The 115,343-nt window shown below is 59.4% G+C and carries 79 protein-coding genes, 3 tRNA genes and 1 riboswitch (1 of these 83 running past the window's edge); of the genes, 54 read left to right on the plus strand and 28 right to left on the minus strand.

Annotation, left to right across the window (positions count from 1 at the left end; translation table 11 throughout):
- The 3 genes from ilvA to BT119_RS00025 all read right to left on the minus strand — a co-directional run.
- On the minus strand, positions 1-1,080 hold a 1,080-nt coding region (gene ilvA, locus BT119_RS00005; RefSeq protein ID WP_072364901.1), incomplete at its 3' end, for a threonine ammonia-lyase, biosynthetic.
- Between the two features lie 558 nt (positions 1,081-1,638).
- Positions 1,639-2,679: an AraC family transcriptional regulator gene (locus tag BT119_RS00020; RefSeq protein WP_003368445.1), complete on the minus strand. Its 1,041-nt coding sequence runs from the start codon at positions 2,677-2,679 to the stop codon at positions 1,639-1,641.
- 2 nt (positions 2,680-2,681) lie between these two features.
- On the minus strand, positions 2,682-3,815 hold the full coding sequence (locus BT119_RS00025; protein ID WP_072364380.1) for a carbon-nitrogen hydrolase family protein: 1,134 nt from the start codon (positions 3,813-3,815) through the stop codon (positions 2,682-2,684).
- A gap of 207 nt (positions 3,816-4,022) precedes the next feature.
- Between BT119_RS00025 and BT119_RS00030 the strand changes: the two genes are divergently transcribed.
- From BT119_RS00030 to BT119_RS00050, 5 genes are all read left to right on the plus strand, one after another.
- A complete protein-coding gene (locus tag BT119_RS00030) occupies positions 4,023-6,062 on the plus strand; it encodes an NADPH-dependent 2,4-dienoyl-CoA reductase (protein ID WP_072364382.1) in 2,040 nt (679 codons plus the stop codon).
- Between the two features lie 84 nt (positions 6,063-6,146).
- A complete protein-coding gene (locus tag BT119_RS00035; RefSeq protein WP_004414168.1) occupies positions 6,147-7,091 on the plus strand; it encodes a 1-aminocyclopropane-1-carboxylate deaminase/D-cysteine desulfhydrase in 945 nt (314 codons plus the stop codon).
- 148 nt (positions 7,092-7,239) lie between these two features.
- A complete protein-coding gene (locus BT119_RS00040; protein WP_072364384.1) occupies positions 7,240-8,577 on the plus strand; it encodes an MFS transporter in 1,338 nt (445 codons plus the stop codon).
- Positions 8,578-9,119: 542 nt separating this feature from the next.
- Positions 9,120-10,328, plus strand: a complete 1,209-nt coding sequence (locus BT119_RS00045) for an MFS transporter (protein ID WP_054081184.1) — start codon at positions 9,120-9,122, stop codon at positions 10,326-10,328.
- A complete protein-coding gene (locus tag BT119_RS00050; RefSeq protein WP_058396658.1) occupies positions 10,328-11,608 on the plus strand; it encodes an arsenic transporter in 1,281 nt (426 codons plus the stop codon). Before BT119_RS00045 ends, BT119_RS00050 begins: the two co-directional genes overlap by 1 nt.
- Before the next feature lie 161 nt (positions 11,609-11,769).
- Here the strand turns inward: BT119_RS00050 and BT119_RS00055 are convergent, their stop codons facing one another.
- Positions 11,770-12,714: a DUF1853 family protein gene (locus tag BT119_RS00055; protein ID WP_046720320.1), complete on the minus strand. Its 945-nt coding sequence runs from the start codon at positions 12,712-12,714 to the stop codon at positions 11,770-11,772.
- Positions 12,715-13,085: 371 nt separating this feature from the next.
- Between BT119_RS00055 and BT119_RS00060 the strand changes: the two genes are divergently transcribed.
- The 18 genes from BT119_RS00060 (at position 13,086) to BT119_RS00145 (ending at position 33,046) form a co-directional block, all read left to right on the plus strand.
- A complete protein-coding gene (locus tag BT119_RS00060; RefSeq protein ID WP_058396657.1) occupies positions 13,086-14,153 on the plus strand; it encodes a GGDEF domain-containing protein in 1,068 nt (355 codons plus the stop codon).
- 141 nt (positions 14,154-14,294) lie between these two features.
- Complete coding sequence (locus BT119_RS00065; RefSeq protein ID WP_003409651.1) at positions 14,295-15,185, plus strand: NAD(+) kinase; 891 nt, start codon at positions 14,295-14,297, stop codon at positions 15,183-15,185.
- Positions 15,185-16,156 carry a metallophosphoesterase gene (locus BT119_RS00070; protein WP_072364386.1) on the plus strand — a complete coding sequence of 324 codons (972 nt, stop codon included), beginning with the start codon at positions 15,185-15,187 and terminating at the stop codon, positions 16,154-16,156. Before BT119_RS00065 ends, BT119_RS00070 begins: the two co-directional genes overlap by 1 nt.
- Positions 16,153-17,025 carry a rhomboid family intramembrane serine protease gene (locus BT119_RS00075; protein ID WP_072364388.1) on the plus strand — a complete coding sequence of 291 codons (873 nt, stop codon included), beginning with the start codon at positions 16,153-16,155 and terminating at the stop codon, positions 17,023-17,025. Before BT119_RS00070 ends, BT119_RS00075 begins: the two co-directional genes overlap by 4 nt.
- A gap of 28 nt (positions 17,026-17,053) precedes the next feature.
- Complete coding sequence (locus BT119_RS00080; protein ID WP_003368468.1) at positions 17,054-17,314, plus strand: YeaC family protein; 261 nt, start codon at positions 17,054-17,056, stop codon at positions 17,312-17,314.
- On the plus strand, positions 17,311-18,144 hold the full coding sequence (locus BT119_RS00085) for a DUF2797 domain-containing protein (protein WP_004414155.1): 834 nt from the start codon (positions 17,311-17,313) through the stop codon (positions 18,142-18,144). Before BT119_RS00080 ends, BT119_RS00085 begins: the two co-directional genes overlap by 4 nt.
- Positions 18,145-18,156: 12 nt before the next feature.
- On the plus strand, positions 18,157-20,823 hold the full coding sequence (gene pepN, locus BT119_RS00090; RefSeq protein WP_072364390.1) for an aminopeptidase N: 2,667 nt from the start codon (positions 18,157-18,159) through the stop codon (positions 20,821-20,823).
- Between the two features lie 394 nt (positions 20,824-21,217).
- Entirely contained in the window at positions 21,218-21,871 is a 654-nt protein-coding gene (locus BT119_RS00095; protein WP_003368473.1) for a YjfI family protein, read from the plus strand.
- A gap of 26 nt (positions 21,872-21,897) precedes the next feature.
- Positions 21,898-22,605 (plus strand): PspA/IM30 family protein, encoded by a 708-nt coding sequence (locus BT119_RS00100; protein ID WP_060708820.1) that lies wholly within the window; start codon positions 21,898-21,900, stop codon positions 22,603-22,605.
- A 30-nt stretch (positions 22,606-22,635) separates the two neighbouring features.
- Positions 22,636-23,190, plus strand: coding sequence for a rhomboid family intramembrane serine protease (locus BT119_RS00105; protein ID WP_003368475.1), 555 nt, complete (start codon positions 22,636-22,638; stop codon positions 23,188-23,190).
- Between the two features lie 84 nt (positions 23,191-23,274).
- A complete protein-coding gene (locus BT119_RS00110) occupies positions 23,275-23,940 on the plus strand; it encodes a DUF2491 family protein (protein ID WP_003368476.1) in 666 nt (221 codons plus the stop codon).
- A 13-nt stretch (positions 23,941-23,953) separates the two neighbouring features.
- On the plus strand, positions 23,954-24,379 hold the full coding sequence (locus BT119_RS00115; protein ID WP_003368477.1) for a DUF350 domain-containing protein: 426 nt from the start codon (positions 23,954-23,956) through the stop codon (positions 24,377-24,379).
- Positions 24,380-24,406: 27 nt separating this feature from the next.
- A complete protein-coding gene (locus BT119_RS00120; protein ID WP_004414143.1) occupies positions 24,407-25,153 on the plus strand; it encodes a DUF1190 domain-containing protein in 747 nt (248 codons plus the stop codon).
- Between the two features lie 11 nt (positions 25,154-25,164).
- Complete coding sequence (locus tag BT119_RS00125) at positions 25,165-26,322, plus strand: glutathionylspermidine synthase family protein (RefSeq protein WP_072364393.1); 1,158 nt, start codon at positions 25,165-25,167, stop codon at positions 26,320-26,322.
- A 519-nt stretch (positions 26,323-26,841) separates the two neighbouring features.
- A complete protein-coding gene (locus tag BT119_RS00130) occupies positions 26,842-28,197 on the plus strand; it encodes a DUF1329 domain-containing protein (protein WP_072364395.1) in 1,356 nt (451 codons plus the stop codon).
- Between the two features lie 233 nt (positions 28,198-28,430).
- Positions 28,431-29,477, plus strand: coding sequence for a YCF48-related protein (locus BT119_RS00135; RefSeq protein WP_032609994.1), 1,047 nt, complete (start codon positions 28,431-28,433; stop codon positions 29,475-29,477).
- A 27-nt stretch (positions 29,478-29,504) separates the two neighbouring features.
- Positions 29,505-31,895 carry an efflux RND transporter permease subunit gene (locus BT119_RS00140; RefSeq protein ID WP_072364397.1) on the plus strand — a complete coding sequence of 797 codons (2,391 nt, stop codon included), beginning with the start codon at positions 29,505-29,507 and terminating at the stop codon, positions 31,893-31,895.
- A 437-nt stretch (positions 31,896-32,332) separates the two neighbouring features.
- Positions 32,333-33,046, plus strand: coding sequence for a LuxR C-terminal-related transcriptional regulator (locus tag BT119_RS00145; protein ID WP_058396652.1), 714 nt, complete (start codon positions 32,333-32,335; stop codon positions 33,044-33,046).
- Between the two features lie 149 nt (positions 33,047-33,195).
- On the opposite strand, the gene BT119_RS00150 is transcribed toward BT119_RS00145, so the two are convergent.
- On the minus strand, positions 33,196-34,248 hold the full coding sequence (locus BT119_RS00150) for a fatty acid desaturase family protein (RefSeq protein ID WP_032609993.1): 1,053 nt from the start codon (positions 34,246-34,248) through the stop codon (positions 33,196-33,198).
- A gap of 323 nt (positions 34,249-34,571) precedes the next feature.
- On the opposite strand from BT119_RS00150, the gene BT119_RS00155 reads away from it, so the two are divergent.
- From BT119_RS00155 to BT119_RS00165, 3 genes are all read left to right on the plus strand, one after another.
- Positions 34,572-38,432 (plus strand): non-ribosomal peptide synthetase, encoded by a 3,861-nt coding sequence (locus BT119_RS00155; RefSeq protein WP_054081174.1) that lies wholly within the window; start codon positions 34,572-34,574, stop codon positions 38,430-38,432.
- A gap of 125 nt (positions 38,433-38,557) precedes the next feature.
- Entirely contained in the window at positions 38,558-51,118 is a 12,561-nt protein-coding gene (locus tag BT119_RS00160; protein ID WP_072364405.1) for a hybrid non-ribosomal peptide synthetase/type I polyketide synthase, read from the plus strand.
- 110 nt (positions 51,119-51,228) lie between these two features.
- Positions 51,229-52,416 carry a tetracycline resistance MFS efflux pump gene (locus BT119_RS00165; RefSeq protein ID WP_003368498.1) on the plus strand — a complete coding sequence of 396 codons (1,188 nt, stop codon included), beginning with the start codon at positions 51,229-51,231 and terminating at the stop codon, positions 52,414-52,416.
- Positions 52,417-52,444: 28 nt separating this feature from the next.
- Here the strand turns inward: BT119_RS00165 and BT119_RS00170 are convergent, their stop codons facing one another.
- A complete protein-coding gene (locus BT119_RS00170; RefSeq protein ID WP_003368499.1) occupies positions 52,445-53,158 on the minus strand; it encodes a FadR/GntR family transcriptional regulator in 714 nt (237 codons plus the stop codon).
- Positions 53,159-53,252: 94 nt separating this feature from the next.
- The gene (locus BT119_RS00175) at positions 53,253-54,995 is read right to left on the minus strand and encodes an IlvD/Edd family dehydratase (protein ID WP_003368500.1); all 1,743 of its coding nucleotides are present in this window, start codon (positions 54,993-54,995) and stop codon (positions 53,253-53,255) included.
- A 214-nt stretch (positions 54,996-55,209) separates the two neighbouring features.
- Here BT119_RS00175 and BT119_RS00180 point away from each other — a divergent pair, with 214 nt between their 5' ends.
- The 5 genes from BT119_RS00180 (at position 55,210) to BT119_RS26180 (ending at position 59,574) form a co-directional block, all read left to right on the plus strand.
- Complete coding sequence (locus BT119_RS00180) at positions 55,210-56,523, plus strand: MFS transporter (RefSeq protein ID WP_003318619.1); 1,314 nt, start codon at positions 55,210-55,212, stop codon at positions 56,521-56,523.
- Positions 56,524-56,558: 35 nt separating this feature from the next.
- Complete coding sequence (gene araD1, locus BT119_RS00185; protein ID WP_005755049.1) at positions 56,559-57,551, plus strand: AraD1 family protein; 993 nt, start codon at positions 56,559-56,561, stop codon at positions 57,549-57,551.
- A gap of 127 nt (positions 57,552-57,678) precedes the next feature.
- Positions 57,679-57,963 carry a DUF5629 family protein gene (locus tag BT119_RS00190; protein ID WP_003368505.1) on the plus strand — a complete coding sequence of 95 codons (285 nt, stop codon included), beginning with the start codon at positions 57,679-57,681 and terminating at the stop codon, positions 57,961-57,963.
- Positions 57,964-58,043: 80 nt separating this feature from the next.
- Positions 58,044-59,216 carry a lactonase family protein gene (locus BT119_RS00195; protein WP_072364412.1) on the plus strand — a complete coding sequence of 391 codons (1,173 nt, stop codon included), beginning with the start codon at positions 58,044-58,046 and terminating at the stop codon, positions 59,214-59,216.
- Positions 59,217-59,391: 175 nt separating this feature from the next.
- On the plus strand, positions 59,392-59,574 hold the full coding sequence (locus tag BT119_RS26180) for a hypothetical protein (protein ID WP_003305416.1): 183 nt from the start codon (positions 59,392-59,394) through the stop codon (positions 59,572-59,574).
- Positions 59,575-59,802: 228 nt separating this feature from the next.
- Here BT119_RS26180 and BT119_RS00205 read toward each other — a convergent pair whose 3' ends face one another.
- The 10 genes from BT119_RS00205 to BT119_RS00250 all read right to left on the minus strand — a co-directional run bounded on the left by BT119_RS00205 (position 59,803) and on the right by BT119_RS00250 (position 72,915).
- The gene (locus tag BT119_RS00205; RefSeq protein ID WP_072364414.1) at positions 59,803-63,447 is read right to left on the minus strand and encodes an SbcC/MukB-like Walker B domain-containing protein; all 3,645 of its coding nucleotides are present in this window, start codon (positions 63,445-63,447) and stop codon (positions 59,803-59,805) included.
- Positions 63,444-64,688: an exonuclease SbcCD subunit D C-terminal domain-containing protein gene (locus BT119_RS00210; protein ID WP_065350287.1), complete on the minus strand. Its 1,245-nt coding sequence runs from the start codon at positions 64,686-64,688 to the stop codon at positions 63,444-63,446. The genes BT119_RS00205 and BT119_RS00210 overlap by 4 nt, the downstream gene beginning before the upstream one ends.
- A 42-nt stretch (positions 64,689-64,730) precedes the next feature.
- Positions 64,731-66,389, minus strand: a complete 1,659-nt coding sequence (locus BT119_RS00215; RefSeq protein WP_024661609.1) for a BatD family protein — start codon at positions 66,387-66,389, stop codon at positions 64,731-64,733.
- Positions 66,386-68,104, minus strand: coding sequence for a VWA domain-containing protein (locus tag BT119_RS00220; protein ID WP_072364416.1), 1,719 nt, complete (start codon positions 68,102-68,104; stop codon positions 66,386-66,388). Before BT119_RS00220 ends, BT119_RS00215 begins: the two co-directional genes overlap by 4 nt.
- Positions 68,101-69,159 (minus strand): vWA domain-containing protein, encoded by a 1,059-nt coding sequence (locus BT119_RS00225; RefSeq protein WP_004414102.1) that lies wholly within the window; start codon positions 69,157-69,159, stop codon positions 68,101-68,103. The genes BT119_RS00220 and BT119_RS00225 overlap by 4 nt, the downstream gene beginning before the upstream one ends.
- On the minus strand, positions 69,152-69,646 hold the full coding sequence (locus BT119_RS00230) for a DUF4381 domain-containing protein (RefSeq protein ID WP_004414100.1): 495 nt from the start codon (positions 69,644-69,646) through the stop codon (positions 69,152-69,154). The genes BT119_RS00225 and BT119_RS00230 overlap by 8 nt, the downstream gene beginning before the upstream one ends.
- On the minus strand, positions 69,643-70,587 hold the full coding sequence (locus BT119_RS00235; RefSeq protein WP_003318876.1) for a DUF58 domain-containing protein: 945 nt from the start codon (positions 70,585-70,587) through the stop codon (positions 69,643-69,645). The genes BT119_RS00230 and BT119_RS00235 overlap by 4 nt, the downstream gene beginning before the upstream one ends.
- Before the next feature lie 4 nt (positions 70,588-70,591).
- Positions 70,592-71,551: an AAA family ATPase gene (locus BT119_RS00240; protein WP_003342804.1), complete on the minus strand. Its 960-nt coding sequence runs from the start codon at positions 71,549-71,551 to the stop codon at positions 70,592-70,594.
- A 209-nt stretch (positions 71,552-71,760) separates the two neighbouring features.
- Positions 71,761-72,507: an amidohydrolase family protein gene (locus BT119_RS00245; protein WP_072364418.1), complete on the minus strand. Its 747-nt coding sequence runs from the start codon at positions 72,505-72,507 to the stop codon at positions 71,761-71,763.
- Between the two features lie 48 nt (positions 72,508-72,555).
- Complete coding sequence (locus BT119_RS00250; protein WP_004414094.1) at positions 72,556-72,915, minus strand: hypothetical protein; 360 nt, start codon at positions 72,913-72,915, stop codon at positions 72,556-72,558.
- Positions 72,916-73,282: 367 nt separating this feature from the next.
- On the opposite strand from BT119_RS00250, the gene BT119_RS00255 reads away from it, so the two are divergent.
- A complete protein-coding gene (locus BT119_RS00255; RefSeq protein ID WP_072364420.1) occupies positions 73,283-78,139 on the plus strand; it encodes an NAD-glutamate dehydrogenase in 4,857 nt (1,618 codons plus the stop codon).
- Positions 78,140-78,223: 84 nt separating this feature from the next.
- Here BT119_RS00255 and mntP read toward each other — a convergent pair whose 3' ends face one another.
- Positions 78,224-78,793, minus strand: a complete 570-nt coding sequence (mntP, locus tag BT119_RS00260) for a manganese efflux pump MntP (protein ID WP_072364422.1) — start codon at positions 78,791-78,793, stop codon at positions 78,224-78,226.
- Positions 78,794-78,800: 7 nt separating this feature from the next.
- Positions 78,801-78,965, minus strand: a riboswitch (yybP-ykoY riboswitch).
- Between the two features lie 107 nt (positions 78,966-79,072).
- Entirely contained in the window at positions 79,073-81,673 is a 2,601-nt protein-coding gene (gene acnB / locus BT119_RS00265; RefSeq protein WP_072364424.1) for a bifunctional aconitate hydratase 2/2-methylisocitrate dehydratase, read from the minus strand.
- Positions 81,674-82,076: 403 nt separating this feature from the next.
- Between acnB and BT119_RS00270 the strand changes: the two genes are divergently transcribed.
- The 5 genes from BT119_RS00270 to BT119_RS00290 all read left to right on the plus strand — a co-directional run bounded on the left by BT119_RS00270 (position 82,077) and on the right by BT119_RS00290 (position 86,768).
- Complete coding sequence (locus tag BT119_RS00270; RefSeq protein ID WP_002554470.1) at positions 82,077-82,547, plus strand: DUF1289 domain-containing protein; 471 nt, start codon at positions 82,077-82,079, stop codon at positions 82,545-82,547.
- A gap of 84 nt (positions 82,548-82,631) precedes the next feature.
- Positions 82,632-83,243: a MiaE family protein gene (locus BT119_RS00275; RefSeq protein WP_072364426.1), complete on the plus strand. Its 612-nt coding sequence runs from the start codon at positions 82,632-82,634 to the stop codon at positions 83,241-83,243.
- A 153-nt stretch (positions 83,244-83,396) separates the two neighbouring features.
- Positions 83,397-83,885, plus strand: coding sequence for a MarR family winged helix-turn-helix transcriptional regulator (locus BT119_RS00280; protein WP_003368537.1), 489 nt, complete (start codon positions 83,397-83,399; stop codon positions 83,883-83,885).
- A gap of 72 nt (positions 83,886-83,957) precedes the next feature.
- The gene (locus tag BT119_RS00285; protein WP_003368538.1) at positions 83,958-85,166 is read left to right on the plus strand and encodes an HlyD/EmrA/EmrK family protein; all 1,209 of its coding nucleotides are present in this window, start codon (positions 83,958-83,960) and stop codon (positions 85,164-85,166) included.
- Between the two features lie 42 nt (positions 85,167-85,208).
- On the plus strand, positions 85,209-86,768 hold the full coding sequence (locus BT119_RS00290) for a DHA2 family efflux MFS transporter permease subunit (RefSeq protein ID WP_223272521.1): 1,560 nt from the start codon (positions 85,209-85,211) through the stop codon (positions 86,766-86,768).
- Between the two features lie 262 nt (positions 86,769-87,030).
- Here BT119_RS00290 and lpxH read toward each other — a convergent pair whose 3' ends face one another.
- Both lpxH and BT119_RS00305 read right to left on the minus strand, forming a co-directional pair.
- On the minus strand, positions 87,031-87,777 hold the full coding sequence (gene lpxH, locus BT119_RS00300; RefSeq protein ID WP_058396639.1) for a UDP-2,3-diacylglucosamine diphosphatase: 747 nt from the start codon (positions 87,775-87,777) through the stop codon (positions 87,031-87,033).
- Positions 87,774-88,277 carry a peptidylprolyl isomerase gene (locus tag BT119_RS00305; RefSeq protein WP_003404493.1) on the minus strand — a complete coding sequence of 168 codons (504 nt, stop codon included), beginning with the start codon at positions 88,275-88,277 and terminating at the stop codon, positions 87,774-87,776. Before BT119_RS00305 ends, lpxH begins: the two co-directional genes overlap by 4 nt.
- A gap of 207 nt (positions 88,278-88,484) precedes the next feature.
- On the opposite strand from BT119_RS00305, the gene BT119_RS00310 reads away from it, so the two are divergent.
- The gene (locus tag BT119_RS00310) at positions 88,485-90,179 is read left to right on the plus strand and encodes a glutamine--tRNA ligase/YqeY domain fusion protein (protein WP_004414076.1); all 1,695 of its coding nucleotides are present in this window, start codon (positions 88,485-88,487) and stop codon (positions 90,177-90,179) included.
- A gap of 24 nt (positions 90,180-90,203) precedes the next feature.
- Positions 90,204-91,586, plus strand: a complete 1,383-nt coding sequence (cysS, locus tag BT119_RS00315) for a cysteine--tRNA ligase (RefSeq protein WP_060708831.1) — start codon at positions 90,204-90,206, stop codon at positions 91,584-91,586.
- Between the two features lie 166 nt (positions 91,587-91,752).
- Here cysS and BT119_RS00320 read toward each other — a convergent pair whose 3' ends face one another.
- Positions 91,753-93,606 carry a sigma-54-dependent Fis family transcriptional regulator gene (locus BT119_RS00320; RefSeq protein WP_004414071.1) on the minus strand — a complete coding sequence of 618 codons (1,854 nt, stop codon included), beginning with the start codon at positions 93,604-93,606 and terminating at the stop codon, positions 91,753-91,755.
- A gap of 299 nt (positions 93,607-93,905) precedes the next feature.
- Here BT119_RS00320 and BT119_RS00325 point away from each other — a divergent pair, with 299 nt between their 5' ends.
- From BT119_RS00325 to BT119_RS00350, 6 genes are all read left to right on the plus strand, one after another.
- Positions 93,906-95,000, plus strand: a complete 1,095-nt coding sequence (locus BT119_RS00325; protein ID WP_004414069.1) for an ABC transporter ATP-binding protein — start codon at positions 93,906-93,908, stop codon at positions 94,998-95,000.
- Positions 95,000-96,115, plus strand: coding sequence for an ABC transporter ATP-binding protein (locus tag BT119_RS00330; RefSeq protein WP_004414067.1), 1,116 nt, complete (start codon positions 95,000-95,002; stop codon positions 96,113-96,115). The genes BT119_RS00325 and BT119_RS00330 overlap by 1 nt, the downstream gene beginning before the upstream one ends.
- Positions 96,108-96,974 carry a carbohydrate ABC transporter permease gene (locus tag BT119_RS00335; protein ID WP_002552729.1) on the plus strand — a complete coding sequence of 289 codons (867 nt, stop codon included), beginning with the start codon at positions 96,108-96,110 and terminating at the stop codon, positions 96,972-96,974. Before BT119_RS00330 ends, BT119_RS00335 begins: the two co-directional genes overlap by 8 nt.
- Before the next feature lie 10 nt (positions 96,975-96,984).
- Positions 96,985-97,785 carry a carbohydrate ABC transporter permease gene (locus BT119_RS00340; RefSeq protein WP_004414065.1) on the plus strand — a complete coding sequence of 267 codons (801 nt, stop codon included), beginning with the start codon at positions 96,985-96,987 and terminating at the stop codon, positions 97,783-97,785.
- Between the two features lie 12 nt (positions 97,786-97,797).
- Positions 97,798-98,070 carry a DUF2160 domain-containing protein gene (locus BT119_RS00345; RefSeq protein WP_003415748.1) on the plus strand — a complete coding sequence of 91 codons (273 nt, stop codon included), beginning with the start codon at positions 97,798-97,800 and terminating at the stop codon, positions 98,068-98,070.
- Between the two features lie 84 nt (positions 98,071-98,154).
- Positions 98,155-99,927 carry an ABC transporter substrate-binding protein gene (locus BT119_RS00350; RefSeq protein ID WP_072364429.1) on the plus strand — a complete coding sequence of 591 codons (1,773 nt, stop codon included), beginning with the start codon at positions 98,155-98,157 and terminating at the stop codon, positions 99,925-99,927.
- A 61-nt stretch (positions 99,928-99,988) separates the two neighbouring features.
- On the opposite strand, the gene folD is transcribed toward BT119_RS00350, so the two are convergent.
- Positions 99,989-100,843 (minus strand): bifunctional methylenetetrahydrofolate dehydrogenase/methenyltetrahydrofolate cyclohydrolase FolD, encoded by an 855-nt coding sequence (folD, locus tag BT119_RS00355; protein WP_003368557.1) that lies wholly within the window; start codon positions 100,841-100,843, stop codon positions 99,989-99,991.
- Between the two features lie 293 nt (positions 100,844-101,136).
- Between folD and BT119_RS00360 the strand changes: the two genes are divergently transcribed.
- The 9 genes from BT119_RS00360 (at position 101,137) to BT119_RS00400 (ending at position 110,410) form a co-directional block, all read left to right on the plus strand.
- Positions 101,137-101,213: transfer RNA gene (locus tag BT119_RS00360), tRNA-Arg, on the plus strand.
- A gap of 51 nt (positions 101,214-101,264) precedes the next feature.
- Positions 101,265-101,340 (plus strand) — tRNA-His (locus BT119_RS00365).
- Between the two features lie 56 nt (positions 101,341-101,396).
- A tRNA-Leu gene (locus tag BT119_RS00370) sits at positions 101,397-101,481 on the plus strand.
- Between the two features lie 383 nt (positions 101,482-101,864).
- Positions 101,865-103,175 (plus strand): trigger factor, encoded by a 1,311-nt coding sequence (gene tig, locus BT119_RS00375; RefSeq protein WP_003315274.1) that lies wholly within the window; start codon positions 101,865-101,867, stop codon positions 103,173-103,175.
- Positions 103,176-103,266: 91 nt separating this feature from the next.
- Positions 103,267-103,908 (plus strand): ATP-dependent Clp endopeptidase proteolytic subunit ClpP, encoded by a 642-nt coding sequence (gene clpP, locus BT119_RS00380; RefSeq protein WP_002552734.1) that lies wholly within the window; start codon positions 103,267-103,269, stop codon positions 103,906-103,908.
- 106 nt (positions 103,909-104,014) lie between these two features.
- Positions 104,015-105,298, plus strand: a complete 1,284-nt coding sequence (gene clpX / locus BT119_RS00385; RefSeq protein ID WP_003368559.1) for an ATP-dependent Clp protease ATP-binding subunit ClpX — start codon at positions 104,015-104,017, stop codon at positions 105,296-105,298.
- A 207-nt stretch (positions 105,299-105,505) separates the two neighbouring features.
- Positions 105,506-107,902, plus strand: coding sequence for an endopeptidase La (gene lon, locus BT119_RS00390; RefSeq protein ID WP_003368560.1), 2,397 nt, complete (start codon positions 105,506-105,508; stop codon positions 107,900-107,902).
- Positions 107,903-108,048: 146 nt separating this feature from the next.
- Positions 108,049-108,321, plus strand: coding sequence for an HU family DNA-binding protein (locus BT119_RS00395; protein ID WP_002552737.1), 273 nt, complete (start codon positions 108,049-108,051; stop codon positions 108,319-108,321).
- A 205-nt stretch (positions 108,322-108,526) separates the two neighbouring features.
- Positions 108,527-110,410, plus strand: a complete 1,884-nt coding sequence (locus BT119_RS00400) for a SurA N-terminal domain-containing protein (RefSeq protein WP_003368563.1) — start codon at positions 108,527-108,529, stop codon at positions 110,408-110,410.
- Between the two features lie 93 nt (positions 110,411-110,503).
- Here the strand turns inward: BT119_RS00400 and fabI are convergent, their stop codons facing one another.
- The 5 genes in view from fabI to BT119_RS00425 are tightly spaced (at most 24 nt apart) and all read right to left on the minus strand, a layout consistent with a single transcriptional unit that may run on beyond the window.
- Positions 110,504-111,298 (minus strand): enoyl-ACP reductase FabI, encoded by a 795-nt coding sequence (fabI, locus tag BT119_RS00405; protein ID WP_003368564.1) that lies wholly within the window; start codon positions 111,296-111,298, stop codon positions 110,504-110,506.
- Positions 111,299-111,322: 24 nt separating this feature from the next.
- Positions 111,323-112,933, minus strand: a complete 1,611-nt coding sequence (locus tag BT119_RS00410; protein WP_004414034.1) for an ABC transporter ATP-binding protein — start codon at positions 112,931-112,933, stop codon at positions 111,323-111,325.
- Between the two features lies 1 nt (position 112,934).
- Positions 112,935-113,954, minus strand: a complete 1,020-nt coding sequence (locus tag BT119_RS00415; RefSeq protein ID WP_003368568.1) for an ABC transporter permease — start codon at positions 113,952-113,954, stop codon at positions 112,935-112,937.
- A 1-nt stretch (position 113,955) separates the two neighbouring features.
- Positions 113,956-115,029, minus strand: coding sequence for a microcin C ABC transporter permease YejB (locus tag BT119_RS00420; protein ID WP_004414031.1), 1,074 nt, complete (start codon positions 115,027-115,029; stop codon positions 113,956-113,958).
- Between the two features lies 1 nt (position 115,030).
- Positions 115,031-115,343, minus strand: partial view of an extracellular solute-binding protein gene (locus BT119_RS00425; protein ID WP_003368572.1) — the end only. It continues 1,544 nt past the right edge of the window; only the last 313 of its 1,857 coding nucleotides appear in the window; its start codon lies off the right edge, out of view; it ends in the stop codon at positions 115,031-115,033.

Consider the following 115,343-nt stretch of genomic DNA (forward strand, 5'->3'; position numbering starts at 1 on the left):
CTGCCGTTTGCCGATGGCCTCGCAGAACGCCTTGAAGCTGCCCGGTTGTTCGGGGATGGTCACCGCAATGATCGCCTCGCGGCCTTCGCCCAGTTCGGCGCGCTCGGCCACGTGACGCAAGCGGTCGAAGTTGACGTTGGCCCCTGAATCAATCGCCACCAGCGTCTGGCCGCTGACGCCGCGCTGCTCGACATATTTCTTGATCCCGGCCACGCCCAGCGCGCCGGAGGGCTCGGTGATCGAACGGGTATCGTCGTAGATGTCCTTGATCGCCGCGCAGATCTCGTCGGTGCTGACGGTGATCACTTCATCGACATAATGGCGGCACACTTCGAAGGTGTGGTGGCCGATCTGCGCCACTGCCACGCCATCGGCAAACAGTCCGACCTGGCTCAGCACCACGCGCTCCCCGGCGGCCATCGCCGCTTGCAGGCAGTTGGAGTCGTCCGGCTCGACGCCGATCACCCTGATCTCCGGGCGCAGGTATTTCACATACGCCGCGATACCGGCAATCAGACCGCCGCCCCCGACCGGAACAAAGATCGCATCCAGCTGGCCCGGTTGCTGACGAAGAATCTCCATCGCCACAGTGCCTTGCCCGGCGATGGTGTCGGGGTCGTCATACGGATGGATGTAGACGAAGCCCTGCTCATCGACCAGCTTCAGCGAGTAGGCCAGCGCTTCCGGGAAGGAATCGCCGTGCAGCACCACGGTGGCACCCCGCGAGCGCACACCTTCGACCTTGATCTCCGGCGTGGTGCGCGGCATGACGATGGTCGCCTTGATCCCCAACTCGCGTGCCGCCAACGCCAGGCCCTGGGCATGATTGCCCGCCGATGCCGTCACCACGCCCCGTGCAGTCTGCTCTGCGGGCAATTGCGCGAGCTTGTTGTACGCGCCGCGAATCTTGAACGAGAACACCGGCTGCAGGTCTTCGCGCTTGAGCAGCACCTGATTGCCCAGCCGTTCGGACAGCTGGCGAGCGCCTTGCAGCGGCGTTTCGATGGCAACGTCGTAAACGCGGGAGGTGAGGATTTTGCGCGCGTAATAGTTGAGCAGATCGTGCGGGCCCTGGCTCATCGCATCGCCTCTTCATACGTTGTGCCTGGATACTCGGCGAACGCGCGCGGCAGATCGATAATCAGGTCCAGAATGGCGAGAAGGGCAATAGAGCGAGGGATGGCGATCATGTCTGACTCCTGATTCGGCAATGGTTGCCCGGGAGACAGAAGAAACCCGCCTCCAGGGCGGGTTTTTTGCAAACGTCGGCTAACCCGCCATGACTGGAATGACGGTAATAATAATCTGGCCGAGGTTGTGCTTGATGAGGTTCATGAGCAGGAGGTTAGGTCGACACTGGCATGCAAGTCAATAGCGCCCGTCCGCTAGAGAGTTGAGGGGAGTGCTGAATCGGCCGCTGTCTTTTTCGTCTGTTTGACAGGAATCAACATTTTTATTTCACATTGGCACTTTAATGTTGATCTTGCGGTCAGTTATTTCAGCTTTGATTATTACCCCCAATCACTCAGCCAAGAGGGCGAAGAAATGGACGAATACCAGGAAGAACTACTTGAATACCGTGCATCGGAACTGGACCCGGTAGAGCCTGCCGACGACGCTACCGAACTGTGAACGGCTTCATGCGCTTTGACGCTGGCTGCGGCGGAACTCTCCCGGAGTCTGCCCGTTCCAGCGTTTGAAGGCGCGTTGAAAGGCTTCGGCAGAAGCGAATCCCAGCAGGTAGGCGATCTCCCCGAACGCCAGTTCAGTGTCGCGAATATAAGTCATCGCCAGATCGCGCCGCGTGTCATTGAGCACTGCGCGAAAGCATGTACCTTCCTCGGTCAGCTTGCGGCGCAGCGTCCAGGTGGGCAGTTTGAGCCTTGCCGCCACTTCCTCCAGATCCGGTTCACTTCCGCCGTTCAATAGCGGCCCCAGCAATTGAATGATGCGTTCACGCAGGCTGCGGGTGCGGGTCTGTTGTTCCAGTTCGCTTTCGCACAGCTGCAACAGGTGCCGCCAGGTACTTGGGCAATGGTCCGGGTTGCGTAATGCCAGGCTTGTCTGATCCAGACGCAGTTGATTGGTCGCCGCGCCAAACACCATCGGGTTATCACTCAAAGCGGCGTACTGCTCGGCATAGTCAGGCGCTTCGAATTCAATCTCGATGCGTTGTGCGCGCAGTTCTGTACCTGCCAGCGTCGAAAGCTGAGCCAGCCAGCCACCTAGAATCGAGTCCACCACAAACCTGTTGTAAGCGTTATAGGGGCTGATCGAATAGAAGCGCATCCAGGCGCCGCCGGCATCCTCGTGGAAACTCGACTGACCGCGATAATTGGAACCGTACAAGGGCTCAAAGCGAATCAGCGTGCGCGCCGCCTCGCGCACGTTGGGTGCCTGGGCCGCAGTGATACCGGCCAGACCTGCCTGTGCAAAACGACTGAGCTGGCCCATGCGCAACCCCAGCCCGGGCTGGCCGGTCAGTTGGATGGCGGCATGCCCCAGGCGCATGTAGCGCGGGATCGATAGCCGCGCTCGCGCCTGGCTCAGGCGAATCGGGTCAAGACCGTACTGCTCCAGCAGCGCGTCAGGGTTCCTGTCGAAACTGTTGACCGCATCAGTCAGGCTCTGGATGAAACCCACCGACAGATCACCGAGGCGCAGCGTCAGGGTCGGCATCGTCAAAGCCAGAGGTTGATCAGGCGCGCGCCGCCAGTGGCAGCATTTTCCTGCTGCGGCTCGGCGATCGTTTGCCCTGCGTGGCTGGCAAAACTTTGCCCGGCCACGCCCTGATTCCAGAACTGTCCGCGCATGAATACACTGATCCCGGCCTGCGCAGTGCTTTGCGGAGGACGGCCGGTCAATGTCAGGTGATGCCAGGCGTCGCCCTCACTAGGCGTTTCGTTCGGCACGTCGATGTCTGAGTGCCGAGGCTTGCGCCACGGTTGGGACCAGGCGGCCTTGCCGATCACAAAGGCCGGCACCGCAATCAGTTGTGCACCGCTCTGGTTCAGGCGCGCGTAATTCTCCGGGTACCAGCTGTCGCTACCGATCAGCACCCCCAGACGCCCGGCCGGGGTATCGACCACATACAACGGTGCGTCGCTTGCCGTGTGCACATAACGCCTCTGATAGCGCTCGGCGTACAACTGACGCTGCGGCTGACCGAGCGGCAGGCCATCGCTGCCAAATATCAGGCTGCTGTTATACAGGGCGCCGCTGCCGACTTTCAGCTGACCGCCTTCGACACTGGGATCGGGCAGCACAATTGAACCGGCCACCAGTGTGACGCCGAACTCTCTGGCCAGCCCGCCAAACAGTGTCTGATAGTCCCGCGCCATCGATCGGGCCTTGATCCGCAGGTGGGCGTCATCCAGACGGTCCCGGCCTTCGGCCCGCAGCACCGCTTTGATGAATTGCAGCGGGTTGCTCCACGACAGCCAGTCCATGGCTTCATCCAGCGTGGCAGCTTGATAGAGCTGATCCTTCTCGCCACTGGCGAACAGCCAGGTGCCGATATGTTCCGGCAGTACCACCACCGTTCGTGGGTTGATCAGGCCATTTTCACGGGCCTGTTGCAGATAAGCGGCGAGCTTGCGGTGCAGTCGCTCAATGTTCTGGTAATCAGTCGGAAACAGCTCGGGCTCGATCCCCAGCAGATTGCCGCGTTCTCCGGGCTGGCCTTCATTGATGGCCAGACGAATGCGCAGATCGGACAGGTAGTGACCCGCCGGGCGTTGTCCGGTCCAGATTGCGTAGCTGACAAGGCTGGCAATACTCAGCAGAACCAGGCAGATGGCGAAGAATTTGCGCATAAAAAGATCGAATGACGGCCATCGGGAAATTGTCGACTAGGGTAGGGCGGCGTCGGGCGCTTGCCAAGTGCCACTGCGCGTTTGGATCAATAACTTGTCACTTTCGGTCATTGAGTGTGTGGCGGGATGCGTCTTTACTGTTGCCCATGAACCAGAGGACCCGCAGAGGTCCTTGCTATTCCGTGATTGACTCGATGGAGCTTCGCCATGACTGCTGCTCATTATCCGCACCTGCTGGCCCCCCTGGACCTGGGCTTCACGACCTTGCGCAACCGCACCCTGATGGGCTCGATGCACACCGGTCTTGAAGAGCGGCCGGGCGGCTTCGAGCGCATGGCGACCTACTTTGCCGAGCGTGCCCGCGGCGGGGTCGGGCTGATGGTCACCGGTGGCATCGCGCCCAATGAAGAGGGTGGTGTCTATGACGGCGCGGCGAAGCTAACCAACGCTGAAGAAGCGGAGCACCATCGCATCGTGACGCGTGCGGTGCACGAGGCTGGCGGCAAGATCTGCCTGCAGATTCTCCATGCCGGTCGTTACGCCTACAGCCGCAAGCAGGTCGCGCCGAGCGCCATTCAGGCGCCGATCAACCCGTTCACGCCGCGAGAGCTGGACGAAGAGGGCATCGAAAAGCAGATCGCCGATTTCGTGACCTGTTCGACGCTGGCGCGCAGTGCCGGTTATGACGGTGTCGAAATCATGGGTTCGGAAGGCTACTTCATCAATCAGTTCCTGGCCGCGCATACCAATCACCGCACCGACCGTTGGGGCGGCAGTTATGAAAACCGTATGCGTCTGGCGGTCGAGATTGTCAGGCGCGTACGTGAGGCGGTCGGGGCACACTTCATCATCATCTTTCGCCTGTCGATGCTCGATCTTGTGGAAGGCGGCAGCAGTTGGGAAGAAATCGTCGAGCTGGCCAAGGCGGTCGAGCAGGCCGGAGCGACCCTGATCAACACCGGTATCGGCTGGCATGAAGCGCGCATTCCGACCATCGCCACCAAGGTGCCGCGCGCCGCGTTCAGCAAGGTCACTGCCAAGCTGCGAGGCTCGGTGAACATCCCGCTGATTACCACCAACCGGATCAATACCCCGGAAGTTGCCGAGCGCATTCTCAGCGAAGGTGATGCGGACATGGTCTCAATGGCTCGTCCGTTTCTGGCCGATCCCGAGTTCGTCAACAAGGCCGCTGCGGGCCATGCCGAACGCATCAACACCTGCATCGGCTGCAATCAGGCGTGCCTCGACCACACCTTCGGCGGCAAGCTGACCAGCTGTCTGGTCAATCCGCGTGCCTGCCACGAGACCGAGCTCAATTACCTGCCCACCCTGCAGGTCAGGAAAATTGCCGTAGTGGGCGCCGGGACTGCCGGTCTGGCCGCCGCAACGGTTGCCGCACAGCGCGGGCATGAGGTGACGCTGTTCGATTCGGCCAGCGAAATCGGCGGCCAGTTCAATATCGCCAAGCGCGTGCCGGGCAAGGAGGAATTCGCCGAAACCCTGCGTTACTTCCGCAACAAAGTGCAGGAGACGGGTGTTCAGTTGCGCCTCGGCAATCGGGTAAAGGCCGCAGACTTGCTGGGCGCAGGTTTTGACGAGGTGATTCTGGCGACCGGCATCGCGCCGCGCACACCGGCCATCCCCGGTATCGATAACCCCATGGTGTTGAGCTATCTGGACGTCATATTGCAGCGCAAGCCGGTCGGGCGCCGCGTGGCAGTGATAGGTGCGGGTGGCATCGGTTTCGATGTGTCGGAATTTCTCGTGCATCAAGGCGTGGCCACCAGTCTGGATCGCGAGGCTTTCTGGAAAGAGTGGGGCATCGACACGACCTTGCAGGCCCGCGGCGGTGTCGCCGGAGTCAAGTCCGAAGTCCACGCGCCGGCACGTCAGGTGTTTCTCTTGCAGCGCAAGAGTTCCAAAGTCGGCGACGGCCTGGGCAAGACCACCGGCTGGATTCACCGCACGGGGCTCAAGAACAAACAGGTGCAGATGCTCAATGCCGTGCAGTACCTGAAAATCGACGATGCAGGGCTGCATATTCGCATTGGCGAAGACGGCGAGGAAAAGCTGCTGGCGGTGGATAATGTGGTGATCTGTGCCGGGCAGGACCCGTTGCGTGAACTGTATGACGAACTGCTCAACGGCGGGCAAAGCGTGCACCTGATTGGCGGCGCGGACGTTGCCGCAGAGCTGGACGCCAAACGGGCCATCGACCAGGGCTCGCGTCTGGCCGCCACCCTGTGACAGACAATGCCTGATTCAGGGCTTCGCGCCGCAGCCTGCTGATCGACGAAGACCCTGAAACGGCTTGTCTGTAGACTACGGCGCATGATGCTTGACGCCCTCGGCTGGCAACCCACTGCGCCCTTGGAACGCTTGAACCTGCCCTGGCTGCAAGACGCCGGGGTCGAGGTTGCGATTCTGCGTCTGGACCTTATCGATGCGCTGATCAGCGGCAACAAGTGGTTCAAGCTCAGCGAGCACCTGAGCCTGGCTGTGGACTCGGGTGCCGAGGGACTGATCAGCCTCGGCGGAGCGCACTCCAATCATCTGCATGCCCTGGCCGCTGCAGGCAAGCGCTTCGGTTTCCCGACGGTCGGCCTGCTACGTGGTCATGCCCAGCAGACGCCGACGGTGCTCGATCTGCAGGCTTTCAATATGCAACTGCACTGGCTGGGTTACGCCGGCTATCGTGAGCGGCATGCTGCTGGCTTCTGGTCGACCTGGCAGTCCCGCTATCCCGGTCTTTATCCGATTGCCGAAGGCGGTGGCGGGCTTGCTGGTGCTCTGGGTTGCGGTCGATTGCGGGCAATGCTCGAAGAGCAACTCGGGCATCTGTGTTGGGGCGATTACCACGGATGGTGGCTGGCGGCAGGCACCGGTACCACGCTGGCCGGCTTACTGTTGGCAGAGGCGGGCGTTCGTCCGGTGTATGGGGCGATGGCTGTGCCCGAGGATCACGGGGTCGCGCAAAACATTATCGCGGTGCTGAGTGAGGCGGCTGGTGCGCAGGCCGACGCCAGTACGTGCCTGCCTCCCAACTGTGTTCTGCTTGATGCCAGCCGCGGCGGTTTTGCCAGAACCGACGCGGCGCTGCTCGATTTCATTGCCGCCTGCGAGGCTCAGAGCGGCATACCCCTGGAACCACTGTACACCGGCAAGGCGTTGCTGGCCCTGCATGATGAGGTGCTGGCCGGTCGTTTCGCGCCCGGCACCCGCCTGGTCTTCGTCCACACCGGCGGCCTTCAGGGGCGGCGCGCGATGGGCCTGTAAACCACGTGGCAGAGCCTTTGGCACGAATTCTGCGCAGTTCGATGGCGAGACGTCGGCCCTGACTACGTGGATGACACTTCTGGAGAGGGGCATCCGGGTCGCTGTCTCGATAATCGATCCATTCCAGACCAAGACGTCGAGGCCAGTCATGACAACTACTACCGTAGAGCAAGTCGATCCTGCCACGCTGAAAAAAGTCATCGTCGCTGCGGCCATCGGCAACTTTGTCGAGTGGTTCGATTTTGCTGTGTATGGCTTTCTGGCAACGACGATCGCGCTGCAGTTCTTCCCCAGCGGCGACAGCAGTGCGGCGTTGCTGAAAACCTTTGCCGTGTTCGCCGTGGCCTTCGCCTTCCGACCGCTGGGCGGGATTTTCTTCGGCATGCTGGGTGACCGGATCGGGCGCAAGAAAACCCTGGCGATGACCATCCTGCTGATGGCCGGTGCCACCACACTGATCGGCCTGTTACCGACCTATGCTGCGATCGGTGTGATGGCGCCGGTGCTGCTGACCACTATTCGCTGCGCGCAGGGTTTTTCGGCCGGCGGGGAGTATGCCGGCGCCTGTGCTTACCTCATGGAGCACGCCCCGCGCACGCAACGTGCCTGGTACGGCAGTTTCGTTCCGGTCTCGACGTTCTCCGCATTCGCTGCTGCGGCAGTGGTGGCCTACGCGCTGGAGTCATTTCTGTCGACCGAGACGATGGGTAACTGGGGCTGGCGTCTGCCGTTTCTGATTGCTGCACCGCTGGGGCTGGTCGGGCTGTACCTGCGCTGGAAGCTCGATGAAACCCCGGCGTTTCAGGCGGTCGCTCAAGAGCACGCCGTTGCCCATTCGCCACTCAAGGACACCTTGCGCCATCACGCGGCGGCGATGTGCTGTCTGGGCGCATTCGTGTCGTTGACGGCGTTGTCGTTCTACATGTTCACCACCTATTTCGCGACCTACCTGCAAGTGGCCGGTGGGTTGAGCAGGGCAACGGCGCTGCTGGTCTCGTTGATCGCTCTGGCCTTCGCCGCCGCCCTCTGCCCACTGGCCGGTGCCTATTCGGATCGAGTAGGGCGCCGGGTCACGATGGCAACGGCCTGTATTCTGTTGATGATCGTGGTGTTTCCATCATTCCTGATGGCCAGCTCCGGCTCGTTCATCGCCTCGATCATCGGCGTCATGCTGCTCGCCGTGGGCGCAGTGCTGTGCGGCGTGGTAACGGCCGCACTGCTGTCGGAAACCTTTCCCACCCGTACCCGCTACACCGCCTCGGCGATCACCTACAACATGGCCTACACCCTGTTCGGCGGCACCGCGCCGCTGATGGCCACCTGGCTGATCAGCATGACCGGCAGCAACCTGTCGCCCGCGTTCTACCTCATCGCAGTTGCAGCGCTGGCAATGGCCGGCGGCATGGCCCTGCCGGAAACCTCGAAAATCTCGCTGCATGATGTGCCTGTTGCAGGTGAGGAGCCGGTGGTGGGGTCAATTGCCTGAGTGCGGGAGTGGTGCGTTAAAACCCGCAGCCTCTGCCGCAAGCGCTTTTCAACAGCGAAGGAACCCGACGAAGTCGGGCCGGAAACGGAGCTGGGACTTTGCTTGCTTTGGCCCCTCAAAGTAAGGCGCCGTAAGGGCGCAAAGGTGACCTGAGCCAAACACCAATCCTCCTAACATCACAGAACCGCCGTGTGACGCAGAGCGTCACGAACTGCATTACCACGCGGAGCGTGGGAACGAGAATCCGAGTCGAACTTCAATCCGCCTGATGTCACAGAGCCGCTGTGTGACGCGGAGCGTCACGAACTGCATTACCACGCGGCGCGTGGGAACGAGAATCCGAGTCGAACTTCAATCCGTCTGATGTCACAGAGCCGCTGTGTGACGCAGAGCGTCACGAAAGGTATTTCCGTCAGCAAAAACGCAACAAAACGTGGCACAGTCGCCCCGAAAAATGGCACATTGGCGCGCCCCGATACGCGTGACACATCTTGTAATCATCCGTACCGGGCGACCCGCGAACCCTTTTACGGATAAATACCATGGCGACCAGTGCTCCGCCCGCGACGGCGAAGGCCTCGACCACCTCCCAAGCCAGCCCGCTGGTGATGCGCATCATCGGTGCCGTCGCCCTCGCGCACCTGGTCAATGACCTGATTCAAGCCATCCTTCCGTCGATCTACCCCATGCTCAAGGCCAGCTACGACCTGAGCTTCACCCAGATCGGCCTGATTACCCTGACATTTCAGATCACCGCCTCGCTGCTGCAGCCCTGGGTCGGTTATTACACTGACCGCCATCCCAACCCGCTGGTACTGCCCGTCGGATCGATCTGCACGCTGATCGGCATCGTGATGATGTCGGTGGTCGGCAGCTTCCCCTTGATCCTGCTGGCCGCTGCATTGATCGGCATCGGCTCTTCGACGTTCCATCCGGAAGCCTCGCGTATCGCGCGACTGGCCTCCGGTGGTCGCTACGGGCTTGCGCAATCGACCTTTCAGGTCGGTGGCAACACGGGCACGGCGTTCGGACCATTGTTGGCAGCGGCGATCATCATCCCGTTCGGCCAGGGCAATGTCGCCTGGATCGGGCTGTTTGCGTTGTTCTCGCTGGGGCTGCTGTACGCAATCAGCCGCTGGTATCGCGCGCACCTCAATCTGTTCAAGCTCAAGGCCGGTCAGGCCGCGACTCATGGTCTGTCCAGAAAGCGTGTGATTGCCTCCTTGGCAGTGCTGGCGTTTCTGGTGTTTTCCAAGTTCTTCTACATGACCAGCCTGACCAGCTATTTCACCTTCTACCTGATCGAGAAATTTGACCTGTCGGTCGCCAGCTCGCAGTTGCACCTGTTCCTGTTTCTGGGCGCCGTGGCGGCAGGGACCTTTTTCGGTGGGCCGATCGGTGACCGCATTGGCCGCAAGGCGGTGATCTGGTTCTCGATTCTTGGCGCTGCGCCGTTCACCCTGGCGCTGCCCTACGCCGATCTGTTCTGGACCAGCGTACTCAGTGTGATCATTGGCTTTGTACTGGCCTCGGCGTTTTCCGCCATCGTGGTCTACGCCCAGGAGCTGGTGCCTGGCAACGTGGGCATGATTGCCGGGCTGTTCTTCGGCCTGATGTTCGGCTTCGGCGGCATCGGTGCTGCCTTGCTTGGCTATCTGGCCGACAGCCACGGCATCCTGTTCGTCTACACGCTGTGCTCCTACCTGCCGCTGCTCGGCATCCTCGCGATTCTTCTGCCTCGGACCAAATAATGCTGATAGCAACGCTGATTTTCCTGTTCACCATCACGCTGGTCATCTGGCAACCCAAGGGCCTGGGCGTAGGCTGGAGTGCCGTACTGGGGGCAATCCTGGCGTTGCTGACAGGCGTCGTGCATTTCAGTGACATCGCTGTGGTGTGGGGCATCATCTGGAATGCCACGGCGACCTTCATTTCGCTGATCATCATCACGCTGCTGCTCGATGAAGCCGGTTTCTTTGCCTGGGCAGCGCTGCATGTGGCGCGCTGGGGCAAGGGTAACGGACGCCGTCTGTTTGCCTTGTTCGTGCTGTTCGGCGCGCTGGTGTCGGCCTTGTTCGCCAACGATGGTGCCGTGCTGATCCTCACCCCGATCGTCATTGCCATGATGCTGGCGTTGCGCTTTTCGCCTGCCTCGACGCTGGCGTTCGTCATGGCGGCCGGTTTCATCGCCGATACGGCCAGCCTGCCGCTGGTGGTCTCGAACCTGGTGAACATTGTGTCGGCGGATTACTTCAAGATCGGTTTCAACCGTTACGCAGCGGTCATGGTGCCGGTGAATCTGGCCAGTGTCGCCGCCACCCTGGCTGTGCTGATGTGGTACTTCCGTCGGGACATTCCCGCCGAGTTCGAGCCCGAGCATCTGGACAAGCCGGAAACGGCTATCCACGACCGCGCCACGTTTCTGGCCGGTTGGGCGGTGTTGCTGATTCTGCTGGTGGGCTGTTTCGCCCTTGAGCCGCTGGGCATCCCGATCAGTGCGATCTCGTCGGTGTGCGCAGTGTTGCTGCTGGGCATCGCCGCCAAAGGGCATACGATCAAGACGCGCAAGGTGATGAAAGAAGCACCGTGGCACATCGTGGTCTTTTCGCTGGGTATGTACCTGGTGGTCTATGGCCTGCGTAACGCCGGGCTGACCGATTACCTGGCCAATCTGCTGGACTGGTTCGCGGGCTATGGCATCTGGGGCGCGGCGATGGGCACCGGTGTGATGACCGCGTTCCTGTCTTCGATCATGAACAACATGCCCACGGTACTCATCGGGCTGTTGTCCATCGACGCAAGTCATGCCAGCGGCGCCATCCAGGAAGCGATGATCTACGCCAACGTGATCGGCAGCGACCTCGGCCCGAAAATCACTCCTATAGGCAGCCTGGCCACGCTGCTCTGGCTGCATGTCCTGGAGCGCAAGGGCATCACTATCAGCTGGGGCTATTACTTCAAGGTCGGCATCGTGCTGACCGTGCCTGTGCTGCTGGTCACACTGGCTGCGCTGGCATTGCGGTTGGGTTGAGCGGATGACTGGTATCGGCCCAGGCTGTGTAAAAACTACTGTGCTTGGCAATACTGCGTTAAAAACAGGCGAAAAATGCTCATTTAGAACACCTAGAGTCGGTCGCGACCCCGGCCGTTTTCGCCTGTTTTTGCCTTGTCTTGCCTTCGCTCATGACGTTTTTACACAACCTGGGCCAGATTCGGCCACAGGTCCGACACCAGAAACAGCCGCTCGGCTTCCTCCCAATTGCCCTCTGCATTCTCCCTGAGGCGTACCAATAGCTGCGCCGGGGCCAGCGGGTCGAGCTCACTCAGCCAGTCGTGCAACTGCTGATCGCTCCACGCCTGGTTGTAGAGTGCCGGCGCCAGCCAGGCATGCCGCGGCAAGGGTTGCCAGCGTCCCGGCTGGCTTTGCGCCAGGAACGACTGCCAGTCACGCTGGTGCAGCCAGCGACCCTTGAGGTGCTGCGGATGAACGCCGGCAGGGGATTGGCATGAGCCTGGCCACGGGTACAACAGGTAGCCGCCCAGCCACAACCGTGCATTGAACGCTTCGACCCCCAGCGCTGCCAGCGTCGCCCGGCTTTCCGGACGTGCGGACATTGGCAACTGATGCTGGCTCAGATGGGTCAGCTTGCGGTCCAGCCGGTCCTGACAGCCAGGCCCCAGCCAGTGCGCCGGATCGCGGCCATCGCCGTCCTGCGGCCCGAGGTAGAGCTTGATCGCCAGTTCGACGTGGTGCACGCCTTCACCATCCCGCAACAGCATGTCCAACTCGCCCAGCGTCTGATTGCCAAGCCTGATGGGCAGGTTGGCGGCGATTATTTCCACCCCCGGTGCATGCTGTACGGCGAATTGCCAGAGCCGTTCGTAATAGCGGCCCAGTCTTCGTGTGCTGGCTTGCGCCAGCCAGTCTTCCAGCGGACGGCTGTCGTGGTCCAGTTGCCAGAGAAAATCCGCCAGCTGCTGTGGGGCTTTCACCCAGTCGCTGCCCGCCAGTGGATGGCGTTGCGGCCAGGGTGCGGTTTCAAGCATGGGCGGGGCGAGGATCACCCAGGCAAGGTCGCGCACTTCGGAATGCCGCAATCGGCGGGGGAGATCGATCAGGCCGGGGAATAGAGTCATGCGCCGAGAATAGCGTGAGTCGCCGCCGACAGACAGCGTGTTCGGCAAGCGGCCGGTGCGCACGGGTATTTTTTGCTTCGCAGACAACACATGACGTCCGACGTGCGACAGGATGATCATCGAATAAAGAAAGGTTATCGAAAACTATCAGTGGCCTTCTCTTTGTGCAAACTGTCATTCATATCCAGTATATTGTTTGCGTCAAACAATTCAGGCACTGCTCAATGATGTTCATTGGCCGGTCTGTCTCAATTGTGGTCACCTGGTGGTGAACGTCATTCAATCAGTCGGTCGACTCGTGGGCTGCCTAATATAGGCAGTCTTCATGCGGCGGATATTCGACTCGGCAAATCGGATGCCTGGAGTTTTCTATGAACGGTGATATGCAGGCCCGGATAAAACAACTGCTCTCACCCGCCATTGCCCGTGTGCAATGTATTGCCATCGTTTGTTGGCTGGTTGTTCTGTCGGTCACGCCGTATCTGCAATTCGGTCTGCCGGAAATGCTGCTGACCCTTGGCCTGCTGGGGGCGTGCGCCTGGCAATACCGCGCGGTCGACTTCAGAGTCTGGCGATGTATGAGCATGACATTCGTGATCATTGTGGCACTGTGCTTTTCAAGGGCGGGCCATTTGCGCACCGGGATGGACATCAACTGGTCACTCTCGGTCGCCGTGATGATTATCCTGTGTTCGACATTGTTAGTGGTGTATACACGGGATTATCTTCTGGTCGCGGTACTCGCCTGGTGTATTCTCTCTCCCGCTCAAGGACTGGACACGGACAGTGTCGCGACTCTGTTCATGACACTGTTCTTTATCACGTCGGTCAGTCTGGGCAGTGTGATGAATCACACTTACACGCGCACACTTCGTACGGTATTGAGTCTGGAACATCAGTTTCGCGAACTGTCGCTGACCGATGACCTGACCGCCATATTGAATCGCCGGGCACTGATGCAGGCACTGGATAAACATGTGCTGAATAACTCCGCGGGTTATTTTCTGATGCTCGATATTGATGACTTCAAAACCATCAATGATCAATTTGGCCACGACGCCGGTGATCAGGCACTTCGCGTGATGGCTGGCTGCCTGCAAAAGACTGTGGGCAGTCTCGCCTTCGGACGCATGGGCGGAGAGGAGTTCGGCGTGATCCTGCCAATGTGCAGTGAAGATGAAGCTCGGGAATATGTGCTGAACCTGCTGGACTGCATCAGAAAATCACTCGCTGTCAGCCCGCTGACCTGCAGTGCCGGGCTGGCCGACATCCCAGCGGCAGTGGACAGCTCGGAAGTGCTCAAGACTGCCGACATCAATTTGTATCAGGCCAAGCGGGGCGGCAAGGACCGGGCATTCTGGCGAGGTGCGCAGATAGGCGGCCATCGAGCGGGCGGCGTCAGTGTGGAATGCGATAAAACCCGCGCTCTGACACGGTAGGCAGGCATCGGACTCTAGCGTGCTGCCCATACCCTGTTGCAAGGTCCGCGAAACCCTTTTTAAACCCCGGTTTGCTGCTGTCAGGCCCTTTCGCCCATAATCACGTTTTTAAAGTCGTATCGAACCCGCAGCAGGAGCCTCATGGAGCAATTTCGCAATATCGGCATCATCGGTCGCCTGGGCAGTGTTCAGGTGCTCGAGACCGTTCGCCGACTCAAGAGATTCCTGCTGGACCGCCACCTGCACGTCATTCTCGAAGAGACAATCGCCGAGGTCCTGCCCGGTCATGGCCTGCAGACCTCATCGCGCAAGATGCTCGGCGAGGTCTGCGACATGGTCATTGTGGTCGGCGGCGACGGCAGCCTGCTGGGCGCAGCGCGGGCGCTGGCCCGGCATAACGTTCCGGTGCTGGGCATCAACCGTGGCAGCCTGGGCTTTCTGACCGACATCCGTCCCGACGAGCTGGAGGTCAAATGTGCCGAAGTGCTCGACGGGCATTACCTGGTTGAAAACCGCTTCCTGCTCCAGGCCGAAGTGCGTCGCCACGGCGAGGCCATCGGTCAGGGCGATGCGCTCAACGACGTGGTGCTGCACCCCGGCAAGTCCACGCGCATGATCGAATTCGAGATCTACATCGACGGTCAGTTCGTGTGCAGTCAGAAGGCCGACGGCCTGATCGTCGCCACGCCGACCGGATCGACGGCCTACGCGCTGTCTGCGGGCGGGCCGATCATGCACCCCAAGCTCGACGCCATCGTCATCGTGCCGATGTACCCGCATACCCTGTCCGGGCGGCCCATCGTGGTCGACGGCAACAGCGAGCTGAAAATCGTGGTGTCCAAGGACATGACCATTTACCCGCAAGTGTCGTGCGACGGTCAGAATCACTTCACCTGTGCACCGGGTGACACCATTACGGTCAGCAAGAAACCGCAGAAACTGCGTCTGATCCATCCGTTGGATCACAATTATTACGAGGTCTGCCGCACCAAGCTCGGCTGGGGCAGCAAGCTCGGCGGCGGGGGCGATTAATGCTCGATCCGGCGCGTGGCTATGATCTGATCGGTGACGTGCACGGGTGTGCCCATACCCTCGAGCACTTGCTGGAGCTTCTCGGTTACCGTCTGCAGGCTGGCGTTTGGCGCCATCCCGAGCGCATCGTCATCTTCCTCGGCGACATCATCGACCGCGGCCCGCGTATTCGCGAGTCGCTGCATATCGTCCGCGATATGGTTCAGGCCGGTCATGCCCTGTGCATCATGGGCAACCATGAGTTCAACGCGCTGGGCTGGATGACGCCAGCCTTGCCGGAAAGCGGTCATGAGTTCGTGCGTGAGCACACCCCGCGCCATGCCCGGCTGATCGGCGAAACCCTGGCGCAGTTCGAGCGCTACCCGGATGAATGGAGCGAGTTCGTCAACTGGTTCTATGAGCTGCCGCTGTACATGGACGCCGGTCGCTTCAGGGTGGTGCATGCCTGCTGGGATGCGACTCTGATCGATCCGTTGCGCGGCCTGCATGGCACCGGCTGTATCGACAAGCATTTTGTCCAGGCCTCGGCAGTGCCCGGCAGTTTCGCCAGCAATGTGTTCAACCGTCTGCTGCGCGGCACCGACATGCGTTTGCCGCACGGTCTTACCCTGACCGGCGGCGACGGGCTGACCCGCGAGTTCTTTCGTACCAAGTTCTGGGAAGATGACCCGCAGACCTATGGCGACGTGGTATTTCAGCCCGACGCGCTGCCTGAAGGCGTAGCCAAGACCCCGCTGTCCACGTCCGAAAAAAACGCATTGCTGCGTTACGGTATCAATGAGCCGCTGCTGTTTGTCGGTCATTACTGGCGCAGCGGCGTCCCCGCGCCTATCCGGCCTAATCTGGCCTGTCTGGATTACAGCGCCGTGCTCTACGGCAAGCTGGTCGCCTATAGGCTGGACCAGGAAACACAGATCGACCCGGACAAATTCGTCTGGGTCGACGTGCAGCGTCCCGAGGTTTCAGAATGAGTGCTGTTGCAGTCCTGCGGTTGCCGTTGACCACCAACCTGAGCGGGTTTGTCAGCCTGTTACAGCGCTTGCGGATTCCCCACAGGGTCAGCGAAGAGGCTGGCGAGCAGGTACTTTGGGTGCCGGATGCGCCGCAACTGGCCGATGAGGTGCGCGAGTTGTACACGCGCTTCCCTGAAGGGGACGAGCATTTTCAACTGGCGCAAGACGCCCCAAACGTGACGTACAAGTCGCCGGGGCTGATCGAGCAGCTACGCAACAGCCCGGTAACGGCCCTGGTGTTGCTGGTCACCCTGCTGGTGGCGGGCATGACGCTGCTGGGCGACAACCTCGAAGTCATCCGCTGGCTGACCTTTCAGGATTTCCGGATCAGTGGCGAGTACGCGACGTTTCTGCCGGTGTCCGACAGCCTGGCCGCCGGACAATGGTGGCGGATCGTCTCACCTATGCTGATTCACTTCGGCATCCTGCACCTGGCCATGAACGGCATGTGGTTCTGGGAGCTGGGGCGGCGGATTGAAATTCGTCAGGGCAGCCTGTCGTTGCTGTTGCTGACCTTGCTGTTCTCGTCGGTTTCAAATTACGTGCAGTACCTGTTCAGCGGCCCAAGCCTGTTTGGCGGACTGTCCGGCGTGCTGTATGGCCTGCTCGGGCATTGCTGGATTTTCCAGATGCTGGCGCCCAACCCGGTCTATCGCCTGCCGCGCGGGGTGTTGATCATGATGCTGGTCTGGCTGGCGCTGTGCCTGTCCGGGCTGGTGAGCATGCTCGGCTTCGGCGAGATCGCCAACGGTGCGCATGTCGGCGGGCTGATCATCGGTTGTGTCACCGGGCTGCTGGGTGGTGCGATTGCACGCCGCAAGGCCTAGAATTACCCGCTATTTTCTGGAGTGCGCCATGTCGTCTTTTATAGAAATGATCGAAAACATCACCCCGGATATCTACGAGAGCCTGAAACTGGCTGTGGAAATCGGCAAATGGTCCGACGGTCGCAAGCTCACTCAAGAGCAGCGTGAACTGTCCCTGCAGGCGCTGATCGCCTGGGAAGCGCAGAACCTGCCGGAAGACCAGCGTACGGGCTACATGGGGCCGCAGGAATGCGCCTCGAAATCGGCCCCGGTGCCCAATATCCTGTTCAAATCGGATGCTATTCATTGATCGAAATTGGTCGCGGAGCAGTCAACAAAATGTCGGCGCGTCAGGATGACACGTCGTGTGTGCAATACGCTTTTCGCCTGGGCGACACCGAGATAGCAGTCAACCCGCTGATCGGCAAGACGCTGCGTCTGGAGTTTCTCGGCGCCATTCATTGCAGTCATTGCGGGCGCAAGACCAAGTCCAGCTACAGCCAGGGTTACTGCTACCCGTGCATGCTCAAGCTGGCGCAGTGCGACCTGTGCATCATGAGCCCGGAAAAATGCCATCACGACCAGGGCACCTGCCGTGATCCGGCGTGGGGCGAGCAGTTCTGCATGACCGATCACATCGTTTACCTGGCCAATTCGTCAGGCGTGAAGGTTGGTATTACCCGCTCAACGCAGTTGCCGACCCGCTGGCTGGACCAGGGTGCAAGCCAGGCTCTGCCGATCCTGCGCGTAGCAACCCGCCAACAGTCCGGCTTCGTCGAAGACCTGCTGCGCAGCCAGGTGGCCGATCGTACCAACTGGCGTGCCTTGCTCAAGGGTGACGCTCAACCCGTCGATCTCAAGGCCATTCGCCAGGAGCTGTTCGACAGTTGCGGCGCAGGGCTGCTGGGATTGCAAGAACGATTCGGGCTGCAGGCCATCCAATTGCTACATGACGCCGAGCCTGTCGAGTTTCGTTACCCGGTCGAGGCGTATCCGACCAAGATTGTCAGCTTCAATCTGGACAAGAACCCGATTGCCGAAGGCACGCTGCTGGGGATCAAGGGCCAATACCTGATTTTCGACACCGGCGTGATCAATATTCGCAAGTACACGGCCTATCAGCTGGCCGTGCATCAGTAGAAGGATTCCAGCATGCGCACCGAACAACCGAAAATGATCTACCTGAAGGATTACCAGGCTCCCGAGTACCTCATCGATGAGACGAACCTGACCTTCGAACTGTTCGACGACCACTCGCTGGTTCACGCGCAACTGGTTATGCGCCGCAACCCCGAGCGTGGCGCAGGCCTGCCGCCGCTGGTGCTGGATGGTCAGCATCTGGAACTGGTCTCGGTCAAACTGAGCGATGTCGAGCTGAGCGCTGCGGATTATCAGTTGACCGACGATCACCTGACCCTGCACCCACAGGCTGAAAGCTTTACGGTCGACAGCACCGTGCGCATCCATCCGGAATCCAACACCGCGCTGGAAGGGCTGTACAAGTCCAGCGGCATGTTCTGCACCCAGTGCGAGGCCGAAGGCTTCCGCAAGATCACCTATTACCTCGACCGTCCTGACGTGATGAGCAAGTTCACCACCACCGTCAGCGCCGACAAGCAGGGCTTCCCGATCCTGCTGTCCAACGGTAACCCGGTGGCCAGCGGCGAAGAAGAGGGTGGTCGGCACTGGGCGACCTGGGAAGACCCGTTCATGAAACCGGCCTACCTGTTCGCGCTGGTGGCCGGTGATCTGTGGTGTATCGAAGACACGTTCACCACCATGAATGAGCGGAATGTGACCCTGCGTATCTACGTCGAGCCGGAAAACATCGACAAGTGCCAGCACGCCATGACCAGCCTGAAGAAGTCCATGCGTTGGGACGAAGAGACCTACGGTCGCGAGTACGACCTGGACATCTTCATGATTGTCGCGGTCAACGACTTCAACATGGGCGCGATGGAGAACAAGGGCCTCAACATCTTCAACTCCAGTGCCGTGCTGGCGCGTGCCGAGACGGCGACCGATGCCGCACACCAGCGTGTCGAAGCGATTGTCGCCCACGAATACTTCCACAACTGGTCGGGCAATCGCGTGACCTGCCGTGACTGGTTCCAGCTGTCGCTCAAGGAAGGCTTCACGGTGTACCGCGACGCCGGTTTCTCGGCCGACATGAACTCGGCCACGGTCAAGCGTATCCAGGACGTTGCCTACCTGCGTACCCACCAGTTCGCCGAGGACGCAGGCCCGATGGCGCACGCCGTGCGTCCGGACAGCTTCATCGAAATCTCCAACTTCTACACCCTGACCGTGTACGAGAAGGGTTCGGAAGTGGTCGGCATGCTTCACACCCTGCTGGGTGCTGAAGGCTTCCGCAAGGGCAGCGATCTGTATTTCGAACGCCACGATGGCCAGGCCGTGACCTGTGACGACTTCATCAAGGCCATGGAAGACGCCAATGGCGTCGACCTGACCCAGTTCAAGCGCTGGTACAGCCAGGCGGGCACGCCGCGTCTGGCGGTCAGCGAGTCGTACGATGCTGCGGCCAAAACCTACAGCCTCACCTTCCGTCAGAGCTGCCCGACCACACCAGGCCAGCCTGGCGATCAGAAGCAACCTTTCGTGATCCCGGTTGAACTGGGGCTGCTGGACAGCAAGGGTGGCGAAATTGCCCTGCGTCTGGCGAACGAAACGGCGGCGACCGGCACCTCACGAGTGTTGTCGGTTACTGAAGCCGAGCAGACCTTCACCTTCGTCGATGTCGCGGAAAAGCCGCTGCCTTCGCTGCTGCGTGGCTTCTCTGCACCGGTCAAGCTGAGCTTTCCGTATGGCCGCGACCAACTGATGTTCCTGATGCAGCACGACAGCGATGGTTTCAATCGCTGGGATGCCGGTCAGCAGTTGTCGGTTCAGGTATTGCAGGAGCTGATCGGCCAGCATCAGCAAGGCCAAAAACTGGTCATGGATCAGCGTCTGATCACTGCACTGGGTACCGTGCTGGCGGATGATGACCTGGATCAGGCGATGGTCGCGGAAATGCTCTCGTTGCCGGGCGAAGCTTATCTGACCGAAATCAGTGAAGTGGCCGACGTTGATGCCATTCACGCTGCTCGCGAGTTTGCCCGTCAGCAACTGGCAGAGGGGCTGTTCGACGGGCTGCTGGCGCGCTATCAGGCCAACCGTGAAGTGTCGAAGGTCACGCCTTATGTGGCCGAAGCCGCGCACTTTGCCCGTCGTGCCCTGCAGAATATCGCGCTGTCGTACCTGATGCTCAGCGGCAAGCCGGAGGTGCTGGCAGCCACCATTGATCAGTTCGATACCAGCGACAACATGACCGAGCGCCTGACTGCGCTGGCCGTGCTGGTCAATTCACCGTTCACTGCCGAGCGCGACAAGGCGCTCGCCGTGTTTGCCGAGAACTTCAAGAGCAATGCTCTGGTCATGGATCAGTGGTTCAGCGTCCAGGCGGCGAGCACGCTGCCAGGCGGCCTGCAGCGTGTGCAGGAATTGATGAAACACCCGGCCTTCAGCATCAAGAACCCGAACAAGGTGCGTGCCCTGATCGGTGCCTTCGCCGGGCAGAACCTGGTCAACTTCCACGCGGCTGATGGCTCCGGCTACCGCTTCCTGGCGGACCTGGTGATCGAACTGAACGCGCTGAACCCGCAGATCGCTTCTCGTCAATTGGCACCACTGACCCGCTGGCGCAAATACGACAGCGCCCGTCAGGCGCTGATGAAGGCCGAGCTGGAGCGCATCCTCGCCTCCGGCAAACTGTCGGCGGACGTGTATGAAGTGGTGAGCAAAAGCCTGGCTGAATAAGGGTTTGTGCTGTGCCTATTGCCTGAACTGCGTGGGTGATAAAGGCGCTGTCTGCTGATGCGGACAGCGCCTTTTTTGATTTGTGTGCTAATGCTCAAAGCGCTCATCGCAATGCGCTCATCTCGTGGGAGCGAGCTTGCTCGCGAAGGCGATGGTTGCAACGCCTCTGTCCGTGGATTGTACCGGCACCTTCGCGAGCAAGCCCGCTCCTGCAGAGACTGGCGTTTATCCAGTTACCAGGGTTTCAGCCATCCGGTTTTCAGAATTCATCTCGTGTTGTGTAACGACGATAAGAATTCACTCCTGAAAATCTCACATGTGATGCGTATCTATCTTCAGAAACATCTGATACGTTGCTTACCTGATTCACGGCCAGCAGCAAGGGGAAGCGCCAATGCCTCGTAAAACCCAGGGCGATAACGCAACGGTCCCGGCCAAGGTGTCCAAGAGCTCCACCGATTACATGCGTGAAATGCGCCTGCGGCTCAAGGAGGCGGGGCTGGTGAAGCGCGAATTCTGGATCCGGCCGGAAAATGTCGATGCCTTGCGGGGGATCGAAAAAGCTTTAAGACAGCCCTTTCTGGGCGACAGAATAAAACTGGAGGACTTCATGACCGAGAATACCCACTGGACCATCAGCTCTCTGCAGAAGGCACTCAGCGAACTGGAACTGGTGACGAACGGCAAGATCGAGCTCGATGTGACCGAGGGCGATGCCTCGGGAATCAGGCTGACCATGGCCGACTACGGCGACCTGCCGATCTACATCGCCGTGGAAGGCGAGCAGATTCTCGCCGATGCGACCTTGATCGAAGTGAACAAGATCAAGAACGTGCAAGCGTTCAACGACGTTGTCCTGCGCAGCCGCGACCTGTTTCCGCTGTCGTCGGTCGGCATCGAAAAGCTGGGCGGCGGTCAGGAAGTCTACTGCCTGTTCGGCGCACTGAGCGCGGCCTCTTCGCTCACTGTAATCGTGCAGGAAATCCTCACACTCGCGGACAACGTGATCCGTGCGGCCGATGCTTTTGAAGATCATTTCATCTACTGAACAGCGCTGTCAGGCGGAGAACATTCATGACTACAAGTATCTGGAAAAAACTGGTGACCGCTGTTCGTGGCGGCGCTTCCGAAGTGGGCGAGTCGATTGCCGACGCCAATGCCATCCGCATTCTGGACCAGGAAATCCGTGACGCCGAGAACGCGCTGGTCAAGGCCCGCGACGGGCTGATCACCATCAAGGCCAAGCACAAACTCTCGGCGCAGCGTCTTGAAGAACACGCCACCAGCATCGCCAACTGGGAAGGTCGCGCCATGCAGGCCCTCGATAAGGGTGAAGAAGCGCTGGCTGTCGAATGTGCAAACAAGATTGCCGAAATCGAAGCCCTGCGTGATCAGGAGCAGGCGCTGGCCGATCAGTTCAGCAAGCAGGTCAACCTGCTGCAGGATCAGGTGATCAAGGCCGAGTCGCGAATCAAGAGCCTCAAGCAGCAGGTCGAGATGGCCAAGGCCCGTGAAACCGTGCAAAAGGCTCGCGTTGCAACGGCCACCGCAACCGGCGGTGCCAGCGGCGCCGTGGAAACCGCAGTGGGTTCGCTGGCACGTCTCAAGCAGCGTCAGGACGAACAGGATGCCAAGCTCGAAGCGGCTGAAGAACTGGCCAGCCAGTCCAGCGGCAGCGATCTGGAACGTCGTCTGCAGGATGCCGGGATCGGCGCCAAAAGCGGCGGTGCGCAGGATGTACTGGCGCGCCTGAAAGCCAAAAGTCAGACGCCGGCTCAGTAAGCGCTGCAACAAGGTGGACGAGGGTAGTGCATGGCGTTTTCCCGACGACTCAAGGTCATCCTCGTCCTCTCGGCCGTGTTGATTGCGGTACAGGCAATCAACTCGGTCACCGACAACAGTCTGGTCCATTTCGGTATCATGCCGCGCAGCTTCATCGGGTTGCGCGGCATTGTGTTTGCGCCCTTTCTGCACGGGTCGATTCAGCACTTGCTCAGCAATCTGTTGCCGTTCATTGTGCTGAGCTGGCTGGTGGCGACCGAGGGTGTCAGGCGTTATGCATGGGTCGCCGGGCTGATCTGCCTGCTGGGCGGGCTGCTGGTCTGGAGCTTCGGTCGCAGCAATATCCATGTCGGCGCAAGCGGTCTGATTTTTGGTTTGTGGGCTTATCTGCTGGCGCGTGCGTGGTATCAGCGCAGTATCGCCAGCGTGCTGATCGCGCTGCTGGTGCTGGCCGCTTACAGCGGGTTGGTATTCGGCTTCGTTCCGGTGGCCGGCGTGTCGTTCGAATCACATATCGCCGGTGCAGTTGCGGGCGTTTGTGTGGCCTGGCTGATGCATTCCAGGGCATTGCTGGCGCAGAAGTGAGCCAGTCTAATGCGCGGCGGCAGTGCGCCTGTTGCGCTTGAAGAGCGTTATATATCGTCACCCGTCACTGCAAGGAAATGGATTATGAGTTGGTTCAAACGGGCCATGGGCCTGGAAGCCCCCAAGGCATCAGGCCGGGACGGCGTACAACCGGTCAGCACGGTCAGTCCGCTGGGGCTGGCGTCCGGACGCATGCTGTGCCTGGACAGTTCACTGAAGCTGTTGCTCGACGGTCACTCGGAAGTGGTCGTTCCGGGCGATGAAAAGGTCTGGTCCGTAGGGCATATTGATCTCGGCCAGTCCATGGCACTGCATCGTTTTTACCTCGATAACGAGGACTATTTTCTGCAAGTGGTCAGCGACGGCCCCAATCCGGAGGACGTGCAGGACATCATCCTGTTCGGCTACTACAGCGCCGAGCCGATCACCAGCAAGGATGAATTGCTGCGCCTGACCGGGCCATCATCGAAGATCGGCCTGCCGACCTACGAGCACGATGGCGAGGTCTTCGAGCGGCAATGGGGGACTTCCCCTGGCCAGACCGAGCTGACGCCGCTCGATGAAGACATTGTCAGTCCCGACGCGACTTATCGTGTCAAGCACCTGAGCATGCTGTACGCCCGCGAAACGGGACTGATCAACCGCCGTGAATTTCTGCTGTTTTCCGTAGAGGAAGACGAGGAGGGCAGCATCACGCTCACCACGGCGGTCGGCATAACGCTGCAATCCACTGATATCAACGTTCTTTGACAAGGAAATCCTCATGATCGACGCGCTGCGTATGTCGCTCAATGCCACGGCCGTGTTTGGCTTCGTCCTGTACATTCTGGTGGCGGTCATCCTGTTCGCGCTGTTCCAGTTCATCTACAGCCGGATCACCCCACACAAGGAGTTTGCGCTGATTCGCGAGAACAACAGTGCCGCCGCGCTGGCGTTGGGTGGTTCGCTGATCGGTTTCGCGCTGCCGGCCAGTAACATCATCAGCTACAGCATCAGCATTCTGGACGTGATCGTCTGGGTGGTGATTGCCGCCATTGTGCAGCTGCTGGCGTTCGGCGTTACCAGTCTGGTGCTCAAGGGCCTGTCGACACGCATCGCCAAGGGCGAAATGGCAGCAGCCATCTATTCGGCCAGCGTCGCGATCAGCGTCGGTCTTCTCAATGCCGCCTGCATGACCCCGTCGGTCTGACGGCAGCCTTGAACAAGGAGACTCACGATGAGACGTAGTTCAGTAAAACTGGTACTCGCCGGTGCACTGCCGCTGGCCCTTGCCGGGTGTGGCCCGTCCGAGAAAAAGGACACCGTCAACGCCAAGGCCAACTTCAGTTCGGTGCAGGAATGCGTCGATGCCAAGGTGCCGGTGAATATCTGTTCGGATGCCTACATGCAGGCGCTGTCCGATCATCGCCGCATTGCGCCGACCTATGATGACAAGGCGTCCTGCGACGCGGACTTCGTACCGGATTATTGCCAGGTCACCTCTGACGGCAAGTACATGCCCAAGCTCGGCGGCTTCGAACTGGGCTTTTCCGGGCAAGTGCCGAAAGAGGCACTGGACCGTGCCAATCAGGAAGTCAACCAGTCTGCTCCGGCAGGCATGAGTGGCACCACCGGGCTGATGGCCGGGCTGCTGATCGGCAATCTGCTCAGCAACGGCTTCGGCAATAACCGCTATTACTCGCAGCCCATCTACCAGACGCGCGATGATCGAGGCGGTTATTACAGCTCGTCGCTGCCCAGTCAGATCGATCGCGGCAAGACCTTCGGCCGTTCCACCCAGGCGCAATCCAGCCCGGATCGCAGCTACGGCAGGAGCACCCTGGGGCGCAATCTGGGCAGCTCTGGGTCCGGCTCGTCTTCGGTGTCATCGACCATCTCGCGCGGCGGCTTCGGCAGCCAGGCTTCGGCACGCAGTGGCTGGGGCGGCAAGAGCAGCAGTGGCAGCAGCAGTTTCGGAGGCTGACGGTTCGCGGCATGAAAAAGATCAGCATCGAGGAACGTCCGGACTGGCGCACGACCGCCGAACGTGAAGGCTTCAACTTTCACACTATCGACGGCGAGCGTTACTGGGACGAGCGCGGGTATTACCTGTTCAGCGAACAGCAGATTACCCGCGATCTTGAAGCGCCCACCCGGGAACTTCACCAGCTGTGCATGGACGCCGTGGCGCGCGTGGTGGACAGCGAAGCGCTGCTCCATCAACTGGCGATTCCGGAAGCGTTCTTCGACCTGATCCAGACCTCGTGGAAGGAGGGACACCCGCATCTGTACGGGCGCTTCGATTTTGCCTACGACGGTACAGGCCCGGCAAAGATGTACGAAATCAATGCCGATACGCCGACCAGTCTGATGGAAGCCGGGGCGGTGCAACTGCTCTGGCTGGAAGAGCAGATGGCGCGCGGCGTGTTGCCTGCGCATGCCACCCAGTTCAACTCGATTGCTGAGGATCTGGTTCGGGCCTTTGCCGAGTTTTCCGGCACGAGTCCGTTCTACTTTTCGGCGATGTCCGGTTCCATCGAAGACCGGGGCACTACCGATTTCCTGCGGCGTATGGCAGCACACGTCGGCATCGATGCGAGGCATATCGATATCGAAGACATCGGCCTCGGCGCTGATGGGCGTTTTGTCGATCTGGACGGGCGCTGGATCGAGCGCTTGTTCAAACTGCACGCGTGGGAGCATATCTTTCACGAGGAATTCGGCCAGCACGTGTCAGCCAGCGGCACTCAGTTTGTCGAACCCGCGTGGAAGGCGATTCTCAGCAACAAGGGGATTTTGCCGTTGTTGTGGCAGTTCAACGAAGGTCATCCGAACCTGCTGCCTGCGCATGTCGACCACGAGCCGAGCAAAGCGGTCCCCAAAGGCTGGGTGCGCAAACCCTACTTTTCCCGTGAGGGTGCCAATATTGAAATGCGTACGCCCGGCGATCAGGTCATCTCGGTCGATGGGCCTTATACCGATGCGCCCTACATTCTGCAGGCGTACTCGCCGCTTCCGCGATTTGGCGACAGCTACACGCTGATCGGCTCCTGGATCATCGGCGATCTTGCGTCAGGGATCGGTATTCGTGAAGACGACAGCCTGATCACCAAGGACACCAGCCGCTTCCTGCCACACGTGGTTATCGACTGAGCGCTGCCTGTCGTCACCCGGTGTTACTGGCTTGAAGCACGTAACACTCTTTTTGTTACCACACGTTCATATACCCGCCAATAAGCCGCCCTAACGAGCGGCCTTGTTAGTGTGCTGTCTGACAATCAAACAGGCGGTGTCGTTGTTTTTAATTCTGGTCATAACGCGGGAGCACGACGTTTCAGATCTGTACCTTATATAAGTTGTGATCTGTTCTTTATTGCCTGTTGGCATTCACGTTGCATTACTGTGGGCCATTCCGGGTGCCTGCTTCATGAATGTTTAACAGCGTGTTGTTCATTCTTTTTTATTTTGTGAAGTTTCCTACGGACGTATACCCGATAGACAAACTGTTCGCGGGAAGAATACGTGGGTCACTCGGTCTGCCTGTCAAACAACTGTTTATTGGCCGCGCGTCAATAACCGGTGTCGCCCCGACAAAACGCTGTTTATAGCAGAACTATTACAGGCCAGGACGCCATACATGCGTCCCGACGTGGCCATGCAAGGAGAGCCCACATGCTCATGAAACAACTGCTGGGCGGCGCGCTGACGCTGCTGTTCGCGATCAACACCTGCCAGGCAGTCGATACCACGTTGCTCGGGAGTCGTTTGACCCCGCTGGGAGGCGAGATGGCAGGTAATGCCACGGGGACCATTCCGCCCTGGACGGGCGGAATCACCCAGCCCCCGCCCGGATACAAGGGCTCGGGCACTCGGCATGTCGACCCGTATACCGCTGACAAGCCCCTGTTCACCATCACTCACGCCAATATGCAGCACTATCGCACGCGCCTGACGCCTGGGCAGGTGGCGATGTTCGAAACCTACCCCGACAGCTACCGGATGCCGGTATACCCCACGCGACGTTCCGGATCGGCGCCGCAATGGGTGTACGACAACACCCGCCGCAATGCGCAGAAAGCCCGATTGATCGGCGGTGGCAATGGTTTTGTCGATGCCTACGGCGGCATTCCATTTCCGCTTCCGGAAAAGGGCATTCAGGCCGTGTGGAACCACATTGCCCGGTATCGCGGCCACTATGCGGTGCGACGCACTTCGGAAGTTGCGATACAGCGCGACGGCAGTTTCAAGCTGAACACGTCGCGTCAGGAAGTGCTGTTTCGCTTCTATGATCCTGCGGGCAGCTTTGCCAGTCTGGATAACGTGCTGTTCTATTACCTGTCGTTTACCCAGTGCCCGACGCGTATGGCCGGTTCTGCCGTGTTGGTCCATGAAACACTGGACCAGATACAGGAGCCGCGGCAGGCGTGGACCTACAGTGCGCGGCAACGTCGGGTGCGCCGCGCGCCGAGTCTGGCTTACGACATGCCGATCCCGGCCTCTGAAGGCTTGCGCACGGCTGACGACACCGACATGTTCAATGGCTCGCCGGATCGTTACGACTGGAGGTTACTGGGCAAACGCGAGATTTATATTCCCTACAACAACTACCGCATTTCCAGCCCCGACATTACCTATCGGCAATTATTGCAGGTGGGTCATCTCAACCCGGCCTATACGCGCCATGAACTACATCGTGTATGGGTGGTGGAGGGCACGCTCAAACCGACCGCGCGCCATGTCTATTCAAGACGCACGCTGTACCTGGACGAGGACAGTTGGCAGGCCGCAGTCGTCGATCAGTACGATGCCCGGGGGCAGTTGTGGCGCGTCTCCATGGCGTACCTGAAAAACTATTACGAACTGCCGACGACCTGGTCTGCTCTGGACGTCTTCCATGACCTGCAGGCCCGGCGTTATCACGTACAGAACCTCGACAATCAAGAGCCTGGCACCAGTGACTTCTCTCAGCCGGTACCCAGCGTGAACGCCTTCAAACCAGCGGCCTTGCGGCGCAGAAGCATTCGCTGACCGGCGTCTGGGCAGTCTGCGCGATCAACCGTCGTGATGATCCATCAATCACATTCAGCGCGCTTAACAAAAGATAACGACATGTCGATTGTCAGGCATTTGCAAAGCTGCCTAGGATGGCTGAGCTTCCAGACAGGTAACGCCATAGCGCTGCGGGCGTCGACATCGATACGAGTTGTCCGGCACCCACACCCGATAACAGCCACCTGATAATAATAAGAGCGGAAAAGTCCATGCGTGAGTCTTTCCATCGTCGCACCCGGTTATGCGCGGGCATGTCCCTGGCTGTCGTTGCGTCATCCCTGTTTGCGCTGCCAGCCATGGCCGGTTCCGAGGCGCTAGCCACTGCCGTTGCTGCAGACGCTCCTGTTTATGCCATCGAGTCGACCAAAGCCTCTCGCACGTTGTTGCTGGACGTCGCCCATGCGGGTGCGCGGCTGGTCGCGGTGGGTGACCATGGGCATATTCTGCTTTCCGATGATCAGGGCAAGACCTGGAGTCAGGCTCGTGTGCCTACCCGGCAGTTGTTGACGGCCGTGTTTTTTGTGGATGAACAGCACGGTTGGGCGGTCGGTCACGACGCGCAGGTACTGGCCAGCAGCGATGGCGGCAAGAGCTGGAGCAAGCAGTTCGAGGACTTGAAGCGCGAGGCTCCGCTGCTGGATGTCTGGTTCAAGGATCTCGACAACGGTTTGGCCATCGGTGCCTACGGCCTGCTGCTGAGCACGGCCGATGGCGGGCAGCACTGGGAAGATGTCAGCGACCGGCTGGACAACGAAGACCAGTACCACTTGAACGGCATCACTCAGGTCAAGGACGCCGGCCTGTTCATCGTCGGCGAAGCGGGCAGCATGTTTCGCTCCCGCGACGAGGGGCAGACCTGGGAGAAAATCGACGGCCCGTATCAAGGCTCGTTATTCGGTGTGATCGGCACGGCACAGCCGTCCACGCTGCTGGCCTATGGTCTGCGCGGCAATCTGTTTCGCTCCAGCGATTTTGGTGACAGCTGGCAGCCCGTCGAACTTAAGGGTGCGCGCGGGCCGATCGAGTTCGGGCTGGCAAGTGCCACGCTGCTGGCCGATGGCTCGCTGGTGCTGGTCGGCAATGGCGGCAGTGTCATGCGCAGCACCGACGACGGTGAAACATTCGCGGTCTTCAATCGACCTGATCGCATCTCGCTGGCCGGGGTCACTGGCAATTCTCAAGGCAATCTGATTTTGGTCGGGCAGGGCGGCGTTCGCCTCACCTCGCCGACGGGCGCCGATACCACCCAACAATAAGACCTTTCAGGGCGGGGATATTCAGGCATGAACACGCACCAGCACGCGCAAGATCCGGATGAAAAGGCAACCTTCCTCGAACGCCTGATTTTCAACCATCGCCCGGCAGTCATCATCCTCTGCCTGCTGGCCAGCCTCTTTCTGTTCTGGCAGGCCACGCAGGTGCGGCCTTCCACCAGTTTCGAGAAGATGATTCCGCTGTCCCATCCGTTCATCCAGAACATGATGGAACACCGCAACGATCTGGCGAATCTGGGTAACACCGTTCGTATCTCGGTAGAGGCCAAGGAGGGTGACATCTTTTCCAAACCGTACATGGAGACGCTGCGTCAGATCAGCGACGAGGTGTTCTACATTCCTGGCGTTGACCGTTCTGGCCTGAAATCGCTGTGGAGCCCGAGCGTACGCTGGACCGAAGTGACGGAGGAGGGCTTTGCCGGAGGCGAAGTGATTCCGCAGAGTTACAACGGTTCGGATGAGAGTCTGGATCTGTTGCGCAACAACATACTCAAGTCCGGACAGGTCGGGCGGTTGGTGGCCAACGATTTCAAATCCAGCATCATTGATGTGCCGTTGCAGGAGTCCTACCCGGATCCGGCAGACCAGGGCAAGTTGCTGGCGCTGGACTATCAGCAGTTCTCGCACCAGCTTGAAGAGAAGATCCGCGACAAGTATCAGGCGCAAAACCCAAACATCAGGATTCACATCGTCGGCTTCGCCAAGAAAGTCGGCGACCTCATTGACGGCCTGTTCATGGTGGTAATGTTCTTTGGCATCGCCTTTCTGATCACGCTGGTGCTGCTGATCTGGTTCACCCGCTGTCTTCGCAGCACCATCGCCGTGCTGATCACCACGTTGATTGCGGTGATCTGGCAACTTGGGCTGATGCACGTCGTGGGGTTCGGTATTGACCCGTACTCGATGCTGGTGCCGTTCCTGATCTTTGCCATCGGCATTTCCCATGGTGTGCAGAAAATCAACGGTATCGCCTTGCAATCCAGCGAGGCCGACAACGCCCTGACCGCTGCAAGGCGGACGTTTCGTCAGCTGTTTCTGCCGGGCATGATCGCGATTCTGGCCGATGCGGTCGGCTTTATCACGCTGCTGATTATCGACATCGGGGTGATTCGCGAGCTGGCCATCGGGGCGTCCATTGGTGTGGCGGTGATCGTGTTCACCAACCTGATCCTGCTGCCGGTGGCGATTTCCTACGTGGGCATCAGCAAGCGTGCGATCAATCGCAGCAAGCAGGATGCGGTCTCCGAGCATCCGTTCTGGCGCTTGCTGTCCAACTTTGCCAGCCCAAAGGTTGCGCCGGTCTCCATTGTGCTGGCGCTGCTCGCCTTCGGTGGCGGGCTCTGGTACAGCCAGAACCTGAAGATCGGCGACCTGGACCAGGGCGCGCCGGAGCTGCGTCCCGATTCACGCTACAACAAGGACAACGCGTTCATTATCAGTCATTACTCCACCAGTTCGGACGTGCTGGTGGTGATGGTCAAGACGCCACCAGAAGGTTGCTCGGCCTATCCGACAATGTCAGCGATCAACGAACTGGCCTGGAAGATGGAAAACACCCAGGGCGTGCAGTCGGCCATTTCGCTGGTGACGGTGTCGAGACAGATGATCAAGGGCATGAACGAGGGCAACCTGAAATGGGAGAGCCTGTCGCGTAACAAGGATGTGCTGAACAACTCCATTGCCCGCGCCGACGGCCTGTACAACAACACCTGTTCGCTGGCGCCCCTGCTGGTGTTCCTCAACGACCATAAAGCCGAAACCCTGGACCGTGCCGTACATGCCGTGCAGGATTTCGCCAAGGAGAACGACACGCCGGACCTGCAGTTCCTGCTGGCCGCAGGCAATGCCGGGATCGAGGCCGCGACCAACGAGGTCATCAAGCAGTCCGAGCTGGTCATTCTGGTGCTGGTCTACCTCTGCGTGGCAGCCATGTGCATGATCACTTTCCGCTCATGGGCCGCGACCCTGTGCATCGTCCTGCCGCTGGTGCTGACCTCGGTGCTGGGCAACGCGCTGATGGCGTTCATGGGCATCGGCGTCAAGGTCGCGACCCTGCCGGTTGTGGCGCTGGGAGTGGGGATTGGTGTCGATTACGGCATTTACATCTACAGCCGCCTGGAAAGCTTCCTGCGCGCCGGTCTGCCGCTGCAGCAAGCCTATTACGAAACCCTTAAGTCCACCGGCAAGGCCGTGCTGTTTACTGGTCTGTGCCTGGCCATTGGCGTGTGCACCTGGATCTTCTCGGCAATCAAGTTTCAGGCCGACATGGGCCTGATGCTGACCTTCATGCTGCTGTGGAACATGTTCGGCGCACTGTGGCTGCTGCCCGCGCTGGCACGGTTTCTAATCAAGCCGGAGAAGATGGCGGGGAAGGTGGGCAATTCGCTATTTTCACATTAAGACACACATGAGGTTATCCAGCCTCTTCTTGGTGAAGTGTCTTCGCTCTGTGCCGAACGTTTCGCAACGCGCGGCTGCTTTTATTGATCGGCTTGTGTCAGGTCAAGGTTGCCTTGCCCTGTAAAAGGGGGACAGCGGGATGAGAGAAGGGGCGAAGAATAGAGTTTTTAGGGTGATAGAGTTAAAGTTTTTATGAGACGCCTATCAGAACTATCAAGGTATTGTTCTGTGGGGTGGAGCTGTTAGTGTGCGGCTTAATAAGATGTCGTAAGAAATACTATAATCGCGCACAGTGAGTATCAGTGTGCAGGCAAAGTGCCGGTATTCAAAGTCTGAGAGTTACTTAAGTTGCGTGAAGGGTGGGGCGTAGTTATCATGAATTGCATGGGCTTCTCACTTGAGAAGTAGCCATTTCAAATGGTTCATGGAGTAGGATGATGGCACTTTCATTGCGCAGCGATATGTTTGGCCATGAAAAAAGCACCGGCAGACAAAAGCTGGAATGGGAGTTCGAACAGAGTGCAAGTGAGCGGGGTGTTCATCACTATGCCTATTTTTTTTATCATCACACGCCAGCCTTACAGCAACATGGCTTTGTTCTGGTCAGCGGTCCGGAGGCAGGGGAAAAGAACAGTCATTGTGCGGAGCGGCAGGACGTAGCGGATACGGTTCGGGGCGTTGCTTGCTCTCAGCCACTATTTACCGGGTTACTGAACAGGCCTATATCATCAAATGACCGTGGCGAAATGATCGACGCCGGTACCACCTCTGACGGGATGACGGCGTTCTACCTCGGCGAAGAGAAGGCATTCAGTTTACTTCGGTTTGCAAATAAAGAAGCCGGAACAGGGAATGCGCAAGGCGAGTACAGTCTTGCGACGGAGGTGAAGTCGCTGGTTCGTGAGTTTCATCATAAGTTGACGGGCCTGGTCATGGGCTTGAATGAATCGGACGAAAACTTCACTATCACGGACCGTGAAAAGGAAGTGTACATCTGGACGGCAATAGGCAAGACCTGTAATGAAATTGCCGTCATTCTAAATATATCCAAAAGAACCGTGGATTTTCACATTTCCAATGTGATCTCGAAGTTGGGTGTCCGAACCAAACTTCAGGCTTGCATACAACTGACCAAGATGGGCATTTTGTAAGGGACGGTGCTAGCCTTGACGACCGCCCTGAGTGGCAGGTCGCAAAGGCCATTAAAGCGTTGAGTGAGCCTCGGCTCTTTGTGCGCGATTCCGATACAGCGCGGGTTCGATCGGAATACTTATTGACAACCTGCAGTGGAACGCGACGGCTACCGGTTATCGCCTGTTGTTGCCTGCGTACCTTCGCGCGTCGACTGCTCGTACCGCGCCTGATGCGCAGTGTTGTGCTGAGAATGACGTTTGTTTTGCAGGCGATAAATGTTCAGTATCTGGCGTATGACCGATTGCCTGTCGCGACGACCCGAGATGATGCCACCCTTGACCTGATTGACTGCAGCATAGCTCGGGTCCTGCAAAAGAACGCAGTGCGCCTTGTACAGATTCCAGTAGGGGATGCCTGCAAACAAGTGATGAGTGAGATGCAGGTTGTCTCCATGCATGCCGATAAACAGCCTCTCCCACCAGGAGGGGAAACGGTTGCGGGTGATACGCAAGGCCTCCCGTTCCTTGCCGAACAATCCAAAATGTTCAGAAACCTCTGACAGCCAACCGATGACCTGAAAAGCCGTGAGGTAAGGAACGAGCCAGAACATCAGGTAACCGTACAGGCCTGTGGTGGCGTAGAACAACGAGAATAAAACAGCGTGTACTGCGATGAGGGTCAGCGCTTTGCGAGGGGACTTGAACAGTGCGCCCAACCGATGAATGACAAGGTAACGCAGGTAGCTGAATATATTCAGGAGCAGCACGGTTTTAAGCAGATGGTTAAACATGAAGTCAAACCGATCTACGGTCGCCTGCAGTCCAGAATCGATATAGTAACGGTAGTCCGGGTCTTTGTCGGCGTCACCGAGATGATGGTGATGCAGGTGCACGTGCGAATGTCGATAAGCTTCGTAATCCTGAAAGATGGGTAAGCCGGTTAGATAGTGGCCAATGGCATAACTTAGGGAACGGCTTTGAGTCAGGGTTAAATGGGCTGCTTCATGAACAAGGGAGGCGAGTGCGCGTTGCCTTGAACCGATAATTAGCACGCTGAGGGGATAAGCATACAACGACCATTGGGTGAGTGCGACAGCGGAAGCAATGACAATAATATCCCCCGACCAACCCAGTAGCCATCGCCAGTTATTCTTTTTGTAAAGACGCATGAGTTCAAATTTGAGTGCATCGTTACAGTGAAATCTTTGGACGGTTTGCATCGTTTACCTCGACAGGTTGTGCTCTGCAATGCGTTGTTATTAGGGCGTTATATAGACTAGGAAGGTTGGGGGGGCTGCGTAAGCTGTTATTTTTCACAGGTAGACGGTTACAGGGTGTATGTGTTTTTTTTGAAAGAAGTCAATCGTCGTTAACAAAATCTCTTGCATCGGTTTTTTTACGAGGTTGATGTCACCTGATTAATATGTTACCTGAGGCCGTCATGAACAGTTTTGAGAAAAATAATACCGCACCGTCACGCTCTCAAGATCTCGCTAAGCGGGCCGGCGTACAGCATATAACCGGTACGGAAGGGCCACTCTCCATGTCTCAGGAACAGGCCTGGTTTCTTGAGACGTTAGTACCAGAAAGTATCGCTTATAATTTTCAGGCCATGCTGAATATTCGCGGCGACCTTGATATCAACGCGCTTGAACTGGCGCTGAGTATGGTGGTTGAGCGTCATCAGTCACTCTCCACTGTTTTCGATGAGGTTGACGGGGAGCCACGGCAAACTATTCAGGACGCCTGGCCCGTGAACATCCCGATCGTTGACCTGTCTGCCAGCAGTGAAGCGGTACGGCAGACCTACATGAATTCTATTATAAAAGCTGAAATAGCCCAGAAAATCCAAGTGGCGAAACTTCCGCTGATTCGATGGGTGCTGTTCAAATTCAGTGACCAATTCCACTCATTGCTGCACATCGAACACCACCTCATTCATGACGGCTGGTCATTTCGGCTGTTTCTCAAAGAGCTCAATCATTTTTACAACGAACAAAAGGGCCGTGTTAATCAAGAGCCCCTTGAGCCGGTGATCCAGTTTATCGATTACTGCCAATGGGAGCGCGACTGGCTGGATTCGGCTCAAGGTCGTCAAGGCCGAGACTTCTGGTACGGTCGTCTTGAAACCTGGCCTGCCTACACGCATTCGCCGTTTCCTGCACCGAAGGGTGGGCAAGCGGCGTTGGATTTTGTCGGCAGTTCCGTGTCGGTACCGTTGCCCGGTGGGTTGATCAGCGCACTTCAGGCGTATGGCTCGAAGAATAAATCCACCCTGTTCGAGACTATGTTTTCACTGTTTGCCTGTGTAGTAGCGGCGCGTTCGGGTCAGACGCAACAACTGATCGGTACCGCCGTCGCCAACCGCGACCTGCCGGGTATCGAAAACACCATCGGTATGCTGGTCAACATGTTGCCGCTGCGCATCGACATTGACGCGAACACGCCCTGGGCACCTCTACTGGCAGCCGTGAAAGAAGAAATCCGCACGGCCTGTTTGCAGTCGCATGTGCCGTTTTCCACCATGGTTGCCGATCTGAGCCCGGAGCGTTTAACTCAGCAGTTACCTTACATTCAGGTTGCTTTCAGTTTTCATAACTCCATGTCCCGCACCCTGGACTTTGCGGACATTGATGTCGAGGTGGTGGAGGGCTTGGCAAACGGTTCTGCGAAATTCGACCTCAATGTCATTTGCGTTTTCGATGACGAGGTTAACCCGGCCGCTGGCGGTCGTTTCATGCTTGAGTACTCCACCGCTGTCGCCAAAGAGGCAGATGTCGTAGCGCTTATGGATGATTTCCTCCACCTGGCAAGCGCCTGGCTCGAGCAACCGGCAGAAAGCCTCGCCAATGTACGCAAGTCTGCTGTCCTTGCCGCAGGCGGTACTTCTGTCAGTCCTGGCGTAGAGTTCTGGAAACAATCTCTCGACCTCGAAGCCTCGGGTCTTCTGGCTGACCATGCGCTTAATCGCGTTGTCAGCGGGCCACTTGTGCGTCATGAAATCCCATTGTCGGATGAAAGCCTTGCACGCCTGTTTCAAGCGTGTGAACAGCGCCGCATTGAACCTGAAGTAGCGCTTTTTTCTATCTATGCCATTGTCATGGCACGTTATGGCGGGCATCAAACCGTCGTGGCTGGTCTGGGTACCGCTGCCGATGGACAGCGTCTTGCCACACCGTTGCCACTCAAGCTGACGCTCACTGCGCACGATACATTTGCCGATGTCTTCCTGCGCACACAACAGCACTGCGAGCAGGCTCGTCAGTGGCACGCATCTTCCGCACAGAGCCTGGAAAAAGCGCTCGATGACAGTGTTGCGGCATCGGGAAGAGCGCCACAGTCATTAATACAGTCGGTATTCTGCAACGGCCTGTCCGCGCGTGCAGAGCAGGGAAGTGCTTCGGGCAGTCTGCATCCGCCCATCGAATTCGTCCTGGACCGTTCCGGCACAAAGGCTTCGTTGTCACTCGGCTATGCCGCTGACCTGTTCACTCAGGAAACAGCGACATCAATGGCCGGGCATTATGTCCAGCTGCTGGAAAAGGCCGGTGAGTCACTTGACGAGACGTTGGCACAAAGCCTGTCGGCCCAGCACCAGGCTGCCATTCAGGCACAGTGTGAGGGGCTTGCTTCGACCTACCCTGAAACGTCCCTGCACGCCATCGTCGAGGCATTTGCGGCTACACAGCCCGAAGCCATCGCTGTGCGGTGCGGGGAGGCAGTGCTGACGTACGCTCAGCTCAATGAGTCCGCCGACAAAATTGCCGACATATTGCTTCGCAAGGATGTGCAGCCCGGTGATGTCGTCGGTATCTGCATGATGCGCTCCGAGTGGCAGGTTGCAGCGCTCTTGGGCGTACTCAAAGCCGGTGCGTGCTACCTCTCGATCGACTGTGCGTCGCCTGCCGAGCGTCGTGACTGGCTGCTGGAAGAGGCGGACGTCAAGTGGGCACTGATCGATGAGAGTGCTCCGCCTCTACGTGATGCAACCTCAACGCTGTTGATCGGGCAATTGTTGACTGAGCAGGATGACCTGCGCGTGTCGCCACTGGTCAAGCCTGTCGTCAGCGCCGATGCTCACTGCTATTACATGTTCACATCGGGTTCCACAGGCACTCCGAAAGCCACTGCCAGTACCCACCGCGCGGTCGTGAGTCTGGTCAAGGGGACGGACTATATCGATATCAATGGTGACGACCGCTTCCTGTTTTTCGCGCCCCTCGCCTTCGATGCATCGACCTTTGAAATTTGGGGTGCCTTGCTGAACGGCGCGCAGTTGGTGGTTCAGCCTGGAGAAGCCGGCGGGCTGGATGACCTGGCACACACACTGGAAAGCCAGCAGGTCAGCGTACTCTGGCTGACGTCCGCATTGTTCCAGGAAATGGTCGATCAGTATCCTCATGCGATGGCTGGCGTCAGACATGTAGTGACCGGCGGTGACGTTGTTTCACCGCAAAGCATGCGCAGTTTTCTGGCACAGTCCACCGGGACGCTCACCATCGGGTACGGCCCTACTGAAGGTACGGTGTTTACCACTGCCTACAGCATGGACAAAGTCGAACAAGTGACTGACAAGCCTCTGATCGGATGGCCAATTGCACAGGCCGATGCCTACATCGTGGATGTTTTCGGGCAGCTTGCCGAGCCAGGTGTTCCAGGAGAGTTATTTATCGGCGGCACAGGTATCACCGGCGCCTACCTCAAGCGTCCGGAACTGAGCCAGGAGCGTTTTGTGACACTGAAGAGGTTCCCCGGCAAAACTCTCTTCCGCACCGGTGACCTGGCGCGCTGGACCCAGAGCCGCGGTATCGAGTTTCTGGGGCGCAGTGACAGCCAGATCAAGATCCGTGGCTTGCGCATAGAGCCTGGTGAGGTTGAGCAGGCGATACGTCAATTGCCTGGTGTCACGGCGTGCTCGCTGATTCTGCGCACACTGAATCTTGATAAGCAACTCGTTGCCTTTGTCAGTCTGGACGGGACCATTGCACTGGATGAACAACAGATTCGTGTAGCGCTAAGGGATCGCCTCCCCGACTACATGGTGCCTTCCGAAGTGCATGTGATCGAGCAACTGCCGGTCAATGCGAGCGGCAAAGTCGACAAGCGTGCATTGCTTGAACTGGCGACTCAAAACGGCCGTGCAAGAGTCACCAGCGAGCGACCGTCGACGGCTCTGGAAAAATCCATTGCCGAGGTCTGGGCGCAAATCCTCAATGTGCCGGAAGTGGGTAGAAACGAAGACTTCTTCTCCATCGGCGGGCATTCGCTGGCCGGCATGCGGATCATGTCGCGGCTGAGCAAGCAATTCGGCAGTCGTCTGTCGCTGAATCTGCTCTTTGAGTATCCCAGCGTCGAGACGCTTGCAGGTGCTATCGAGCGCTCGACCGAGCCGTTGACCGCCTGACCGCCTGACCGCTTACCGGCGCGTGGTGGGTAGTAAAAATACCCCCGCGCGCTTTCTCGCCTCTCAGCCCCCCAATTTAACCCGTCCTCGCAGCGACATCGTTCGCTGTCGAGGTGGAGATGGTCATGTCCCAAAAAAAAACGGTCACTTCAACCACCGGATCCGCTGTCAGGAGTCCGACCCCGGCAGCCCGGGGGTTTCTGAATTTATCGCCTGCGCAAAAAAGCCTCTGGTTCATGCACCAGATGGAAGATGCGAGCGCCACATACAATGTGCCTTTCGCGCTGCGCATTGACGGGGCGCTGGATTGCGCAGCCCTTGAGCGGGCGGTGGACAGTGTCTATCAGCGCCAGACTGCACTGCGCTATCGTTTTCCCTGTATCGATGGGCAACCGGTCATTCGCCTTGTCAACGAGCAACTGTTGACTCGCAAAGTTGACCTGCGAGCCGAGCCGGACAGCGAAGCTGCGCTGAAAGCGTTCGAGCAAAGCGAAGCCCGTTATGTTTTCGATCTTGAGCATGAAGCGCTTCTGCGCGCGACGTTGCTGCACTGTGCGACCGACGAGCATGTTCTGTTGATCAATGTTCATCACATCATTTTCGACGGTTGGTCGATGCAGATCTTCCTCTCTGAAGTGGCCTCAGCCTATTCGGCGCTGGTGCAGGGCAGCGAGGTGAACGTCGAGCCGTTGAACTTCGACTTTGGCGACTATTTAAGTCTGAGCCCATCGAGCGCTGAGCGAGATCCCGATATTGCTCACTGGCAGCAGCGATTGGCCGGTGCGCCTCCGGTATTGCCACTACCGCTGGATGACAAGCGTCCTGCCGTTCAGCGTTACGCGGGGCAGCGTTGTCATTTTCAAGTGCCTGCAGCCGTCTCGGACGCGCTGAAAAAACTGGCCAAGGACTGTCGCGTCACGCCCTATATGGTAGGGCTTGCGGCTTTTTCCGTGCTGCTGTATCGCTATACGCAAGAGGCGGATCTGGTCATCGGATCGCCGATGTCGAATCGGCAATCCGCTGATCTGGAAGGCGTGATCGGTTTCTTCGTCAATACGCTGCCAAACCGGATCGATGCATCGGGTTCTCCTTCTTTCGTCGAGTTGCTCAAAAGAGTTCGCGCCTCGGTGCTCGATACATTCGAGCATGCCCATGTGCCTTTCGATCAGATTGTCGAGGCCATTCAGCCCCCGCGCTCTTTGAGCCATGCGCCGGTGTTTCAGGTGCTGTTCGATATGGCCAACGAGGATTTTTCGGTCGAGCTGGAAAACCTGCGCACTCGCGTTTATACGCTCGACTCCTGCACCGCCAAATATGACCTGAGTCTGACCCTGGCACTGACTGCGCGCGGCATGAGCGGCGCGGTCGAGTATGACACCGCATTGCTGGATGAGACCGCAGTGCAGGGGATGATCGATAGCCTGCTGATCATTATGGAGCAGGTGTCGCGCAACCCGGACGGGGCTATTGACGATTTTTCGCTGTTGTCTGACGAAGCCGTGGAGCAGGCGCTGCGCTTGGCTAATCATCAGCCGGCAGCGCCGCAAGCGCCTTTTGCACCTTTCCATCAGTGGTTCAAATGCAGTGCCGCGCAGTGGGGCGAGATGGATGCGCTGATTTATGCGGACCGTCGATACAGCTATGCGCAACTTGATGCAGAGGCCCGGGTACTGGCGGGTCATCTGCATGCTGCCGGTGTTCGTCATGGTGACCGGATCGCGGTAGTGCAACGCTATGGCCCAGAGGTCATCGTCGCGTTACTGGCGGTGCATCAGGTGGGCGGTATTTATGTGCCGCTCGCAATCGACGATGCGCGTCATGCGGATCTGCTCAAGGACATCGAGCCCAGACTGGTCCTGACGCTGCGCGCCTTTCAGAAGCAACTGCAGGACTATCCGTGCCTGCTGCAGGATGATTTGCCGCAGACCACCGGCACGCTGCTCGAGAGCGAATTCGAGGGGCGCAACACGCAACCGGAAGACATCGCCTACATCATTTTTACCTCCGGCTCTACCGGTCGTCCCAAGGGCGTCAGTGTCTCTCACGGCAGTTGGGTAAGCCTGCTGCAGGCCTTGGAGCAGACTTACGGTCAGACCGAGCCGGGTGTTACTGGCATTTTGCAAATGGCCAATTTCACGTTTGACGTATTCATGAGCGATGTCGTCCGCGCGCTGGCGGTTGGCGCGCGGTTAATCATGTGTCCTCGGCAGAGTCTGGCTGACCCTGAACGACTCTATGAGCTGATCAAAGCTGAACGGGTGACGTTGCTCGAGTTCGTGCCTGCGGTCCTGCGGCAGATGATTCGTTACCTGGAAGAGACCGCACGGCGTCTGGATACCCTGCATACACTCACCTGCGGTGCGGACGTGTGGTTTGTCCACGAGTATCGGAAAATGCAGACGCTGTGTGGACCGCATACCAGGGTTGTCAGTGTTTACGGAGTCACCGAGGCAACCTGCGAAAGCGCCACGTTCGAGCCCGATGCAGGGTGGTATGACTCTGAGCGCAGCTTGCCTATCGGCGGTCCCTTGCCTAACACCTCCCTGTACCTGGTCGACGCAACGCTGAATCTGGTACCGCGTACTGTCCCCGGCGAATTGTTGATTGGCGGCGGCGCGGTGGCGTCCGGTTACATGAATCGCCCTGAATTGAACGAGAAGAGCTTCCTGACAGGTTCGTTCTCGGCCAGCGGACGGTTTTTACCTGGCATCGGCAAACAGCGGTTCTATCGCACCGGTGATTTGTGTCGGCACATGCGCGACGGCACCATCGAGTTTTTGGGCCGCAGTGACAACCAGGTCAAAATTCGTGGCTTCCGCATCGAGCTGGGTGAAGTCGAGAGCGTACTCGCCGACCATCCTGATGTGAGTGAATGCGCGGTGGTCACCCGTCAGTCACCAGGTGCCGAGGCCGAACTGATCGGTTATGTGCAAACCCGCGCTACAGCGCAGCAACTCAATGCCTACCTTGGCGAGCGTCTGCCAGGCCATATGGTGCCGCGCCTGTTGGTAGTCTTGCCAGCACTGCCTTTGACCGCAAATGGCAAGATCGATCGCAAGAGCCTGCCTGAGCCCGATTGGGCGCAGGACTCACGCGCTTATGCCGCACCGCGCAACAGTCTGGAAGAACAGCTTGTCGAAGACTGGCAGCAACTGCTCAATGTGCCGCGTATCGGCATTGACGACAATTTTTTCGAGAGTGGCGGGCATTCTCTGCTGGTCACTCAAGTCATTGCGCACATCAAAAAGCGCTTTGGTGTGGCCCTAAGTATTGCAAACCTGTTCGAAGGGCCCACCGTCGCTCAGGTCGCCGAAAAGATCATGCTGAATATGATCCAGATCGCCCAAGGTGCCAGTGTCGCTTCCAGGCCTGCCGCGATCGGACGCAGTAGCGGTATCGAGCGCCAACGTCTCTCGTTTGCGCAACGCCGTCTGTGGTTGACCCAGCACAGTGAGCCGGGCACCGCTTACAACATGCCGGAAATATGCCGTCTGACCGGGCAACTGGATATTCCTGCGCTGGAAGGTGCATTGAATCTGCTACTTGAGCGTCATGAAGTCTTGCGCACGCATTTCACCTGCGAGCTTGAAACGTTTGTGGACGCTCAGGGCCTTACGCAGAAAGAGCCGCTGGTTGTGACAAGTCACGCTGACAGCGCGCGCGTACCGTTCAGGCAGCAAAAAATCGCTCGCGAAGCGCTCTCGGTCATACTGGAGCGGGAGGTGCACACGCCGTTCTTGCTGGACAAGGAACTGCCGATACGCGCGGTGCTTCTGCAGACCGCTTCGGATGAATATGTGCTGTGCCTGACCTTGCATCACATTGCCTACGATGGTTGGTCGAGTGCCTTGCTGCGTCAGGAACTGGCAGCATTTTATCGGCATTTGACGCAAGGTGAGTGCCTCAGGCTTAGCGCACTGGAGGCTCAGTATCAGGACTATGCTGCCTGGCAACGAAATCAACTCGAAAGCGGGGCGTTCGAGGCTCAGCTAGACGCCTGGAAGGCTTCGCTTAAGGACTTGCCGCCGCCTCTGGTACTGCCTGTGCGTTCCAGCCCGCGAGCAGGAAATCCGCTGGCCGGCGACTACGTTGCGCTGACTCTTCCTGGCGATTGCTCGGCAAGGCTCGATCAGCTTTGCCTGCGTCTTCAATGCACGCCGGCCATGGTCATGCACGCCGCGTTCGCGCTGCTATTGCATCGCTACACCGGGCAGGACGACATTTTGATCGGCATGCCATTCTCGGGAAGGGACCATGATGAAAGTGCGAACCTGATCGGGTTCTTCGTTAACCTGCTTCCGTTACGGCTGCGTTTGCGAGGCCCTCTGCGTGTGGCGCAGGTTATCGAGCAGAGTCGCCAGGCCCTGCTTGCCGCCGAGGCAAATCATTCGGTGCCGATCGATTACCTGGCGCAAGTGCTCAACCCGCAGCGGCTGCCCGGCAAGCATCCTTTTTTCCAAGTGGGTCTTGTGGTGCAGAGCACGACGGCCGTACCGCTTACCTTGCCGTATGTGCAATCGGAAGAAATTTCTCTTGCCTCCACTGAGGTGAAGCTGGACCTGATGCTGGAGTTGCGTGCTGTTAAAGGCGAAGGGGTGAGTGGGGTATTCAAATATCGGACGTCACTGTTCGAGCGCTCCGTCATTTCGGGCATGGCAGAGCACTTCCAGTGCCTGCTGGAAAATATGCTGGCCAATGCCGAGCAGACCGTTGCTCAGGTGAAGATGCTTCCTGCAACCGAACATCAGAGGCTGATCAGCCAGTTCAACGACACGTCACGCGACTTCGGCGACGGCGATATCGTCAGCCGTTTTGAACAGCGTGTACGTCAGACTCCGCAGGCTATGGCCCTTCAGTTGCAACAACGCTGCTGGACATACGCGGAACTGGACCGGTTAGCCAACGGCATCGCGCACGCGCTGATAAAGAAGGGTGTGCAAGCGGGTGAGCACATCGGCCTGTTCACTGGACGGCATCCCTATCTGGTGGCAGGCATGCTTGGCATCCTGAAGGCGCGCTGTGCCTTTGTCCCCTTGAATCCGCAGGATTCGATGGAAGGTGCGCTGGGCTACATGATCAAAGACGCAGCATTGCGCCGCGTGGTGGGTCATCAAGGCTTGGCACACGAGCTTGCGGCTTTGGGGCTGGAGACGTTGCTGGTCGACGACTTCGAAGGTGCCGAGGGCGAATGGTCTGCTCCGGCCTGCCAGCGTGAGCCTCAGGATCTGGCCTATATTCTTTACACCTCTGGCTCGACCGGGCAGCCCAAGGGGGTGATGGTTTCGCAGCGCAATATCGATAACACCGCGAATGCATTTGCGCGAGCGCTGGAACTGAATGCTCAGTCGCGACAACTGCAGTATTTTTCGCCTGTCTTCGACGGGGTCTGTGGCGAGGTGTTTCCGGTACTGATCAGCGGCGCTACGCTGGTATTTGCCGCCTCTGAACAGCTGCTTCCGGGGCCGGATCTGGTGACGCTTCTGCGCGAGCAACGTATTACTCATCTGCAGATCACGCCGACGGCCCTGCGCTTGCTCCCCCATGCCGAGCTTGCCGAGCTGAAAGTCATTATCAGCGCCGGTGAGGCCTGTCCGGCGAACGTCGCCCAGACCTGGGCAACCGGCAGACGTTTCCTCAATGGTTACGGTCCGACCGAAACGACGGTGTATGCATCTGCCCAGGATTACTGGGATGAACGAGGCGCCTTGGTATTGCGGCCTCTGGACAACGTCAGAATGTATGTTCTGGACCCGTACCTGAACCCTCTGCCCTGCGGTGTACCCGGCGAGCTTTACATTGGCGGGAACGGGGTGGCACAGGGTTATCTGAATCTGGATGAGCGCACTGCGCAAGCGTTTCTTCCAGACCCATATGGTGTTTCACCCGAGGCGCGGCTGTACCGCACTGGCGACTTTGTGGTTCGTCAATTCGATGGAAGCCTGAGCTATGTCGGGCGTATCGATAATCAGGTGAAGGTTCGCGGTTTCCGCATTGAACTGGGCGACGTCGAAGCGCGCTTGAACGCGATAGTCGGGCTTGAGCAGGCGGTCGTGGTCGTTAAACAGGATGACCACGAGCACAAGATCCTGGTGGGGTATTACGTCGGCAAGCCGAGCATTGCACAGGTGCGTGCAGAGCTGGCGAAAGTGCTGCCGACACATATGGTGCCGGAGCGTCTGATCTGCTTGCCCGAACTACCGCTTAGCCGTACTGGCAAGGTCGATCGCAAGGCACTCGAAAACCTCGTTGATCAGCGCGCGCAGGAAGGCACTGCGGTCGGTAAGATGCCGACCTCTCCTGCGGTCGTCAGGCCCGCTGGAAAACGCCTGCACAACAAGGTCAGAAAGATCTGGCAGGAAGTACTCGATTGTCAGGAAATCGATTCGGACGACAATTTTTTCGATCTCGGTGGCCACTCGTTACGCATTGTCGAGACGCAAAAACGTTTGAGCGAGCTTTTGCAGGCGCCCGTGGCCATGACAGACCTTTTCGAATACCCGACGCTGCGTGGTCTGGTCGCTCACCTGGAACGCTTGCATGGGCCGCTGCCGGAGGTTCGCCAAGCCAGCGAGGCATCACCTGCCATTGATCCCGGAAATCGTACGCTGGCGGTCGTCGGCATGGCCGGGCGCTTTCCGGGCGCCGCTGACCTGAGCGAGTTCTGGCAGAACCTCACCGAGGGGGTGGAGTCGACCCTTTATTTCAGTGACGAGGTCATGCTCGCGCATGGCGTAAGCCCTGATCTGCTGGAGCGTGCCGATTTCGTCAAGTGTGGCAATCGTCTCGAGGATGTCGACAAGTTCGATGCCGAGTTCTTCGGCTTCTCACCTCGTGAAGCCCAGTTGATGGATCCTCAGCAGCGCATCTTTCTTCAATGCGCATGGACCGCTATGGAAGCCGCCGGTTATGGCGGTTCTCTGAACGATTTGCGCGTAGGCGTATTTGCAAGCGCGAGCACCAGCCATTACTTGCTTGATCACGTTTACCCGAGGCGCCAGGAGCTGCAACTGGAGAACATCCAGTGGCTATTGGGTAACGGCCGCGATTTCATGGCGTCGCGTGTGGCTTACAAACTCAATCTCGCCGGACCTGCGATTACCGTCGAGACGGCTTGCTCCTCCTCACTGGTAGCGGTCCAGATGGCTTGCGAAAGCTTGCTGCGGGGCGAGTCGGATATGGTGATCGTCGGCGGTGCTTCCGTCGAAGCTCAATACTACGGTTACCAGGCGGCACCGGGCAGCATCATTTCCGCCGATGGCCATTGCAGGCCTTTCGATGCGCAGGCCAGCGGCACCACAGGTGGCAGTGGTTGTGCAGTGCTGGTCCTCAAACTGGCTGACAGGGCAATCGAAGATCGCGACCATATTCATGCCTTGATCAAGGGCGGGGCGGTCAATAACGATGGCTCCAGCAAAGTCAGTTATACCGCGCCCAGTGTTCACGGGCAGGCCCAGGTGGTGAGCGCCGCGCTCGATGCAGCGAATATCAGTGCAGACTCCATTGGTTATATCGAGGCGCATGGCACCGGCACTCGCCTGGGTGACCCGGTAGAAGTCCGTGCGTTGACGCAGGCCTATACCAGCGCTTTGCCAAATTTCACGCCGGGCTTTTGTGCCCTCGGTTCGTTGAAGAGCAACATCGGTCATCTTGACGCGGCTTCAGGTGTCGCCGGGCTGGTCAAGGCCATACTTGCCGTGCAGCACGACGTCCTGCCTGCAAGCCTTAACTTCACGCGAGCCAATCCCGAAATTGATTTCAACGACAGCCCTTTTTATGTCAACACGACGTCCCGACCCTGGCCGGCTACGGCCTCGCCACGTCGGGCAGGCGTCAGCTCCTTCGGCATCGGCGGGACCAATGCTCATGTCATTGTCGAGGAGCCTCCGCAGCCGTCAGTGCGCCCGCATGACGATAGCGATTGCTGGTACATACTGCCGTTCTCCGCACGTACCGCTACAGCGCTGGACCATCAGCGTCGGCAACTGATCACCTGTCTGCAGAACCCGGTGGCCGATATACGCGATATCGCCTTCACGCTGGGAGAGGGCCGCACACGATTTGCCTTCAGGGACAGCGTTGTCAGCCAGAGCATTGCCGGAGCCTTGCACGCGCTGCAGACACCTTCGTCCACAGCGCTCATGGAGCGCAGACAGGACCGTCCGATCGTGTTCATGTTCTCCGGGCAGGGTAGCCAGTATGAGGGAATGTTCAAGGGCCTCTACGGCAGTGAGGCGGTATTTCGACAGACAGTTGACCGCTGCACGGTCATATTGAAGCGTTATGGCGTCGACATTCTGGCCAGTCTATACCCGCCAGCGGGTGGCGATACAGCCAACAGTCTGAGCCGTACGGAAATCGCGCAACCGGCACTTTTTGTGGTCGAGTACGCGTGCGCCCTGTTGTTGCAAAGCCGCGGTATCCACCCGCAGGCGCTGATAGGCCATAGCCTTGGTGAACTGGTGGCAGCCTGTTTTGCGGGTGTCTACAGTCTGGAAGACAGCTTGAAGCTGGTTGTCGAGCGGGGCCGCCTGATGCAACGTCAAGCTCCGGGTGCGATGCTTGCCGTTGGCCTCTCTGAAGCAGATTGCGCGCGCTTTCTGGGGCACGGCGTGGAGCTGGCGGCCGTCAATGGGCCGCTGCAATGTGTTCTTGCCGGTGATTTTGAGGCCATTGCGCGGGTCGAGCGACAACTGGCCGAGGAAGGGCTCGTGGGGCGTGTACTGGATACCTCGCACGCTTTTCATTCCCGCATGATGGCTCCTGCTGCGCACGCGTTGAAGGCAGTTGTCAGCGGGTTCTCTGTTCAGTCTCCGACTATCGCGCTCGTGTCCAACCACAACGGTGGCTGGTTCTCGATCGATTCGAGCAGCCAAAGTGATTATTGGGCGTCTCATCTGCTCGATACCGTGCGCTTTTCTGACGGTATCGCGCTGCTTGCCGACGAACTGGAAGACCCGATTTTTCTCGAAGTCGGCCCGGGCCGTGCTCTTCAGAGTGCACTGAAATCCTATGCTCAGCCCTTGTGCGTGCTTGGTTGCACTCGGCATGCACGGGACAGCCGGTCGGACGAGGCGGCGTTGGCGGAAGGCATCGCGTCATTGTGGAGGCAGGGAGCAAGTTTCGGTTGGGCGCAGGCCGCAGGGTGTACAGACGGCGCACGCGTGCCGCTGCCGACTTATCCGTTTGCGCGGGACAGCCACTGGATCGAGGCTGCCGGGACGGTTTCTTCCGCGCAGCACAAGCAACCGTTGTTCCTGCATTGGCAGCGCGTGCAGGGTAACCGTCGGCAGTTCCGATTGAGCCTGTCGCCACAACTCTGGCTGGTGGACGAACATCGCGTTTTCGAAGGAAAGCCAGTGCTTTCAGGCACCGGATGTGTCGAGCTGGTACGCAATGCCTACGCGCGCATTGAAGGCATCGAGTTGATCGAACTGAGTGACGTTTACTTCCCGACCCCTCTGGTTCTGGAAGATGAGCAGGCCTCGCAAAGCGTGCTGATTACATTCAAGGATCACACCGAGAGCACTGAGTTTTTCCTCGAGTCGGTATCGGACGATGGTAACGCTCCGCAGCAGCACAGAATGCTGCACGCGCTAGGTTTCATAAAACGCCACAACCGGGAGCGCCTCGTACTAAAAGGGCTGATGCAGCTTCAGTCCGACCATACTGACTGTCTTGCCGATGAAGTCGAACATGCGGCATTGAACACGCGTCTCGGCTTGTTCGGGCCTCGCTGGAAGTGCTTTCGTTCGATCTGGCTCGGCCAGGATGAGGGGCTGGCGCTTCTGGAACTGGATCAGGTGTTTGCCGCTGACCTTGAGCGCTTTGCGCTGCATCCGGCGTTGCTCGACATGGCGACTGGTTTTCTCTCGATCATGGAAAACAGCACCCGCAGATTACCGTTCCATTACCAGCGCCTGACTATTCATGCACCACTGCGCTCCCGGCTTTACAGCTATGCACGGCGAGTTCGCAGCAATGTCTATGATGTGCAACTGTTCGAAGTCGATAACGACGGCGGAATCGGTGCTCTGCTGGCCGAGGTGATCGGCTTTACTTTGCGCGATGAGCGAGTGGCACCGGACGCGCAGCGCACCGAGCCCTTGGACTGGTGTCAGGTACCAGCATGGCGGCCGGCATTGCCTCCCAGGGGCGACTCGCCGTTACAAGGGCCCTGGCTGGTTGTCACGCGTGGCGTTGCAGCCGATAACAGCATTCTCGCTGCGCTACCGCCGGACAGTGTCTGCATAGGCGATGCAGGTGATTCTGGCGCTACGATCGCGACAATTGCTCGCGGCGACGCACAAGCATATGGACAGCTGTTTAATACACTGGCGACGCAAGATGCCTTGCCGAGCCAGATCATTTACATGGCCGGTAAGACGCAGCTTGCGGAAGGCGAGCACGCCGCCATTACGCTGTTTTCCGATCTTATGGTGTTGGTACAGGCATACATTCCTCATGCGATAAACACCACTGTTCTGTCAGTGGTGACCGAAGGTGCCTGCCAGGTGGATGACGATGAGCCGGTCAACAGCTGTGTAGCAACCTTGTCTGGTGTGGTTCGTACACTTACCTGGGAGCTGCCGCAGATACGCTGCCGTCATTTTGATCTGCCGCTGGCCAACGCGGCCGAGAATGAGATGCTACTGCTTCAGGTACTCCAGCACATCGATCCCGATCAGGCTTCTCCGCTTGCGCCGACTCTGGCCTTGCGCAAACAGACGTTGCATGAACCTTGCCTGCGAGCGCTGCAAGTCTCGCAACCTTCACTGCACTTCAAGGAGGGCGGGACCTACGTGGTTACCGGTGGTCTGGGCGGCATGGGGCTGGCGCTGGCCAGTCATCTGGCTGCGAAGGTAAAAGCTGTCACCTTAGTCCTGATGTCCCGTTCGGCGACGGTCAAGGATGAGGTCGGGCAAGCGCTGCAGGCGATGGAACAGCAAGGCGCGCGGATTCAACACGTGGCGGTCGATTGTGCTGATCGTGAGGCTTTCACTGCTGCGCTTCAGCAGGTCAGGCTTCAGCATGGGTGTATCAGTGGGGCGATACATGCCGCAGGTGTGCAAGCCAGCGGTCTCATCCAACTGAGCCAGGCAAATGCATGGGCACAGGTGATGGGCAGCAAGGTGGTTGGCACCGATGTGCTGATAGAGGCTTTGCGCCAGGAGCCTGTCGATTTCATATTTCTGTGTTCGTCGCTGGCGTCGGTGCTCGGGGGGCTTGGTCAGGCGGATTACGCCGCTGCCAACGCCTATCTGGACGCTAGGGCGCAGGCCTGTCGTCAGGAGGGCATGCCTGTGGTTTCGCTCAACTGGGATGCATGGGCGCAGGCAGGTATGCGTGTTGCCTATGACAATGCGCATCCCGAGCAGGCGCCGATTGACGATGTGCGGGGGCTGACCAACGCAGAAGGTTGCCAGTTATTCGAGCTGGCTCTGGCGCAAAACACTGCTCAGATCATCGTGCACAAGGCGCAGGATCTGCAGCAACTGATCGATCAACTGCAGCGCGGCGGTGCGACGTCGGCGGGCCGGGCAACACCGCTGTTCGACTCCGGTGCCGAGCGTGTTGCGCCACGCAATGCTGTGGAGCAGGAAGTCGCGCAGTTGTGGCAAGAGCTGCTGGGCGGTGATATGCCGGGTGTGCTGGATAACTTCTTCGATCTGGGCGGGCACTCACTGTTGGGGTCCCAGCTGATTTCGCGGATTCGTTCGCGCTTTCAGCAGTGCCTGACGTTGGCCGAGTTCCTTGATGAACCGACCATCGAGCGAATCGCCCGTTCATTGGACAGTGTCGCCGAAGATACGCCAATCGACGCCGATGAAGCCGCCGTACGTTACTGTCTGGTGCCGGTGCAGCGAAACGGCGAGGGGAGACCATTCTTTTGTCTGCCGGGCATGGGCGGCAACGTCAATCAGGTGCTTGGGTTGGCCAAGGCCATGGGCGCGCAACGGCCTTTCTACGGTCTGCAATGCCTGGGGCTCGATGGCAAGGCTGAGCCTCACCTCAGCGTCGAGGAGATGGCCGAACACTATATTCGCTGCATGAAGTCGGTTCAGGCGCATGGGCCTTATCTGCTGGGCGGCCATTCACTTGGCGGAAAAGTGGCGTACGAAATCGCCAGACTGCTTGAAGCACGTGGCGACCAGGTGGGTTTGCTGGCGCTGTTCGACTCGGCAGCCCCTCCGTATACGCAAATGCAGGTGCCTACCGATGCTCAGGTGTTGGGTTCGCTGCTGAGTATCTTCGGGCATTACTTCGACAAGCCAATCAAGCTCAGCCGCGAGGAGTTGCAGGCGCTCGAGCACCTGGGTGACGAGGAAAAGATCCGCTATCTGAAGGACACGCTGGAAAGTCACGGGTTGCTGGATGCGCGTGGCGATGAGGGAAGCATTCGGGGGCTGTTCAACGTGTACAAGGCTGCTGCCGCCTTCGGCATGCGCTATGACCCGCCCAAGGTTGCGCTTGATGCCTCACTGGTACTGTTCAGGGCGGTCGACTCGATGCCCTCCGGTATCAACCTGCCCGAGATCCGTGACACGGATGCCTGGGGCTGGGAGTTGTTCAGTGCGGCAAAGGTAAGAACGGTCGATGTCTCTGGGGATCACTTTACTTGCCTGTCCGTCCACGCCCAGCAAATTGCCGATGTGTTGATCGGGCAACTTGCCGAGTGTGATCGATAACCCGTCGTTGCGGAACATGGCGAGCAGGCTCAACGCCTGCTCGCCTGCATTAATCAGTCTGAGGTCTACATATGTCTGGAGGTTACTCAAAAGGTGAAACTCGCCCACCCATGCGCTTCATTCTTCTGATATTGGGGCTCGATGTGCTTGGTATCGGTCTGGCGATTCCTGTCATGCCGACGCTGATCGCGACTATCTGGCCATCGTCTACCGAGCATGTCTCGTTGGCGCTGGGCGTGGCGCTGACACTTTATTCGGCGATGCAGTTTCTGTGCGCGCCGCTGCTGGGGGCGCTGAGCGACTGTCATGGGCGCCGGCCGGTATTGCTTCTGGCGCTGGCCGGCATGTGCCTGGGCAATCTGATGGCTGGCTTCGCCGGCAGCCTGACGGTCTTGCTGATAGGCCGTGCCATCGCAGGAATCACTGCCGCCAATATCGCCACTGCGATGGCCTATATTGCGGACATCAGTGAGGGTGAGCAGCGCACGCATTTCTACGGTGCAGCGGGCAGTGTCATCGCCATAGCGCTTGTTTTCGGCCCGGTCATAGGCGGGGGGCTTGCGTCTTACGGGCCGCACTTGCCCTTTCTGGTCGCTGGCGGCCTGGCGGCAATCAACCTGCTGTATGGCTACATGAGGTTGCCGGAAAGCCTTGCGGCCGAGCATCGGCGCGCCTTCGAATGGCGGCGAACCAACCCGTTTGGCAGCCTGCGAGGACTATGGAGTACGCAAGGCCTGCGCCCGTATCTGCTGGCTGCGACGTGCTCCTGGTTCGCCTACGGGATATTTCAAAGCTGCTTTGTGCTGGCCAATCAGATGCGTTATGGCTGGAGCATGCTTGAAGTGTCGTACGCATTGGCGGCGCTCGCCCTGGGCATGGCGTTCGCGCAGCGCGTACTGGTACGCAAGCTGACGCCAATCATGTCCAACCAGCGGATAATCGTTACCGGTTATGCCTGTTGCTTACTGGGTTATGCTTTCTATACGGCCGCTGCAAGCGTTTGGCTGACGTTGGTGGGAATGTGTTTCCATGCTGTCGGGCTGATTGCCGAGCCAGCGTTGCGTGGTGAGCTGTCGCGTCATGCCAAGGCAGGGCATCAGGGCGAGCTGCAGGGGGGGCTGACATCCCTGCTGAGTCTGGTGGGCGGTGTAGCGCCAGTGATTGGCGCTCTGATATTTTCGGGTAACGTCGGCTCGGGCGAGCATTTTCTGTGGCTGGGCGCCCCGTTTTTGGTCAGCCTGTTGATGTACGTGCTGGCGATAGGATGCATCCAGAGGGGGAGAACATCAGCCGCCTGAAACGGTTGACCCTCAAGCTGGAAACCCGTCAACCACCGCCCAGCACTACACTCAGCGCATTGCGCGCATCGTCCAGTTGCACCAGCGAAGCATGGCGTGCGCCCAGTGCGTCGCGGTTCTGGATGGCGGTGAGGATTGCCTTGTGACGAGGCATGGCCAGTTCGTGCAGGTTAGGGCGTTTGTTGGAGTATTTGAGCGCCTCGCGCAACGCCAGTGACAGCATGTTGCACAAGTGCGCCAGCAGGTCGTTGTGGGTGGCGTCGGCGATGCGGCTGTGGAAGTCGAGGTCGGGTTGCAGCAGGTCTTCCGGCGTCGGTGCGGCTTCCATGCGCAGATAGGCTTCGTGGATCGACTCGATCTCTGCGTCGGTGGCATGCTGCGCGGCCAGTGCGGCAACCGCTGGTTCGATGACCGCGCGTACGCTGGTCAGCAGGTTGAAGAAATCATTCTGCGGCGAGCTTTGCATGACCCAGTGCAACACGTCCGGGTCCAGCAGATGCCATTCGCGGCGCGCCTTGACCACTGTGCCCACACGCGGACGCGAATAAACCAGACCCTTGGCCACCAGAACCCGTGTCGCTTCGCGCAGGACCGGGCGGCTGACGGCGTACTCTTCGCAGAGCAGCGCTTCGGCAGGCAGCTTTTCGTCAGGCTTGAAACGGCCGGACACGATTTGCATGCCCAGTTCCTGGACGATGCGCGCGTGCATGCTTTTTCGGTCGGAAGGCTTTCGATAATCCATGGGAACGCAGTGGGGTCCTGGCGGTGATTGCTGGGCATCATACCATCGCGCAACGATTACGGCGGCCATCTGCGTCAGGCGGCCGCCGTTTCGTTCAGTGCGAGTGACGAGGGACTTCGGCGCCTCTGCAACCGACCAGGAAGTCGAAATCACAGCCCTGGTCTGCCTGCATCACCCGGTCTACGTACAGTTGACGATAGCCACCGAGCAACAGCTGCTGCGGTGCCTGCCAATCGGCGAGGCGCGCCGCCAGTTCGGCTTCCGGGATGTCCAGATGCAGACGTCCGCCAGCGCAGTCCAGCTCGATCCAGTCGCCTTCCTTGACCACCGCCAGCGGACCGCCGGCTGCGGCTTCCGGCGCCACATGCAGAACCACTGTGCCGTAAGCCGTGCCGCTCATGCGCGCATCGGAAATACGCACCATATCAGTCACGCCCTGTGCCAGCAGCTTGGCTGGCAAGCCCATGTTGCCGACCTCGGCCATGCCCGGATAACCTTTGGGGCCGCAGTTCTTGAGCACCATGACCGAGCTGGCATCGATGTCCAGATCCGGGTCGTTGATCCGTGACTTGTACATCTCGAAATTCTCGAACACTACTGCGCGGCCACGGTGCTGCATCAGCGCCGGGGTCGCGGCCGAGGGCTTGAGCACGGCACCCAGTGGTGCGAGGTTACCGCGCAGCACGCAAATCCCGCCGTCGGCGCGGATCGGGTTATCCAGCGCGCGGATCACCTGATCTTCACCATAGATCGGTGAGTTGCAGGTGTTTTCGCCGATGCTCTTGCCATTGACGGTCAGGGCATCCGGGTTGGGCAGCAGGCTGGCCTCGTTCATGCGCCGCAGCACGGCGGGCAGGCCGCCAGCGTAATAGAACTCTTCCATCAGGAAGCGCCCCGACGGTTGCAGGTCGACGATGGTCGGCATGCCACGGCCCATACGCGACCAGTCATCCAGGTCCAGATCGACGCCGATGCGTCCGGCGATGGCTTTCAAGTGGATGACGGCGTTGGTCGAGCCACCGATGGCCGCGTTGACCCGGATGGCGTTTTCGAACGCAGCCTTGGTGAGAATCTTCGACAGGCGCAGGTCTTCGCGGACCATGTCGACGGCACGCATGCCGGACATGTGCGCCAGCACGTAACGCCGCGAATCCACCGCCGGAATGGCCGCGTTGTGCGGCAGCGAAGTGCCCAGCGCTTCGGCCATGCAGGCCATGGTCGACGCCGTGCCCATGGTGTTGCAGGTGCCAGCCGAACGCGACATGCCGGCTTCGGCGGACAGGAATTCATCAAGGCTGATGGTCCCGGCCTTGTAGGACTCGTGCATCTGCCAGACGATGGTTCCGGCGCCGATGTCCTTGCCTTCATGCTTGCCGTTGAGCATCGGTCCGCCGGTGACAACGATGGCGGGGATGTCGCAACTGGCAGCGCCCATCAACAGGGCAGGGGTGGTCTTGTCACAACCGGTCAACAGCACGACCCCGTCGATGGGGTTGCCGCGAATCGCTTCCTCAACGTCCATGCTCGCCAGGTTGCGGGTGAACATTGCGGTAGGGCGCAGGTTGGATTCGCCGTTGGAAAACACCGGAAACTCCACCGGCCAGCCGCCTGCTTCGATCACGCCACGTTTGACATGCTCGGCGATCTGCCGGAAATGCGCGTTGCAGGGGGTCAACTCCGACCAGGTATTGCAGATGCCGATGATCGGCTTGCCCTGAAACTGGTGGTCGGCAATGCCCTGATTCTTCATCCAGCTGCGGTACATGAAGCCATTCTTGTCGGCGGTGCCAAACCACTGGGCAGAACGGAGGGTCGGTTTTTTATCGGAGTCAGACATGATCGGCTCTCTTATTGTAAGACTTAATGGCGATACTGCTGGCTAAGGTAAGCCTAAAAAACGCGTATTGGAAGAGTTGTCAGTTTAAATAGTATTACTATATAGTCGGTTGTAGACGAGGGATCATCCTGGCGCATGTGCTGCGTTATTCAGCCCCCAGGCACAGAGGCGATCCCCGCAGGTTCCATAACAAAAACAATGGGAGACCGCCTACATGAGCCAGGAACTGCGGCTTATACGCCGCATTACGTTCAAACTGATTCCTTTCCTTATCCTGCTGTACCTGATCGCTTATGTAGATCGCTCTGCCGTGGGCTTTGCCAAGCTGCACATGGGCGCGGACATCGGTATCGGCGACGCCGCCTACGGGCTGGGTGCCGGACTGTTCTTCATCGGTTACTTCCTGCTGGAGATCCCCAGCAACCTGATGCTTGAGCGCTTCGGCGCACGCCGCTGGTTCGCGCGGATCATGATCACCTGGGGCGCGATCACCATCGGCATGGCCTTCGTCCAGGGGCCGCACAGCTTCTACGTGATGCGGTTTCTGCTGGGCGCTGCCGAGGCGGGCTTCTTTCCCGGTGTGCTGTACTACATCACCCAGTGGTTTCCGGTGCGCCATCGCGGCAAGATCCTTGGCCTTTTCATCCTCTCGCAACCCATCGCCATGATGATCACCGGGCCCGTTTCCGGCGGTTTGCTGGGCATGGACGGCATACTCGGTCTGCATGGCTGGCAATGGCTGTTCATCGTCATCGGCACGCCAGCGATTCTGCTGACCTGGCCGGTGCTGCGCTGGTTGCCGGATGGTCCGCAGCAGGTCAAATGGATGGATCAGGCCGAGAAGGACTGGCTGACCGGTGAGCTGAAAAAGGACTTGGAAGAATACGGCCAGACCCGCCACGGCAATCCGTTGCACGCCTTGAAAGACAAGCGTGTGTTGCTTCTCGCGCTGTTCTATCTGCCAGTGACCTTGAGCATCTACGGTCTGGGCCTGTGGCTGCCGACGCTGATCAAACAGTTCGGTGGCAGTGACCTGACCACCGGCTTCGTGTCATCGGTGCCTTACATTTTCGGCATCATTGGCCTGCTGATCGTGCCGCGCAGTTCCGATCGCCTCAACGACCGTTACGGGCATCTGGCCGTGCTCTATGTGCTGGGTGCCATCGGCCTGTTCTGCAGCGCCTGGCTGACCATGCCGGTGGCGCAGCTGGCTGCATTGTGCGTCGTGGCGTTCGCGCTGTTTTCCTGCACGGCGGTGTTCTGGACCTTGCCGGGGCGGTTCTTCGCGGGTGCCAGTGCCGCAGCCGGTATCGCGCTGATCAATTCGGTCGGCAACCTGGGCGGCTACATCGGGCCGTTCGTGATCGGTGCGTTGAAGGAAATCACCGGCAGCCTGGCATCGGGCCTCTATTTTCTGTCGGGTGTCATGGTCTTCGGGCTGCTGCTGACCGGCATCGTCTATCACGTGCTGGAGCGCAAGCATGTGCTGCCAGTGTCCGACTTCGCGGCGAGTGCCAAGGCGAGATAGGTTTTCAGCGGCCCATTATCTGGAAGGAGAATTTCATGCGGTTAGTACAGTTTGAATTGAGCGACGGTCAGCGCCGGGTCGGTCTGGTCGATGGTGATCAGGTGCGTGAGGTCCAGGGTGTCGAAAGTGTTCGCGAGCTGGCGCTGGCGGCAATCGAGGCGGGTTCGGCTCTGGCGCACCAGGTCGAGCAGCGTGGCGTTGGCGAGACGCACGACTATTCGCAGTTGCTTGAGGCGTTGCGGATCCTGCCGCCGCTCGACCATCCTGATCCGGCGCACCTGCTGGTCAGCGGCACCGGGCTGACCCATCTGGGCAGTGCGTCGGCACGCGACAAGATGCACCAGCAGTCCGGCGACGAAGCCTCGATGACCGACACCATGCGTATCTTTAAATGGGGCGTCGAAGGCGGCAAGCCGGCAGCGGGGCAGGCCGGTGTTCAGCCAGAGTGGTTCTACAAGGGTGATGGCAGCATTGTCGTGCGCCCCGGACATTCGTTTTCGCTGCCGCCCTTTGCCGAAGATGGCGGGGAAGAGCCCGAGCTGAGCGGCCTGTATGTGATCGGTCATGACCGCAAGCCTTATCGCCTGGGCTTCGCCATCGGTAACGAATACTCCGATCACGTCATGGAGCGTCGCAACTACCTGTATCTGGCGCATTCGAAACTGCGCGCCTGTTCTTTCGGTCCGGAGTTGCGCGTGGGCGACTTGCCGCAAAGCCTGTCGGGCACCAGCCGGGTCTGGCGCGACGGCAAGGTGCTGTGGGAAAAAGAGTTCCTCAGTGGCGAAGCGAACATGTGCCACAGCCTGGAAAACCTTGAATACCATCACTTCAAGTACGCACAGTTCCTCAGGCCCGGTGACGTGCATGTGCATTTCTTCGGCACCGCGACGCTGTCGTTTGCCGATGGCGTGCGCACCCAGCCGGGCGATCGTTTCGAGATCAGTCAGGCCGAGTTCGGCAAGCCGCTGGTCAACGGTTTGGCACCGAGCGAGCCGGTGTTTCAGCCGGGCGGCATCGGCAAGCTGTAAGCGCAGTCCCTGTTTGATTGCTCACCGTGCCAGCGCTCGGCGCTGGTACGGCTCTACTTGCGCTCCGACTGTATCTACGCCTGCCTTTTGCCCTATCATTCGCGCTTTTGCTGGCCGGATGAATTTCATGACTACCACACCCACCACACTGCTCGCCGCACTCGAAGCCACCACCATGCTGGAAATCGACGGGCTGCACGCCTGGGACTTCTCTCTGGGCGAGGAACTGAACGTCGAATGCATGGACGGCCGTGAGCGCAAGGTATGGCGCTTCACCAAGGCGCAAGTCGATGCTGCGACCTTCGATGAATCCCTGCAAAGCTGGGTGATCAACGACGGCAACGCCGATCACCGGATCATCTGCCTGGATGCCTTCACCCCTTCCGATGAAGATGATTCTGCGCAGGATTGAGTAAATGCGGGCTGGCGCTGTCATAGACCCCGACAGTGCCGTAACAGGCATCAATAACTTCGATAACAAGGGATGCCCCCATGCCCCATAAATTTCTGCCGTGGCTGGCGATTGCCAGTGCCATGAGCGCATTTACCTTGCAGGCCCAAGCCATGCCCGATACTGAATTGCTGATAGGTTCCTACACGCAAGGCAAGAGTGAAGGGATCTATCGTTTTGCCTTCGACAGCAAAACCGGGATGATCGGCGCCAAGCCGCTGCAAGTGGTCAAAGCCGAAAACCCGTCGTGGCTGACCGTCTCCAGAGACCAGCGCTACCTGTTCGCGGTCAATGAAAATGGTCCCGGACAAAAAGACGTGGTCGGTAAGGTCAGCAGCTTTGCGATCGACCCGAAAACCCGTCAGATCACGCCGATCAATCAGGTTCAAAGCCGTGGTGAAGAACCGACGCACTCCAGCCTGAGCTACGATGGCCGTTACCTGTTCGTGGCCAACTACGCCGTAAACCCCGACCCGGGCGGTGCGCTGACCGTGGTGCCGGTGGGCAAGGACGGCACGTTGAGCGAAGCCGTTCAGGTGCTGCCGCTGGGTCCTGGAAGCAAGGTCAACAGTGAGCGGCAGATGTCGTCGCATGTGCACCTGGCCGTGCCGACCCCGGATGACAAGTACGTGGTGAGCGCCGACCTGGGCGCTGACAAGCTGTTTGTCTATCAGTATGACGCCAGCCAGGCCAAGCCATTGCAGCCAGCCAAGGTGCCGTTCGTGCAGTTGCCGGGCGGCTCCGGACCCCGGCATACCCTTTTCAGTGGGGATGGCAAGCATGCCTGGCTGGTGCTGGAAATGACCGCCCAGGTCGCAGTGTTCGACTACCATGACGGCGGCTTCAAGCAGACCCAACTGGTCGACATGAAGAACAACGGCGTGGAAGAGAAAAACGGTGGTGGCGCCTTGCACACTTCACCGGATGGCAAGTTTCTGTACGTGACCAATCGGGGTGACGCGAATCAGGTCGTGGTGTTCCGCATCGATCAGGCCAGCGGCAAGCTTGAAGAAATTCAGCGTCGCTCTCTGGAAGGCAAGGAGCCACGCGAGTTTGCTTTCGATCCGACCGGCACGTTCATGCTGTTCGCCAATCAGAAAAGCAACCAGATCGTGACCGTACGCCGTGATCCGCAGAGCGGGAAGATCGGTGAAACGGTGCAGAAATTCGATGCCGATGCACCTTCGTACCTGCGTTTTCTGAACGACAAGTAAGCTGCCCCGGCTCCAGCCCCCAAGATACAAGGGCTGGAGCCGTTATCATTCTTGATGATATGGGTTAGTGCTACAAAAGATTTCTGCTGAACCACCCTCGGGCGTAAGTTTGAGTCACGGCCATAACGGTCAGGACTTCAAACCAGCGTACAGACAGACAAGAGGGGTGACCGACATGAATTTCAATCTTTTCTCCATCATCGCTGCATCTGCTATCTCGGCAAGCGTCGCTCTTCCGGCCAGCGCCAGTGTCGAAGTGAACGACAAGAAAGCCCATGCGACTCAGACGTACACAACCAAATACCTGCAGCAGAGCGCTAATTTCTACGCAGCGCTGGACCACAAATCTGCCCAGTGATTGATCAGCCGTCACGCTTTCGCGAGCATGTTCGCCCACACAGGTCCCTGCGACTTACTGCCCAATGCGTGGCAGACCATGCACGGAATGTCAGGCGAGCCTGTTCGCGAAAGCGCTGGTGGCACAACATTCAAGAGGCGGACGCAGAGCGTCCAGAACGGCATTCCCACGCGCAGCGTGAGGAACGATAGTCAACTGCCGTGCCTCACGTTCCGCGTCGCAGGTCCCTCAGTTGCCCACCTCGATTGTGCTCAATCCATTGCCCTGACGACGTACCTTGATCTGCACCGGGATTCGTTCGTGCATTTCCTGGACGTGGGAAATCACGCCGACCTTGCGGCCCTGCGCCTGCAAGCCGTCGAGGGCGTCCATCGCCAGTTGCAGCGATTCCGGATCGAGGCTGCCGAAACCTTCATCGATGAACAGTGACTCGATGCGCAAGGTGCTGGATGCCATCGAGGCGAGGCCCAGCGCCAGTGCCAGCGAGACGAGGAAGGTTTCCCCGCCGGACAGCGAATGAACCGAGCGTAGTTCGTCGCCCATTTCAGTGTCCATGACCAGCAGACCGAGCATGCTGCCGCCGCGTTTCAGGCGGTAACGGCGCACCAGTTGCCTGAGCTGCGCATTGGCATGGTGGACCAGCAGGTCAAGGTTGTAGGCCTGGGCGATTTTGCGAAACCTGTCGCCTTCTGCCGAGCCGATCAACGACGCCAGACGTGCCCAGCGCAGGTATTCGCTGTTGGCGTCAGCGATGCGCGTCTGCAGCTCGCTGCTGGCGTTGCGGCGGCGCTGATCTTCACTGAGCTCGGCACGCAGGTCGGCGCAGTGCTGCTCACTGAGCGCCGACTGTTCATGGGCCTGTTGCAGCGCTGCTTCCAGTTGCGCACTGTCGGTCAGATCACTGTGTTGCGCCTGATGCTGTTGCAGGCGCTGATCGCGTTCCTGCAACAATACTTTTGCCTGCTCCAGCGCCTTGTCGGTGCTACTCAATTGCACACGCAGTTGCTCGATATGTGCGTCGTCGTAGGTCAGCAGGGTGTCCAGCGCGCTATCGTCCAGTTGCGGATGCTGAGCGCGCCATTCGCTGATCTGCACATCAAGTTCAGCCAGTTCCTGTTGCAGGGCCTGCTGCTGTTGCTGTCCGGACTTGAGCTCGGCAGCCAGTTGAATCAGTTGATTGTGGATATCCTGCAGCGCCTGCGCCGCCAGACTTTCTGCCTGTCTGGCCTGCTCGATGGTCTGCTCCAGCGCCTGTTGCCATTGCTCTGCGCTGGCGTGGTCGCCCAGCAGACCGGCAAGTGTCTGCTGACTGTTATGCCGTTGCTCGCCGAGCCGGGTGACTTCCTGCGCCAGGTCGGTCTGGCGGTGCACGCGAGTCTGCTGCTCGACCTGCTGCTTCTCGATCTTCTGCTGACGCTCGGTTTGCTCCTGCTGCTCTTCGTGTTGCTGCTCCAGTTGATCGAGACGCTGGGTCACCTGCTGTTCTAGCTGCAGCACGGTTGCCGATGCATCGCTGCGCAGACCTGCAAGCACATGGGGCGATACCAGCGGCGTGAATGCCGTCAGTTCTTCTTCCAGCCGCTGCCCGTCGACCTCCAGTTGCTTGAGCTGCTCGGCAACATGGCCCGCAGCGGTCTGGCTGGCTTCGCTCGCCGCCTGCAGCTGCTGCTGCAGGCGTGCAGCGTCTTTTTGCAGGGTCAGCAAGGCTTGCTGACGTTGCTCGTCACGGCTGATGACTTCGCTCAGTTGACTCAATTGCTGGCTCAACCAGCCGTCGCGCTTGTCGGCGTCCCGGTCGAGCAATTGGGCGGCGAGAGGATGTGACTCCAGGTCCGGTGCCAGGGCCTGATGGCGCGCGTTGAGCTGTTCGTGCTGACGCAGCAGCTCTTTCTGCCGGGCGATCACGCCACCGACCTGCTCACGCAATTGATTGCGTTGCTCGGTCAGCAGGTCCACGGCTTTCTGCGCGCTGGCCTGCTCGTTGTCGTCGTGTTGCGTGAGGCTTTCGAGGAGCGCCTCCGGCTGATGCCAGGGGTGTTCGATGCTGCCGCAGACCGGGCAGGGCTGGTCGTCCTGCAACTGCACGCGCAACTCCTCGACACTGGCGCTGCGGGCGAGGCGCTGGCGCTCCAGCAGTTGCCGGGTAACGGTCAGGGTCTGCTCGGCGACGGTCAGTTCATCACGAACGCGAAGGCCTTCGCTGTTGAGCTGTTCGCGTTGCTGCTGGGCGCTCTGCTGTTGCTGGGTCAGCTCGGCAAGCTGCCGGTCGACGTCCTGCTGACTGGCCCACAGACGGGCCAGTTCCTCGAAGGCACGCTGCTGTTTGCGGTTGTCCTGCAACAGGCTGCCGAGGATCTGCACCTGTTCGGTCACTGCCTCCACTTCGCAATCGGCTTCGCGGTACAGCAACTCCAGCGCGCTGCGTTGCTCGGTCAGCTGCTGATCGGCAGTGTTGGCACGTTGCTGCAGGGCAGGCAGCTCGCTGTGCCCGTGCTTGAGGCGATTGGCGATCAGCGTGAGGGATTTCAGGCGGTCACGCCACGCGTTCCAGGCCTGAGCCAGTGGCGCCAGTTCGCTGCTGTGCTGCAGTTGCCCGGCAATGCGCTCCAGACGTTGAGCCACCTGCTGTTGCTGATCGAGCAGGGTTTGCAGGCTGGTCTGGCCCTGGATGCAGAGCTGCTCGCTCTGCTGGTGCAGGTCGGACGCCTTGGCCATTTCCTGGGCCAGGTGATTCAGGGTGTTCTGGGCTTCGAAAGCCTGCAGCAACAGCGGTTTGGCGCTGCTGTGGGCTCGCTGGGCTTCCAGCAAACTGGCCTGCGCCTGAGTACGGTGGCTTTCCAGCTGTTGCTGCTGGTCGTGCAGCGAGGTCTGCTGTTGCTGATGCTGGCGAATCTGTTCAGCCAGCGGATCAAGCTGAGCATTCAGCGTGATCCGACGCGCGAAGCGATGACGCTGCGGGCCCAGGCGTTCCAGCTGGCCGAGGGTCTTGCGTGCTCCGCTGTGGTCGTCCCAGGCCTGTTGCGCACTGTTCAGGGCTTCCTGGGCAGCGAGCTGTTCATCACGCAGACGGTGCAGTTCGGTGAGCCACTGCTGTTTGATTTCCAGTTGCCGTTGCTGTGTCTGATGGGCCTTGAGCTGCTGCTGCGCGTCGCTCAGGCGTTGTTCCAGTTCAGCCAGCAGTTCCGGGGCCAGCGGGATGATGTTGCTGGCCTGCGCAGTCAGGGTTTTCAGGGCGTCTTCGGCTTCCTTGCTTTTGCTGTACGCGCGCCGACCTAGCTGGCTGTAGATCGCAGTGTTGGTGAGCTTTTCCAGCAGCTCGCTGCGTTCCTTGTCATCCGCCTTGAGGAACGCGCTGAACTCGCTCTGGGCAAGCATCACGGCGCGGGTGAACTGCTCGAAGTTCAGGCCCAGGCGATTTTCGATCAATTGCTCGAATTCGCGTTTGCTCTGGTTGCTGAGGATTTGCTCGCTGTCCAGATCGGTGAGGGTCTGGCGGCTGGCCTGCAGTTTTTTGGTCGCATTGTCGCGCGCGCGATTGGTTTCCCAGCGCGCGCGATAACGCCGCTGATCGATGCCGATGAAGTCCACCTCGGCGTAACCGCTGCCCGTGCCGCGGCGCAGCAGGGTACGTGGGTCGCTGGTGGTGATGTCGCCGTCGATGTCCGGGACCTTGGACTGGCCGATATTGCTCAGCCGCGGAATCGCCCCGAACAGTGCCAAACACAAGGCATCGAGCAGGGTGCTTTTGCCCGCGCCGGTAGGACCGGTGATGGCAAACAGTCCGGCGCTGGCCAGCGGCTCGGCAGTGAAATCGATTTCAAAGGGGCCGGCCAGCGAGGCCAGGTTTTTCAGGCGAATGGCGAGGATTTTCATGGCAGCTCGCTCTCCTGCTGGACTTCGCGCAGCAGCGTGGCGAAATCGGTCAGCGTCTGTTCGTCGACCTCGCTGCCGAAGTTGTCCTGCCAGGCACGGCTGAACAGTTCCTGAGGCGTGAGCTGGTCCAGTTCGATCAGCGTGGCGTCACCCTCGCTGCCGTCCGCGCTGCCTTTGCCGGCATATTCGGCACCGATGCGTACCAGCCGCACGGCCTTGCCCTGTAGGGCGTTTTCGATCTGGTTGCGCAGGTCCGGCTGGGGTTCATCCAGGCGCACGCGTACTTCCAGCCACGGCTGGCGGTCCGGATCGGCGAGCAGGTCGATGTCCGGCAGCGCCTTGAGCTGTACCAGCAGGTCGGCCAGTGGCGCAGGCCCGAGGCGTTGCAGGTTGACGGCGCGAGGGATGAACAACGGCTCGACACTGGTCAGCGTCTCGCCGTCGCAATTGATCTCCAGAATCTGGTGCTGATAGCTGATTTCCGAAAAGGACAGCGGGATCGGCGAGCCGCTGTAGCGAATGCGCTCCTCGCCGTTGACCCGCTGCGGTTTGTGCAGATGGCCCAGCGCAACATAGGTGATGCTCGGCCCGAACAGGCTGGCCGGCAGGGCTTCGGCGTTGCCGATGATCAGGCTGCGTTCGGAGTCTTCCGAGACCGAGCCGCCTGCCATGTGGGCGTGGCTGATGGCGATCAATGCCTGACCGGGCTGGCGCTTGAGGTCAGCCGCCGCGATCAGCAGCTCATGCACCCGGCCGATGCCACGCAGGTAGTCATCGCCCAGGGTCGGACCGGTGACTTCGGCGGGACGCAGGAACGGCAGCGCCAGGCACCAGGCCTTGATGTCGCCATTGGCGTCCGGCAACGGCAGCAGCAGGCGTTCGGCATCCAGCACGCCATCGTCCAGCCACATCACCCTGCCCAGCGCGTGGGTACGCAAGCGGCGCATCAGCGGGGCGGGAAGTTCGATACGCGAGCCGGAGTCGTGGTTGCCGGCGATCATCACGATGGTCAGCAGCGGCTGCTGCTCGTGGGCGTTGACGATGAAGTCGTACAGGCGTTCCTGCGCTTTGACCGGCGGGTTGACGGTGTCGAAGATGTCGCCCGCGATCAACAGTACATCCGGTTTACGGTCGGCCAGACGGGCCAGTAGCCAGTTCAGGAAACAGGCGTGTTCGAAATCCCGCTCCTGGCCGTGCAGGTTCTGACCCAGGTGCCAGTCAGAGGTGTGAAACAGACGCATTGGTTTACCTTGTCGTATAGGGGTGTTGCCTGAGCTGCATCCTTATTTGGGATACAGCGGCGGCAACCCGGCATCACCTGCCGGGTCCTGAATATGTTCGGCGGCGGGCAGCTTGCGCACCGCGCGCCAGAGGTCCCCGCCCAGCCACAGTTTGCCGGTTTCGCTGTACAGCGCACCGTTGAGACCGTCCAGGGCATCGGACAGCGGCACGAAACGCGCGGCCATTTCGGCCAGGGTTTCCGGTTGCTGGCGTGCCCAGGCGTCGAGCGCCTGACGGGTGCCCTGCGGATCATTGGCCAGGCAGGCGCGTTTGAGGTCATCGAGTACGGTACGCGGGCTGGGCCCGGTCTGCACGGCCCGGGCGATTGCCGGCTGTCCACGGGCGCGCCACCACAGGCCGAAACCGAGCAGTGTGGTGCAAAGCAGCAGCAATGTGCTCATCTGCCACGGCCAGACCGGCGGACCGATCACGGTCACGCCGCTCATGTCGTTGTTCACCGGCGTGTCCACCGCCAGACCGGGGTTGCTGCTGATCTGCAGGGTGCGCGCGGGCAGGCTGGTGTGCTCCAGATGATCTTCGCGGGTATTCCACCAGGTCACTTCAACCGCAGGCAGGTCGATTGCCCCGGCGCGGGCTGGCACCAGGGCCTCGCGTTCTTCGCGCGTGCCGATCAGGCCGCGTTCGCTGGGCAGGTTGCGCAGTTGTGGCTGATCCGGGTAACGCCGCAGGCCGGGTACTTCTGTGGGCGGCAGAGGTGGCAGCTGCGCGCCGGCCAGCCCTTCGGCCTTGAGCGTCAGGGTGCGGGTCAGCGAATCGCCGACCTGCGTAGTGCCGGGCTCCGGGCTCCAGCTTTCTTCCAGGTTGATACTGCGTGCCGGCAACCAGGCGACATCGGCCGGGTAGTCGGCAGGCTTGGGCTTGACGGTCAACGGCACTTCGGCGGACTTGACCCGCACCGATCGGCCCGGCTGAGGGCCGAACGGATTGCTGTCCTGGGCTTGCGAACCCTCGGCAGGCGTCTGCACCAGCGTGGCGCTGAACACTTGCGCCGGTATCTTCAGCACGCCGCTCTGCTGCGGGTAGATCGCGTAGCGTGTCTCGATGACCCCGTGGCGCACACCGTTGATCAGCTTTTCGTAAGTGCGCGAGTCACCGAGTTTTTCGACCCGTGCGTCCGGCACTTGCAAGGGGCTCAGGCTGCTGTCGTCGAACAGCGACACCGAGTGGTAGACGCGCAGGGTCAGCACGGCCTGGGCCTGAACATACACGCTGTCCTGATCCAGGCTCGCTTCAATAAAGATCGATGCCAGATGGTTGCCTTGCTCCTGGGGCTCGCTCTGCAGGACCTGCAAGGTCAGCGGCTGGCTTTTCAGCTCGCCCAGTTGCAGCGACGGAATCAACACGCTTCCTGTCTCGCGAGGCAGCAGGGTGACGATCCAGCGCGTCGTTGCCTGGCTGCTGCCATCCAGGGTTTTCAGGCTGTTGAGCTGGCGCGTGTCGCGCACCTCGAAACTGCTTTCCAAGGCGCTCATGTCCGGCTTGCCGAACTGCGTCACATCGTCGGTTTCCAGCGTCAACTCGACGGTTTCCCCGGCGTTGAGGCGCGTGCGGTCAACGCTGGCGGTCAGTTGCGCAGCCTGCAGCGACAAGGTGATCAGGCTCAGCAGCAGGCCGATCAATAAGGTGTAAACACGACTCATCGGGTCTTTTCCTGATGTTGCTGTTCGTAGCGAAATTTGCGCCGCAACAGTTCGCCCGGATCATCCGGAATCTGCCTCAGCCACTGCTCCAGTTCCTGACGCCGCTCGCCGGTCATGGGGCTGTCAGCGGACTGAAGCGGCGGGCGGGTGGTCTGTTCGTCGTCCGTCGACTCGCCCGAGGTGGCCTGGCCGCTGCTGTCCGGCGGCAGGCTTTCGCTGGTGCCGGGTTGATCAGATCGGGACGGGTTCTGCTCGGCGGGTGATGCGCTGCTATTGGGATCTTGCGACGCCTGCTGACCTTCTTCGCCCTGATCGGCCTTGTTCTGTTCGTCCTGGGCAGGCTTCTGCTCTTCGGTCTGATCCAGCAGACTTTGCACCAGTGCCCGATTGGTTTGTGCCGCAGGGAAGTCGGGCTGCCGGTCCAGGGCCTGCTCGTAGGCATCCAGTGCCGCTGCCAGCTCGCCGTTACGGGCCAGCGCATTGCCACGATTGTAGTGGTCGGCGGCGCTGTTGCCTTCGGCAAACTGCCGGGCGGCGCTGGCGTAGTCTTGCGCCTGGTAAAACGCCACGCCTTTCCAGCGCGAGTCTTCGAAGCGTTGCGCAGCTTCGGCTGGCCGGTGCTGTTCCAGCAACCGCTGGCCCTGTTGATCGGGACGCAGCCACAGGTCCTGAAACTCGAACGCCTGGCTGTTCTGCGGAAACATGAATATCAGCGGCAGGCAGAACAGCCAGCCGCGCCGACCGGCCAGTGCCGCGATAAGCAGCAGGGGCAGCAGCAACCAGTGGCCCTGGTCAGCCCAGGTGTCGAGTTGCACGAACTGGCCGTCGCGGCTCATGTGTCGAGGGCTGGCCAACAGACCAAGGCTGCGCAAGTCCTCTTCATCGCCGCGTGCCTGGCGATAGCTGCCACCGACCTGATCGGCGAATTCGTTGAGGCTGGTGCTGTCCAGGCGCGGGACCAGAATCGCACCCTGATCGTCCTTGAGCAGGCTGCCGTTTTCCTGTGTGACCGGCGCGCCTTCGGGCGTGCCGACCCCGAGGATGAGCAGTGGCGGCGATTGCCCGCGCAACGCGGCACGGATGCCCTGACGTTCCTGTTCGCTCAGCGACGAGGTGATCAACAGAATCCGCCCCTGACCCAATGCGCCCTGTTTGAGCAGGTGCAGCGCTTTCTGCACGGCCAGATCGGCGCGCTGGCCGGTCACCGGCATGATCGACGGTCTGATGGCTTCCAGCAGGTTGTGGCTGGTGACCAGATCATCGGACAGCGGCACCAGGGTGTGTGCGCTGCCTGCGTAGACAACGACGGCGGTCTGCGCATCGCTGCGCTTTTGCAACAGGTCCAGCAGCTTGCGTCTTGCCTGTTCCAGACGGGTAGGGGGCGTGTCGGTGGCGAGCATCTGTGGGGTGAGTTCGAGAATCACCACCAATGGATCGACCGGCTTCTGGCTGATCTGTTCGACGCGCTGCCAACTGGGGCCCAGCAAGGCGAAAAGGGCCAGCAACCAGGCGAGCCCCAGCGCGACCCATGGCAGTTTACTGTTGCTGCCGCGCCCACCGTTGAGCAACACCTCGTGAAAGTGAGTGGGCAGCAGCATTTGCCAGCGTCCGGCGCGTTTCTGCCGGTGCCAGAGCCGCCAGATCAGCAGCGCCAGCAGTGGCGTGATCAGCAGCCATTCCGGGCGAAACCAGTGCGGCCAGAGCCCGCTGATCATCGCGACCTCCACAGGCTTTTGCAGCGCTCACGCCAGTTGATGGAACGCACCGCCGTCAGTAGGCGTTGCAGGGCGTTGTTCGGCCACAACTCACGCAGCACCAGCAGCACACTCAGCAGCAGGGCTGTCGCCAGTGGCCATTGATAAAGCGCTTGCGCCGGACGCGCCTGGGTGGGCTGCTGTGCCACCGGCTCCAGGGCATCGAGGGTGGCGCGGATTTTTTCCAGTTGGTCGCCATCGCGCGCGCGGAAATACTGGCCACCGCTTAGGCTGGCGATTTCCTTGAGTGTCGGTTCGTCCAGATCAAGACTGGGGTTGAGGCCAAGTACGCTCTGCAGCGCGTCCTTGTCAGGGTCCGAGCCGATGCCGATCGGGTAGATTTTCACCCCTTCTTCGGCAGCCAGGCGTGCGGCGGTGATCGGATCGATCTGACCGGCGTTGTTGGCGCCGTCGGTGACCAGCACCAGCGCACGACTGGTGGCCGGACGCATACGCAGACGTTTCAGGGCCAGCCCGATGGCATCGCCCAGTGCGGTGTTCTTGCCTGCAATGCCTATCCTCGCCTCGTCGAGCCAGACCCGCACAGTGCGGCGGTCATAGGTCAGTGGCGCCTGAACAAACGCCTGGGTGCCGAACAGGATCAGGCCGACCCTGTCGCCCTTGCGGCCTTCGAGAAAGTCACCGAGCAGTTGTTGCACCAGCACCAGCCGGCTGACTTCATCGCTTTTCCATTGCATGTCCGGGTAGTCCATCGAGCCAGACACGTCGACCGCCACCAGCAGATCGCGGCCGCTGGCAGCCACCGGCAGCGGCTCGCCCAGCCACTGCGGTCGCGCCGTGGCGATCAGCAGCAACAGCCAGATCAGCAAGAACGGCGCACGCTGTCTCCACACCGGCAGATTGGCTTTGGCGCGGCGACCGCTCAGGCCTTCGAGTTCACTGAGAAAGCTGACCTTGAGCGCGGGCTCGCCGCTGTCGGCCATGGGCAGCAGGGCGCGCATCAGCCACGGCAATGGCAGCAGGGCGAAGACCCACGGCCAGGCGAACTCAAACATGTTTGCGGATCCAGGTATCGACTGCCTGAGTCAGGCCGGTGATGGCCTTGTCGTCCAGTTTGCACTCGGGCTTGTAAGCGCCTTCAACCAGAATCATCCAGCGCGTCAGGCCGGCCGCCGGGCAGCGATTGTCGAGGAACGCCAGCCATTTGCGGCCGTTAAGGGTATGGCTCTGGCTGTGTGGGTAGTGGTTACGGCACAGGCGCTTGAGCAGGCCGTTGATCTGCTGCAGCCAGGCACCGGCCGGCGCGCCGTCGTAGGGTTTCGGCAGGCTGGCCAGTTCCGCCAGCGCGGCGAGGCGAACCGGGTCCAGCGGCTGTTCGCTGCGCACGTTGCGGGCCTTGGCCGGCAGCAGTTTGCGCAAGCGCCACAGACCCCAGCCCGCCACGGGGATCAGCAACAGCAGCAGCCACCAGCCCGGCGCAAGCGGCCAGAAGCCGACGGCTTCGGGCGCAATCAGCGGCTCCAGCTGATCGAGGGGATTCATTTGCGCTTCACCGGACGTCGCGCGTTGAGGTATTCGCGCAGTTGTTCGACGAGCTCCGCCTGGGTACTCAATGGCATGAGCAATACCCGCAGCTTCTGCGCCAGCAACTCCCAGCGCGCCGTGCGCTCCTCGCCCTGTTGTCGGTAGGCGCGGCGCAGTTCGGGGTTGAGGGTGTCGATTTCGAGTTGCGCGCCGCGTTCGGCAAAGCGCAGCAAACCGGCAGCGGGCAGGGCGCGGTCCAGTGGGTCGGACAGCGGCAGCAACAGCAGGTCGCTGTGCCGTGACAGCAGGCTCAGTTGTTGTTCGGCGGCATCGGACAGGGCGCGCTCGTCGCACAGGACGATGACCAGACTGCCGGGGCGCAGCACTTCCCGTGCGCGACGCAGCGCAGTGCCGAACGCATCGCGGTCTGGCGGAATCTCGGTATGCAGCGACTGATTGACCCGCACCAGCCGGTTGAGCAACTGCAGCAGGCTTTGTTTGCTGCGTCGCGGCTTGATCTCGTAGTGTTCGTTATCGCCGAATACCAACCCGCCGACCCGGTCGTTGTGTTCCAGCGCCGCCCAGCCGATCAGCGCGGCCGCCTGAGCCGCGAGTACCGACTTGAACATCAGGCCGGAGCCGAAGAACAGCCGTCGGCTCTGTTCCACCAGAATGAAAATGGGCCGCTCGCGTTCCTCATGGAACAGCTTGGTGTGCGGCTCCTGCGTGCGTGCCGTGACGCGCCAGTCGATGCTGCGCACATCGTCACCGGCCTGATAGACCCGCACCTGATCGAAATCCACACCACGCCCGCGCAACTTGGAATGGTGCAGGCCGATCAGCGGGCTGCGTTGGCTCGGGGTGGAAAACAGCTGCACTTCCCGCACCCGATGACGCATCTCGATCAGCTCGCTGAGGCTGACGCGGATGCCCGGCTGGGGGATCAGGTAGGGTTGCATGGGGTCAGGCGACGGCCACGACGTCGAGGATGCGCTGAATCACGCGATCCTGATCGATACCGGCCGCTTCGGCCTCGAACGACAGGATGACCCGGTGGCGCAAGACATCGAACAGCACCGCCTGAATGTCTTCGGGGCTGACGAAGTCGCGTCCGGCCAGCCAGGCATGTGCACGGGCACAGCGGTCCAGCGAGATGGAACCCCGCGGGCTGGCACCGTAGGCAATCCATTCGGCCAGTTCAGGGTCGAACTTGGCCGGGGTACGGGTGGCCATGACCAGTTGCACCAGGTATTCCTCGACCGCATCGGCCATATACAGGCCAAGGATTTCCTTGCGTGCGGCAAAGATCGCCTGCTGGCTGACGCGACGCTCCGGCTTGGTTTCGCCGTTCAGGGCTTCGCCACGCGCCTGTTGAAGGATCTTGCGTTCGACGGCGGCATCCGGGAAGCCGATCTTGACGTGCATCAGAAAACGGTCGAGCTGGGCTTCGGGCAGCGGGTAGGTGCCTTCCTGCTCGATGGGGTTCTGGGTCGCCATGACCAGAAACAGCGGCGACAGGTCGTAGGTGCTGCGCCCGACACTGACCTGCCGTTCGGCCATCGCTTCGAGCAACGCCGACTGGACCTTGGCCGGCGCACGGTTGATTTCGTCGGCCAGCACCAGGTTGTGGAAGATAGGCCCTTGCTGGAACACGAAGCTGCCGGTTTCCGGGCGATAGATCTCCGTACCGGTGATGTCGGCAGGCAGCAGGTCAGGGGTGAATTGAATGCGGTGAAACTGGGCTTCGATGCCTTCTGCCAGCTCCTTGATGGCTTTGGTCTTGGCCAGGCCGGGAGCGCCTTCGACCAGCATGTGGCCGTCGGCAAGCAGAGCGATGAGCAGGCGTTCGATCAGCTTTTCCTGGCCAAGGATCTGCGTTGAAAGAAAAGTTCGCAGCGCAATCAGCGCTTCACGATGTTCCATCGGTGACGGTTCCTGGCAGGGCGAACAGCGGTGTCTGGTGACTGCTGAGCTGGGGGCGATACTTTAATCCATCCAGGCAGGTATCGACTAACGACTACCGCGTTTTTTATTGCATTTAGAGAAGTGCCTGTCATTTATGCAGGTATTGTCCTACATGATCCATCGGTCTCCATGTAGGAAGGCTTGCTATGGCTCTCGGAACCACGGCGTCAGAGTCGATAGAAGTCCGCCGCGTTTTCCCACAGCGCCTGACGGGCGCCGCTTTCGCCCAGTGCGTCGATCAACAGTTCGATATCGTCAGGTCTGAAGGGGCGGGGTGCGCGGGTCGACGGCAGGTCGGTGCCGAACATCAGGGCATTCGGGTTGGCGGTGTGGATATCCCTGAGCGCCTCGCGCACCGGAAAGTCAACACGGCCGAAACCACAGGCCTTGACCCGAACACCGTGCTCGGCAAGGCGCAGGAGCACGGGCAGCCCTTCGGCACTCAACCCCAGGTGATCGATGCTGATGGCAGGTAGTTTGCGCAGGCGTGTTTCGATGGGCGCCAGTTCTCGCGAGTCGATGTACAGCTCGGAGTGCCAGCCTGCGTGTTCATGGACACGCAAGGCCAGTGCCTCCAGCTGGTCGAGCTGCTCCGAGCCGCCGCGCTTGAGGTTGAAGCGCAAGGCGCGCACGCCTGCCGCGTTCAGGTTGTCCAGTTCTGCATCGGTGACGCTGGCGGGCAATTGCGTGACACCGACGAAACCCGGTCCCAGCAGGCGCAGGGCCTGAAGAAGATATCCCTGATCAAAGCCCTGAAAGGAACCGGACACCACCGCGCCGCCCTGTACGCCCAGCGGCTGGACCGTCGCAAGGTAGTCAGCGACACCGAACGGCTCCGGCAGATAGCCGTTATTGGCGATCAGCGGGAAATGTGGGTCGATGATGTGGCAGTGGGCGTCGAAAATGCGGTTCATGACACACTCCTGTTCGGCGAAGTACTCACTCTAGCGCTTTTTTGATCATCAGCTGATTGTGCTGGTGTACTCACCGACGTTTTCGAGAATGACCTGTAACGTTTGGTGAACGTCCTGCAACTCGCCTGCATCGGTGGCGTGGAGAATTTCGTACTGATGGTGGCCATCGAGCTGCTTGGCGTCCTGCGTGTCGATTTCCACCAGCAGGCGCTCGGCACTGAAGGTAACTTTCAGGCTGGACACACTCAGTGACTTGTCGTCGCTGACGGTGATTTCCACTTCGTTCTCGTCCGGGAAGCGGGTCAGGGAAAACAGCATGCCGTTTTCTGCGTGGCAGCAGAGCAGCGCCATATCGTCATATTCGTCGTCGCACGGGTTGGCGATGAGGCTGGCGGTCTTGATTTGCATGGGTGGCTCCGGGTCTGTCCAGGTAAGGCGTGAGTGAATTTTGCCAGTCCCGGGCAAATAATGTCGGACGATATTGGCACCATCGTGCGCAGTGTATCGCGACCTGATGACCGAATATGTCGCAGCCTCGTAAGCAGTGTGCGCTCAGCTCTCGTTAAGCTGCATGGCGGACAAGTGGTGTACGGTGTCGGGTGCGCGTAGCGTTTTTTCACTCCAATGTACAAATGTGACTACCCTGACACGGCGCGCGTTACTACTTTAGCTTTACACTCGATCAGGTGATGCCCACGCGATTGGATGCAAGGGCACCCCGGTTTCAACACCTTCTTCAAGCCTCCCCAATAAAAGCCAAAGCGGAGTACCACAGATGGCGTTCTTCACCGCAGCCAGCAAGGCCGACTTCCAGCATCAACTGCAAGCGGCACTGGCTCAGCACATCAGCGAACAGGCACTGCCACAAGTGGCGCTGTTCGCCGAGCAATTCTTCGGCATTATTTCCCTCGACGAACTCACCCAGCGGCGGCTTTCCGACCTGGCAGGCTGCACCTTGTCCGCATGGCGCCTGCTGGAGCGTTTCGAACATGCTCACCCGCAGGTCCGGGTCTACAACCCCGATTACGAGCGCCACGGCTGGCAATCGACTCACACTGCCGTTGAAGTGCTGCATCATGACCTGCCGTTTCTGGTCGACTCCGTCCGCACCGAGCTGAACCGCCGCGGCTACAGCATCCACACCCTGCAGACCACCGTGCTGAGCGTGCGTCGCGGCGCTGCTGGCGAATTGCTCGAGCTGCTGCCCAAAGGCACCGCCGGCGACGACGTGCTGCAGGAATCGCTGATGTACCTGGAGATCGACCGCTGCGCCAACGTCAGCGAGTTGAACGTGCTGGCGCGCGAGCTGGAGCAGGTGCTGGGCGAAGTACGCGCTGCCGTCGAAGATTTCGGGCCGATGAAAGCGCGTCTGCACGAGCTGCTGGCCAGTATCGATGCCAACGAGTCCAACACCGACGTCGAGGAAAAAGCCGAGATCAAGGTCTTCCTGCAATGGCTGGTGGACAACCACTTCACCTTCCTGGGCTACGAAGAGTTCGAAGTGCGTAACGACGGCGAAGGCGGCCAGTTGGTCTACGACGAGTCGTCCTTCCTGGGGCTGACCCGACTGCTGCGCCCTGGTCTGACCCGCGAAGAGCTGCACATCGAAGACTACGCGGTGAAATACCTGCAGGAACCGGTGCTGCTGTCGTTTGCCAAGGCGGCGCATCCAAGCCGCGTGCACCGTCCGGCGTACCCGGATTACGTTTCGATCCGGCAGATCGACGCGTCGGGCAAGGTCATCAAGGAATGTCGTTTCATGGGCCTGTACACCTCGTCGGTGTATGGCGAGAGCGTGCGACAGATTCCGTACATCCGTCGCAAGGTCGCCGAGGTCGAGCGTCGCTCCGGTTTCGACGCCAAGGCGCACCTGGGCAAGGAACTGGCGCAGGTGGTCGAAGTGCTGCCACGTGACGACCTGTTCCAGACGCCGGTGGACGAATTGTTCACCACGGTCATGTCGATCGTGCAGATTCAGGAGCGCAACAAGATTCGCGTGTTCCTGCGCAAGGACCCGTACGGGCGTTTCTGCTACTGCCTGGCCTATGTGCCGCGCGACGTGTACTCCACCGAAGTGCGCCAGAAGATCCAGCAGGTCTTGATGGATCGCCTCAAGGCCAGCGATTGCGAGTTCTGGACGTTCTTCTCTGAATCGGTGCTGGCGCGGGTGCAGTTGATTCTGCGCGTAGACCCGAAGATCAATCTGGAGATCGACGTCGCCCAGCTGGAAAACGAAGTCATTCAGGCGTGCCGTTCGTGGAAGGACGACTACGCCAGTCTGGTGGTTGAAAGCTTCGGTGAAGCGCACGGCACCAATGTGCTGGCCGACTTCCCGAAAGGCTTCCCGGCTGGCTACCGCGAGCGTTTTGCGGCGCATTCGGCAGTCGTCGACATGCAGCACGTACTGAGCCTCAGCGAAGCCAATCCGCTGGTGATGAGCTTCTACCAGCCACTGGCCGGTGGCCGCCAGCAATTGCATTGCAAGCTGTATCACGCCGATACACCGCTGGCCCTGTCCGACGTGTTGCCGATTCTGGAAAACCTCGGCCTGCGGGTGCTGGGCGAGTTCCCGTACCGCCTGCATCATGCCAACGGTCGCGAGTTCTGGATTCATGATTTCGCCTTTACTTACGGCGAAGGTCTGAACCTCGATATCCAGCAGCTCAACGACACCCTGCAGGATGCGTTCGTGCACATCGTGCGCGGCGATGCCGAAAACGATGCGTTCAACCGTCTGGTACTCACCGCCGGCCTGCCGTGGCGCGACGTGGCACTGCTGCGTGCCTATGCGCGCTATCTGAAGCAGATTCGTCTGGGCTTTGACCTGGGTTACATCGCCACCACGCTGAACAACCACACCGACATCGCCCGCGAGCTGACGCGTCTGTTCAAGACCCGGTTCTATCTGGCGCGCAAGCTGGGTTCCGACGATCTTGACGACAAGCAGCTGCGTCTGGAACAGGCGATTCTGACTGCGCTGGACGACGTGCAGGTGCTCAACGAAGACCGCATCCTGCGTCGTTATCTGGACCTGATCAAGGCAACCCTGCGGACCAACTTCTATCAGGCCGATGCCAACGGGCAGAGCAAGGGCTACTTCAGCTTCAAGTTCAACCCGCGCCTGATCCCCGAGTTGCCCAAGCCGGTGCCCAAGTTTGAAATCTTCGTTTATTCGCCGCGTGTCGAAGGCGTGCATCTGCGCTTCGGCAACGTGGCGCGTGGCGGCCTGCGCTGGTCGGACCGCGAGGAAGACTTCCGTACCGAAGTGCTGGGCCTGGTAAAAGCCCAGCAGGTGAAGAACTCGGTCATTGTGCCGGTAGGTGCCAAGGGCGGCTTCGTGCCGCGTCGCCTGCCGACCACCGGCAACCGCGACGAAGTGCAGGCCGAGGCAATCGCCTGCTACCGCATCTTCATCTCCGGGCTGCTGGACATCACCGACAACCTCAAGGAAGGCGCGCTGGTGCCGCCGGTCAACGTCGTGCGGCATGACGACGATGACCCGTATCTGGTGGTGGCCGCCGACAAGGGCACGGCGACGTTCTCCGACATCGCCAACGGCATTGCCATCGATTACGGCTTCTGGCTGGGTGACGCCTTCGCTTCCGGTGGTTCTGCCGGTTATGACCACAAGAAGATGGGCATCACCGCCAAGGGTGCCTGGGTGGGCGTACAGCGTCACTTCCGTGAACGTGACATCAATGTGCAGCAGGACAGCATCAGCGTGATCGGTATCGGCGACATGGCCGGTGACGTGTTCGGCAACGGCCTGCTGATGTCTGACAAGCTGCAACTGGTCGCAGCGTTCAACCACCTGCACATCTTCATCGATCCGAATCCGGACCCGGCCAGCAGCTTTGCAGAGCGTCAGCGCCTGTTCAATCTGCCGCGCTCGTCCTGGACCGACTACGACACCAGCATCATGTCCGCTGGCGGCGGGATCTTCCCGCGCAGCCTGAAGAGTATCGCCATCACCGAACAGATGAAGGCGCGCTTCGATATCAAGGCCGACAAGCTGACCCCGACCGAACTGCTGCATGCGCTGCTCAAGGCGCCGGTCGATCTGTTGTGGAACGGCGGTATCGGCACGTACGTGAAGTCCAGCGAAGAATCGCATGCCGATGTGGGCGACAAGGCCAACGATGCGCTGCGCGTCGACGGCAACGAGCTGCGCTGCAAGGTGGTGGGCGAGGGCGGCAACCTGGGCATGACCCAGCTGGGCCGTGTCGAGTTCGGCCTCAATGGCGGCGCGACCAACACCGACTTCATCGACAACGCGGGCGGTGTGGACTGCTCCGACCACGAAGTGAACATCAAGATCCTGCTCAACGAAGTGGTGCAGGCCGGTGACATGACCGAGAAGCAACGCAATCAGTTGCTCGAAAGCATGACCGATGAAGTAGGCCACCTGGTGCTGGGCAACAACTACAAGCAGACCCAGGCGTTGTCGCTGGCAGCCCGTCGCGCTTACGAGCGGATTGCCGAATACAAGCGTCTGATGAGTGACCTGGAGGCGCGTGGCAAGCTTGATCGTGCCATCGAATTCCTGCCTGCCGAAGAGCAGATTGCCGAGCGGATTGCAGCCAAGCAGGGCTTGAGTCGTGCCGAGCTGTCGGTGTTGATCTCGTACAGCAAGATCGACCTCAAGGAAGCGTTGCTGGAATCCCGTGTGCCGGATGACGACTATCTGGCGCGTGATATGGAAACCGCGTTCCCGCCTTCGCTGGGCGCCAGGTTTTCCACAGCCATGCGCGGCCATCGTCTGAAGCGCGAGATCGTCAGCACGCAGATCGCCAACGATCTGGTCAACCACATGGGCATCACCTTCGTGCAGCGGCTCAAAGAGTCGACCGGCATGAGCGCGGCTGCGGTGGCCGGTGCCTACGTGATCGTGCGTGACATCTTCCACCTGCCGCACTGGTTCCGTCAGATCGAGGCGCTGGACTACAAGGTTTCGGCGGAAATCCAGCTGGCGCTGATGGATGAGCTGATGCGTCTGGGGCGTCGTGCCACGCGCTGGTTCCTGCGCAGTCGTCGCAATGAACTGGACGCTGGCCGTGACGTGGCGCACTTCGGTCCGCACCTTGCTGCACTGGGCCTCAAGCTTGACGAGCTGCTGGAAGGGCCTACCCGCGAGATGTGGCAGACCCGTTATCAGGCGTATGTCGAAGCCGGTGTGCCGGAACTGCTGGCGCGCATGGTCGCCGGTACGACACATCTGTACACGCTGTTGCCGATCATCGAAGCCTCCGATGTGACCGGGCAGAACGCTGCCGATGTCGCCAAGGCGTACTTTGCCGTTGGCAGCGCGCTGGACATCACCTGGTACTTGCAACAGATCAGCAGCCTGCCGGTGGAAAACAACTGGCAGGCGCTGGCGCGTGAAGCGTTCCGTGACGATGTCGACTGGCAACAGCGGGCAATCACCGTGTCTGTTCTGCAGATGGCCGACGGTCCTTCGGAAATCGACGCGCGTCTGGCCCTGTGGCTGGAACAGCATGCTCTGATGGTCGAGCGCTGGCGTGCCATGCTGGTCGAACTGCGTGCGGCAAGCGGCACGGATTACGCGATGTACGCGGTTGCCAACCGCGAGCTGCTGGACCTGGCCATGAGCGGGCAGGGCCTCACCGTGTAATCGGGCTGTAAAAGCTGTACCCATAAAAAACCCGCATCGAAAGATGCGGGTTTTTTTGTCTGCTCGACGCGTTCTGTAAGTCGATTACAACGCCGACAGATGCTCGTAAAGAATCGTTGCACCGACCACGATCAGCACGATACCGCCAACGATTTCAGCGCGTTTGCCGACCATGGTGCCCACTACCCGGCCCAGCATCACGCCGATGGTGACCATGACGGTAGTCGCCAGGCCGATGGCCAGGGCGGCAACCACGATATTGACGTCGACAAATGCCAGGCCTACGCCGACTGCCAGTGCATCGATACTGGTGGCGAATGCGGTGACGGCAAGAATCCAGAAAGAATGCTGCCCCGGCTTTTCCTGCTCTTCGTCATCGTCTTGCTTGATACCGTTGTAGATCATGTGCAGGCCGAGCACCAGCAGCAGAGTGAAAGCGATCCAATGGTCCCAGCTCTCGGCGAAGCGCGCAGCCACCTGGCCGATACCCCAGCCTATGACTGGCGTGATGGTTTCGATGGCGCCGAATATGAGGCCCGTGCGCAATGCTTCGAGAAAGCGCGGTTTATGCAGGCTTGCTCCTTTACCAAGGGCCGCAGCAAAGGCGTCCGTGGACATGGCAAGCGCGAGAAAGAGGAGGGAAATCGGATTCACGGTTATATCCAGTCGGGCTATGAGTCAACGACGCAACCACACGCCCGACTTTAGGCATGGATGCATCGTTGGTCTCGCCAACCAGAAGGTGTTCGCACCACGGCATGCTGCCGAGAATGTTGATGCGAACGCTCTGTGACCGGAGTCAAGAGCAGGCTACTCCCCAACAAGGGCCGCCACTATAGCCATGTGAATGTGAAAAATATATGTACGTGTTCGATTGAGGGCAAAAAAAACCCCATCGCGAGGATGGGGTTCTTATGGTGCCTGCTTTCGTGCTTACACTTGAACGGCCGGGATGTTGGCGTTCGCAGCGGCTTCACGGAACTCGGCGATCTGATCGAAGCTCAGGTAGCGGTACACGTCCGCTGCCATGGTATCGATCTGGTTGGCGTAGCTCATGTACTCTTCGACCGTCGGCAGACGACCCAGAATAGACGCAACGGACGCCAGCTCGGCCGAGGCCAGATAGACGTTCGCGCCGTCACCCAGACGGTTCGGGAAGTTACGGGTCGACGTCGACACTACGGTCGAGTTCGGTTCCACGCGTGCCTGGTTACCCATGCACAGCGAGCAGCCCGGCATTTCCATGCGCGCGCCAGCCTTGCCGTAGATGCCGTAGTAGCCTTCTTCGGTCAGCTGGTGAGCATCCATCTTGGTCGGCGGCGAGAGCCACAGACGCGTCGGCAGCTGGCCCTTGACCTGATCCAGCAACTTGCCCGCAGCGCGGAAGTGGCCGATGTTGGTCATGCAGGAGCCGATGAACACTTCGTCGATCTTCTCGCCCTGTACCGAAGACAGCAGGCGGGCATCGTCCGGGTCGTTCGGCGCGCAGAGCACAGGCTCCTTGACGTCGGCCAGATCGATTTCGATGATTTCGGCGTACTCGGCGTCCTTGTCGGCTTCCAGCAGCTCCGGGTTGGCAACCCAGGCTTCCATCGCCTGAGCACGACGCTCCAGAGTGCGCGGATCACCGTAGCCCTGTTCGATCATCCAGCGCAGCAGGGTGATGTTCGAATTCAGGTATTCGATGATCGGTTCTTTGGCCAGCTTGATGGTGCAACCGGCAGCCGAACGCTCGGCAGAGGCGTCGGACAGCTCGAAAGCCTGCTCGATGCTCAGGTTGTCGAGGCCTTCGATCTCCAGGATGCGACCGGAGAATGCGTTCTTCTTGCCTTTCTTCTCTACGGTCAGCAGGCCAGCCTGAATTGCGTAGTAAGGAATGGCGTGAACCAGGTCGCGCAGGGTGATGCCAGGTTGCATCTTGCCCTTGAAGCGAACCAGGATCGATTCAGGCATGTCCAGCGGCATGACGCCCGTTGCAGCGGCGAACGCCACCAGGCCGGAGCCGGCCGGGAAGGAGATACCGATCGGGAAGCGGGTGTGCGAGTCGCCACCGGTACCGACGGTGTCCGGCAGCAGCATGCGGTTCAGCCAGCTGTGGATGATGCCGTCGCCCGGACGCAGGGAAACGCCGCCGCGGGTCATGATGAAGTCAGGCAGCGTGTGGTGCGTCTTGACGTCGATAGGCTTCGGATAGGCTGCGGTGTGGCAGAACGACTGCATGACCAGGTCGGTCGAGAAGCCCAGGCACGCCAGGTCTTTCAGTTCGTCGCGAGTCATCGGGCCAGTGGTGTCCTGGGAGCCGACGGTGGTCATCTTCGGTTCGCAGTAGGTGCCCGGACGAACGCCCGCTACGCCGCATGCCTTGCCGACCATCTTCTGCGCCAGGGTGTAACCCTTGGTGCTTTCAGCTGGCTGGTCAGGGGTCTTGAACAGGTCGAACTCCGGCAGGCCCAGTTCGGCGCGCGCCTTGCTGGTCAGGCCGCGGCCGATGATCAGCGGAATACGGCCGCCAGCGCGGACTTCGTCGAGCAGCACCGGGGTCTTCATTTCGAAGGTGGTGATGACTTCGTCGCTGTCGTGCTTGCAGACCTTGCCAGCGTAGGGGTAGACGTCGATCACGTCACCCATGTTGATGTTCGAGACATCGAATTCGATTGGCAAAGCGCCAGCATCTTCCATGGTGTTGTAGAAGATCGGAGCAATTTTGCTGCCGAAGCAGAAACCGCCGGCACGCTTGTTCGGGACGTAAGGGACGTCGTCGCCGAAGAACCAGAGTACCGAGTTGGTTGCCGATTTACGCGAGGAACCGGTACCGACCACGTCACCGACGTAGGCAATCGGGAAGCCCTGACCGCGCATTTCTTCGATCTGCTTCATCGGGCCGATAGAGCCCTGGACGTCAGGGACGATCCCGTCACGGGCCATTTTCAGCATGGCCAGTGCGTGCAGCGGGATGTCTGGACGCGACCAGGCATCAGGGGCAGGGGACAGGTCATCGGTGTTGGTTTCGCCGGTGACCTTGAAGACGCGCAGGCTGATCTTGTCGGCCAGCGTCGGACGCTTCTTGAACCACTCGCCGTCGGCCCAGGACTGCAGGACAGCCTTGGCGTGGGCATTGCCGTTCTTGGCTTTTTCGGCCACGTCGTGGAAGGCGTCGAACATCAGCAGGGTGTGCTTGAGTTGTTCGGCAGCGACTGGCGCGAGGGTGGCGTCGTCGAGCAGTTCAACCAGGGTGACGATGTTGTAGCCACCTTGCATGGTGCCGAGCAGTTCGGTAGCGCGTTTTTTGTCGATCAGGGGAGAAGTGGCTTCGCCCTTGGCCAGGGCAGACAGGAAACCGGCCTTGACGTAGGCAGCTTCGTCAACGCCTGGCGGAACGCGATTGGTGATCAGGTCGACAAGGAAAGCTTCTTCGCCAGCCGGGGGATTCTTCAGCAGCTCGACCAGGCCTGCAGTTTGTTCGGCGTTAAGCGGCTGGGGCACGATGCCCTGGGCGGCACGCTCTTCGATATGTTTACGGTAGGCTTCAAGCACAGTATTAACCCTCATCAGTGGTCCCAAATGGGTGTCCGGGACGCTCATCCAGAAATCGCCCGTACCCACGCAAGGCTTATTGAGCCTTGTTGGCAGGGTAGCGGTGATTCCTAACAGAAGCTGTTTTCAAAGTTTTACGCCTGCAGGGCGGGGGGGAGTGGCGGTCGACACGGCCATTCGTGATGAGGGAATGGCCTGTCGACGCCGCACTGCGGGATTAACTTGACTGTGCTCGTGACGCTTTGAAAACAGCTTCCAACGGACATTGGCGCCTTAAAAGGCTCGCTGATTCTACGCCAAAACTTTGCCGAAGGTAAGTTAGCCCCTACATCTTCGGGGGTGAACTTGCTTAGACAAAGGGCTAACATGAGCCCCTGTTTCGCCTTCCCCAGTCCTGCCTGACATGCCCGATTACATTATCAAAACCCCCTGCGTCGGCCTTTGCTCCACTGTTTACGGGGATCTGGTGTGCCGTGGCTGCAAGCGCTTCCACCACGAGGTCATCCACTGGAACGGCTATAACGAGGATGAAAAAAGAGCGGTCTGGCTGCGTCTGGAGCAACTGCTGGTCCAGGTGATGACTGCCAAGCTCGAAGTCTTCGATGCCGACAAGCTGCGTGCGCAGCTGACCCAGCGCAAGATCCGCTTTGTGCCACACCAGTCCGAATACTGCTGGGCTTACCAGTTGATCGCCCGTGGCGCACGGGTCATCAGCCAGGTCGAGGCCTACGGTTTCGTGTTGTTGCCGGAGTTTCGCGACTGGACGCTGCCGGAACTGCGCGATGCCATCGACCGCGAGTTTTTCCTGCTCTCCGAGGCGCACTATCAGCGCTATATCGCGCCGGGCTTTCTGCGCGACGCATTCGGCGCCTGACAAAACCGGCATGCTTTTGTGTCGCGAGGTACCGTGGCTCCTCGTATAATGCGCGGCCGTGCCTCTCCGTCATTCTGTGAGCCTATGTACCCGATCCCTGAAATCGAAGCCTTTCTGCTTTGCCGCACCCCCGACAGCTGGGTCCAGGCCGCGCTGCGCAATCTGGACATCCTGCTGATCGACCATGCGAACAACGAGAAGAAGGCCGCCGGGGCTGCGTTCCAGTTCATGTTTCAGTACAACGACAAGTTTGACCTGTTGAGCAAGATGTCGCGTCTGGCCCGGGAAGAGCTGCGCCACTTCGAGCAAGTCATCAGCATTATCAGAAAGCGCCAGATCCCCACGGCCAACATCAGCTCGGCCCGTTATGCCGGAGCGCTGCGCAAGCTGGTGCGCAATCACAACCCCTACCGGCTGACCGATGCGCTGATCGTCGGTGCCATCGTCGAGGCTCGTTCCTGTGAGCGATTCGCCGCGCTGGTGCCGCATCTTGACGAAGAGCTGGCCAAATTCTATGGCGGTCTGCTGAAGTCCGAAGCGCGGCACTTTCAGGACTACCTCAAGCTGGCTTACAGCTATGGCGACAAGGCTGATGTCGATGCCAAGATCGAGGAGATCCGTCTGGCCGAGCGTGAGCTGATCGAAAGCCCTGACGAAGAGTTCCGCTTTCACAGTGGCGTCCCTGTCGCCGCCTGATTCCTCTCGCACGTCTGCCCCCCAAAACGACCGCCTTGCCAGCGGTCGTTTTTTTATGGGGATTTAGTAAGCACGCTAATAAATGCTTTGACAACGGCTGCCTAGGCAGTAATATTTTGCAATCACTGCCTAGGCAGCTATCTGGGTCAATCCGTGAAACATTTCAGCCCCGACAATTTCGAATCCAGCCTCATCGGGCTGCTGGTCGGTCGTACCAATGCGCTCAAAGACCGCATGCTCGACAAGTACCTGCTGCCCTATGACGTGACGTTCGCGCAGTTCAAGGTGCTGATCATCATTGCCCAGTTTTCTACCGATACCCCCGTGGAATTGTGTCGGCACCTGTCACTGGACAGCGGTTCGATGACCCGCATGCTCGATCGTCTGGAACAGAAAGGGCTGGTGGTGCGCAAGCGCTCCGCGACCGATCGTCGTCAGGTGCGTCTGGCGCTGACCGAGCAGGGACAGGCGCTTTCCGATCTGTTGCCGCAGATTGGCGCCGACGCGATGAATGACACGTTCGCCGCGCTCGACAGTGAAGAGGTCGAGAGCCTGAAAAGAATTCTCACCAAGGTGCTGGTGGCTGCCGATGACCACATCACCCTGACTCGTTTGAGCTTCAACCCCAAAGCTAAAAGCTGAGCAGCCGACGTGTTGGCAGGCGTGAGCCTGATCGCCGTCGTTCCGTCGCTTCGCTGATTAAAGGTAACTGCCATGGCCACTGCTGCCGCTGAAAACACATCTGCCCAGGCTCCTCAACAGGAGCCGAAGTCTGGCAAGCGCAAGTTCCTGCTGATCGGGCTTGCCATTGTCGTGGTGATCCTCGCACTGGGCATCTGGGCCTGGTACGAGATCTACGGCCAATGGAGCGAAGAGACCGACGACGCCTATGTCAATGGCAACGTGGTCGAAATCACCCCGCTGGTCACCGGAACCGTCATCAGTATTGGTGCCGACGATGGTGATCTGGTGCACGAAGGGCAGGTCCTGCTCAAGTTTGACCCGAGCGATGCCGAAGTCTCGCTGCAGAGCGCCGAGGCCAATCTGGGCAAGGTTGTGCGCCAGGTGCGCGGCCTTTACAGCAACGTCGATGGCATGAAAGCGCAACTGGCCGCGCAGCGTGCTGCGGTGCAGACCGCTCAGGACAACTATAACCGTCGTCGCAGCCTCGCAGCCGGCGGGGCGATTTCCCAGGAAGAGTTGTCGCACGCAAGAGACAGCCTGACCAGCGCGCAGAGCGCCCTGAACAATATTCAGCAGCAACTCAGCACCAGCGTGGCGTTGGTCGATGACACCGTGGTGTCCTCGCACCCGGACGTCAAGGCTGCGGCCGCACAGCTGCGTCAGGCCTACCTGGCCAATGCACGTTCGACGCTGGTGGCACCGGTCACCGGCTACGTCGCCAAGCGCACCGTGCAACTGGGGCAACGCATTCAGCCGGGCACTGCAACCATGGCGGTCATTCCGCTGGATCAGTTGTGGATCGATGCCAACTTCAAGGAAACCCAACTGGGCAAGATGCGCATCGGTCAGCCAGTGGAGATCAGCTCCGACCTGTATGGCAGTGATGTGAAGTACAGCGGCACCATCGACAGCCTGGGGGCCGGTACCGGCAGTGCCTTTGCGTTGTTGCCTGCGCAGAATGCCACTGGCAACTGGATCAAGATTGTCCAGCGTGTGCCGGTGCGGGTGCACATCAACCCTGAAGAACTGGCGAAGTACCCGTTGCGTATCGGCCTGTCGACCACGGTTGAAGTCAATCTGCATGACCAGAGCGGTCCGGTCCTGGCGCAACAGCCGCGCAAACAGGCGGCCTTCAGCACTCAGGTGTACACCGAGCAACTGGCTGACGCCGACGCGCTGATCGCCCGCCTGATTCACGAGAACAGTGCGCCCGGTGGCAAGACTGCCGTTCAGCGCTGAACCGCCAATCCGTGAGCCCCGGCCTGCTGGCCGGGGTGTCGCATTCGTCTTCAGGGATTCGCGATGAGCAACAACGCCCCCGCTTCTTTTACCCCGCCAAGCCTGTTGCTGTGCACCATCGGTCTGTCGCTGGCGACCTTCATGCAGGTGCTCGATACCACGATTGCCAACGTGGCGCTGCCGACCATCGCCGGCAATCTGGGTGTCAGCTCGGAGCAGAGCACCTGGGTGATCACCTCGTTTGCGGTCAGCAACGCGATTGCCTTGCCGCTGACCGGCTGGCTCAGTCGCCGCTTCGGTGAGGTCAAGCTGTTCCTGTGGGCCACCATTCTGTTCGTGATGGCTTCGTTTCTGTGCGGTATTTCCCAGTCCATGCCGGAACTGGTGGGCTTTCGCGCGCTGCAGGGCATGGTCGCCGGTCCGCTGTATCCGATGAGTCAGACCCTGCTGATTGCGGTGTACCCACCCGCCAAAAGAGGCATGGCCCTGGCATTGCTGGCGATGGTGACGGTGGTGGCGCCCATTGCCGGTCCGATCCTCGGTGGCTGGATCACCGACAGCTATAGCTGGCCCTGGATCTTCTTCATCAACATTCCCATCGGCCTGTTCGCCGTGCTGGTGGTGCGTACCCAGATGGCCAAAAGGCCGGTCACGACTGCTCGTCAGCCGTTGGACTATATTGGCCTGATAGCGCTGATCGTCGGTGTGGGCGCGCTGCAGATAGTGCTCGACAAGGGTAATGATCTGGATTGGTTCGAGTCGAACTTCATCATCTTTGGCTCGCTGATTTCGCTGGTCGCGTTGACCTTCTTCGTGATCTGGGAAATGACCGACAAGCATCCGATCGTCAACCTGCGCCTGTTTGCCTACCGCAATTTCCGCATCGGCACACTGGTCATGATCGGCGGCTATTCCGGCTTCTTCGGCATCAACCTGATATTGCCGCAGTGGTTGCAGACCCAGATGGGCTACACCGCCACCTGGGCTGGGCTGGCCGTCGCGCCGATTGGCATCCTGCCGGTACTGATGTCGCCCTTTGTCGGCAAGTACGCGCACAAATTCGATCTGCGTCTATTGGCCGGGCTGGCATTCCTGGCGATGGGGTTGAGTTGCTTCATGCGTGCAGGCTTCAACACCGACGTGGATTTCGAGCATGTGGCGATGGTGCAGTTGTTCATGGGCATTGGCGTGGCACTGTTCTTCATGCCGACTCTGAGTATTCTGCTGTCTGACCTGCCGCCCAATCAGATCGCCGATGGTTCAGGGCTGGCAACCTTTCTGCGCACCTTGGGCGGCAGCTTCGCAGCCTCGCTCACCACTTGGATCTGGATTCGCCGCGCCAACCAGCATCATGCCTACCTGAGTGAAAACATCAGCACCTTCGACCCAGCCACCCGCCACGCCCTTGACAGCCTGGGCGGCGCCAGCCCGCAGGCCTACGCGCAACTGGAGCAGACCCTCAACGCCCAGGCCTACATGATGTCCACCGTGGATTACTTCTACCTGCTGGGCTGGATATTCGCAGGACTGATCCTGCTCGTCTGGCTGGCCAAACCTCCATTCGCCGCCAAGGCCGGGCCTGCGGCAGGGGGCGGGCACTAGTTTCTTATGCGCCTATCTGAACCGTGCCTTTGGCCAAACTGCTCTAAAGTGCTTTTTCAATCGCGATGGCACAGACGACGCAGAGTGCGACGTTAGTGACAGTGCAAAGGAACCCGACGAAGTCGGGCCGGAAACAGGAGCGGGGACTTTGCTCACTTTGGTCCCTCAAATTGAGTCGCCGAAGGGCTAAAAGGTGACCTGAGCCGAACGGCAATCCGCCTGAAGGCGCAGAGCCGCTGTGCTCTCAGCCGTTACCGCGCAATCAATTCAACAGCGCAGTCGTTTCAGGCACAAAGTCGAACGGGTTCAGGCTGAAACCCTGATCATCCACCTGCAACACCCAGCCCTGACGATCCCAGTCACCCAGCACAATGCGCCTGGCCGCCTGATCGCCAATCTGCAACTTATGAATCGCCGGACGATGAGTGTGACCGTGGACCAGCGTACGCACGCCGAACTGCTGCATGATCCGCGGCACCTCGTCCGGCGTCACATCGACAATATCGTTGGCCTTCATACGGGTTTGCGCACGGCTCTCATTACGCAACTTGCGCGCCAGCTTATGGCGGGTGCCCAGCGGCAAATGGCGCAGAATGAAAAGCGTCAGCGGATGGCGCAGATAGCGACGCATCCGGATATAACCTTCATCGCGGGTGCACAGACTGTCGCCGTGCATCAGCAGCACCGGCTCACCGTTCAACTGCACGACGCTCGGGTCACTCAGCAGTGTGCAGCCTGCTGCCTTGCAGAAACCCTTGCCGAGCATGAAATCACGGTTGCCGTGCATCAGAAAAATTCGTGTGCCGCTGTCGCTCAACTCGCGCAGGGCCTTGCAGATCGAAAGCTGGAACGGCGACATCGCGTCGTCACCGATCCAGACTTCAAAAAAATCCCCGAGGATATACAGCGACTCGGCGTCGCGAGCGCGTCCTGCGAGCAGATCCAGAAACGCCCGGGTAATGTCCGGGCGCTCCTGTTCAAGGTGCAGATCGGAGATCAGCAGTATCACTCAACGATCTCGGCTTTCTCGATGATCACGTCTTCTACCGGGACGTCCTGATGGCCGGCCTTGCTGGAAGTTGCCACGCCTTTGATCTTGTCGACGACATCAGTGCCTTCGATCACTTCACCGAATACAGCGTAACCCCAGCCTTGAACGGTCTTGGCGCTGTGGTTCAGGAAGGCGTTGTCAGCGACGTTGATGAAGAACTGCGCAGAGGCCGAATGCGGCTCCATGGTGCGGGCCATGGCGACGCTGTACTTCTTGTTCGGCAGACCGTTGTCGGCTTCGTTCTGGATGCTCGGGCGCTTGTCTTTCTTTTCTTTCATGCCAGGCTCGAAACCGCCGCCCTGAACCATGAAGTTGCCGATCACACGGTGGAAAACCGTGTTTTCGTAATGACCGGCTTTAACGTATTCGATGAAGTTGGCAACGGTCAGCGGCGCCTTTTCTTCGTTCAGTTGCAGCACGATGTCGCCGTGGTTGGTAGTCAGCTTTACATTAGGCATTTGGGAAGTCGCTCTCTAGTCATGCATGAATGGGCAGATTATGACCCTGACGCGCAGTTTACAGACGAGGTTACATTTTTCAGCGCTTTTGCAGCTTTTATGCCTTCAAATACGCAGTCTGTTGTCAGGGACTTGACAGCTTCGGCTATGATAAGCGCTTTGATTTAGTCGGCCTACCCTGGCCGCGCACGTATGTCCAAGGATCCTATGAGCAAGCCCACTCCAGAACCCGCTGCCCATTCAAAGGCAGGTCCAGCCGTACCGACCAATTTCCTGCGTCCTATCGTGCAGGCAGACCTGGACTCGGGCAAGCACAGCAAAATCGTGACCCGCTTTCCGCCGGAGCCCAACGGCTACCTGCACATCGGTCACGCCAAGTCGATCTGCGTGAACTTCGGTCTGGCCAAGGAGTTCGGTGGCGATACGCACCTGCGTTTCGATGACACCAACCCGGCCAAGGAAGACCAGGAATACATCGACGCCATCATGAGTGACGTCAAGTGGCTGGGCTTCGAATGGGCGGGCGAAGTGCGCTACGCCTCGCAGTATTTCGACCAGTTGCACGACTGGGCAGTCGAGCTGATCAAGGCGGGCAAGGCTTACGTTGACGATCTGACCCCCGAACAGGCGCGCGAATATCGCGGCACCCTGACCGAGCCGGGCAAGAACAGTCCGTTCCGCGAACGCGGCGTCGAGGAAAACCTCGACCTGTTCGCGCGCATGAAAGCCGGCGAGTTCGAGGATGGCGCTCGTGTACTGCGCGCCAAAATCGACATGGCCTCGCCGAACATGAACCTGCGTGACCCGATCATCTACCGCATTCGTCATGCGCATCACCATCAGACCGGCGACAAGTGGTGCATCTACCCGATCTATGACTTCACCCACGGTCAGTCGGATGCCCTCGAAGGCATCACCCACTCGATCTGCACCCTGGAGTTCGAAAGCCATCGTCCGCTGTACGACTGGTTCCTCGACAACCTGCCGGTGCCGTGCAAGCCGCGCCAGTATGAGTTCTCGCGCCTGAACCTGAACTACACCATCACCAGCAAGCGCAAGCTCAAGCAACTGGTTGACGAGAAACACGTCAGTGGCTGGGATGACCCGCGCATGTCGACGCTGTCGGGCTTCCGTCGTCGTGGCTACACGCCGAAATCGATTCGCAATTTCTGCGAAATGATCGGCACCAACCGCTCTGACGGCGTGGTCGATTTCGGCATGCTCGAATTCAGCATCCGCGACGACCTGGACCACAGCGCGCCGCGCGCCATGTGCGTGCTGCGCCCGCTGAAAGTGGTCATCACCAACTACCCGGAAGGTCAGGTCGAGAAGCTGGAACTGCCGCGCCACCCGAAAGAGGACCTGGGCATGCGCGAGCTGCCGTTCTCGCGGGAGCTGTACATCGACCGCGACGATTACATGGAAGAGCCGCCAAAGGGCTACAAGCGTCTTGAGCCCAATGGCGAAGTGCGTTTGCGTGGCAGCTATGTGATCCGCGCCGATGAAGCGATCAAGGATGCCGACGGCAACATCGTCGAGCTGCGTTGCTCCTACGATCCGGACACCCTGGGCAAGAATCCTGAAGGCCGCAAGGTCAAGGGCGTCGTGCACTGGGTGCCGGCAGCCGAGAGCGTAGAGTGCGAAGTGCGTCTGTACGATCGTCTGTTCCGTTCGCCAAACCCTGAAAAAGCCGAAGAGGGCGCAAGCTTTCTGGACAATATCAACCCGGACTCCCTGCAAGTACTGACCGGTTGTCGCGCCGAGCCCTCGTTGGGCCAAGCGCAGCCGGAAGACCGTTTCCAGTTCGAACGCGAAGGTTATTTCTGCGCGGACATCAAGGACTCCAAACCTGGTCGACCTGTCTTCAACCGCACCGTGACGTTGCGGGATTCCTGGACCTGATGCTGTACGTTTGAGGGGGAGCACGTGCTTTCTATCTACAACACGCTCACCAAGAGCAAAGAAGTTTTCAAGCCGCTGGATGGCAACAAGGTGCGCATGTACGTCTGCGGGATGACCGTGTACGACTACTGCCACCTGGGCCATGGCCGCAGCATGGTTGCGTTCGATCTGGTGACGCGCTGGCTGCGCTTCAGCGGTTATGAACTGACCTATGTGCGCAACATCACCGATATCGACGACAAGATCATCAACCGGGCGCGGGAAAACGGTGAGTCGTTCGATGCACTGACCGCGCGCATGATCGGTGCCATGCACGAGGACGAGGCGCGCCTCAACATCCTCAAGCCAGACATGGAACCGCGTGCCACCGATCATATCCCCGGCATGCACGCCATGATCCAGACCCTGATCGACAAGGGCTATGCCTATGCGCCGGGTAACGGCGACGTGTATTACCGGGTCGGCAAGTTTCAGGGTTACGGCAAGCTGTCGCGCAAGAAGATCGAAGACCTGCGCATCGGCGCGCGCATCGAAGTGGACGAGTCCAAGGAGGATCCGCTGGACTTCGTGCTCTGGAAAGGTGTCAAGCCGGGCGAGCCGAGCTGGGAATCGCCCTGGGGTGCAGGACGTCCCGGCTGGCATATCGAGTGCTCGGTGATGTCGACCTGCTGCCTGGGCGAGACCTTCGATATTCATGGCGGCGGCAGCGACCTCGAGTTTCCGCACCATGAAAACGAAATCGCCCAGAGCGAAGCGGCCACCGGCAAGACCTACGCCAATGCCTGGTTACACTGCGGCATGATTCGCATCAATGGCGAGAAGATGTCCAAGTCCTTGAACAACTTCTTCACCATCCGCGACGTGCTGGAGAAATACCACCCGGAAGTGGTGCGTTACCTGCTGGTGTCGAGCCACTACCGCAGCGTGATCAACTATTCCGAAGACAGCCTGCGTGAGTCGAAGGCGGCACTTGAACGTTTCTATCACGCGCTCAAGGGCCTGCCGCTCGCCGAGCCTGCGGGTGGCGAGGCGTTCGTCGAGCGTTTCAGCGCGGCGATGAACGATGACTTCGGTACGCCTGAAGCCTGCGCGGTGCTGTTCGAGATGGTTCGCGAGATCAATCGTCTGCGTGAGTCCGATGTCGCAGCGGCGGCGGGTCTGGCGGCGCGCTTGAAGCAACTGGCCAGCGTGCTGGGTGTACTGCAACTCGAAGCCGACGACTTTTTGCGCGCTGGCGCGGAAGGGCGGGTTAATGCGGCTGAAGTGGAGGCGCTGATTCAGGCGCGTCTGGCTGCGCGTGCCGCGAAAGACTGGGCCGAGTCCGACCGTATCCGCGACCAGATCACCGCCATGGGTGTGCTTCTGGAAGACGGCAAGGGCGGCACCACCTGGCGTCTGGCGGACTGATCAAGTAAGGCGGCTGGGTGACGCGAAGCGTCATGAAGTGCATTCCCACGCGGAGCATGGGAACGATAATGACCCGGAAGACTATCGTGCCCACGCTCAGCGTGGGCATGCTGTTCTGGACGCTCCGCGTCCTGTCCTCGATGCTCGGCCTGCCGAGCGTCGAACACTAAACGATCCGCTGTTCCCGCAACCGCTTGTACAGTGTATTGCGGCTGACGCCCAGGCGTTTGGCCAGCTGTGAAATATTCCCGCCTGCCGCTTGAAACAATTGGCCGAGGTCTTCGGTCGCATGAAGGCGCGTGGCCGACTCCTGAGTTCTGACCGGGATAGGGCATTCCTCATTCACCTGTGCATCGAGCAGAAAGTCCTCGGGCAGATGGTCAGTGCCGATCGGCTGTTCGTCGGCCAGTGCCAGCGCCACCTGAATCACACTGTTGAGCTGGCGCAGATTACCAGGCCAAGGGTGATGCTCGAATAACTCAAGTACCTCTCTGGAAAAGCCTGCACGCTGATGGGCATCACGGTGCCGCTCCCAGATTCGCTGGATAAGCGCATGCTTGTCAGTCCGCTCGCGCAGGGGAGGAAGTTCGATGCTCAGGCCGCTGATCCGGTAATAAAGATCCTGGCGGAAAAGCCCCGCCTGGACCTGATCGCGCAGGCTTCGGTTGGTGGCTGAAATCAGGCGTATGTCGACCGGATACAACTCGCTGCTGCCCAGTGGCTGAACGCAGCGCTCTTGAAGCACGCGCAGCAGCCGCGCCTGTACCGGCATCGGCATGTCGCCCACCTCGTCGAGAAACAGCGTGCCTTTGTCGGCCTTGCGGATCAGGCCGATGCTGCCCTTCTGATTGGCCCCGGTGAAGGCGCCTCTTTCATAGCCAAACAGCTCGGCCTCGACCAGTTCGGCCGGGATCGCTGCGCAGTTGACGGCGATCAGAGGCTGGCCGGCGCGCGCACTGGCCTGATGCAGGGCTTTGACAAACACTTCCTTGCCGACCCCGGTTTCCCCGTGGATCAGCAGCGGAATGTCCTTTTCCAGCAGCCGCTGCGCCTGACGCACGGCTTTTTCGATTTTTGCATCACCCAGGCTGATCGCCTCCAGGTCAAGACTCTGCGGCGCCACGGGTGCCTGAACTGGCTGTACGCTGTGCAGCTTGAGCGGCTTGCGGGTCGGCCGCTTGAGCAGGCACTGAAAGCGATTGTTGCCAAATGCATGCAATGCAAACGGACGCGCTTCGGTCTCGCTGAGCAATTGCAGGATCGGACATTTGAACAGCGTCTCGATGCTGGCGCCGGCCGGAGTCTTCCCCAGCAGGGCGTCGGCACGCCGATTGGCGCACAGGATCTGGCCGCTTTCGTCAAAAATCAGCAGGCCAGCCCATTGGCTATCGAGGTTGTTCAGACCGGTATTGAAGATCAGCTGGAAGTGGGAATCGCGGAACTGGTCGAGGATCAGGCGGTTTTCCACCGACTGGCTCATCATTTTGACCATGCCCAGCGTGTGCGAGGGTGGCAGGAAGCTGTCACTGGACACATCCAGCACGGCAATGATGCGCCTGTCGGCGTCGAAGATCGGTGAGGCCGAACCGGTCATGAAGCGATTGGCCTTGAGGAAATGCTCGTCCGGTTCGATATGGATGGCCTGTTCGCAGGCCAGCGCCGTGCCGATGGCGTTGGTGCCCGTGCCGCGTTCGCTCCAGCTGGCACCGGGCATGAAGCCCTGAGCCTGGGACGATTCGACGAAGCGTTGCGCACCCCAGGACTTGAGCAACTGACCTTGAGGGTCGGCCAGAAGAATCAGGCAGCTGGAGTTGCTGAGAATGTTTTCGTAGACCGGCAGCACCTCCTGATGGGTGGTCTGTACCAGTCCGCGATGGCGCTCCAGCAGCCTGGAAACCTCCGCCCCCGGCAGTTGGCCGAATGAGGGGCGCGTCTGATGACTGAGGCCGAAGTCCCGGCAGCGGGTCCATGAATCCTGAATGATGATGTCGTGAGCAAGCGAAGCGCTGGTTTGAGACATGAGGATGCCTGCGAATATGACGTATTGTTTTTGTTTTTAGGTCCCGTCGGCGTGACCATCCTTGCCCGCAACGTCCGTCCAGTGTCGTTCAGTTTTGTTCAAAGTCAATGTTCATTTTGTTCAAGTGTTCAGTATTTTCTGTTCATTATTGTTCAGCTGTGAAAGGTGTTTCGTCCCCTGAATACGGGCGAACGCTCTGTTTCGGGCCTCACCGGCGATCCGCCTGAGCTGGCACGAATGTCGCTATCTGCAAACAGTCACGCATTCACCCTTAAGAAAAAAACAACAAAGGGCACGCCATGTCACTCACGCTGGAGCATGTCAGTCGCGCCGTCGATGGTCAGGTCTGGATCGACGACGCCTCCCTGAGCTTTGAGCCGGGATCATTCAACGTTCTGCTGGGGCGCACCCTGTCCGGCAAAACCAGCCTGATGCGCTTGATGGCCGGGCTGGACAAGCCGGACAGCGGGCGAGTGCTGATGAACGGGGTCGATGTCACCCATCGTCCGGTTCGTCTGCGCAACGTCTCGATGGTTTATCAGCAGTTCATCAATTACCCGAGCATGACGGTGTTCGAAAACATCGCATCGCCGCTGCGTCAGGCCGGTCTGTCCAAAGATGTGATCCACAGCCGGGTGCAGGAAACCGCGAAGATGTTGCGCATCGAAAAATTCCTGCAACGCCATCCCCTCGAACTGTCCGGTGGGCAGCAGCAGCGCACCGCGATGGCCAGAGCGCTGGTCAAGGACGCCGAGCTGATCCTCTTCGATGAACCGCTGGTCAACCTCGATTACAAGCTGCGCGAAGAGCTGCGCCAGGAAATGCGTGAGCTGTTCGCCGCTCGCCATACCATCGCCATCTACGCCACTACCGAGCCCAATGAAGCGCTGGCGCTGGGCGGCACCACCACCATCCTGCATGAAGGGCGGGTGGTGCAGAGCGGCAAGACCCCTGAGGTCTATCATCGACCCGCGACTGTGCTGGCCGCCGAGCTGTTCTCCGAACCGCCGATCAACCTCATGCCGGGCCGTATAGACGGCAATGAAGTCAGCTTCGCCAACTTCGTGCATTTCCCGCTCAACGTCGACCTGCGGGCTGTCGGCGACGGCGAATATCGTTTCGGCGTGCGCCCCAGCCATTTGAGCCTGGTGCCGTCCAACGATGACGATCTGGAACTGGCGGTCACCGTCGAGCTGGCGGAAATCAGTGGTTCGGAAACCTTCCTGCATGTGCGCAACGAGCTGTTCTCGCTGGTCCTGCATCTGCCAGGCGTGCATGCCTACGACGTCGATGCGGCGATTCGGGTGTACATCCCGACCCACAAACTGTTTGTATTCGATCAGCAGGGCGGCCTGATTCAGGCGCCGGGCCTGCGTATGGCGAGGGTTGCCTGATGGCCGAGATCCGCTTGCAGAACCTTGCGCACAGCTACAGTGCCAAGCCCGGTCCTGACGACTATGCAATTCGCGAGATGAGCCACGTCTGGGAGCAGGGTGGTGCTTACGCGCTGCTCGGGCCTTCCGGGTGTGGCAAGTCAACCCTGCTCAACATCATTTCCGGTCTGCTCAGTCCGTCGCAGGGCCAGGTGCTGTTCGACTCGAAAGTAGTCAATGAGCTGCCCCCGGAGCGTCGCAACATCGCTCAGGTTTTCCAGTTTCCAGTGATCTACGACACCATGACGGTGTTCGATAATCTGGCCTTTCCGTTGCGCAATCAGGGCCTGGACGAGGCGCGGATTCTCATCAAGGTCAACGAAATTGCCGATGTCCTGGACCTGCAGCCGCTGCTGAAAAAGAAAGCGCGCAACCTCAGCGCGGACGAAAAGCAGAAAGTCTCCATGGGTCGCGGGCTGGTGCGCGATGACGTGTCGGCGATCCTCTTCGACGAACCGTTGACTGTGATCGACCCACACCTGAAGTGGAAGCTGCGGCGCAAGCTCAAGCAGATCCACGAGCAGTTCAATATCACCATGGTCTACGTCACTCACGATCAACTGGAGGCGTCGACTTTCGCCGACAAGATCGCCGTGATGTATGGCGGTCAGATCGTCCAGTTCGGCACGCCGCGGGAGCTGTTCGAGAAGCCGTCGCACACCTTTGTCGGCTATTTCATCGGCAGCCCGGGGATGAATCTGATTGACGTTACGCCGCAGCCGGGCGGCGTCGGTTTTGCGGATATTCACCTGCCGCTGCCTGAGTCGTTGCAGCAACGGCTCGCCAATACACCGTGGAAAAGTCTGAAAGCAGGCATTCGTCCCGAGTTCGTTCATGTCTGGGACGGACCTTACGACGATGCGATGTGTGCCGACGTGACCTATGTGGAAGACCTCGGCACCTACAAGATCATCACCCTGAAACTGGGTGGGCAACTGCTGAAGGTGCGGCTGCAGGAAGACAAACCGGTGCCGCAAGGCCAGGCCTGGATCAGCTTTCCGGGGCAATGGCTGATGCTCTATGCAGATGATTACCTGATCGAAGCCGGCCCTGCCAGTGAGGTGTCCCATGCGTAAGGTTCAGAACAACAAGGCCTGGTGGCTGGTGATGCCGGTGTTTCTGCTGGTGGCATTCAGCGCGATTATCCCGATGATGACTGTGGTCAACTATTCAGTGCAGGACATCTTCGACCAGTCCAGCCGCTATTTCGTAGGCACTGACTGGTTCCGGCAGGTCCTGCAGGACCCGCGTCTGCATGACTCGCTGCTGCGTCAGTTCATTTATTCGGGCTGTGTACTGCTGATCGAGATCCCGCTGGGTATCGCGATTGCCCTGACCATGCCGACCAAAGGGCGCTGGTCGTCGTTGTGCCTGATCGTGATGACCATTCCACTGCTGATCCCGTGGAACGTGGTCGGCACGATCTGGCAGATCTTTGGCCGTGGTGATATCGGTTTGCTGGGGTACACGCTGAACAACGTGCTGGGCATCAACTACAACTACGCCGCCAATGCCTCGGATGCCTGGGTGACGGTGCTGGTCATCGATGTCTGGCACTGGACCTCGCTGGTGGCCTTGCTTTGCTATTCAGGGTTGCGGGCAATTCCGGATGTGTATTACCAGGCGGCACGCATCGATCGTGCGTCAGGCTGGGCGATCTTCCGGCACATCCAGTTGCCGAAGATGAAAAGCGTGCTGCTGATCGCGGTGATGTTGCGCTTCATGGACAGCTTCATGATCTACACCGAGCCGTTCGTGCTGACCGGTGGCGGACCGGGCAACTCCACCACATTCCTCAGTCAGACCCTGACCACCATGGCGCTCGGGCAGTTCGACCTGGGGCCTGCGGCCGCGTTCTCGCTGGTGTATTTCCTGATCATTCTGTTGGTGTCATGGGTGTTCTACACCGCCATGACTCACAGCGAAAAGAATTGAGGGGCTGGTCATGAGTCTGCGCAAAACCATACCGCTGTGGATTTACCTGTTGTTTCTGCTGGTGCCGATCTACTGGCTGATCAACATGTCGTTCAAGACCAATACCGAGATCCTGGGTGGCCTGACCCTGTGGCCGCAGGATTTCACCCTGGCCAACTACAAGGTGATCTTCACTGACGAGAGCTGGTACAGCGGCTACCTCAACTCGCTGTACTACGTGTGCCTCAATACCGTGATATCGCTGAGCGTCGCACTGCCGGCAGCCTATGCGTTTTCACGCTATCGTTTTCTCGGCGACAAGCACCTGTTCTTCTGGCTGCTGACCAACCGCATGGCACCACCGGCAGTCTTCCTGCTGCCATTTTTCCAACTGTATTCGTCCATCGGCCTGTTTGACACGCACATCGCCGTTGCACTGGCGCACTGTCTGTTCAACGTTCCGCTGGCCGTATGGATTCTGGAGGGTTTCATGTCCGGTGTTCCCAAGGAAATCGATGAAACGGCCTACATAGACGGTTACAGCTTTCCCAAGTTTTTCGTGAAGATTTTCATTCCACTGATTGGCTCGGGTATCGGTGTCACCGCGTTTTTCTGCTTCATGTTCTCCTGGGTCGAGCTGTTGCTGGCGCGCACCCTGACGTCGGTGAACGCCAAGCCGATCGCTGCGGTGATGACCCGCACCGTCTCGGCATCGGGTATCGATTGGGGGGTGCTGGCGGCGGCAGGGGTGTTGACCATTCTGCCGGGCATGCTGGTGATCTGGTTCGTTCGCAACCATGTGGTCAAGGGCTTTGCTCTTGGTCGTGTCTGAGGAGTCGAAAAAATGGAGTGGATGTCCTGGACACTGCCCACTGCGGCCTTCTTTATCAGCATTGCGCTGCTGCTGGCAGGAATGACCGTATGGGAATTGCGCTCGGCAAGTATCGAGCGCCGCGGTTTTCTGCCGATTGCCACCACGCGTGGCGACCGTCTTTTCATTGGGCTTTTAGGTAGCGCTTATCTGCATTTGCTGGTGATCGGCGCGACGGACTGGAGCATCTGGATCGCTTCTGGGGCTTCCCTGGTGTGGCTGTTGGTGGTGATGCGTTGGGGTTAGAGGGCGGCCGGGCGTGGTTGCCGGGGTGATCCGGTCGGCAGTATTGAAAAAGCGGGACTACATGAAAGCAACCTGGAGATGACTATGTTCAATAAGAAAAACAAGCTGCAACATAGCGTGACGCTGGCAACCATGATCATGCTCAGCGGGTTGAGCGTGTCGGCATGGGCGGATCAGTACGAAGATGCGGCGAAGAAGTGGGCGGCGAGCGAGTTCAAGCCGAGCACGCTTTCCGATGCCGAGCAGTTGAAAGAGCTGGAGTGGTTCATCGAAGCTGCCAAGCCGTTTCGTGGCATGGACATCAAGGTGGTGTCGGAAACCCTGACCACCCATGAATACGAGTCCAAGACCCTGGCCAAGGCGTTCACCGAAATCACCGGTATCAAAGTCACCCATGACTTGCTGCAGGAAGGTGATGTCATCGAAAAGCTGCAGACCGCCATGCAGTCGGACAAGAGTATCTACGACGGCTGGGTCAACGATTCGGACCTGATCGGTACGCACTTTCGCTACGGCAAGGCCCTGTCTCTGACGGATCTGATGGCCAGTCCGGAAGGCAGCAAAGTCACGTCGCCGACGCTGGACCTGAAAGACTTCATCGGCACCTCGTTTACCACTGCTCCGGATGGCAAGCTTTATCAACTGCCTGACCAGCAGTTCGCCAACCTGTACTGGTTTCGTGCCGACTGGTTCGAACGTCCCGACCTGAAAAAGAAATTCAAGGACAAGTACGGCTATGAGCTGGGCGTTCCGGTCAACTGGTCGGCTTACGAGGACATCGCCAAGTTCTTCAGCGAAGACGTCAAGGAGATCGACGGCAAGAAAGTCTTCGGGCACATGGACTATGGCAAGAAAGACCCGTCACTGGGCTGGCGTTTCACCGATGCCTGGTTCTCCATGGCCGGCAGCGGCGACAAGGGTTTGCCTAACGGTCTGCCGGTGGATGAGTGGGGTATTCGCGTCGAAGACTGCCATCCGGTCGGCTCCAGCATTACCCGCGGTGGCGACACCAACGGCCCGGCGGCAGTGTTTGCTACGCAGAAATACATCGACTGGCTGAAAGCCTATGCGCCGCCGGAAGCGGCGGGCATGACCTTCTCCGAATCCGGGCCGGTGCCGTCGCAGGGTAACGTCGCGCAACAGATTTTCTGGTACACCGCCTTTACCGCCGACATGACCAAGCCGGGCCTGCCGGTAATGAATGCTGACGGCACGCCGAAGTGGCGCATGGCGCCTTCGCCGAAAGGCCCTTACTGGAAGGAAGGCATGAAGCTTGGCTACCAGGATGTGGGTTCATGGACGTTCCTGAAGTCGTCCGACGAGAAAAAGCGTCTGGCCGCCTGGCTGTATGCGCAGTTCGTGACCTCGAAAAGCGTTTCGCTGAAGAAAACCATCGTCGGCCTGACGCCGATTCGCGAGTCGGACATCAACTCCAAAGAGATGACCGCGCTGGCGCCCAAGCTGGGAGGTCTGGTGGAGTTCTATCGCAGCCCGGCCCGCGTTCAATGGTCGCCTACCGGCACCAACGTGCCTGACTATCCGAAGCTGGCACAGCTGTGGTGGAGCCATGTGGCCGAGGCGGTCACTGGCGAGAAGACTGCGCAGGAGGCCCTCGACGGTCTGGCCAAGGACCAGGATGCAATCATGACGCGCATTGAGCGCTCCAAGGTTCAGGACGCCAGCAAGTGTGCGCCGAAGATGAATCCGGAAACCACCGCGGAAGCCTGGTACAAGAAGGCCGAAGAGAGCAACGGCAAGTTCCTCGCACCACAGCGCAAACTGGCCAACGAGAAACCCAAGGGTGAAACCATCGCCTACGCTGACCTGCTGAAAAGCTGGGAGGCTGGCAAGAAGTAAGGTTTTGTCGAGGTAAAAAAACGGCACCTTGAAGGTGCCGTTTTTTATTGCTGCAGGCTGATCAGTCGTGCAGGGTTTCTGCGGCGTACAGCGTGTTTTCCAGCAGGCAGGCGCGGGTCATGGGGCCAACGCCGCCCGGAACCGGAGTGATCCAGCCGGCGCGGGGCAGGGCGGTCTCGTAAACCACGTCGCCTACTAGCTTGCCGTCTTCCTGGCGATTGATGCCGACATCGATGACGATGGCACCTGGCTTGATCCATTCGCCTTTGACAAGGCCCGGCTTGCCGGCGGCAACCACCACCAGATCGGCACGACCTACATGGCCTGCCAGATCCTTGGTGAAACGGTGGGTCACCGTGACGGTGCAGCCCGCCAGCAGCAGTTCCATTGCCATTGGGCGACCGACGATGTTGGACGCACCGACGACGACGGCATCCAGCCCGTACAGGTCGACACCGGTGCTTTCCAGCAGGGTGATGATGCCTTTTGGGGTGCACGGGCGCAGCAGCGGGATGCGCTGGGCGAGACGGCCCACGTTATAAGGATGGAAACCGTCCACGTCCTTGTCCGGGCGAATGCGCTCCAGCAGCAGCGAAGCATCGAGGTGCGCAGGCAAGGGCAGTTGCAGCAGGATGCCGTCGACAGCGGCATCCTCGTTGAGGCGGTCGATCAGATCGGTCAGTGCGGTCTGAGTGGTCTCAGCGGGCAAGTCGTAGGCCTGGGAGATAAAGCCGACTTCCTCGCAGTCCTTGCGCTTGTGAGAGACATAGACCTGGGACGCGGGGTCGCTGCCGACCAGAATCACCGCGAGGCCCGGCGTACGCAGACCTTGCTGGCTACGTTCGGCGACACGTTTGGCGATCTGCTGGCGCAGGCTGGCGGCGATCGCCTTGCCGTCGATTAGTTTTGCAGTCATGACGCGTGATTAACCATCGAGAGGAAATAAAATGAGCGCGCATTCTCGCATGACATGACGCGAGGGCAAAGGCGATTGCTTTGTATATTCAGCTAACTCCTTTATCTAGCTGAATTTTTTTCAAAAAAAGGTTGACGACCCCAGGGGCCGTCTATAAGATTCGTCGCACTTGCCGGGCAGAGCCCAGCACTGGTTAAGCTAGCACTGGTTGATTCGGTCAGGCAGAGTTGCAAATCAGCTCGGTGTGATTGAAAGCCTTTTAGTTTGTTATCGCAAGAATACAAATTATATAAGTGCCCGTAGCTCAGCTGGATAGAGCATCCGCCTTCTAAGCGGATGGTCGCAGGTTCGAGTCCTGCCGGGTGCGCCATTTAAGGCATCTTTGGCACAGCAAGTAAGTTTTATCGTCACGCGCAATATGGTGGGCGTAGCTCAGTTGGTAGAGCACAGGATTGTGACTCCTGCGGTCGTGGGTTCGAACCCCATCGTCCACCCCATATTAAGAAGGGCGCCAGATTCATAGTCTGGCGCCTTTGCTTTAAAAGTCTGAAATGCGGATGTGGTGGAATTGGTAGACACACTGGATTTAGGTTCCAGCGCCGCAAGGTGTGAGAGTTCGAGTCTCTCCGTCCGCACCAGGATAAATGTAGCCGACTATCAGTGTTTCGGTTGCAAAAAGGTACAAAAAGAAAGCCGCCTAGTGCGGCTTTTTTTGTTTTGGCGTATTCGTTCCATCGCCTCGCTGGTCCGTCGGCCCTGTCGCCGTCGGTCGATCGAGGCGTGCTATGCAGATGGATTCGGTCATCGTCCGGTGCAGATGCTTCCTTATATAGGGGCCGTGCCAGACACGTCGCGAGTGATGCGAGGTGTTTTCCTTTCTCCTCCGGCTGCAGGCCGATTCCTTCTTGTTAACCCGCCCTTTTTCAGTAGGGTGACTTCTTGAGTTTGACCCACTAGAATGCATGCCCTTGATTCTGGGGTCGGAAACGGCCGGCTAACGTCTGTGCAACGAGGAATATCCATGCAAGTTTCTGTTGAAAATACTTCCGCTCTTGAGCGCCGCATGACCATTGGCGTGCCTGCCGAGCGCATCGAGACCGAAGTCAACAAGCGTCTGCAACAGACCGCGCGCAAAGCCAAGATCCCGGGCTTCCGCCCTGGCAAGGTGCCTATGAGCGTGATTCGTCAGCGTTACGAGGACGGCGCACGTCAGGAAGCACTGGGCGATCTGATTCAGGCTACTTTTTATGAAGCTGTGGTTGAGCAGAAGCTGAACCCGGCTGGTGCTCCTGCTGTAGAGCCCAAGTCGTTCGAAAAAGGCAAAGATCTGGAATACGTGGCTACTTTCGAAGTATTCCCGGAATTCACCGTTGCCGGCTTCGATAGCATCTCCGTAGAGCGCCTGTCTGCCGACGTGGCCGACAGCGATCTGGACAACATGCTTGAAGTGCTGCGCAAGCAGAACGTTCGTTTCGAAGTGGCTGATCGTGCTGCCCAGAACGAAGACCAGTTGAACATCGATTTCGTCGGCAAGGTCGACGGCGAAGTGTTCGCTGGCGGTTCCGCTACCGGTACCCAGCTGGTGCTGGGTTCGGGCCGCATGATCCCTGGTTTCGAAGACGGTCTGGTTGGCGCCAAGGCCGGTGAAGAGCGCGTTCTGAACGTGACCTTCCCAGAGGACTATCAGAACCTCGAGCTGGCCGGCAAGGCTGCCGAGTTCACCGTGACCGTCAACACCGTTTCCGAGCCAAAGCTGCCTGAGCTGAACGAAGAGTTCTTCAAGCAGTTCGGTATCAAGGAAACCGGTATCGAAGGCTTCCGCACCGAAGTTCGCAAGAACATGGAGCGCGAGCTGCGTCAGGCGATCAAGTCCAAGGTCAAGAATCAGGTCATGGACGGTCTGCTGGCCGCCAACCCGATCGAAGTGCCCAAGGCGCTGCTGGAAAACGAAGTCAACCGTCTGCGTGTGCAGGCCGTTCAGCAGTTCGGTGGCAACATCAAGCCTGACCAGCTGCCGGCAGAGCTGTTCGAAGAGCAGGCCAAGCGCCGCGTCGAGCTGGGTCTGATCGTTGCCGAGGTCGTCAAGCAGTTCGACCTCAAGCCTGATGATGCTCGCGTTCGCGAAATGATTCAGGAAATGGCCTCTGCCTATCAGGAGCCTGAGCAGGTCGTTGCCTGGTACTACAAGAACGAGCAGCAAATGAACGAGGTACGTTCTGTTGTGCTTGAAGAGCAAGTTGTAGATACTGTTTTGCAGAAAGCTAGCGTGACCGACAAATCGGTCTCCTACGAAGAAGCTGTCAAGCCGGTGGAAGCTCCAAAAGCCGACTGATTTCTCTTTTCGTGCGAAAACACCCACAAGCCAGCCTTCGCGCTGGCTTGTGCGTATTCAAGACTCGACTATTTGGGAGTGAATGCAGGACATGTCCCGCAATTCTTATATTCAGCAGAACTCTGACATCCAGGCCGCTGGCGGCCTGGTCCCGATGGTTATCGAGCAGTCCGCCCGTGGCGAACGCGCCTATGACATCTATTCGCGCCTTCTCAAGGAGCGAGTCATCTTTATGGTGGGTCCGGTAGAGGACTACATGGCCAACCTTATCGCGGCGCAACTGCTTTTCCTTGAAGCGGAAAACCCGGACAAGGATATCCATCTCTACATCAACTCGCCGGGCGGTTCGGTGACTGCAGGCATGTCGATCTACGACACCATGCAGTTCATCAAGCCGGACGTTTCGACCATCTGTATCGGTCAGGCTTGCAGCATGGGTGCATTCCTGCTGGCCGGCGGTGCAGAAGGCAAGCGTCACTGCCTGCCCAACTCGCGAATGATGATTCACCAGCCGCTGGGCGGTTTCCAGGGTCAGGCGTCGGACATCGACATCCATGCCAAGGAAATCCTGCACATTCGTCATCGTCTCAACTCGCTGCTGGCTCATCACACCGGCCAGAGCCTCGAAACCATCGAGCGCGATACCGAGCGTGACAACTTCATGAGCGCAGAGCGTGCAGCCGAATACGGCCTGATCGACTCGGTGATCAACAAGCGTCAAATGCCTGCCTAAGCGGCTCAAAATGTGGGGGGTCGGGACAACCGACCGCCTGCGGACTTGAAAAAGCCCGCAATAGCCTTCATCTTGTGTTGCAAGCCTACCGGATTGGATCGATCGAATGACTGACACCCGCAACGGCGAGGACAACGGCAAATTGCTCTATTGCTCCTTCTGTGGCAAAAGCCAGCATGAAGTGCGCAAATTGATTGCCGGCCCCTCGGTCTTTATCTGCGACGAGTGCGTCGACCTGTGCAACGACATCATCCGTGAGGAGGTGCAGGAAGCCCAGGCCGAAAGCAGCGCGCATAAATTGCCTTCGCCAAAAGAAATCAGCGGCATCCTTGACCAGTATGTAATCGGTCAGGAACGTGCCAAAAAGGTTCTCGCAGTAGCGGTGTACAACCACTACAAGCGTCTGAATCAGCGTGACAAGAAGAACGACGACGTCGAACTGGGCAAGAGTAACATCCTGCTGATCGGACCTACCGGTTCCGGCAAGACGTTGCTGGCCGAAACTCTGGCTCGCCTGCTCAACGTACCGTTCACCATCGCTGACGCCACCACCCTGACCGAAGCCGGTTATGTGGGTGAGGACGTCGAAAACATTATCCAGAAGCTGTTGCAGAAATGTGATTACGATGTCGAGAAGGCCCAGATGGGCATTGTCTACATCGACGAAATCGACAAGATTTCGCGCAAATCCGACAACCCTTCGATCACTCGTGACGTGTCCGGTGAAGGCGTGCAGCAAGCCTTGCTGAAACTGATCGAGGGCACCGTGGCTTCCGTTCCGCCTCAAGGTGGTCGCAAGCACCCGCAGCAGGAATTCCTGCAGGTGGACACGCGTAATATCCTCTTTATCTGCGGTGGCGCCTTCTCGGGCCTGGAAAAGGTCATTCAGAACCGTTCCACCCGTGGCGGCATCGGCTTCAACGCCGAGGTTCGCAGCAAGGAGGAGGGCAAGAAGGTCGGCGAGTCGCTGCGTGAAGTCGAACCTGACGATCTGGTCAAGTTCGGTCTGATTCCCGAGTTCGTGGGCCGTCTGCCGGTGCTTGCAACGCTGGACGAGCTGGATGAGGCTGCGTTGATACAGATCCTCACCGAGCCGAAGAACGCACTGACCAAGCAGTATGCCAAGCTGTTCGAGATGGAAGGTGTGGACCTCGAGTTCCGTACCGATGCGCTGAAATCGGTTGCCCGTCGCGCGCTGGAGCGCAAGACCGGTGCCCGTGGCCTGCGTTCGATCCTCGAGGGCGTGCTGCTCGACACCATGTACGAAATCCCGTCGCAGAGCGATGTGAGCAAGGTGGTGATCGACGAAAGCGTTATCGATGGCACGTCCAAGCCGTTGTTGATCTACGAAAACAACGAGCCGCCTGCCAAGGTTGCTCCCGACGCATAAACGCATGTTCATATGCGTGTGAAGTAATACTTAAGGGGGCCTTTTTGGTCCCCTTTTGCATTTTTAAGCTGTTCATTCGTTTTGTATGAAGAAACTGATCTTGGCGGGTCGCGCCTCTAGAGCTTGTTTTTTTCTGACGCTACCCCCATCTTGGCTTCAAGCTAATTCCATCTGTCCCGGCCAATTGGCCGCCGTAGAGGCGAAATCATGAAGACCACTATTGAATTGCCTCTCTTGCCATTGCGTGATGTCGTGGTTTATCCGCACATGGTTATCCCGCTGTTCGTGGGGCGCGAGAAGTCTATCGAAGCCCTTGAAGCGGCAATGACAGGCGACAAGCAGATCCTGCTGCTCGCGCAAAGAAACCCGGCTGACGACGATCCTGATGAAAAGGCTCTGTACAGCGTCGGCACCATTGCCACCGTATTGCAATTGCTCAAGCTGCCCGATGGCACCGTCAAGGTGCTGGTCGAAGGTGAGCAGCGTGGTTCGGTAGAGCGTTTTATCGAAGTCGATGGCCACTACCGCGCAGACGTCTCGCTGATCGACGAAGTCGATGCACCGGACCGTGAATCCGAAGTGTTCGTGCGCAGCCTGCTGGCTCAATTCGAGCAGTATGTGCAACTGGGCAAGAAGGTCCCCGCAGAGGTCCTGTCGTCGCTTAACAGCATCGATGAGCCTGGTCGCCTGGTTGACACCATGGCCGCGCACATGGCGCTCAAAATCGAGCAGAAGCAGGAAATACTCGAGATTATCGACCTGTCAGCCCGTGTCGAGCACGTGCTGGCCTTGCTGGATGCCGAAATCGACCTGCTGCAGGTCGAAAAGCGCATTCGCGGTCGCGTTAAGAAGCAAATGGAGCGCAGCCAGCGCGAGTACTACCTGAATGAGCAGATGAAGGCCATTCAGAAGGAACTGGGCGATGGCGACGAAGGCCACAACGAAATCGAAGAGCTGAAAAAGCGCATCGATGCCGCGGGTCTGCCCAAGGACGCTCTGACCAAGGCGAATGCCGAGCTGAACAAGCTCAAGCAGATGTCGCCGATGTCCGCCGAAGCGACCGTGGTGCGTTCCTACATCGACTGGCTGGTTCAGGTGCCGTGGAAGGCGCAGAGCAAGGTACGTCTGGACCTTGCGCGTGCCGAAGCGATTCTCGATGCCGACCATTACGGTCTGGACGAAGTCAAGGAACGCATCCTCGAATACCTCGCCGTGCAAAAGCGCGTGAAGAAGATTCGTGGCCCTGTGCTGTGTCTGGTAGGTCCACCGGGTGTGGGTAAAACCTCCCTGGCCGAGTCTATCGCCAACGCAACCAACCGTAAATTCGTGCGGATGGCACTCGGCGGCGTGCGTGACGAGGCTGAAATTCGTGGTCATCGCCGGACTTACATCGGTTCGATGCCAGGAAGATTGATACAAAAAATGACAAAGGTGGGCGTTCGCAACCCGCTGTTCCTGCTTGACGAAATCGACAAGATGGGCAGCGACATGCGTGGCGATCCGGCGTCGGCATTGCTCGAGGTGCTTGATCCCGAGCAGAACCACAATTTCAACGATCACTACCTTGAGGTCGACTACGATCTTTCGGACGTGATGTTCCTTTGCACGTCGAACTCGATGAACATTCCGCCAGCCTTGCTGGACCGGATGGAAGTCATTCGCCTGCCGGGCTACACCGAAGACGAAAAGATCAACATCGCCGTCAAGTACCTCTCGCCCAAGCAGATTCAGGCCAACGGCTTGAAGAAAGGCGAGATCAGTTTTGATGAGGATGCGATCCGCGACATCATCCGTTACTACACCCGTGAAGCGGGCGTGCGCGGGCTTGAGCGTCAGATTGCCAAGGTCTGCCGCAAGGCGGTCAAAGAGCACGCGATGGAAAAACGTTTCGCGGTTCAGGTCACAGCCGACATGCTCGAGCACTTCCTGGGCGTGCGCAAGTTCCGCTACGGGCTGGCAGAGCAGCAGGATCAGATCGGTCAGGTCACCGGCCTGGCGTGGACGCAGGTGGGTGGTGAATTGCTGACCATCGAGGCTGCCGTGGTATCGGGCAAGGGCCAGTTGATCAAGACCGGTTCGCTCGGGGATGTGATGGTCGAATCCATTACCGCAGCCCAGACCGTGGTTCGCAGCCGGGCCCGTAGCCTGGGCATTCCAGCTGATTTCCACGAGAAACACGACACGCATATCCACATGCCGGAAGGCGCCACGCCGAAGGATGGACCGAGCGCTGGTGTGGGCATGTGCACCGCCCTTGTTTCGGCGCTTACGCAGATCCCTGTGCGTGCGGATGTGGCAATGACGGGCGAAATTACTTTGCGTGGTCAAGTGCTGGCGATTGGTGGTTTGAAGGAAAAACTGCTGGCTGCACACCGTGGCGGAATCAAGACGGTGATCATTCCAGAAGAAAACGTGCGTGATTTGAAGGAGATTCCTGACAATATCAAGCAGGATCTGCAGATCAAGCCCGTTAAATGGATTGACGAAGTCCTGCAAATTGCGCTGCAATACGCGCCGGAGCCTTTGCCGGACGTGGCTACAGATCTGGTCGCCAAGGAAGAGAAGCGCGAGTCTGACTCTAAGGACAGAATTAGCACGCATTAAGTCTGGGCAGGCTTCCTTGACAGCTTTTTAGAGCCCTTGTTATAAAGCGGCTCTTTAAAGCAATCACTGGCAAGCCTTCCAGCGCTCGTTTTGCTTAACACCTAAAACTTAGAAACATACTCAATATAGAGATAAGGGGACTTAGAGTGAACAAGTCGGAACTGATTGATGCTATCGCTGCATCTGCTGATATCCCGAAAGCTGCTGCTGGCCGCGCGCTGGACGCAGTGATCGAATCCGTCACTGGCGCTCTGAAGGCTGGCGACTCGGTTGTTTTGGTTGGCTTTGGTACGTTCTCCGTGACTGATCGTCCTGCTCGCATCGGTCGCAACCCTCAGACTGGCAAGACGCTGGAAATCGCTGCTGCCAAGAAACCAGGTTTCAAAGCCGGTAAAGCTCTTAAAGAAGCTGTCAACTAAGCCTCTCTATGCCTTTGCCCGCTGGATCGGGCCTGTCCTGATCCAGTAGCGGAGCGGTGGTGCACTCGGTTGCGACACCGAGGGGTTCGAGCCCTACCGCTTCGTCAGTTACGAGAAGGCGCATCCTCGGATGCGCCTTTCTTCTATCCGCTTTCTACCCACGCTCCGCGGTTGGTTAGTCAGTACAACCGTTTTGGGGGACGCAATGCTGCAGAACATCAGGGACAATTCACAAGGCTGGATTGCCAAGACAATTATCGGACTCATCATCGCCTTGATGGCCTTCACCGGCATCGAAGCGATGTTTACCGCTACCAGCAACAAGCAGAACGCGGCTGAAGTCAACGGCGAGGACATCTCTCAGAATGAGTTGAGCCAGGCTGTCGACATGCAGCGCCGCCAGTTGGCTCAGCAGCTTTCGCAACAGCTGGGCAAGGATTTCGATCCTGCCATGCTGGATGAAAAGCTGCTGCGCGAATCAGCGCTCAAGGGCCTGATCGACCGCAAGCTGCTACTGCAAGGCGCGGCGGATGCCAAGTTCTCGTTTTCCGACGCGGCACTGGATCAGCAGCTTTTGCAGACGCCTGAATTTCAGGTGGACGGTAAATTCAGCGCTGACCGTTTCGATCAGGTGATTCGCCAGTTGGGTTACAGCCGTCTGCAGTTCCGCCAGATGCTGGGTCAGGAAATGCTCATCGGTCAGGTGCGTGCAGGTGTTGCCGGCAGTGCCTTTGTAACCGACGCACAGGTTGAAGCCTTCGCACGCCTCGAAAAGCAGACCCGTGATTTCGCGTCGCTGACCCTGCCTGCCGATACCTCGGCGGTCAAGGTGACCGATGACGAAGTCAAGGCGCATTACGACGAGCATGCCAAGGAGTTCATGAGCCCTGAGCAGGTCGTACTCGACTACATCGAATTGAAGAAGTCGTCCTTCTTCGACAAGGTGCAGGTCAAGGACGAGGACCTGCAGGCGGCTTATCAGAAGGAAATCGCCAATCTGTCCGAACAGCGTCGTGCGGCACACATCCTGATCGAAGTGAACGACAAGCTGAATGACGAGCAGGCCAAGGCGAAGATTGAAGAAATTCAGCAGCGTCTGGCCAAGGGTGAGGATTTCGCGGCATTGGCCAAGGAATACTCGCAGGACCCTGGTTCGTCCAACAAGGGTGGTGATCTGGGCTACGCAGGCAAGGGTGTCTATGACCCGGCTTTCGAAGAGGCACTGTATGCCTTGAACAAGGATCAGGTTTCGCAGCCGGTGCGTACCGATTTCGGCTGGCACCTGATCAAGCTGCTGGGTGTTGAAGCACCTTCGGTGCCGACCTTTGCCAGTCTGAAAAGCAAGCTGACCAACGATTTGAAATCGCAGCTGGTCGAGCAGAAGTTTGTCGAAGTGACCAAGCAACTGGAAGACTCGGCGTTCGAATCGTCCGACCTGTCCCAGCCGGCACAGGACCTGGGCCTGAAGGTTCAGACCACTGCACCGTTCGGTCGTGAGGGCGGCGAAGGCCTGACGGCCAACCGTGCGGTCATCCAGGCGGCATTCAGCCCTGAAGTGCTGGAAGAAGGCGCCAACAGCAACACGCTGGAGCTGGATCCGGAAACCGTTGTGGTGGTGCGCTCCAAAGAGCACCTGCAACCGCAGCAGTTGCCACTTGAGAGCGTTGCCAGCTCTATTCGCGCTCAACTGGTCAAGGAGCATGCTTCGGCAGCTGCCAAGGCCAAGGGCGAGGCGCTGCTGGCCGGTCTGCGTGAGGGCAAGATTCCTTTGGCTGCCAAGCAGGACGGTCGTGACTGGAAGATGATGGAAGCGGTCACTCGCAGTCAGGAAGGGGTTGACCCTCAAGTGCTGCAGACGCTGTTCCGCATGCCCAAGCCGACAGGCAAGGACAAGCCGGAATTCGCCAGCATCACTGCTTCGGATGGCAGCTTCGTGATCGTCCGTCTCAATGGCGTCAACCAGGCGGCTGCGCCGACTGACGCCGAGAAGGCACAATACCGTCGCTTCCTCGCCTCCCGCGAGGGGCAGCAGGATTTCGCGGCGTACCGTGCACAGCTGGAAAGCAAGGCGAAGATCGAGAAGTTCTAGGCTCGAAACGCGTAAACAAAGAAGGCCGCTCATTGAGCGGCCTTCTTTTTGAGTCCGGAAAAGTGCCGCTCGCAAGGAGCGGCGTTTACCGTATCACTCGTCCATGCTGCCCATCGCGGTGGTGTTGAAGCCGCCGTCGACGTACATGATTTCACCGCTGATGCCCGACGCCAGGTCGGAGCACAGGAACGCGCCGGCGTTGCCGACTTCGTCGATGGTGACGTTGCGGCGCAGAGGGGTCTGCGCTTCGTTGGCCGCCAGCATCTTGCGGAAGTTCTTGATGCCTGACGCGGCCAGGGTGCGGATCGGGCCGGCCGATACAGCATTGACGCGAGTACCTTCCGGGCCGAGGCTGCCGGCCAGGTAACGAACGCCAGCTTCCAGGCTGGCCTTGGCCATGCCCATGACGTTGTAGTTGGGCATGGTGCGCTCTGCGCCCAGGTAGGACAGGGTCAGCAGGCTGCCGTTGCGGCCCTTCATCATTTCGCGACCGGCCTTGGCCAGGGCCACGAAGCTGTAGGCGCTGATGTCATGAGCGATGCGGAAACCTTCGCGCGTGGTGGCTTCGGTGAAGTCGCCATCGAGCTGGTCGCCAGGCGCGAAGCCGACCGAGTGAACGATCACGTCCAGGCCGTCCCACTTCTTGCTCAGCTCTTCGAAGACCTTGTTGATCTCTTCGTCGCTGGCCACATCGCAAGGGAAGCACAGCTCAGGGCCCGAACCCCAGCCTGCGGCGAACTCTTCGACACGACCCTTGAGTTTGTCGTTCTGGTAGGTGAAGGCAAGCTCTGCGCCTTCACGATGCATGGCGGCGGCAATACCGGATGCGATGGACAGTTTACTGGCGACACCGACGATCAGGACGCGCTTACCGGCGAGAAAACCCATGTGTTGTTCCTCTTCAGGTTCAGGTTAATCGACAGCTACCGGCGCCAGGAAGGCGGCCTCCAGCAGCTGCTGTGTATAAGGATGTTGCGGTGCGGCGAAGATATCCTGCGCTGCACCCTGTTCGACCACTTGGCCTTGCTTGACCACCATCAACTGGTGGCTCAGCGCTTTGACGACAGCCAGGTCATGGCTGATGAACAAATACGTCAGGTTGTACTTGGTTTGCAGCGAGCGAAGCAGCTCGACGACCTGACGCTGTACGGTCCGGTCGAGGGCCGAGGTCGGCTCGTCCAGCAAAATCAGCGCCGGCTTCAAGACCAGCGCACGTGCAATGGCGATCCGCTGGCGTTGGCCACCGGAGAACTCGTGAGGGTAGCGGTGCCGGGTATCCGGGTCCAGACCAACCTCCCTGAGCGCTTCGATAATCGCCGTCTGCTGTTCGGCGGCCGTACCCATGCCGTGGATTCGCAAGCCTTCGCCAACGATTTCAGCCACCGACATGCGCGGGCTCAAACTGCCAAACGGGTCCTGGAAAACCACTTGCATCTGCCTGCGCAGCGGACGGATTTGCTGTTGCGACAGGGATTCTAGCGCGTTGCCCTTGAACCGTATGGTGCCCTGACTGCCGATCAGTCGAAGAATCGCCAGGCCCAGCGTCGATTTGCCCGACCCGCTTTCACCCACAATACCCAGTGTTTGCCCTTGCGGCAGGCTGAAACGTATGCCGTCCACCGCCTTGACGTGGTCGACCGTACGCTTGAGCAGGCCTTTTTTGATCGGGAACCAGACTTTCAGGTCCTCGACTTCAAGCAGCGGGGCGCCGGCGGTGTTGGTCGATGGACCGCCGCTGGGCTCCGCGCTGAGCAACACTTGGGTGTAAGGATGTTGCGGCGAACGGAACAATTCTTCGCACGATGCCTGTTCGACGATGCAACCGCGCTGCATGACACATACTCGGTTGGCTATTTGCCTTACCACGTTCAAATCGTGGCTGATCAGCAGCAGTGCCATGCCCAGGCGAGCCTGCAACTGCTTGAGCAGCTCGAGGATTTTCAGCTGTACCGTCACATCCAGCGCAGTGGTCGGTTCGTCGGCAATCAGCAGCTCGGGTTCATTGGCCAGGGCCATGGCGATCATCACACGCTGACGCTGGCCACCTGAAAGCTCGTGTGGCAGCGCTTTGAGGCGTTTGTGTGGCTCAGGTATGCCGACCAGATCGAGCAGCTCCAGCGTGCGCTCGGTGGCGGCCTTGCCAGTCAGGCCCTTGTGCAGGCCCAGCACCTCGTTGATCTGTTTTTCCACCGAATGCAGCGGATTGAGCGAGGTCATCGGTTCCTGGAAGATCATGGCGATGCGGTTGCCACGGATCGAACGCAGTTTTTTCTCTTCGACCTTCAGCAGGTCTTCACCCGCGTAGCGGATCGTGCCGCTAGGGTGGCTGGCGATGGGGTAGGGCAGCAGGCGCAGGATCGAGTGCGCGGTGACTGACTTGCCCGAACCGCTTTCGCCGACCAGCGCCAGCGTTTCACCGCGACGAATATCGAAGCTGATGTTCTCGACCACGCGTTGCCGCGAGTCGCCCGTCACGAACTCGACCGCCAGATCGCGGATTTCGATCAGATTGTCATTGTTCATCTTATTTCCTTGGGTCGAAAGCATCGCGGGCGGATTCGCCGATGAACACAAGCAGACTCAGCATGATGGCCAGCACAGCGAAGGCGCTGATGCCCAGCCAGGGCGCCTGCAGGTTGGATTTGCCCTGCGCTACCAGCTCGCCCAGTGACGGCGAGCCGGCGGGTAGGCCGAAGCCCAGAAAGTCCAGCGCCGTCAGGGTGCCGATGGCCCCGGTGAGAATGAACGGCAGAAAGGTCATGGTCGATACCATGGCGTTGGGCAGGATATGGCGGAACATGATTGCGCCGTTCTCCATGCCCAGCGCCCGCGCGGCCCTTACGTATTCCAGATTGCGGCCACGCAGGAACTCGGCGCGCACCACGTCCACCAGGCTCATCCAGGAAAACAACAGCATGATGCCCAACAACCACCAGAAGTTGGGTTGTACGAAGCTGGCAAGGATGATCAGCAGATACAGTACCGGCAGGCCCGACCAGACCTCGAGGAAGCGCTGGCCCAGCAGGTCGACCCAGCCGCCATAAAAGCCCTGCAAGGCGCCGGCGATGACGCCGATGATCGAGCTGAGGATGGTCAGGGTCAGGGCGAACAGTACCGAAATCCTGAAACCGTAGATCACCCGTGCCAGGACGTCACGGCCCTGATCATCGGTGCCCAGCAGGTTCTCCCGCGAAGGCGGCGCCGGAGCAGGGACTTTCAGGTCGTAGTTGATGCTCTGGTAGCTGAACGGGATGGGTGCCCACAGGGTCCAGCCATCCTTCGCGGCGAGCAGTTCCTTGATGTATGGGCTCTTGTAGTTGGCTTCCAGCGGGAATTCGCCACCGAAGGTGGTTTCCGGGTAACGCTCGAATACCGGGAAATACCAGTGGCCGTCGTAGCGCACAGCCAGCGGTTTATCGTTGGCGATCAGTTCGGCGCCCAGGCTCAGGCCGAACAGAATCAGGAACAGCCACAATGACCACCAGCCACGCCTGTTGGCCTTGAAGCGTTCGAAGCGACGGCGATTGAGAGGAGACAGCTTCATATCAATGCTTCCTGCTTTCGAAGTCGATGCGCGGGTCTACGAGGGTGTAGGTGATATCGCCGATCAGCTTCACCACCAGCCCCAGCAGGGTGAAGATGAACAGCGTGCCGAACACCACCGGATAGTCGCGGTTGATCGCGGCTTCAAAACTCATCAGGCCCAGGCCGTCCAGCGAAAAGATCACTTCCACCAGCAGCGAGCCGGTGAAGAAGATACCGATGAACGCCGACGGGAAGCCGGCGATCACCAGCAGCATGGCGTTGCGAAACACATGGCCGTAGAGCACCTTGTGGTTGCTCAGGCCCTTGGCTTTGGCCGTGGTCACGTATTGCTTGCTGATTTCGTCGAGAAAGCTGTTCTTGGTCAGCAGCGTCATGGTGGCAAAGTTGCCGATCACCAGTGCGGTGACGGGCAATACCAGATGCCAGAAGTAATCGAATAGCTTGCCCAGCGTGCTCAGTTCATCGTAATTGTTGGAGGTCAGCCCGCGCAGTGGAAACCAGTTGAAGTAGCTGCCCCCGGCAAACACCACGATCAGCAGAATCGCGAACAGGAACGCCGGAATGGCATAGCCGACAATGATTGCCGAACTGGTCCATACGTCGAACTGGCTGCCGTGGCGCGTGGCCTTGGCAATCCCCAGCGGGATCGACACCAGGTACATGATCAGGGTGCTCCATAACCCGAGGGAAATGGACACCGGCATCTTCTCGACAATCAGGTCGATGACCTTGGCATCACGAAAGAAGCTGTCGCCGAAATCCAGCGTGGCGTAGTTCTTGATCATGATCCACAGGCGTTCCGGCGCCGACTTGTCGAAACCGTACATGCGTTCGATTTCCTTGATCAATGCCGGGTCCAGGCCTTGCGCGCCGCGGTAGTTGGAGCCGGCCACCGATACTTCGGCGCCGCCCCCGGCTATCCGGCTGGTGGCGCCATCGAAGCCTTCGATCTTGGCGATCATCTGTTCGACCGGGCCACCGGGGGCGGCCTGAATGATGACGAAGTTGATGATCAGGATGCCGAGCAGGGTAGGGATGATCAGCAGCAGCCGTCGCAGAATATAAGCCAGCATGTTATTGCTCCGCGTTCGCAGGCTTGGCCTGATCAGGGGCTGACGGGGTCGCGGCCACCGGTTTGACATCCGGCCTGGCCCACCAGGTCATCAGGCCGATATCGGAAAGTGCTTCGGCCTTGGGATGGTCGAGGTGATTCCAGTAAGCCACCCGCCAAGTCTTGATGTGCCAGTTCGGAACGACGTAAAAGCCCCACAGCAGCACACGGTCCAGTGCCTTGGTATGGGTGATCAGGCTTTGCCGTGAGTCGGCGTTGATCAGGCCGTTGACCAGCTCATCCACCGCAGGGTCCTTGAGGCCCATGAAGTTGCGG

This window comes from Pseudomonas sp. NFACC10-1, from assembly GCF_900119195.1.
Taxonomy (GTDB): Bacteria; Pseudomonadota; Gammaproteobacteria; order Pseudomonadales; family Pseudomonadaceae; genus Aquipseudomonas; species Aquipseudomonas cerasi.

Coding starts and splice junctions, on each gene's coding strand:
- BT119_RS00350 (WP_072364429.1), top strand. CDS start 98,155: ATGTTCAATAAGAAAAACAAGCTGCAACATAGCGTGACGCTGGCAACC.
- BT119_RS00145 (WP_058396652.1), top strand. CDS start 32,333: ATGGCACTTTCATTGCGCAGCGATATGTTTGGCCATGAAAAAAGCACC.
- BT119_RS00180 (WP_003318619.1), top strand. CDS start 55,210: ATGAGCCAGGAACTGCGGCTTATACGCCGCATTACGTTCAAACTGATT.
- clpP (WP_002552734.1), top strand. CDS start 103,267: ATGTCCCGCAATTCTTATATTCAGCAGAACTCTGACATCCAGGCCGCT.
- folD (WP_003368557.1), bottom strand. CDS start 100,843: ATGACTGCAAAACTAATCGACGGCAAGGCGATCGCCGCCAGCCTGCGC.
- BT119_RS00105 (WP_003368475.1), top strand. CDS start 22,636: ATGGCGTTTTCCCGACGACTCAAGGTCATCCTCGTCCTCTCGGCCGTG.
- BT119_RS00030 (WP_072364382.1), top strand. CDS start 4,023: ATGACTGCTGCTCATTATCCGCACCTGCTGGCCCCCCTGGACCTGGGC.
- BT119_RS00100 (WP_060708820.1), top strand. CDS start 21,898: ATGACTACAAGTATCTGGAAAAAACTGGTGACCGCTGTTCGTGGCGGC.
- BT119_RS00345 (WP_003415748.1), top strand. CDS start 97,798: ATGGAGTGGATGTCCTGGACACTGCCCACTGCGGCCTTCTTTATCAGC.
- BT119_RS00340 (WP_004414065.1), top strand. CDS start 96,985: ATGAGTCTGCGCAAAACCATACCGCTGTGGATTTACCTGTTGTTTCTG.
- BT119_RS00025 (WP_072364380.1), bottom strand. CDS start 3,815: ATGCGCAAATTCTTCGCCATCTGCCTGGTTCTGCTGAGTATTGCCAGC.
- BT119_RS00210 (WP_065350287.1), bottom strand. CDS start 64,688: ATGCGTCTGTTTCACACCTCTGACTGGCACCTGGGTCAGAACCTGCAC.
- fabI (WP_003368564.1), bottom strand. CDS start 111,298: ATGGGTTTTCTCGCCGGTAAGCGCGTCCTGATCGTCGGTGTCGCCAGT.
- BT119_RS00160 (WP_072364405.1), top strand. CDS start 38,558: ATGTCCCAAAAAAAAACGGTCACTTCAACCACCGGATCCGCTGTCAGG.
- BT119_RS00190 (WP_003368505.1), top strand. CDS start 57,679: ATGACTACCACACCCACCACACTGCTCGCCGCACTCGAAGCCACCACC.
- BT119_RS00305 (WP_003404493.1), bottom strand. CDS start 88,277: ATGCCTAATGTAAAGCTGACTACCAACCACGGCGACATCGTGCTGCAA.
- BT119_RS00020 (WP_003368445.1), bottom strand. CDS start 2,679: ATGCCGACCCTGACGCTGCGCCTCGGTGATCTGTCGGTGGGTTTCATC.
- BT119_RS00050 (WP_058396658.1), top strand. CDS start 10,328: ATGCTGATAGCAACGCTGATTTTCCTGTTCACCATCACGCTGGTCATC.
- BT119_RS00330 (WP_004414067.1), top strand. CDS start 95,000: ATGGCCGAGATCCGCTTGCAGAACCTTGCGCACAGCTACAGTGCCAAG.
- BT119_RS00195 (WP_072364412.1), top strand. CDS start 58,044: ATGCCCCATAAATTTCTGCCGTGGCTGGCGATTGCCAGTGCCATGAGC.
- BT119_RS00320 (WP_004414071.1), bottom strand. CDS start 93,606: ATGTCTCAAACCAGCGCTTCGCTTGCTCACGACATCATCATTCAGGAT.
- BT119_RS00215 (WP_024661609.1), bottom strand. CDS start 66,389: ATGAGTCGTGTTTACACCTTATTGATCGGCCTGCTGCTGAGCCTGATC.
- BT119_RS00270 (WP_002554470.1), top strand. CDS start 82,077: ATGCCCGATTACATTATCAAAACCCCCTGCGTCGGCCTTTGCTCCACT.
- BT119_RS00175 (WP_003368500.1), bottom strand. CDS start 54,995: ATGTCTGACTCCGATAAAAAACCGACCCTCCGTTCTGCCCAGTGGTTT.
- BT119_RS00135 (WP_032609994.1), top strand. CDS start 28,431: ATGCGTGAGTCTTTCCATCGTCGCACCCGGTTATGCGCGGGCATGTCC.
- BT119_RS00245 (WP_072364418.1), bottom strand. CDS start 72,507: ATGAACCGCATTTTCGACGCCCACTGCCACATCATCGACCCACATTTC.
- BT119_RS00225 (WP_004414102.1), bottom strand. CDS start 69,159: ATGTTTGAGTTCGCCTGGCCGTGGGTCTTCGCCCTGCTGCCATTGCCG.
- araD1 (WP_005755049.1), top strand. CDS start 56,559: ATGCGGTTAGTACAGTTTGAATTGAGCGACGGTCAGCGCCGGGTCGGT.
- tig (WP_003315274.1), top strand. CDS start 101,865: ATGCAAGTTTCTGTTGAAAATACTTCCGCTCTTGAGCGCCGCATGACC.
- BT119_RS00170 (WP_003368499.1), bottom strand. CDS start 53,158: ATGGATTATCGAAAGCCTTCCGACCGAAAAAGCATGCACGCGCGCATC.
- BT119_RS00275 (WP_072364426.1), top strand. CDS start 82,632: ATGTACCCGATCCCTGAAATCGAAGCCTTTCTGCTTTGCCGCACCCCC.
- BT119_RS00155 (WP_054081174.1), top strand. CDS start 34,572: ATGTCTCAGGAACAGGCCTGGTTTCTTGAGACGTTAGTACCAGAAAGT.
- BT119_RS00055 (WP_046720320.1), bottom strand. CDS start 12,714: ATGACTCTATTCCCCGGCCTGATCGATCTCCCCCGCCGATTGCGGCAT.
- BT119_RS00120 (WP_004414143.1), top strand. CDS start 24,407: ATGAGACGTAGTTCAGTAAAACTGGTACTCGCCGGTGCACTGCCGCTG.
- pepN (WP_072364390.1), top strand. CDS start 18,157: ATGCGCACCGAACAACCGAAAATGATCTACCTGAAGGATTACCAGGCT.
- BT119_RS00045 (WP_054081184.1), top strand. CDS start 9,120: ATGGCGACCAGTGCTCCGCCCGCGACGGCGAAGGCCTCGACCACCTCC.
- BT119_RS00080 (WP_003368468.1), top strand. CDS start 17,054: ATGTCGTCTTTTATAGAAATGATCGAAAACATCACCCCGGATATCTAC.
- BT119_RS00075 (WP_072364388.1), top strand. CDS start 16,153: ATGAGTGCTGTTGCAGTCCTGCGGTTGCCGTTGACCACCAACCTGAGC.
- BT119_RS00065 (WP_003409651.1), top strand. CDS start 14,295: ATGGAGCAATTTCGCAATATCGGCATCATCGGTCGCCTGGGCAGTGTT.
- BT119_RS00255 (WP_072364420.1), top strand. CDS start 73,283: ATGGCGTTCTTCACCGCAGCCAGCAAGGCCGACTTCCAGCATCAACTG.
- BT119_RS00325 (WP_004414069.1), top strand. CDS start 93,906: ATGTCACTCACGCTGGAGCATGTCAGTCGCGCCGTCGATGGTCAGGTC.
- BT119_RS00040 (WP_072364384.1), top strand. CDS start 7,240: ATGACAACTACTACCGTAGAGCAAGTCGATCCTGCCACGCTGAAAAAA.
- BT119_RS00335 (WP_002552729.1), top strand. CDS start 96,108: ATGCGTAAGGTTCAGAACAACAAGGCCTGGTGGCTGGTGATGCCGGTG.
- BT119_RS00230 (WP_004414100.1), bottom strand. CDS start 69,646: ATGAATCCCCTCGATCAGCTGGAGCCGCTGATTGCGCCCGAAGCCGTC.
- BT119_RS00415 (WP_003368568.1), bottom strand. CDS start 113,954: ATGAAGCTGTCTCCTCTCAATCGCCGTCGCTTCGAACGCTTCAAGGCC.
- BT119_RS00240 (WP_003342804.1), bottom strand. CDS start 71,551: ATGGAACATCGTGAAGCGCTGATTGCGCTGCGAACTTTTCTTTCAACG.
- BT119_RS00235 (WP_003318876.1), bottom strand. CDS start 70,587: ATGCAACCCTACCTGATCCCCCAGCCGGGCATCCGCGTCAGCCTCAGC.
- clpX (WP_003368559.1), top strand. CDS start 104,015: ATGACTGACACCCGCAACGGCGAGGACAACGGCAAATTGCTCTATTGC.
- BT119_RS00310 (WP_004414076.1), top strand. CDS start 88,485: ATGAGCAAGCCCACTCCAGAACCCGCTGCCCATTCAAAGGCAGGTCCA.
- BT119_RS00110 (WP_003368476.1), top strand. CDS start 23,275: ATGAGTTGGTTCAAACGGGCCATGGGCCTGGAAGCCCCCAAGGCATCA.
- BT119_RS00205 (WP_072364414.1), bottom strand. CDS start 63,447: ATGAAAATCCTCGCCATTCGCCTGAAAAACCTGGCCTCGCTGGCCGGC.
- lon (WP_003368560.1), top strand. CDS start 105,506: ATGAAGACCACTATTGAATTGCCTCTCTTGCCATTGCGTGATGTCGTG.
- BT119_RS00070 (WP_072364386.1), top strand. CDS start 15,185: ATGCTCGATCCGGCGCGTGGCTATGATCTGATCGGTGACGTGCACGGG.
- BT119_RS00420 (WP_004414031.1), bottom strand. CDS start 115,029: ATGCTGGCTTATATTCTGCGACGGCTGCTGCTGATCATCCCTACCCTG.
- BT119_RS00140 (WP_072364397.1), top strand. CDS start 29,505: ATGAACACGCACCAGCACGCGCAAGATCCGGATGAAAAGGCAACCTTC.
- BT119_RS00095 (WP_003368473.1), top strand. CDS start 21,218: ATGCCTCGTAAAACCCAGGGCGATAACGCAACGGTCCCGGCCAAGGTG.
- BT119_RS00115 (WP_003368477.1), top strand. CDS start 23,954: ATGATCGACGCGCTGCGTATGTCGCTCAATGCCACGGCCGTGTTTGGC.
- BT119_RS00165 (WP_003368498.1), top strand. CDS start 51,229: ATGCGCTTCATTCTTCTGATATTGGGGCTCGATGTGCTTGGTATCGGT.
- BT119_RS00400 (WP_003368563.1), top strand. CDS start 108,527: ATGCTGCAGAACATCAGGGACAATTCACAAGGCTGGATTGCCAAGACA.
- BT119_RS00125 (WP_072364393.1), top strand. CDS start 25,165: ATGAAAAAGATCAGCATCGAGGAACGTCCGGACTGGCGCACGACCGCC.
- BT119_RS00410 (WP_004414034.1), bottom strand. CDS start 112,933: ATGAACAATGACAATCTGATCGAAATCCGCGATCTGGCGGTCGAGTTC.
- BT119_RS00220 (WP_072364416.1), bottom strand. CDS start 68,104: ATGATCAGCGGGCTCTGGCCGCACTGGTTTCGCCCGGAATGGCTGCTG.
- BT119_RS00150 (WP_032609993.1), bottom strand. CDS start 34,248: ATGCAAACCGTCCAAAGATTTCACTGTAACGATGCACTCAAATTTGAA.
- BT119_RS00060 (WP_058396657.1), top strand. CDS start 13,086: ATGAACGGTGATATGCAGGCCCGGATAAAACAACTGCTCTCACCCGCC.
- BT119_RS00130 (WP_072364395.1), top strand. CDS start 26,842: ATGCTCATGAAACAACTGCTGGGCGGCGCGCTGACGCTGCTGTTCGCG.
- BT119_RS00250 (WP_004414094.1), bottom strand. CDS start 72,915: ATGCAAATCAAGACCGCCAGCCTCATCGCCAACCCGTGCGACGACGAA.
- BT119_RS26180 (WP_003305416.1), top strand. CDS start 59,392: ATGAATTTCAATCTTTTCTCCATCATCGCTGCATCTGCTATCTCGGCA.
- BT119_RS00035 (WP_004414168.1), top strand. CDS start 6,147: ATGATGCTTGACGCCCTCGGCTGGCAACCCACTGCGCCCTTGGAACGC.
- BT119_RS00285 (WP_003368538.1), top strand. CDS start 83,958: ATGGCCACTGCTGCCGCTGAAAACACATCTGCCCAGGCTCCTCAACAG.